78 protein-coding genes and 24 pseudogenes (2 of these 102 only partly in view) are annotated in these 115,343 nt (G+C 67.8%); 47 read left to right on the forward strand and 55 right to left on the reverse strand.

What is annotated here, in order from left to right; translation table 11 throughout:
* Nucleotides 1-593: pseudogene (locus C9F11_RS44340) on the forward strand (IS110 family transposase); it begins 604 nt to the left of the window's first position.
* A gap of 70 nt (nt 594-663) precedes the next feature.
* Here C9F11_RS44340 and C9F11_RS44345 read toward each other — a convergent pair.
* Entirely contained in the window at nt 664-1,548 is an 885-nt protein-coding gene (locus C9F11_RS44345; protein ID WP_346347480.1) for an SDR family oxidoreductase, read from the reverse strand.
* Between the two features lie 56 nt (nt 1,549-1,604).
* On the opposite strand from C9F11_RS44345, the gene C9F11_RS44350 reads away from it, so the two are divergent.
* Nucleotides 1,605-2,375 carry a transposase gene (locus tag C9F11_RS44350; RefSeq protein ID WP_138968007.1) on the forward strand — a complete coding sequence of 257 codons (771 nt, stop codon included), beginning with the start codon at nt 1,605-1,607 and terminating at the stop codon, nt 2,373-2,375.
* 158 nt (nt 2,376-2,533) lie between these two features.
* Here C9F11_RS44350 and C9F11_RS44355 read toward each other — a convergent pair whose 3' ends face one another.
* The 10 genes and pseudogenes from C9F11_RS44355 to C9F11_RS44400 form a co-directional block, all read right to left on the reverse strand.
* A complete protein-coding gene (locus tag C9F11_RS44355; RefSeq protein ID WP_138968105.1) occupies nt 2,534-5,092 on the reverse strand; it encodes an FAD-dependent monooxygenase in 2,559 nt (852 codons plus the stop codon).
* Nucleotides 5,089-12,399 (reverse strand): non-ribosomal peptide synthetase, encoded by a 7,311-nt coding sequence (locus tag C9F11_RS44360; protein ID WP_138968107.1) that lies wholly within the window; start codon nt 12,397-12,399, stop codon nt 5,089-5,091. The genes C9F11_RS44355 and C9F11_RS44360 overlap by 4 nt, the downstream gene beginning before the upstream one ends.
* A gap of 326 nt (nt 12,400-12,725) precedes the next feature.
* Nucleotides 12,726-13,103, reverse strand: a complete 378-nt coding sequence (locus C9F11_RS44365) for a transposase (protein WP_269078164.1) — start codon at nt 13,101-13,103, stop codon at nt 12,726-12,728.
* Nucleotides 13,100-14,887, reverse strand: a complete 1,788-nt coding sequence (locus C9F11_RS44370; RefSeq protein ID WP_171076200.1) for a reverse transcriptase domain-containing protein — start codon at nt 14,885-14,887, stop codon at nt 13,100-13,102. Before C9F11_RS44370 ends, C9F11_RS44365 begins: the two co-directional genes overlap by 4 nt.
* A gap of 562 nt (nt 14,888-15,449) precedes the next feature.
* On the reverse strand, nt 15,450-15,890 hold the full coding sequence (locus C9F11_RS44375) for an HNH endonuclease (RefSeq protein WP_171076201.1): 441 nt from the start codon (nt 15,888-15,890) through the stop codon (nt 15,450-15,452).
* Between the two features lie 438 nt (nt 15,891-16,328).
* The gene (gene ltrA, locus C9F11_RS44380; protein ID WP_138968113.1) at nt 16,329-18,071 is read right to left on the reverse strand and encodes a group II intron reverse transcriptase/maturase; all 1,743 of its coding nucleotides are present in this window, start codon (nt 18,069-18,071) and stop codon (nt 16,329-16,331) included.
* A gap of 694 nt (nt 18,072-18,765) precedes the next feature.
* Nucleotides 18,766-19,380 (reverse strand): annotated as a pseudogene (locus C9F11_RS44385) (reverse transcriptase/maturase family protein); the annotation flags it as partial.
* A gap of 10 nt (nt 19,381-19,390) precedes the next feature.
* Nucleotides 19,391-22,114, reverse strand: coding sequence for a recombinase family protein (locus tag C9F11_RS44390; protein ID WP_138968117.1), 2,724 nt, complete (start codon nt 22,112-22,114; stop codon nt 19,391-19,393).
* Between the two features lie 130 nt (nt 22,115-22,244).
* Nucleotides 22,245-22,493, reverse strand: a complete 249-nt coding sequence (locus tag C9F11_RS44395) for a hypothetical protein (protein ID WP_138968119.1) — start codon at nt 22,491-22,493, stop codon at nt 22,245-22,247.
* Nucleotides 22,494-22,542: 49 nt separating this feature from the next.
* Nucleotides 22,543-22,695, reverse strand: a pseudogene (locus C9F11_RS44400) (RNA-directed DNA polymerase); the annotation flags it as partial.
* A 54-nt stretch (nt 22,696-22,749) separates the two neighbouring features.
* On the opposite strand from C9F11_RS44400, the gene C9F11_RS44405 reads away from it, so the two are divergent.
* The 3 genes and pseudogenes from C9F11_RS44405 to C9F11_RS49275 all read left to right on the forward strand — a co-directional run.
* Complete coding sequence (locus C9F11_RS44405) at nt 22,750-23,046, forward strand: transposase (protein ID WP_138968121.1); 297 nt, start codon at nt 22,750-22,752, stop codon at nt 23,044-23,046.
* Nucleotides 23,047-23,141: 95 nt separating this feature from the next.
* Nucleotides 23,142-23,636 (forward strand): annotated as a pseudogene (locus tag C9F11_RS49270) (IS3 family transposase); the annotation flags it as partial.
* A gap of 92 nt (nt 23,637-23,728) precedes the next feature.
* Nucleotides 23,729-23,809, forward strand: a pseudogene (locus tag C9F11_RS49275) (integrase); the annotation flags it as partial.
* A gap of 157 nt (nt 23,810-23,966) precedes the next feature.
* On the opposite strand, the gene C9F11_RS49280 reads toward C9F11_RS49275, so the two are convergent.
* Nucleotides 23,967-24,110, reverse strand: coding sequence for a hypothetical protein (locus C9F11_RS49280; protein ID WP_249402430.1), 144 nt, complete (start codon nt 24,108-24,110; stop codon nt 23,967-23,969).
* Here C9F11_RS49280 and C9F11_RS44415 point away from each other — a divergent pair.
* The 3 genes from C9F11_RS44415 (at nt 24,072) to C9F11_RS44425 (ending at nt 26,145) form a co-directional block, all read left to right on the forward strand.
* Nucleotides 24,072-24,581, forward strand: a complete 510-nt coding sequence (locus C9F11_RS44415; RefSeq protein ID WP_249402331.1) for a transposase — start codon at nt 24,072-24,074, stop codon at nt 24,579-24,581. The genes C9F11_RS49280 and C9F11_RS44415 overlap by 39 nt on opposite strands.
* A gap of 454 nt (nt 24,582-25,035) precedes the next feature.
* A complete protein-coding gene (locus C9F11_RS44420) occupies nt 25,036-25,491 on the forward strand; it encodes a transposase domain-containing protein (protein ID WP_171076202.1) in 456 nt (151 codons plus the stop codon).
* Between the two features lie 45 nt (nt 25,492-25,536).
* Complete coding sequence (locus C9F11_RS44425) at nt 25,537-26,145, forward strand: transposase (protein WP_138968125.1); 609 nt, start codon at nt 25,537-25,539, stop codon at nt 26,143-26,145.
* Here the strand turns inward: C9F11_RS44425 and C9F11_RS44430 are convergent.
* The 6 genes and pseudogenes from C9F11_RS44430 to C9F11_RS44455 all read right to left on the reverse strand — a co-directional run bounded on the left by C9F11_RS44430 (nt 26,047) and on the right by C9F11_RS44455 (nt 31,630).
* On the reverse strand, nt 26,047-26,448 hold the full coding sequence (locus tag C9F11_RS44430; RefSeq protein WP_138968127.1) for a hypothetical protein: 402 nt from the start codon (nt 26,446-26,448) through the stop codon (nt 26,047-26,049). The two genes, C9F11_RS44425 and C9F11_RS44430, sit on opposite strands and share 99 nt — an antisense overlap.
* Nucleotides 26,445-28,010, reverse strand: coding sequence for a cytochrome P450 (locus tag C9F11_RS44435; protein WP_346347481.1), 1,566 nt, complete (start codon nt 28,008-28,010; stop codon nt 26,445-26,447). The genes C9F11_RS44430 and C9F11_RS44435 overlap by 4 nt, the downstream gene beginning before the upstream one ends.
* Nucleotides 28,011-28,572: 562 nt before the next feature.
* Nucleotides 28,573-28,785, reverse strand: a complete 213-nt coding sequence (locus tag C9F11_RS44440; RefSeq protein ID WP_138968129.1) for a hypothetical protein — start codon at nt 28,783-28,785, stop codon at nt 28,573-28,575.
* A 45-nt stretch (nt 28,786-28,830) separates the two neighbouring features.
* On the reverse strand, nt 28,831-29,154 hold the full coding sequence (locus C9F11_RS44445) for a hypothetical protein (RefSeq protein ID WP_138968080.1): 324 nt from the start codon (nt 29,152-29,154) through the stop codon (nt 28,831-28,833).
* Between the two features lie 1,097 nt (nt 29,155-30,251).
* Nucleotides 30,252-30,392 (reverse strand): annotated as a pseudogene (locus C9F11_RS44450) (recombinase family protein); the annotation flags it as partial.
* A 665-nt stretch (nt 30,393-31,057) separates the two neighbouring features.
* Nucleotides 31,058-31,630 carry a transposase gene (locus C9F11_RS44455; RefSeq protein WP_171076203.1) on the reverse strand — a complete coding sequence of 191 codons (573 nt, stop codon included), beginning with the start codon at nt 31,628-31,630 and terminating at the stop codon, nt 31,058-31,060.
* 1,137 nt (nt 31,631-32,767) lie between these two features.
* Here C9F11_RS44455 and C9F11_RS44460 point away from each other — a divergent pair.
* Both C9F11_RS44460 and C9F11_RS44465 read left to right on the forward strand, forming a co-directional pair.
* Entirely contained in the window at nt 32,768-33,247 is a 480-nt protein-coding gene (locus tag C9F11_RS44460) for a flavin reductase family protein (RefSeq protein ID WP_138968802.1), read from the forward strand.
* Nucleotides 33,244-35,022, forward strand: a complete 1,779-nt coding sequence (locus tag C9F11_RS44465) for a tryptophan 7-halogenase (protein ID WP_138968133.1) — start codon at nt 33,244-33,246, stop codon at nt 35,020-35,022. The genes C9F11_RS44460 and C9F11_RS44465 overlap by 4 nt, the downstream gene beginning before the upstream one ends.
* A gap of 173 nt (nt 35,023-35,195) precedes the next feature.
* On the opposite strand, the gene C9F11_RS44470 is transcribed toward C9F11_RS44465, so the two are convergent.
* Nucleotides 35,196-36,422 (reverse strand): IS701 family transposase, encoded by a 1,227-nt coding sequence (locus C9F11_RS44470; RefSeq protein WP_138968789.1) that lies wholly within the window; start codon nt 36,420-36,422, stop codon nt 35,196-35,198.
* 339 nt (nt 36,423-36,761) lie between these two features.
* Nucleotides 36,762-37,997 (reverse strand): IS701 family transposase, encoded by a 1,236-nt coding sequence (locus C9F11_RS44475; RefSeq protein WP_249402407.1) that lies wholly within the window; start codon nt 37,995-37,997, stop codon nt 36,762-36,764.
* Between the two features lie 191 nt (nt 37,998-38,188).
* Between C9F11_RS44475 and C9F11_RS44480 the strand changes: the two are divergent.
* Nucleotides 38,189-39,372 (forward strand): annotated as a pseudogene (locus C9F11_RS44480) (IS701 family transposase).
* A 251-nt stretch (nt 39,373-39,623) separates the two neighbouring features.
* Here the strand turns inward: C9F11_RS44480 and C9F11_RS49810 are convergent.
* Together C9F11_RS49810 and C9F11_RS44485 are read right to left on the reverse strand one after the other, a co-directional pair.
* A complete protein-coding gene (locus C9F11_RS49810) occupies nt 39,624-39,752 on the reverse strand; it encodes a hypothetical protein (protein WP_269078165.1) in 129 nt (42 codons plus the stop codon).
* Nucleotides 39,753-40,072: 320 nt separating this feature from the next.
* A pseudogene (locus C9F11_RS44485) lies at nt 40,073-41,112 on the reverse strand (IS701 family transposase); the annotation flags it as partial.
* 211 nt (nt 41,113-41,323) lie between these two features.
* On the opposite strand from C9F11_RS44485, the gene C9F11_RS44490 reads away from it, so the two are divergent.
* Nucleotides 41,324-42,994 (forward strand): IS1182 family transposase, encoded by a 1,671-nt coding sequence (locus tag C9F11_RS44490; protein WP_138958190.1) that lies wholly within the window; start codon nt 41,324-41,326, stop codon nt 42,992-42,994.
* 128 nt (nt 42,995-43,122) lie between these two features.
* Here the strand turns inward: C9F11_RS44490 and C9F11_RS44495 are convergent, their stop codons facing one another.
* Together C9F11_RS44495 and C9F11_RS44500 are read right to left on the reverse strand one after the other, a co-directional pair.
* The gene (locus C9F11_RS44495; protein WP_138967841.1) at nt 43,123-45,123 is read right to left on the reverse strand and encodes a hypothetical protein; all 2,001 of its coding nucleotides are present in this window, start codon (nt 45,121-45,123) and stop codon (nt 43,123-43,125) included.
* A 303-nt stretch (nt 45,124-45,426) separates the two neighbouring features.
* A pseudogene (locus C9F11_RS44500) lies at nt 45,427-45,576 on the reverse strand (IS701 family transposase); the annotation flags it as partial.
* A 409-nt stretch (nt 45,577-45,985) separates the two neighbouring features.
* On the opposite strand from C9F11_RS44500, the gene C9F11_RS49285 reads away from it, so the two are divergent.
* The 3 genes from C9F11_RS49285 to C9F11_RS49295 all read left to right on the forward strand — a co-directional run bounded on the left by C9F11_RS49285 (nt 45,986) and on the right by C9F11_RS49295 (nt 47,598).
* The gene (locus C9F11_RS49285; RefSeq protein WP_249402332.1) at nt 45,986-46,540 is read left to right on the forward strand and encodes a transposase; all 555 of its coding nucleotides are present in this window, start codon (nt 45,986-45,988) and stop codon (nt 46,538-46,540) included.
* 61 nt (nt 46,541-46,601) lie between these two features.
* Nucleotides 46,602-47,246, forward strand: coding sequence for a hypothetical protein (locus tag C9F11_RS49290; protein WP_249402333.1), 645 nt, complete (start codon nt 46,602-46,604; stop codon nt 47,244-47,246).
* Nucleotides 47,179-47,598: a transposase gene (locus tag C9F11_RS49295; RefSeq protein ID WP_249402334.1), complete on the forward strand. Its 420-nt coding sequence runs from the start codon at nt 47,179-47,181 to the stop codon at nt 47,596-47,598. Before C9F11_RS49290 ends, C9F11_RS49295 begins: the two co-directional genes overlap by 68 nt.
* 84 nt (nt 47,599-47,682) lie before the next feature.
* On the opposite strand, the gene C9F11_RS44510 is transcribed toward C9F11_RS49295, so the two are convergent.
* From C9F11_RS44510 to C9F11_RS44545, 9 genes and pseudogenes are all read right to left on the reverse strand, one after another.
* The gene (locus C9F11_RS44510; protein ID WP_249402408.1) at nt 47,683-48,126 is read right to left on the reverse strand and encodes a hypothetical protein; all 444 of its coding nucleotides are present in this window, start codon (nt 48,124-48,126) and stop codon (nt 47,683-47,685) included.
* A gap of 259 nt (nt 48,127-48,385) precedes the next feature.
* Complete coding sequence (locus C9F11_RS44515; protein WP_138968137.1) at nt 48,386-53,167, reverse strand: type I polyketide synthase; 4,782 nt, start codon at nt 53,165-53,167, stop codon at nt 48,386-48,388.
* A gap of 80 nt (nt 53,168-53,247) precedes the next feature.
* Nucleotides 53,248-56,424 (reverse strand): SDR family oxidoreductase, encoded by a 3,177-nt coding sequence (locus tag C9F11_RS44520; protein WP_249402335.1) that lies wholly within the window; start codon nt 56,422-56,424, stop codon nt 53,248-53,250.
* Nucleotides 56,409-57,866: an acyltransferase domain-containing protein gene (locus C9F11_RS48365; protein WP_212767949.1), complete on the reverse strand. Its 1,458-nt coding sequence runs from the start codon at nt 57,864-57,866 to the stop codon at nt 56,409-56,411. Before C9F11_RS48365 ends, C9F11_RS44520 begins: the two co-directional genes overlap by 16 nt.
* Before the next feature lie 32 nt (nt 57,867-57,898).
* Nucleotides 57,899-58,264 carry a beta-ketoacyl synthase N-terminal-like domain-containing protein gene (locus tag C9F11_RS44530; protein WP_171076207.1) on the reverse strand — a complete coding sequence of 122 codons (366 nt, stop codon included), beginning with the start codon at nt 58,262-58,264 and terminating at the stop codon, nt 57,899-57,901.
* 253 nt (nt 58,265-58,517) lie between these two features.
* Nucleotides 58,518-58,802: a DUF5988 family protein gene (locus C9F11_RS44535; protein ID WP_138968145.1), complete on the reverse strand. Its 285-nt coding sequence runs from the start codon at nt 58,800-58,802 to the stop codon at nt 58,518-58,520.
* A gap of 357 nt (nt 58,803-59,159) precedes the next feature.
* Nucleotides 59,160-59,603: a hypothetical protein gene (locus C9F11_RS49300; protein ID WP_249402336.1), complete on the reverse strand. Its 444-nt coding sequence runs from the start codon at nt 59,601-59,603 to the stop codon at nt 59,160-59,162.
* Nucleotides 59,603-59,893, reverse strand: coding sequence for a hypothetical protein (locus C9F11_RS49305; RefSeq protein WP_249402337.1), 291 nt, complete (start codon nt 59,891-59,893; stop codon nt 59,603-59,605). The genes C9F11_RS49300 and C9F11_RS49305 overlap by 1 nt, the downstream gene beginning before the upstream one ends.
* Nucleotides 59,894-60,545: 652 nt before the next feature.
* Nucleotides 60,546-61,209: pseudogene (locus tag C9F11_RS44545) on the reverse strand (helix-turn-helix domain-containing protein); the annotation flags it as partial.
* Between the two features lie 198 nt (nt 61,210-61,407).
* On the opposite strand from C9F11_RS44545, the gene C9F11_RS44550 reads away from it, so the two are divergent.
* Nucleotides 61,408-61,740 (forward strand): Lsr2 family protein, encoded by a 333-nt coding sequence (locus tag C9F11_RS44550; RefSeq protein WP_138968147.1) that lies wholly within the window; start codon nt 61,408-61,410, stop codon nt 61,738-61,740.
* Between the two features lie 13 nt (nt 61,741-61,753).
* Here the strand turns inward: C9F11_RS44550 and C9F11_RS44555 are convergent.
* Nucleotides 61,754-61,864, reverse strand: a pseudogene (locus C9F11_RS44555) (IS5/IS1182 family transposase); the annotation flags it as partial.
* Between the two features lie 652 nt (nt 61,865-62,516).
* On the opposite strand from C9F11_RS44555, the gene C9F11_RS49310 reads away from it, so the two are divergent.
* Both C9F11_RS49310 and C9F11_RS49315 read left to right on the forward strand, forming a co-directional pair.
* On the forward strand, nt 62,517-62,807 hold the full coding sequence (locus C9F11_RS49310) for a hypothetical protein (RefSeq protein WP_249402337.1): 291 nt from the start codon (nt 62,517-62,519) through the stop codon (nt 62,805-62,807).
* Complete coding sequence (locus C9F11_RS49315; RefSeq protein WP_249402336.1) at nt 62,807-63,250, forward strand: hypothetical protein; 444 nt, start codon at nt 62,807-62,809, stop codon at nt 63,248-63,250. Before C9F11_RS49310 ends, C9F11_RS49315 begins: the two co-directional genes overlap by 1 nt.
* 63 nt (nt 63,251-63,313) lie before the next feature.
* On the opposite strand, the gene C9F11_RS44565 is transcribed toward C9F11_RS49315, so the two are convergent.
* A complete protein-coding gene (locus C9F11_RS44565; protein WP_249402338.1) occupies nt 63,314-65,059 on the reverse strand; it encodes an IS1182 family transposase in 1,746 nt (581 codons plus the stop codon).
* An 893-nt stretch (nt 65,060-65,952) separates the two neighbouring features.
* Here C9F11_RS44565 and C9F11_RS44570 point away from each other — a divergent pair.
* From C9F11_RS44570 to C9F11_RS44585, 4 genes and pseudogenes are all read left to right on the forward strand, one after another.
* Nucleotides 65,953-66,390 (forward strand): Uma2 family endonuclease, encoded by a 438-nt coding sequence (locus C9F11_RS44570; RefSeq protein WP_138968149.1) that lies wholly within the window; start codon nt 65,953-65,955, stop codon nt 66,388-66,390.
* A 101-nt stretch (nt 66,391-66,491) separates the two neighbouring features.
* The gene (locus C9F11_RS44575) at nt 66,492-67,247 is read left to right on the forward strand and encodes a transposase family protein (RefSeq protein WP_138968151.1); all 756 of its coding nucleotides are present in this window, start codon (nt 66,492-66,494) and stop codon (nt 67,245-67,247) included.
* A gap of 55 nt (nt 67,248-67,302) precedes the next feature.
* Nucleotides 67,303-67,605 (forward strand): annotated as a pseudogene (locus C9F11_RS44580) (transposase); the annotation flags it as partial.
* 167 nt (nt 67,606-67,772) lie between these two features.
* Nucleotides 67,773-68,991, forward strand: a pseudogene (locus C9F11_RS44585) (IS3 family transposase).
* Here the strand turns inward: C9F11_RS44585 and C9F11_RS44590 are convergent.
* On the reverse strand, nt 68,940-69,395 hold the full coding sequence (locus C9F11_RS44590) for a transposase (RefSeq protein WP_171076208.1): 456 nt from the start codon (nt 69,393-69,395) through the stop codon (nt 68,940-68,942). The pseudogene C9F11_RS44585 and the gene C9F11_RS44590 sit on opposite strands and share 52 nt — an antisense overlap.
* A 1,241-nt stretch (nt 69,396-70,636) precedes the next feature.
* Nucleotides 70,637-72,637: an RNA-guided endonuclease TnpB family protein gene (locus tag C9F11_RS44600; RefSeq protein WP_171076209.1), complete on the reverse strand. Its 2,001-nt coding sequence runs from the start codon at nt 72,635-72,637 to the stop codon at nt 70,637-70,639.
* Nucleotides 72,638-73,555: 918 nt separating this feature from the next.
* On the opposite strand from C9F11_RS44600, the gene C9F11_RS44605 reads away from it, so the two are divergent.
* The 3 genes from C9F11_RS44605 to C9F11_RS44615 all read left to right on the forward strand — a co-directional run bounded on the left by C9F11_RS44605 (nt 73,556) and on the right by C9F11_RS44615 (nt 76,311).
* Complete coding sequence (locus C9F11_RS44605; protein ID WP_138968157.1) at nt 73,556-74,539, forward strand: transposase; 984 nt, start codon at nt 73,556-73,558, stop codon at nt 74,537-74,539.
* Between the two features lie 113 nt (nt 74,540-74,652).
* The gene (locus C9F11_RS49815) at nt 74,653-74,781 is read left to right on the forward strand and encodes a hypothetical protein (RefSeq protein WP_269078165.1); all 129 of its coding nucleotides are present in this window, start codon (nt 74,653-74,655) and stop codon (nt 74,779-74,781) included.
* Between the two features lie 894 nt (nt 74,782-75,675).
* Entirely contained in the window at nt 75,676-76,311 is a 636-nt protein-coding gene (locus C9F11_RS44615) for a transposase (protein ID WP_171076211.1), read from the forward strand.
* A gap of 151 nt (nt 76,312-76,462) precedes the next feature.
* On the opposite strand, the pseudogene C9F11_RS44620 reads toward C9F11_RS44615, so the two are convergent.
* Nucleotides 76,463-76,882: pseudogene (locus tag C9F11_RS44620) on the reverse strand (transposase); the annotation flags it as partial.
* A 112-nt stretch (nt 76,883-76,994) separates the two neighbouring features.
* A pseudogene (locus C9F11_RS44625) lies at nt 76,995-77,120 on the reverse strand (IS701 family transposase); the annotation flags it as partial.
* A 55-nt stretch (nt 77,121-77,175) separates the two neighbouring features.
* On the opposite strand from C9F11_RS44625, the pseudogene C9F11_RS44630 reads away from it, so the two are divergent.
* Nucleotides 77,176-78,107 (forward strand): annotated as a pseudogene (locus C9F11_RS44630) (IS5 family transposase).
* Here the strand turns inward: C9F11_RS44630 and C9F11_RS44635 are convergent.
* The 5 genes and pseudogenes from C9F11_RS44635 to C9F11_RS44655 form a co-directional block, all read right to left on the reverse strand.
* Nucleotides 78,070-79,209, reverse strand: coding sequence for an IS701 family transposase (locus C9F11_RS44635; RefSeq protein ID WP_249402340.1), 1,140 nt, complete (start codon nt 79,207-79,209; stop codon nt 78,070-78,072). The pseudogene C9F11_RS44630 and the gene C9F11_RS44635 sit on opposite strands and share 38 nt — an antisense overlap.
* A 54-nt stretch (nt 79,210-79,263) precedes the next feature.
* Nucleotides 79,264-80,277 (reverse strand): annotated as a pseudogene (locus tag C9F11_RS44640) (transposase); the annotation flags it as partial.
* 32 nt (nt 80,278-80,309) lie between these two features.
* Nucleotides 80,310-80,885: an IS630 family transposase gene (locus C9F11_RS44645; protein ID WP_138968161.1), complete on the reverse strand. Its 576-nt coding sequence runs from the start codon at nt 80,883-80,885 to the stop codon at nt 80,310-80,312.
* Complete coding sequence (locus C9F11_RS44650; RefSeq protein WP_138968163.1) at nt 80,882-81,397, reverse strand: winged helix-turn-helix domain-containing protein; 516 nt, start codon at nt 81,395-81,397, stop codon at nt 80,882-80,884. Before C9F11_RS44650 ends, C9F11_RS44645 begins: the two co-directional genes overlap by 4 nt.
* 90 nt (nt 81,398-81,487) lie before the next feature.
* Nucleotides 81,488-82,588: a helix-turn-helix domain-containing protein gene (locus C9F11_RS44655; protein ID WP_346347496.1), complete on the reverse strand. Its 1,101-nt coding sequence runs from the start codon at nt 82,586-82,588 to the stop codon at nt 81,488-81,490.
* 170 nt (nt 82,589-82,758) lie between these two features.
* On the opposite strand from C9F11_RS44655, the gene C9F11_RS44660 reads away from it, so the two are divergent.
* The 4 genes and pseudogenes from C9F11_RS44660 (at nt 82,759) to C9F11_RS44675 (ending at nt 86,273) form a co-directional block, all read left to right on the forward strand.
* The gene (locus C9F11_RS44660) at nt 82,759-83,085 is read left to right on the forward strand and encodes a hypothetical protein (RefSeq protein ID WP_138968165.1); all 327 of its coding nucleotides are present in this window, start codon (nt 82,759-82,761) and stop codon (nt 83,083-83,085) included.
* Nucleotides 83,086-83,692: 607 nt separating this feature from the next.
* Nucleotides 83,693-84,247, forward strand: a complete 555-nt coding sequence (locus C9F11_RS44665; RefSeq protein WP_138968167.1) for a Uma2 family endonuclease — start codon at nt 83,693-83,695, stop codon at nt 84,245-84,247.
* Nucleotides 84,248-84,382: 135 nt separating this feature from the next.
* Nucleotides 84,383-84,847: pseudogene (locus C9F11_RS44670) on the forward strand (transposase); the annotation flags it as partial.
* Between the two features lie 250 nt (nt 84,848-85,097).
* Nucleotides 85,098-86,273: a 3-oxoacyl-[acyl-carrier-protein] synthase III C-terminal domain-containing protein gene (locus C9F11_RS44675; protein WP_138968169.1), complete on the forward strand. Its 1,176-nt coding sequence runs from the start codon at nt 85,098-85,100 to the stop codon at nt 86,271-86,273.
* Nucleotides 86,274-87,448: 1,175 nt separating this feature from the next.
* Here the strand turns inward: C9F11_RS44675 and C9F11_RS44680 are convergent.
* Nucleotides 87,449-88,380, reverse strand: a pseudogene (locus C9F11_RS44680) (IS5 family transposase).
* Nucleotides 88,381-88,435: 55 nt separating this feature from the next.
* Nucleotides 88,436-89,779, reverse strand: a complete 1,344-nt coding sequence (locus C9F11_RS44685; RefSeq protein ID WP_212767953.1) for an IS630 family transposase — start codon at nt 89,777-89,779, stop codon at nt 88,436-88,438.
* A 106-nt stretch (nt 89,780-89,885) separates the two neighbouring features.
* On the opposite strand from C9F11_RS44685, the gene C9F11_RS44690 reads away from it, so the two are divergent.
* The 8 genes and pseudogenes from C9F11_RS44690 to C9F11_RS44720 all read left to right on the forward strand — a co-directional run bounded on the left by C9F11_RS44690 (nt 89,886) and on the right by C9F11_RS44720 (nt 99,353).
* Entirely contained in the window at nt 89,886-90,401 is a 516-nt protein-coding gene (locus C9F11_RS44690) for a winged helix-turn-helix domain-containing protein (protein WP_138968163.1), read from the forward strand.
* Nucleotides 90,398-90,973 (forward strand): IS630 family transposase, encoded by a 576-nt coding sequence (locus C9F11_RS44695; RefSeq protein WP_138968161.1) that lies wholly within the window; start codon nt 90,398-90,400, stop codon nt 90,971-90,973. Before C9F11_RS44690 ends, C9F11_RS44695 begins: the two co-directional genes overlap by 4 nt.
* A gap of 131 nt (nt 90,974-91,104) precedes the next feature.
* Nucleotides 91,105-91,602: pseudogene (locus tag C9F11_RS49320) on the forward strand (transposase); the annotation flags it as partial.
* Between the two features lie 861 nt (nt 91,603-92,463).
* Nucleotides 92,464-93,666: an IS110 family transposase gene (locus tag C9F11_RS44705; protein ID WP_138968177.1), complete on the forward strand. Its 1,203-nt coding sequence runs from the start codon at nt 92,464-92,466 to the stop codon at nt 93,664-93,666.
* Nucleotides 93,667-93,784: 118 nt separating this feature from the next.
* Nucleotides 93,785-94,543, forward strand: coding sequence for a transposase (locus tag C9F11_RS44710; protein WP_138968179.1), 759 nt, complete (start codon nt 93,785-93,787; stop codon nt 94,541-94,543).
* Nucleotides 94,544-96,068: 1,525 nt separating this feature from the next.
* Entirely contained in the window at nt 96,069-97,562 is a 1,494-nt protein-coding gene (locus tag C9F11_RS44715) for a trypsin-like serine protease (RefSeq protein ID WP_138968181.1), read from the forward strand.
* A 379-nt stretch (nt 97,563-97,941) separates the two neighbouring features.
* Nucleotides 97,942-98,073, forward strand: coding sequence for a hypothetical protein (locus C9F11_RS49820; protein WP_269078166.1), 132 nt, complete (start codon nt 97,942-97,944; stop codon nt 98,071-98,073).
* A 63-nt stretch (nt 98,074-98,136) separates the two neighbouring features.
* A pseudogene (locus tag C9F11_RS44720) lies at nt 98,137-99,353 on the forward strand (IS3 family transposase).
* Here the strand turns inward: C9F11_RS44720 and C9F11_RS44725 are convergent.
* Complete coding sequence (locus C9F11_RS44725) at nt 99,346-100,008, reverse strand: transposase (RefSeq protein WP_138968183.1); 663 nt, start codon at nt 100,006-100,008, stop codon at nt 99,346-99,348. The pseudogene C9F11_RS44720 and the gene C9F11_RS44725 overlap by 8 nt on opposite strands.
* Before the next feature lie 765 nt (nt 100,009-100,773).
* Nucleotides 100,774-100,977 (reverse strand): transposase, encoded by a 204-nt coding sequence (locus C9F11_RS44735; protein WP_249402341.1) that lies wholly within the window; start codon nt 100,975-100,977, stop codon nt 100,774-100,776.
* A gap of 196 nt (nt 100,978-101,173) precedes the next feature.
* Between C9F11_RS44735 and C9F11_RS44740 the strand changes: the two are divergent.
* A pseudogene (locus C9F11_RS44740) lies at nt 101,174-102,820 on the forward strand (IS1182 family transposase).
* A 63-nt stretch (nt 102,821-102,883) separates the two neighbouring features.
* Here the strand turns inward: C9F11_RS44740 and C9F11_RS44745 are convergent.
* Nucleotides 102,884-103,348, reverse strand: coding sequence for a hypothetical protein (locus C9F11_RS44745; protein ID WP_138968187.1), 465 nt, complete (start codon nt 103,346-103,348; stop codon nt 102,884-102,886).
* A 675-nt stretch (nt 103,349-104,023) separates the two neighbouring features.
* Here C9F11_RS44745 and C9F11_RS44755 point away from each other — a divergent pair.
* From C9F11_RS44755 to C9F11_RS44780, 6 genes are all read left to right on the forward strand, one after another.
* Entirely contained in the window at nt 104,024-104,389 is a 366-nt protein-coding gene (locus C9F11_RS44755; RefSeq protein ID WP_138968191.1) for an IS3 family transposase, read from the forward strand.
* Nucleotides 104,379-105,815 carry an IS3 family transposase gene (locus tag C9F11_RS44760; protein WP_138968193.1) on the forward strand — a complete coding sequence of 479 codons (1,437 nt, stop codon included), beginning with the start codon at nt 104,379-104,381 and terminating at the stop codon, nt 105,813-105,815. Before C9F11_RS44755 ends, C9F11_RS44760 begins: the two co-directional genes overlap by 11 nt.
* A 479-nt stretch (nt 105,816-106,294) precedes the next feature.
* Complete coding sequence (locus tag C9F11_RS44765) at nt 106,295-106,597, forward strand: hypothetical protein (protein WP_138968195.1); 303 nt, start codon at nt 106,295-106,297, stop codon at nt 106,595-106,597.
* The gene (locus C9F11_RS44770; protein WP_138968198.1) at nt 106,594-107,607 is read left to right on the forward strand and encodes a polyprenyl synthetase family protein; all 1,014 of its coding nucleotides are present in this window, start codon (nt 106,594-106,596) and stop codon (nt 107,605-107,607) included. Before C9F11_RS44765 ends, C9F11_RS44770 begins: the two co-directional genes overlap by 4 nt.
* A 9-nt stretch (nt 107,608-107,616) precedes the next feature.
* Nucleotides 107,617-107,985: a hypothetical protein gene (locus C9F11_RS44775; protein ID WP_138968200.1), complete on the forward strand. Its 369-nt coding sequence runs from the start codon at nt 107,617-107,619 to the stop codon at nt 107,983-107,985.
* Nucleotides 107,982-109,115, forward strand: a complete 1,134-nt coding sequence (locus C9F11_RS44780) for a terpene synthase family protein (protein WP_138968202.1) — start codon at nt 107,982-107,984, stop codon at nt 109,113-109,115. Before C9F11_RS44775 ends, C9F11_RS44780 begins: the two co-directional genes overlap by 4 nt.
* Nucleotides 109,116-109,161: 46 nt before the next feature.
* Here the strand turns inward: C9F11_RS44780 and C9F11_RS44785 are convergent, their stop codons facing one another.
* The 3 genes and pseudogenes from C9F11_RS44785 to C9F11_RS44790 all read right to left on the reverse strand — a co-directional run bounded on the left by C9F11_RS44785 (nt 109,162) and on the right by C9F11_RS44790 (nt 112,004).
* The gene (locus C9F11_RS44785) at nt 109,162-109,986 is read right to left on the reverse strand and encodes an IS110 family transposase (RefSeq protein WP_249402342.1); all 825 of its coding nucleotides are present in this window, start codon (nt 109,984-109,986) and stop codon (nt 109,162-109,164) included.
* The gene (locus C9F11_RS49325) at nt 109,923-110,426 is read right to left on the reverse strand and encodes an IS110 family transposase (RefSeq protein ID WP_249402315.1); all 504 of its coding nucleotides are present in this window, start codon (nt 110,424-110,426) and stop codon (nt 109,923-109,925) included. The genes C9F11_RS44785 and C9F11_RS49325 overlap by 64 nt, the downstream gene beginning before the upstream one ends.
* Nucleotides 110,427-110,714: 288 nt before the next feature.
* Nucleotides 110,715-112,004: pseudogene (locus C9F11_RS44790) on the reverse strand (IS256 family transposase).
* 50 nt (nt 112,005-112,054) lie between these two features.
* Between C9F11_RS44790 and C9F11_RS44795 the strand changes: the two are divergent.
* Nucleotides 112,055-112,537, forward strand: coding sequence for an IS110 family transposase (locus C9F11_RS44795; RefSeq protein WP_269078177.1), 483 nt, complete (start codon nt 112,055-112,057; stop codon nt 112,535-112,537).
* A gap of 263 nt (nt 112,538-112,800) precedes the next feature.
* Nucleotides 112,801-113,112, forward strand: a pseudogene (locus C9F11_RS44800) (transposase); the annotation flags it as partial.
* Here C9F11_RS44800 and C9F11_RS44805 read toward each other — a convergent pair.
* The 3 genes in view from C9F11_RS44805 to C9F11_RS44815 are tightly spaced (at most 59 nt apart) and all read right to left on the reverse strand, a layout consistent with a single transcriptional unit that may run on beyond the window.
* Nucleotides 113,110-114,552 carry an IS701 family transposase gene (locus C9F11_RS44805; protein ID WP_138968206.1) on the reverse strand — a complete coding sequence of 481 codons (1,443 nt, stop codon included), beginning with the start codon at nt 114,550-114,552 and terminating at the stop codon, nt 113,110-113,112. The pseudogene C9F11_RS44800 and the gene C9F11_RS44805 overlap by 3 nt on opposite strands.
* Before the next feature lie 59 nt (nt 114,553-114,611).
* Nucleotides 114,612-115,226 carry an IS630 family transposase gene (locus tag C9F11_RS44810; protein ID WP_138968809.1) on the reverse strand — a complete coding sequence of 205 codons (615 nt, stop codon included), beginning with the start codon at nt 115,224-115,226 and terminating at the stop codon, nt 114,612-114,614.
* Nucleotides 115,223-115,343, reverse strand: partial view of a winged helix-turn-helix domain-containing protein gene (locus C9F11_RS44815; protein ID WP_138968208.1) — the end only. Its footprint extends 365 nt past the window's final position; the window shows 121 of its 486 coding nt (coding positions 366-486); the start codon falls outside the window, past its right edge; its stop codon occupies nt 115,223-115,225. The genes C9F11_RS44810 and C9F11_RS44815 overlap by 4 nt, the downstream gene beginning before the upstream one ends.

Genomic DNA, 115,343 nt, shown 5'->3' on the forward strand with positions numbered 1-115,343 from the left:
ACCGCAAGGTCCGCAGCTCCGAGGCCCTGGCCGCGAAGGCCGTCGAGGCCGCCGACCGGCAGCACACCGCAGTTGCCGGGGAGAAGGCCCATCGCCAGGATGGTCCACACCCTGGCTGAGGAGGTGATGACCCTCAACGAGAAGATCACCGAGACCGACAAGCTCATCGAGGGCCGGCTTCACGAGCACCACCTTGCCGAAGTGATCACCTCGATGCCCGGTATCGGCCCGACGCCTGGTGCCGAGTTTCTCGCTGCCGTGGGCGGCAGCCTGGACGCGTCCCCCACTGTGGACCGCTTGGCGGCGTTCGCCGGAGTCTCCCCGGCCCCACGTGTCTCGGGAAGATCAGCGGCAATCTCCACCACCCCAAGCGGTACCACCGGCGCCTGCAACGCGTCTTCTACACTTCCGCGCTGATCAGTATCCAGTGCGACCCCAACTCCCGCGCGTTCTACGACAGAAAGCGCGCGGAGGGGAAGCGGCATACGCAGGCCGTCATCGCACTCGCACGCCGTCGGGTGAACGTTCTGTGGGCTCTCATCCGTGACGGACGGTGCTACGAGATCGCACCCCCTGTCACCGAAGCGGCTTGACATCAGCATTGGGAAGCGTCACTCCACTTCCAAGATCCACCGCTGACCGTACAGACCCTCCCCCTGTCCCTCAGCGCTTGGTGACGGCGCTCAGGCACCGGTCGATGGCCGCGTCGGGCAGGAGCCGGGACAGGATCGCCGCGGCCTGCGCGTCGGCGCCGATGCGGTAGCGGGTCCTGGGCTGCGGGGCGCTCAACGCGTGACAGACACCGCGGGCGAAGTCCTCGGGCCGGGTGCGACTCGCCTGGGCCCGCTGTTCGTTCAGCCGCAGGAACCGTTCGAAGGTGGGGCCGTAGAGCTCCCTGATGCCCTCGGGGGTCCGGTCGAGGAGTTCGTGGCCGGTCTCCCGCGCCTTGCCCCAGATGGGCGTGTTGACCGCGCCCGGCTGGACCACGCAGACCGTGACACCCTGGGGCCGCAGTTCCCTGCGGAGCGCGTCGCTCATGCCTTCCTTCGCGAACTGGCCCGTGGCGTACGCGCCGAGATACGGAGCGGCGATGCTGCCCAGGCCCGAGGTGACGTTGACGATCCGGCCGCGCGTGCGGCGCAGGTGCGGCAGGAGGGCCTGGGTGACCGCGAGGGGGCCTACGACGTTGGTGGCGAGCTGGTCTCCCAGCTCGCCCGGCGGTACGCATTCCAGGGGTGCCGACACGCACGTCCCTGCGTTGTTCACCAGCGCCCAGATGCCGTGCCCGCCCGACGCCTCGGCGACGGTGTCCGCCGCGGTGCGGATCGAGCTCTCGTCGGTGACGTCCAGGATGACGGGCAGGAGCGGCGCGGAGGCCGCTTCGGCGCGCAGCAGCTCGCCGTCGGCCTCCTTGCGCACTCCGGCGAAGACTCGGAAGCCGTGCCGTGCCAGATGCAGCGCGCAGTGCTTGCCGAGCCCGGAGGAGGCGCCGGTGATGACGACGGTTCGGCCCGCCCGGGGGCGGGCCTTCTTCTGACAGTGAATCAATTCGGGCTCCTGAGGGGTGTCCCGTAACTGCTGGTCACGGGTGGGATGATCTTGCTGTGGCTGGTGTGATCACGGGGTCGGAGCCGTCCTGGATAGCCCGGTTCACTGGGCTGAGTCCACGTCAGTTCGGCAGGTTGATCGCCGCGTTGCGGCGAGAGGGTGCGGGCCCGGTCCGCAAGGGCAGGCCGTGGAGCCTGCCGCTGGAGGACCGGGTTCTGCTGGTCGCCGCGTACTGGCGCACCAATCTGACCCTGCGGCAGCTTGCCCCGTTGTTCGGGGTGTCGAAGTCGGCCGCCGACCGCATCATCGACCAGGTCGGGCCGGCGCTCGCCCTCCAGCAGCGCAAGCGGTTCCGCAAGGGCACCGTCCTGATCGTGGCCGGCACCCTGGTCCCCACTCGTGACCACACGGTCGCCGAGCAGTCGAAGAACTACCGGTACTCCACCAGCCACCAGGTCGTCATCGACGCCGACACCCGCCTGGTCGTAGCCGTCGGGCGCCCACTGCCCGGCAACCGCAACGACTGCAAGGCGTGGGAGCTGTCCGGTACGAAGGCCGCCGTCGGCCGGACCACGGTGATCGCGGACGGAGGCTACCGGGGAACCGGTCTGGTCATCCCGCACCGCCGTGAGCCGGGCCAGTCCGAACTCCCGGCCTGCAAAGAAGACCACAACACCTCCCACCGCAAAGTCCGCGCCCGGGTCGAGCACGCCTTCGCCCGGATGAAAACCTGGAAGATCCTCCGCGACTGCCGCCTGAAAGGCGACGGCGTCCACCACGCCATCCTCGGCATCGCCCGCCTGCACAACCCCACCCTGGCCGGGTGACGGGTAAACGCCGCAGGCCAACCGGCATACCGTAGATCATTTACGGGACAAGCCTTAGGCTGGACGCTGGGGCGTGCGATGCGTGGGGTGGGTTTCTGTCCGCGGGCGGACCGGGGCGGCGTGGGCCGCCTCGGCGCCGGCTTCGTACGACCCGCCGTCTACGGCGCGGTGCTGGCTTCCAGTACCGCGCGCACGGAGGCGTCGGCGACGGTCCGCGCGCGTGCGGGTGTGACGACGCCGTCGATGTGACTGAAGTTCCAGGCGAGTTGGCCGTGGCTGGTGTTCGCGGTCGCGATGAGCGCTCCGGTCACGGAGATCCCGGCCACGAGTTGGGCGTCGCTGATCCGCCAGGGGCCCACGCGCTCGGGGAAGTCGTAGCGCCCGAGGTTGGACAGGCACAGGTTGAGCGGGCCCTTGGTGTCCATGAACTCCATGAACCCCTTGGCCCGGGCGGGCGACTTCGGTCCCGCCCAGCGCAGCAGGTTGACCATCGACAGGTGTTCCTCGCGCCGGGTGCGGCGCGCCAGGTCCTCGCTGATGAACCGGGCCATGGGCCACAGCGCGGTGCCGGGCTGGTAGGGAACGTACGAGGGCAGGGTCGCCGCGTAGCTGCCCGCGTCGTCGTAGGAGGGGGCGGGGTGCAGCCGGTCGCGGAAGTCGACGGGCGAACCGATCGCGAAGTGCGCGGGCGCCGTGGTGCCCGCGTCCTGGGCGACGGCGGTGACCATGGCCGCCGCGAGGGTGCCGTGGACGGTCGCGCCGTGGCGTTTGCAGGCGGCCAGCAGGCCGTCCACCTGCTCGGCGGTCAACGTTCGGTGCACCATGCGGGTCCGGCGCCGCTCGAAGGGAACGTTCCGCTGGGGTGTCACGCGCTGCGGGCTCAGGCGGCGTGCCGTCTGCTGGTCGCGCAGCATCAGGGCGCCGAGACCCGCCGCTCCCCGCGCACCGCGGTGTCGGCGCGGCAGCAGGTCCTCGGCGGCAGGCAGGGCCGGGTAGGAGGTGGCGGGCGGCTCCGCACCGGTGCTCAGGTGCCCGGCGAGTTCTATCCACTGGCGCAGCAGGGACAGGCCTGTCATCCCGTCGGCGATGCAGTGCGAGGCGGTGAGCAGCAGATCGTGGGTGTCCTTCCGCGGCTCGCCGCCCGGGCGGCTGATCACGGTGGCGCGCAGCAACGGGCCCTCGCGCCAGTCGATCCCGTGCTCGAACTCGTATTCGTTGACCTCGTGTTCCCAGTGGTCGTCGGCGTCCTGAGGGGACAGGGTGACGTGCCGCAGCGGGATGGGCCGGTCGTCCACGGGGCGGAAGGCCGCCGTGCCGCCGTCGCTGCTGATCGCGGCCCGCAGCAGGGGATGTCTGGCCTGGAGGGCGTCCAGAGCCCGGCGCAGGAGTGCGACGGGGAGCGTGCCGTGCACGCGGGCGCGGACGACTCCGCTGAGGGGTGAGGCCTGGTCCGCGATCCAGTACCAGCGCTCCAGCGGGCTGAGTTCCCGCCGTACCTGCGGGGTGGTGGCGGGCAGGGCGGGAAACGTCAGCGCCTGGGCGGAGCGGCGGGCGAGGGTGGCGCGCGGGGTGAACCGGAAGTAGCTGTCGCGGGCCAGCCTGCGGGGAGGGGACGCGGCTTGTTCGAGGTCGCTCATCTCACGGGACGCCGTCACCATCGCGCGGGTGCGCTCGCGGCGGCGGCCTTCGTACGTGCGCAGCGCGCGGGCGATGTCGTCGTCCGCACCGGGTTCGGCCAGGGTGTGGGCCAGGACGACGGCGTCCTCGATCGCCATCGCCGCTCCCTGTCCGAGCGTGGTGAGCATGGGGTGGGCCGCGTCGCCGAGCAGGGTGACGGGCCCGTCTCCCCAGCGGTCGCGGAAGGGGCGGTCGAAGGAGGGGACGGTGAGGATGTCGTCCTGCGGCGTGGCGTGGACGACCTCGCGGATCTCCGGGGCCCAGCCGGTGAACGCGCGCTCGATGACGTCCTTGGCGCCGTACCGGTCGAGCGCGTGTGTGGCGGGGATGTTCTTGGTGCCCCACCAGTAGGCGCGGCCGTCACCGATGTCGATCAGGCCGAAGCGCTGTCCGCTGCCCCAGTAGTGGCGCACGCTGCCGGGGGTGAACACCGGATGCTGGAAGGGGACGATGCCGAGCCAGCAGAGGTAGCCGCTGTTCCGCTCCTCCTCAGGGGCGTTGAGGTGGCGGCGTATCGCCGAGTGGAAGCCGTCGGTGCCGATGAGGAAGTCGCCGTGGGCGGTGCGGCCGTCGGTGAACTCGACGGTGACGCCCGTGCTTTCGGTACGCAGGCCCGCGGCGGTGGCGCCGAGGTGCAGGGGGCAGTCGCCGACCTCCGCGAGCAGGGCTTCTTGCAGCGCCGAGCGGCTCAGGCACACGCTGGGGGCGCCCGCCTCGGCACATGCCTCCCGGAAGGGCAGGTTGCGGATCAGGCGGCCGCGGTGGTCGAGGACGGTGAACGACTCGACGGTCCGGCCGCGCTTCTCCAGGCCGAGGTCGATGTCGAGCGTGGCGAGCGCGCTGATCGCGTTGCTCATCACCGACAGGCCGGATCCGGCGGCACGCAGCTCTCCGGCGCGCTCGTAGAGCTCGACGTGGATGCCGACGCGGCGCAGTGCGACGGCGGCGGTCAGTCCGCCGATGCCCGCGCCGATGATCAGGGCGGTGCGGGGCTTGCCGCCGCCCTGGGCCTTGTCCTCGCCTCGCGTCACGCCGGTCATCGCTGCCCCGCCCGCGTCGCGTCGGCTGACCGGCTCGTCAGCAGGTCGGTGACGGTCTTCGCCGTGTGGTGCACGTTCGGTTCCTCCATGAGGGTCAGATGGTCGCCGGGCACGTCGATGACGCGGAGCAGGCCGCTGGTGATGTCGCTCCAGCCGTTGGTCCGGTCCTGGTGGCGGCTGCGGGCGGTGCGGTGCATCGCGGCGAGGACGGGCGGCAGCGGCTGGGAGGCACGGATCAGGGTGAGGTCCTGTCGCGTGTCCTCGGGCCGGTAGTCGAGCGCGGCGTGCCAGTTGGCGCGGTAGAGGTCGAAGAGGCGGTGGACGGCCGCGGTGGAGCTGCCCGCCGGCAGGACTCCGGCGTCGCTCGCGGCGCGGGCGACGAAGGCGAGCTTGTCGGTGAGCGAGGTGAGCGTGCCGGGGAACGACGGCATCGGCGAGTCGCCGCCGCGGTCGAGCCAGAGCAGCTCCCAGAAGAACCAGTGCAGGAGCGCCTCGTCGTCGTGTCGGGGGCGCGGGCCGGGCCTGAGGGCGGTGGTGTCGAGGAGGACGAGGTGGCTGGCCTCCTCCCCCGCGGCCCGTAGCTGACGGGCCATCTCGTACGCCACGAAGCCGCCGAAGGACCAGCCGCCGAGCTGGTAGGGGCCCTGCGGCTGCACGGTGCGTAGCGCGGCGAGGTAGCTGCGGGCCATCTCCTCGACGCTGTCGAGCGGTGCGGTGCCCTGGTGCGTCCCGGCCGCCTGGAGCGCGTACAGCGGCTGGTCGTCGGGCAGGTGCCGGGCGAACGGCAGGTAGCAGAGCACGTTTCCGCCCATGGGGTGCACGACGAACAGCGGCGTACGGGAGCCTCCCGTACGGATCGGTACGAGCGGGTTGAACGCGGTGGCTGCGCGGCCGGACCGCAGGCGTGTCGCGAGCGCGGCCGCGGTGGGTTCCGCGACGAGCGTGGCCAGGGGGATGACCAGCTGGTAGCGCTGCTCGATCTGCACAGCGAGGCGCATCGCGGTCAGGGAGGTACCGCCGAGCTCGAAGAGGCTGTCGTACGGCGCGACGTCGGGCAGCCCCAGCAGGTCGGCGAGCAGCCGCGTCAGCTCCTCTTCGAGGGCGTCGGGTGCGTGGGCCCGCGTCACGGCGCGCCGGGCGAGGGGCATCGCGCGGAGCGCGGCGTCGTCCCGCTTGCCGCTGGGGGTGAGCGGCAGCCGGGGGATCCACTCCAGGTGTGCGGGAACCATGAAGTCCGGCAGGACGCCCCGCAGTTCGCCGCGCAGCGCGTCCAGGTCGACGCGGTCGGCGTCACCGGTCAGGAACGCGGCGAGGAAGCAGTCGCCGCCCTCGCGCTGCCTGGCGACGACCGCGGCCTCCCGCACGTGGCCGCGGTACGCGGTGAGCTCGTGCAGGGCGAGCTCCACCTCGGCGGGCTCGACGCGGAAGCCGCGCACCTTGACCTGGCTGTCCGCGCGGCCCACGCAGACGATGCCGCCGTCGGGCAGCACCAGGCCGAGGTCGCCGGTGCGGTACAGGCGGCCCGACGGGGTGAACGGGCTGGGGACGAAGCGCTCGTCGGTCAGCTCGGGCTGCCCTTCGTAGCCGTCCGCGAGGCAGGCGCCGCCCAAGTGGATCTCGCCCCGCGCCCCCGCGGGCAGCGGGCGCAGCTCCTCGTCCAGGACGTGCGCCTCCGCCCCCTCGACGGAGACGCCGATCGGCGGCAGCGCGGGGAAGGCCGCCGGGTCCCCGGCCATGGTGTGGGAGGTGGCGACGTGGGTCTCGGTCGGCCCGTACTGGTTCTCCAGGATAACGCCCGGCAGCGCGGCGCACAGACGGCGTATCTCGGGGGTGACGCGCAGTTGCTCGCCGGAGGAGATCAGGACCCGCAGCCCACGCGGTACGAGGCCGAGGGCCCCGGAGGTCTCCGCCATGTGCTGGAGCGCCACGTAGGGCAGGAAGACGCGCTGGATGCCTTCCTGGTCGATGAGGCGCAGCAGCGCGGGCATGTCGTGCCGTTCGGCCTCGCCGACCAGATGCAGGGTGCCGCCGCCGCAGAGCGTGGAGAAGATCTCCTGGAAGGAGACGTCGAAGCTCAGCGGCGCGTACTGCAGCGTCGAGCCGCCCGTCGCGCCGCTGGACGCCGCGAGCTGCCAGGCCACGAGGTTGGCCAGGGAGCGGTGCGGCATCGCGACGCCCTTGGGGCGGCCGGTGGAGCCGGAGGTGAACAGGACGTACGCGGTGTGACCGGGGTCGATCCGGCCGCGTGCGGCACCGGCGCCGACCGAGTCCGGTGCGGTGCCCTCGGGTCCTGGACGCGCCCCGGGTTCGCCGTCCTGCTGCCGTCCGGCGGTGTCCGGCCGCGGCCGGGTGAGGTCCCCGGCGGGCAGCAGCGGCACGTCACCGGCGAGATGTGCGTGCCGGGCGGTGGCGATGACGCGGAAGGGCCGGGCCTCCGCGAGCATCGCCGCGAGGCGCGGTGCGGGGTAGTTGGTGTCCAGCGGCACCACCGCGGCACCGGCCTTCAGCACTCCCAGGAGTACGGCGACGGTGTGCGGCGAGCGGTCCATGGCGAGGGCGACGCGTGCTCCCGTCGGGGTGCCTGCCGTCCGCAGTTGTCGTGCCACGTGGTCGGCGGCGGTGTTCAGGTCGGTGTAGCTCCAGCGGTCCTGTCCCCTCACCAGCGCGGTCGCCTGCGGCGTGCGCGTCACCTGCTCGGCGAAACGTTCCACCACGCTGGGGTGTGCCTTGGGCGCGGTGGACGGGACCGGAGCGGCGAGGAAGGTGAAGTCCGGTCTCGCGTGCGGCTCTTCCGCCAGGCGCGTCAGGATCTCCAGGTAGTGCTGCGCGTAGAGCGCGGCCTGCGCCGCGCAGAAGGTGCTGCCGTCGGCGTCGACGCGCAGCCAGGTGTGGTTCCCGTCGGGTTCGGTGACCGCGTTCACCAGGAGCCGGAAGTTCGACTCCTCCCAGGTGCGCAGTGACCGCAGCTCGATGCCGGGCAGCTCGGCGAGACCGGCGAGCTGGTGGAAGTGCACGTAGTTGAAGGCGCTGTCCACGACCGGGCCGCCGTGGTGCTCCTCGACGGCGCTCAGCGGGTAGCGGCGGTGAGGGTGGCTGTCACGCTCCTGCCGCAGGGCTTCGCGGGCCACGTCGAGCCAGCTGTCGCGGGCGGTGTCCACGCGCAGGGGGACGGTGTTCAGGAAGAGGCCGACGGCGCGCTCGGCGTGGGCGCGTTCGACACGGCCGTGGGTGATCAGGCCGGTGGTGATGTCCCGGCTGCTCGCCAGCGCGCTGAGGGTGAGGCAGTGCGTGGCGAAGAGCAGGGACTTCACGGGCAGGGTGTGCTCGGCGGCGACGGCCCGCAGTCGGCGGACCAGGGCCCGGGGCAGGTCGGCGCGGTGCGCGACCGCGCTGTGCTCCCCGTGCGGCAGGTGCGGTCCGAGGCCGTCGATCCGCGGCGGTCCGGAGTGCGCGAGCGTGTCCCGGAAGTGGCGGCGGGCCGCGTCGTCGGCGAGGGCGCGCCGCTCCGCGTACGCGTAGGCGGCCGGTGAGGGCGGTGTCGACGCCGGGACCGGTGCGGTACCGAGGCCCAGCTCGTGCGCGTAGTCCTGAAGGAGTTCCCGCAGCAGGTTGGCCACGCTGGCGCCGTCGAGGAGCGCGTGGTGGAAGCTCAGCACCAGTTCCACGCCGGTGCCGCGCAGATGGGCCCGCAGCAGGTACAAGGGTGTCCCGTCGAGCGGGTAGGGGTGGTGGCGGCGCTCCTCGACGTGCCGCCGCACCTCGGCGTCGGCCGCACCGCGGGAGAGGGCCCGCAGGTCGGCGACGTCCAGGGCGCCGGGCAGCCGGTGGTGGACGATCTGGAGCGGTTCGGTGAATCCGGCCAGGTCCATGGAGGAGCGCAGGACCGGGTGGCGCGCCGTCAGCCGGTCGAACGACCGGTGGAAGGCGTCGTGGTGCCAGGGCATGTCCAGGGTGTACTGGAACACGTCCTTGTAGCGGGCCGAGCCCTCGTGTTCACGGCTGTGGTAGAGCAGGCCGAGCTGGAGCCGGGTGAGCGGGAAGGCGTCGGCCTCGCCCGTGAGCCGCGCGCGGTCCGCCTCCGGCAGGAGCGCGAACGGCTCCGGCTCGGGATCGGTCTCGTCGGCGTCTCCGTGGTGCGCGGTGGTGCGTGCTGCGAGCTGGGCCACCGTTGGGTGCTGGAACAGCTCGCTGAGAGTGAAGCGCAGGCCTCGCTTCTCCGCTTCGGCGCGGACCTTGAGCATCAGGATGGAGTCGCCGCCGAGCGCGAAGTAGTCGTCGTGGATGCCGACGCGCTCGACGTCGAGGACCCGCGCCCAGATCTCCGCGAGGGCCGCCTGCGTGGCGTCGAGCGGCTGTTCACCGGCCGCCTGGTCCGCGTCTGCCTCGGGGAGCGGCAGGGCGCGGCGGTCGGCCTTGCCGTTGGGGGTCAGGGGGATGCCGTCGATGCGCAGGAACCGGGCCGGGATCATGAAGGCGGGGAGCGTTTGTGCCAGGTGGTCCCGCAGCCGCTGTGCGGGGATGGCGGTCTCGGCGACGTAGTAGCCGATCAGGTGAGTGCCGCGGCGGGGTGTGGTGTGGTCCACGACCACCGCGTCACGGACGCCGGGGACGTCGGCGAGGGCCCGCGCGGCCTCGCCCGGCTCCACGCGGTTGCCGCGGATCTTCACCTGGGCGTCGATGCGTCCCAGGTAGGCGACGCTGCCGTCGGCGAGCCAGCGCGTGAGGTCGCCGGTGCGGTAGAGGCGACCGCCCGGGGTGAAGGGGTCGTCGATGAACTTCTCGGCGGTGAGGTCGGCGCGGCCCAGATAGCCGCGCGCCACGCCGACACCCCCGACACACAGCTCCCCCGGCACGCCGACGGGCTGGGGCAGGCCCGCGGGGTCCAGGACGTACAGCTGGATGTTGTCGATCGGACGGCCGATGGGGACCCGGGTCACGGGGTGGGCGGGATCGGACGGGCAGTCGTGGTACGAGACGTCGATCGTGGCCTCGGTGGGGCCGTACAGGTTCACCAGGCGCACCGCCGGGTCGGGCCCGAAGAGCCGGTTGAACTGGTCCACGCGCGCCGCGGGCAGTGCCTCGCCGCTGCAGAAGACGTGTCGCAGCGACGCGACGTCCGCCCGCGACGTCGGCTCCTCCTCCAGCAGGTCGAGGAACGGGCCGAGGATGGACGGCACGAAGTGCACCTTGCTGATCCCCCGACGGCCGATCGTCCGGAGGATCTCGCGCGGATCCTGTTCCCCGCCGGGCGGCAGCAGGGCCACCGACGCGCCCTCGATCGCCCACCAGAACAGCTCCCACACCGATACGTCGAAGGAGATGGGGGTCTTCTGCAGCAGGACGTCGCCTTCGCCGAGGGGGTAGGTCCGCTGCATCCATGCCAGGCGGTTCACGACGCTGCGGTGTTCGACCAGCACGCCCTTGGGACGGCCGGTCGAGCCGGAGGTGTAGATGACGTACGCGAGGTCGTCAGCCGTGGCCGTCGGTGAAGGCGTGCCGGTGCGCTCCGCCGGTGGGCCGCTGTCCTTCAGCAGATCGCCGCGGTGCAGCAGATCGCCGACGCTGCGTACGGGCAGTTCGTCGGGGACGCCGGTCAGCGGTGCCTCGTCCGCGACGACGACCACCTTGGCGCTGCTGTCGGCCAGGAGGAAGCGCACGCGATCGGCGGGGTGGCGGGGGTCCACCGGAACGTACGCGCCGCCCGCCTTCAAGATGCCGAGCAGCGCCACGAACAGCTGCGGGCAGCGCGGCATCACCACGGCGACCCGGTCGTCACGGCCCACGCCGTCGGCGCGCAGGGCGCGCGCGACCCGGTCGGCCCGCGCGTCGAGCTCGGCGTAGGTGAGCGTCTCCCCCGCATGACCGGTCACGGCGACCTGGTCGGGGCGGCGGGCGGCCTGCGCCTCGAAGAGGCCGTGCAGCGTGGCCCGGTCGGCGAAGGGCATCTTCGGCCCGTGGCCGCGCACCGCGGTCAGGTCCGCGCGGTCCGCCGGGGTGAGCATCTCCACCGTCGCTGCGGGCCGGTCCAGTGCGTCCAGGCCGTTCTCCATCAGTGTCTTCAGCTGCCGGGCGGCCGCCGCCAGCGGGAAGTCCGCGTCGAACACGTCACCCGCGCCGTCCAGCTCCACGCGCATGTCGGCCACGCCGTCGAAGGCCTGCACGGTCACGGCCAGGGCGTCCGTGTCGTGCCCCACGGCCAGCATGCTGGTGCGCCAGGCGAGGTCCGGGAGGCCTTCCGAACGGTCGTAGCGCAGATACGAGAGCGTCACGTCGAACAGCTGCCGAGGCCCCGCGGCCGAGGGCAGCGCGCGCAGGACGTCACCGAGGGCGAGCCTCTGGTGGGGGCGCAGCGTGTCCACCGTCTCCCGCACTGCGGCCGCCAGCTCCCTGACGGTGCGTGTGCCACCGACGGCGATCCGCAGCGGCAGGGTGTTGGCGAACTGACCGACGATGCCGTGCTGCCCGGCGGCGGGCCGGTTGTGGAAAGGGATCCCCAGAATCGTTTCCTCACTGCGGTGGACGCGGGCGAGATAGCTGCCGAGCACCGCGGCGACGTACGCGAACGGTGACAGGCCCGCGCTCTTCAGCCGCTCCACCAGGGGACCTTCCACCACGAACGCGTGGCGCACCCGGTGCCCGCCGGCGGCCGGGGTGCGGGTGAACAGCGCGGGGGTCGCGCCGTCGAGTGCCCGCCGGTGGAAGGCTTCGTCCCGTGCGTGCTCCGCGCCGTTCCGGTAGCGCGCCTCCTCGTCGGCCCAGGCGAGGTAGGACGACGTCCCGGCCGGGGCGGGCCGTCCGTCGCCGTGCGCCCGCCGCCGGTAGTCCTGGAGGATCTGCCGGCTCAGCAGGTCGAACGCCCAGCCGTCGGCGACGAGATGGTGTGCCTTGATGTGCAGGTGCACCACCTCGGGGCCCTCCACCAGCACCGTGGCCTCCACCAGCGGCCCGCCGCCGGTCAGCGGCAGGGCGCGCGCCAGCGAACGCTCCCGCCACGCGGCGCACCTCTCGGTGGCGTCCGGGCCGTCGGAGAAGTCCCGCACCCGGACCCGGAGCGGCTCCGGGGCCACCCGCTGCCGGGGCGCCCCCTCGTACTCGTCGAAGCGCAGCCCAAGCGCCTCGTGCCCGCGCAGTGCGCGCTCCGCGCAGGCCAGCAGGGCACCGAGGTCGACACGGCCCTCGATGCGGTCCCACAGCACGCAGTTGAACTGCGGCGACTCCGGCGCGCGTCGGGCGCCGACCCAGATGTCCCGCTGATACGCCGTCAGCGAGGTCCCTGCAACATCGTTCACCGCGTGCGCACCTTCCATGCTCCGGCCAGGGCGCCGTAACCGCCCGCCATGATCAACTACCGGAGAGTAAGCACACCGGGAACGGCGTCGGTTCCGGTTGGGCCACAACGCGCCAATCGCCGCGGAGCCTCCACGGCACGCGGGGAGGGCCGCAGCGGAGGATCAACTACCGCTCACCGTACGGAAGATGATGTGCGCCCCGCCCGACAGGGCAGCCGCCTCCCGGACCGGCCGACCGCACCACAGCGCGTGAGCGGCACATCGAAAAGTTGGCGCATTGACGAGCCCTCCCGGGCTCTGCAGTCCGGAGCCTCAGCTTCTGAGGTCTTCGTTTCGGGGTGCCGTCATGGTGGGGCGAGGGTGAGGTCGGTCTCGGCGATGAATCCGTCGAGGAGGGCGGGGCGGTACCGCATTCTCTTCAGCCGGGTCCGGGCGGGGGCGGCGAGCTGGTCGGTGGTGCCGGCGGCCAGGTGGCCCAGGCTCTTCTTCAGGTGGGCCCACACGCCCTCGGCCGGGTTCAAGTCCGGTGCGTATGCAGGGAGACGGAAGGCGGTCAGCCAGTCCTCGCGGGCCGTGAGCAGTCTGCACATCGTGGCGTCCTTGTGCTGGGTGGTGGTGAGGTAGGCCGCCGACGAGGTGCCCGTGGCTCGGGTCCTTTTCCGACGGCCCCTTCCCGAACCGGGCAGGCGAGATTTCCCCGCACCCGGCTCTCCAGTAATCAATTCCGGGATGGTGTTGTACTACTCCGTCCCGCGTGGATGTCCTGGTGGCAGCGTTCACAGACCACGAGGGTCTTGCGTTTCCGCATGGCCATCAGATGCACCCACGACGGCCGTTCCGGTCGTCCTGGCCTGTTGAGATCGGCGAGTTTTCGGATGTGGTGGACCTGTAGCCCAGTTCGTCCCTCGCAGATCTCACACTGCCCGGCCAGGAGCCGATGAATCAGCTCGTTGCGCCGGGCAGTTGCCATGACTGGCTGACGGTCGGTAATGACGGCGGTGCGTTGCCGCTTGAGTGGAATCCTGCCGAAGCGGGCGACCAGTGGTTTCTTCCCCTTCTCTCGCTGCACCGTGGCCTGGAAGCAGGTTCGCCGGCCGTCAGGAGTGTCGACGGCCGCCTTGTATCTGCGGGCCATCTTCGTGACGGTCGACTTGTGCTTCCCGGCCAGGGTCTTGAGCATTGAGGTCTCCATGACCCAGCGCAGAATCTCCAGGCGGAACACGTCCTGGGCGAGAAGGTAGTACTGGACGAACCCGCGATACTCGGACCCGTACTTCGCGACGATTGTGAAGTCCTCGTCGTGCAGCAGCGGGCCGCGCAGAGCGGGCTTCCCCTTCTTCATGTAGCGGGCGCATCGGTCCCGGATGACGTCCCTGGGCACGAAGAGGCCGATGGCGCCGTTGACCGCCCGACGATTCCGGGTGATCTTCGTGTCGCCATGCTGGGCCTTGATCTCGTATCCGAGGAAACGCGCCGCCTGGCTGGTGGCGTGCGTGAGCAGGGTTTTGGACTCGGACAGTTCCAGCTTGAGCTCGTCATGCAGGAACTTCCGGATCCGCTCCTTGATCTCCTCGGCCTCGTGCTTGGGACCGGCGAACCCGAGCAGGAAGTCGTCGCAATACCGCACGTATCGAAGACGCCGGTAGCCGGGATCGTCGGGGTCCTGACTCGGCAGGGTGCGGCGTTCGCGCCGCAGCGCGCGCATCGCCTCCCAGTCGCCGTGCCGCTTGGCCCTCGCGATCCGGTTCTCGACGTTCTGGTACGCGGGGTTCTTGCCCCGACGCTTACCCCGGTCGAAATCCGGTATCAGCTGCCGTTCAATAAACTGGTCGAACCGGTCCAGATAAATATTGGAGAGGATCGGTGATGCGATACCGCCCTGCGGACAACCGCTGAGCGTGTCGTTCCACCGCCAGTCCTCCAGATATCCGGCCTTGAGCATCCGGTCGATCAGTTGCAGGAACCGGCCGTCGTGGATGTTCTCCGCCAGCGTCGAGAGCATGACCGAATGGTCAAGGCTCCCAAAGCAGTTGGAGATATCACCCTCGACAAACCAATGGGTTCCTTTCCAGACCGACACCACCTCATCGAGTGCGGTGTGGCAGCCCCGCTTGGGGCGGAATCCGTGGGAGCGATCAGAGAACTGGACATCGTAGTACGCCTCAAGCAGCAGGCGTACGACTTCCGCGACCAGCTTGTCGCTCCACGGCGGCATTCCTAAAGGGCGCTTCCCGTTCTTCTTCGGGATGTAGACCCTTCTGGCCGGAGACCAGCGGTAGGACTCTGCGCGCAGGGCTCCGATGATCTTGTCAATCTTGGCCAGGGACATGCCGTCCACGGTTTCCCTGGTGACCCCTGGCGTCATCGCACCCTTGTTGGCGTAGATGCGCCCGTAGGCCAGCAGGAACAGCTCCCTATTGAACAGCTGCCGGTACAACCTCTCCAGTGGCAGACCACGCCTGCCGCGTTCCCGGATGACGTTCAGCACGGTTTCAGCATCCTGCATTCCGCAGCCCTCCCCGTCCGAACTTCCTGATTACCTGTGCCCCTTCGCCCTCATTCCGGCTTTCCCGGACTTCACGGCCGGTCGTTACTCCGGCGACTACTATGAGCACTCCGTCGCCATAGGGCTCGCGCCCCGTAGGCGATCCCGTGGTACGTCCTCGCTGTACGTATCGAGCACGACGTAGGCCGCCCACTCATCCCCTTGACCACCCTCGCTGGGCGGCGACCCACTCCACGGAGGTTGCCCGGTCTCACGGTTCATGCCCGAGCATGGAATGGGCGTCGGTTACAGGCGTTGTTCCGACGGTGCGTCACTTTCACTCTGGGAATTGGGCTTCAAGCAGATCAAGCCTTGGCCATATCGTGCGGGCCTTGCGGCACGACGTCCTGAACGCCTCCGAAACGTCCACCGCTTTCCCGGCATGCTCTGGTCCCCTCCCGCTTTCGCGTTCAGGTGAGCCGGGCAGCCCATGAACCTCCCTCCAAGTTCATCCCGACTGCGTCGGGGATACAACGAAGCGCCTCACGGCGCACACCGTGCGTGCGCGTTGACCGCACACGGCTCAAGCAGGCTGCGAGGGCTGGCACAGGTCTCTCCGGTGATCACCAGCGTGATGCTGTTGGTGGCAGGCCGTGTGCCGGAGTTCCAGATTCTTCAACTCGTCGGAGCCACCTGCACGTCGGTAGACGACGTGGTGCACGTTGAGCGCACGCGAGGATGCTGAGAACCAGTTCACCCAGTCGTGAATATCATCTGGTTGATACTCGGCTCCCTCGATCAGGTCCAGACCACATCCGGCACAGAGGCCCCGTTGCCGTGCAGCGAGAGTCAGCACTAGCCTGCGCTCGGCCGACGGCAACTTCCTTTTGCTGATCCTCTGTTGCCAGTATTCCTGCATCGCGGGGTCGTCCTTTGAAGCGTTAGAACGAACTGCCACGTGCCGGATGATGCGTGTCCATTTGAACTTGTGGAGATAGTACTGGCCGGAGCCAAATACCCACATGTCCCGACTCCTAGGTCGGTACTGACCCCAGTAATGCCTGCGGATCCATACACGGCCTTGGTTCTGGTGTTCCCGGACTGCCCACCGCCACAGGGTGATGAACATGTACCGGTCCAGATTGCTGAAGGTGTCGGATGCGCAGGACCCGCGGTAGTAGGTGGTCCATCCCTTGACGAGAGGGCCCAGCTCGGCGATAAGCGCCTTGGCTGGTGCACCTCGCCTGGATCGGACGGTTTCCCTGATCTTCCCTCAGACCCTTCGCACGGCATCCTGGCTCGGTCGGGCGAGGACTTTCCCGTCGCGATACCGACGGAAGTTGAACCGTCGGGTAGCGGGGACGCATTGCTGCGTCCCCGCCCCCTCAGAACCGGGCGTGCCCGCTTTCCAGGCACCACGGCTCAAGCAAGCCCCGAGGACGACGAGGTTTCCGCGTCGGCGTCATGGCTGGTGCACCGCTCTTCCGGCAAGGATCTGCCGTCGGCAGTGCGCGTGGAGGAGTCGGTAGAAGGTCCGGTCCTGGCCGTCGACCTGTTCGACGATGTGCTGTTTGGCCAGCACCCGCCGGACGGTCATGAACCACTGCTCCCACTCGCGTGGGCTGCGTGGCTCGTGCTCGGCGTGCAGCAGGAATTCCCCGCATGCGGGACAGCGTCCGCCTTGGCTTCGCAGAAGCCGGGCGGTGTGCTCGTCCACGGGTGGGGCCTTCTTCTTGCGCCGCCGTTCGGTCCAGTACTCGGCCAGGGCGGGGTCATCCGGAGATGCTCCACCGTGGACCGGGACGTGCCGGACGATCTTCGTCCAGGCGAACTTGGTGAGGTAGGCGCCGCTGTCGCGATCGCCGAACACCCACCGGTCCTGCCGGGACTTGTGGAACTTGCCGAAGTACCGGGTCGCGACCCAGCCCCTCGACTTGTTCGGATGCGAACGTCTGGCCCACCGGTAGGTGAGGTGCCAGACGTGATGGTCCAGGCCGGTGAAGACCCGGCCGGAGACCACGCTCCGGTAGTAGGCCGACCATCCCCGGACGACCGGGTTAAGCCGGAACACCACCGCGGCCGCGTTCGCGCCGTGCATGGAGCGCACGTCGGCGGTGAGCCGCTTCCGGAACCGCTTGACCGACTCCTTGCTGGGAGTGATGAGCAGCTTTCCGCTGCCCTGCCGATCGACTCGGCGGCGGATGTCGAAGCCCAGGAACGAGAATCCGTCCTCAACGTGGACGATGCGCGTCTTGTCCTCGTTGAAGCGGAGTCCCCTCGGCTCCAGCCACGCCGTGAGACTGGCCTTGACCTGCTCGGCCTGCTCGCGGCTGTGGCACATCGCCACGTAATCGTCGGCGTATCTGACCAGCACAGGGCATCCCTGGACCGTCTCAGCGTCACTGCGTGCGCTGGGCCGGTAGCGGACCCCTGCTGCGTGCTCCATTCCGTGCAGGGCCACGTTCATCAGCATGGGGCTGATCACGCCTCCTTGAGGAGTTCCCTCCTCGGTCGGCGTGAACTCGCCGGACTCGATCACGCCGGCCTTCAGCCAGGCCCGAACCATGCCCCGTGCGGGGAAGGTGCCGAGACTGTCGAGAAGGTGATCGTGGTCGATCCGGTCGAATGCCCCGGCCAAGTCCGCGTCCAGGATCCACCGGCGCTTGCTGCGGTTGCCGCAGAGCGTCTTGAAGATGACCTCGATCGCGTCATGGCAGCCCCGTCCAGGCCGGAATCCGTAGGACCTCGGCTCGAACCGGGCCTCCCACTCGGGCTCCAGTGCGTTCTTCACGCGTGCCTGCTGCACGCGGTCCGCGAGCACCGGAATTCCCAGAGGACGCTGTTTCCCGTTCGCCTTCGGAATGAAGACCCGCTTGACCGGCAGCGCTTTGAGGGGAGAGGCATAGCGGTGCAACCGCTCCGCCAGTTCCCCTCGGTCGCGGGAGGTCAGAGCGACCTCCCCGTCGACGCCCGCCGTCTTGCGGCCAGCATTGCGCTGCGTGACCTGCCGCACGCTGACCAGCGTGTTGCTCCGGCTCCGCAGCATCAGCTTTTGCAGATTGCGGACCTTCTTGAGGTCCCCGTCCTTCGTCGCCTTGAAGATCCTCTGCCTCAGTCGCCGTACGTGGTCCTCGTGGGTGCGCCATTTGATGGCGTCCCAGTCGGGTGCCGCGTCCTCCGGTCCGTTCACTCCGAGGGCCGCCATCGCGAGAGCGAATGCGTGTGCCGTCATCTGTGTCCAACTTGTCCTTCGGTTCCGGTACTTCAGCTTTGGTGCGTCAAAGGCTCACCCGGTCCACGTCAGCTCCCTTTCGGGCCAGGCATCTTCCTGTATCCGGCCGGTTATGCGGGACGGCCGCGAAGGGTGCGGCCGTGGTGTCCCGGTTTCCCGTCGCCTTTCGGCGTACCGGCATTGGCTTCTTGGACCGTCCTGCTCCCGCCGGGGAGTTGGGCCTCCCTCACGGTCGGCTTACCGGGACAAGCCCCGGACCCCGACGGGGTTTTCACGTTCCGCATGGTCGAGATCCGACCGGGGTGGGCGCTCTCTGTACCCCGGGGCGGCGGTGTTCTCGCGGCTGGCTCCTAGTCACCAGCCGCCGCCTGCCGTTTCGCAACGGCCAGCCCTGCCCCCAGCGGTTCATCCCATCTCCGGGGGTATCGATGTCGAGGCATCATCGAGAGTTCGCGTGTACTCGCCCGTCCGGCCTTCCCCTTGCCTGTAGCCCCCGGATGGAGCGGGAGCCCTTGGGCGTCTTCCCTGAGCTTCGCACCCTGCCGTTACCAGCAACGCACGTCAGAGCGGGGACGGACCTGTGAACACTTATCCGGAGCTACGCTGCTGTCATCGGTCTCAGCCCTCCAATCAGCGTGCTCGCTCGAGCCATGCGACTTCGTGTCGCACCCAGGAAGTCGAATCCTTCATCGAGATGGACCACACGGGTCTTTTCCTCGTTGAAGGCGAGCCCTCTGGGCCGCATCCATTCCGCTAGCTCGTCTCGGATCCTCACCGCCTCTTCCTTCGTGTGGCAGAGCACGACGAAGTCATCGGCGTACCTGACCAGTACCGGAGTTCCCATGACGGATCTCTGAACTCCGTCTCTGAAGGATTCAGTTTGCACTCCGGCCGCCGTCTCCATCCCATGGAGAGCGATGTTCAGCAGCAGGGGGCTTACCACTCCACCCTGCGGGGTTCCTTCCTCAGTTGGAGAAAATCGCCCGTCCTCCATCACTCCCGCTTTAAGCCAGCCGTGGACAAGTTTCCTGGCAGGGAACTTTCCTATGGCGGCCATCAGGTGATCGTGGTTGATGCGGTCGAAGGCTGATGCCAGATCCGCGTCGAGAACCCACAGCCGTCGCGCGTTGCGCTTAGCGGTGACATTGTGGATCGTCTCCATTGCGTCCTGACATCCACGTCCGGGGCGGAAGCCGTAGCTCCTGCCGTCGAACCTGGCTTCCCACTCGGGCTCCAACGCGTTCTTCACCCGCGCCTGGTGGACACGGTCCCTGATCGCCGGCGTGGTGGCTTCATACTGCTCCTCCTGCTGTACTCATTTGGGATTGGGGTGTGAACTTCCTGCAGTTCAAGGCTCGTTGGTGGCATGCTGCCTCAACGCCCGGGGGCCAGGGAATGCTGACGCGGCCGCCAGCGGCGCGGTGGGCGGTGAGGTCGCCCTGGTAGATCCAGTGGTAGACCGTGCCGGCCCGGATGCCGAGTCGAGCGGCCGCGTCCTGGACGCTGATCTCACCGTTTTCAGAGATCTCGGCAGGCAGCGGATGACTGCCGGGGCCGGTGGGGCCTGGGTGTTTGGGCTGCGCCAGCTGCCAGCGGAGGTCGGCCTCGATGTCGTCGTCCCAGGCGATGGCGACGCGGCCGTTGCGCAAGTGGCGGGCGGTGAGGCGTCCGGCCCGGATCTGGTAGGCGATGGCTGCGGGCAGCGCGCCCAGACGGGCCGCGGCCTGCTGGATGCTCAGCTCATCGTGCCCCTCGGACAAGGGGCGGCTGCCGGTCCCGTGCGGGACGAACTGTTCGGGGCGGGCGAGCCAGTTGCGGCAGGCGGTCTCGGTCTCCTGGTCCCAGGGGATGCACCAGCGGGTGTCGGGGCCCTTGCGGGCGGTGAGCCGGCCGAGGCGGATCCAGTAGTAGAGGACGTGGCAGACCACGCCGAGCCGGTCGGCGGCCTGCTGGACAGTGATCTCGCCCGGTCGGATCTCGCGGGGGACGAGGTCGTGCGGGATGAGGTGGCCGGAGGCGTCGATCTGGCTGCGGCAGGCGGCCTCGACTTGCTCGTTCCAGGGGATGCACCATCGTCCACCAGGCTCTTTGCGACCGGACAGTCGGCCGTGGGTGAGCCAGTAGTAGACCGCGTTCGCACTGATGCCGAGGATCTGCGCGGCCTGGTCGACACTGACCTCGCCGTCCTGGAACGGGGACGGGGCGGGGATCTGGTAGGTGTAGCGGACCCACTTGACGGCCGCAACGGTGTAGCACTGTCCGGTGCCGGTCATCAGCCCGGCCCGGGCGAGCTCGGCGGTGATCTCTGCGTTGCTGCGGGTGGGGCTGAGCTGGGCGATCAACTCCCGTGCCGCAGCCGGGGTCTTGCGGACCTGGGCCGAGGTGTGGGGGCGGCGGATGTCGAGAACGTCGGTCGCTCCGGTGTGCCAGCGCACCCCGATCCGGGCCCGGGCGCGGTCCGTCTCGGGCAACAGCGTGACGTCCGAGATCAAGGTCCGCAGCAGCCGCTTGCGGTCCCGGTCCTTGGTCGTGTCGGCCCACCACAGCCTGGGCAGACCGGCGGCGAGTGCCCGCAGCCCGTCGCGGTCCGGCAGTGCCGGCCGGGCCTCGCGGACCTGGGCGAGTGCCGCCTCGGCCTCGGCCAGGGCGACCAGCCGGGCCTCCCAGCGGGACTCCAGCGTGCGGGCGACGAGCCGGTTCTCCGGCTCGACCGCGTTGAAGGCGCGCTCGGCCCGCTGGGCATCGAACCGGGCCCGCTCGACGGCGAGTTCAGCCGCCCGGTGGGACCGGCTGTGCCGGACGGTGACTTCGTTGGCGGCGGCCAGGGCCAGCTCGATCTGGCCCGGGGACAGCGCGCTGAGCAGCAGCCGGGCCACCGGCTCATCGACCGCGTCAGCCCTGATTGAGCGGCAGGTCGCGGTGGCCTCGTGATCGGCGCGCGACGACGAACAGCCGTAGGCCGCCTGCTGGTACTCGTAGTACCGGGTGGTCATGGGGCGTCCGCACGAGCCGCAAAGCATGATCCCCTGACACAAGGCCAGGCCCTCGCGCGGCGGACGGGCCCCGTCGTGGGTGCAGTTCGCCTTGAGCTTCGCCTCGTTGGCCAGGTAGTCGTCCCAGCTGATGTAGCCCTCGTGGTGCCCGTGCAGCACGATCGGCCACTGCGCGCGGGGCCGCAGCACGATCCCGGTGTGGACGCTGCCGTCCGGACGGACGGTGCGCCGGGTGAGATAGCGGCCGTAGACATAGGTGCCTGCGTAACACGGGTTGCGCAACAGCCCCAGCACTCGGGAGTGCGTGAGCTTGCCCCAGCGCAGCTGACCGGCCCAGATGCCACCGTAGGCGCGCAACGGGAAGCGCCGCCCGACGTATGCGCCGACCACCTTGAACGCCGAGCCCTGCTCCTGGAACACGGCGAATACGTCGGCGATCGCGGCCTGGACCTCCTGGTCCGGGTCGATCACGCAGCAACCCTCGTCGTCGTAGACGTAACCGACCGGCAGCGGGAACCGCAGCTCGCCCCTCCCCGCCGCGGCCCGCTTCGCGCCATGCAGCCGGCCGGCGAGGATGTGCAGCTCCGCCTCCGACATGCTGCCTTTCAAACCGAGCAGGAGACGATCGTTGATGTCCGCGAGGTCGTAGACGCCGTCCGCGTCCACCAGCAGCGCGTCGGTCAGCCGGGCCAGCTCCAGCAGGCGGGCGAAGTCTGCCGAGGAGCGGGCCAGCCGGCTCACTTCCAGGCCGAAGACTGCCCCTACCTCCCCCAAGCAGACCTGCGCGACCAGGTCCCGAAACCCCAGGCGCTCGGATCCGAACTTCGCCGAGCGGCCCAGATCCGCGTCGATGACGAGCACGTCCTCACGCGCCCACCCCAGCTCCACAGCCCGTTCCACCAGGTCGTACTGCCGCAGCGTGGACTCGGTGTTGTCCCGGACCTGTACGTATGTCGACTGCCGCAGATAGATCGCCGCCGTCCTGGAGCGGTGCGACGCCGTGATCTTCGACAGCCCGTTCATGACCGCCGCCCAGCGCCGACTCGACCATGTTGGCCAGCACCGTCACCTGCTCGCACAACGCACCCACCTGCGGCATCAGCCCGCACCCCCGGCCCCATCAAGGACCGCGTCCGGCTCATCCCCGCCGCCTTCACGATGCCCCGCCCACCGCTCGTTCACCCCGGCGGACGAGCGCATCCGCCAACTCCCGCGCAGCACAGAGCTGTTCAACCGAGAGCCGGTGGTCCAACGGCACCTCCCCGCGGTCCGTCCACGCCTGCGGCAGCGTCACCGTCCGGGCCGCCCCGTACGCGCACACGAACACCAGCGCACCACCCCGGCGCTTGGCGTACAGAATCTCCAGACGCTCGCCCACCATCGCGTGGAACGGATACGTCACCGTCACAAAACCCAAAGACGACCTGGACGAACCGGCACTACGCCGTGACCGTCGGCACGCCCAGCGGGCGTCGCTTCCCGTTCTTCTTCGGGATGTAGACCCGCCTGGCCGGTGCCCACCGATACGACTCCCGGCGCAGAGCGCCGATAGTCGTGTCAATCTTGGCCAGGGACATGCCGTCCACGGTTTCGCTGGTCACCCCGGGTGGGTCTCCCCTCGTACTGTGGAGTCGTGACCATAGGGGTAGTTGAGGGTCATGGCGGAGAAGCGACGGAAGTACGATGCCGAGTTTCGTGAGGGTGCGGTCCGCATCGTGCTGGAGACCGGGAAATCGTCTGCGCAGGTCGCGTGGGACCTGGGGGTGCACGAGGGCACGCTCCAGACCTGGGTCCACCGTGCGAAGACCCGTGCGGACGCGGAGGCCGTGGGCGGACTGAACGAGTCCGAACGCGAGGAACTGCGTCGGCTGCGCGAGGAGAACAAGCAGCTGCGCAGGGAGAACACCGAGATCGGGATGGAGCGCGATGTCCTCAAGCGCTCCGTGGTCCTCTGAGTGAAGGAGGCGATGAAGTGACGGTTGCGGGCTTCATCGCCGGCCAGCGGGCCGAGCACCATGTCCCGCACACCGTGTCCTGCCGGGCGCTGGAAGTGTCCGAGTCCTGGTTCTACAAGTGGCGCCGCCGCCCCGAACAGCCGACGAAACGCGAGGTCAGACGGGCCGCTCTGGCAGAGCGGATCATCCACTTCTTCAACGCGTCGGGGCGGACGTACGGGTCGCCGAGGATCACGCTGGACCTGTGGGCCGAGGGCTGGCAGGTCTCGCCCAACACCGTCGCCCAGATCATGGCCGGGCTCGGGCTCCAGGGCCGCAAGCCCCCGCGCCGGCGCCGGAACCTGACCCGTCAGGGCAAGCGGAAAGCCGCCCGTGACCTGGTACTTCGACGCTTCGACGCGATCGCGCCGGACGTGTTGTGGTGGGGCGATATGACCGAGGCCGAAACCGGTGAGGGCAAGCTCTACCTCGCGTCCGTGCACGATGCGTTCTCACGCCGGGTCCTGGGCTACGCGATGGGCCCCAGGCATGATGCGTCCCTGGTCGGCGCGTCACTGCAGATGGCCGCCGCGACCCGCGGCGGCGCCGTGGACGGCGTGATCTTCCACAGCGACAGGGGCCCGGAATATACGAGTGAGGCGTACACAACAGCCTCTGCGACCGGCTGGGCGTGGTGCAGTCCATGGGGCGGGTGGGGTCGGCCCTGGACAACGCGGCCGCGGAATCGTTCCACTCGTCGATCAAGGCCGAGTACATCCACCGGCACCGCTTCGCCACCCGCGCCGAGGCCCGGCTGAAGATCGCCACGTGGATCGCAGACTTCTTCAACCGCGCCGCAGGCACAGCGCGGCCGACGGACTGCCGCCGATCGAGTTCGAACACACCATCAACCAACAGCGTGCTGAGGCCCGTTCACGGACTCAAACCGCATAGACGAAGACTCCACGATCCCAGGGGATTGCCAGTCCGGGGTCCTCCTCGTCGTCACCGGCCAGCACTCGGGCCTGGTCGCCGCGGTCCGCAAGGTGATGCTCGGTGCCGCCTGGCAGCGTTGTCGTGTTCATTTCCTGCGGAACGTCTTCGGCGTGATCGACCAGGACTCCGGGGAGATGGTTGCCGCGACGATCCGCACCGTCTTCACCCAGCCCGCCGCGGAACTCGTGCGCGCCCAGCTGGACACCGTCGCCGACATGCCCGGCGCCCAGTTCCCCCAGGCCAAAGCCATGCTGCTGGGCGCGAAGGAAGATCTGACCGCGTTCGCGGACTTCCCGCCCAGGCACTGGAAGAAGATCCAGTCGACGAACCCGCTGGAGCGGATTGACCGGGAGATCAAGCGCGGGGCCGACGCCGTCCAGGTCTTCCCCAACGACGACGCACTGCTGCGGCTGGTCACCGCCGTGCTCTTCGAGATGCACGACGAATGGACCGCCTTCCCCCGCCGCTACCTCCCCGAAGGCAGCATGGACAAGCTCTACCGTGAGCTCCCCGAAAGCGCCCCGGCACTACCGAACGCCACGGACACGCCCGCCAGTTGATCCCATACACCACGACAAGGGACACGATCGGGCTTTGCTCCTGCGCGCTTGGGCGCTACACCCGGCGTCGGAGTAGTCAGACCTCGACACCCGACCGAGCGGCAGGGGGCAGTCCGCAGCAATCACGCCCAGAATCTCTAGCCGTCCGACAGCACTGCCCGTACGGGCAGTGACCCTGCCGGATGCATGTTCGATAAACTGGACGCCGATCAGCGCTGGACGCACAGCACCACACATCGGCTCGCCGCTCTCAACGAGAGAATCACCATTGGTAAGTGTCGACCTGGAAGGAGTCACGCATCGTGACCGATGCGGGTCGCGAAGAGGCGGTGTCCCACTATGTACAACGCCATTGCTTTTACGGTTCGGGCTGGGCGTCAAGTGCCTGGTCATGGGGCGGGACCTCGGGTAGTTCCTGTGGTGTCGAGCCCAGGAACGAGTACCCGGAGGTCCCGTGTCGCAGCAGTCTGCCAGCGTCGGGCGATGCCCGACACCCCTTGATGTGTATGCCCCGGGCCATCTGGGCGAGTTGACCCAGATCATCGACCCCTGCCTGGTCGATGCCGTTGTCGCCGAGACCGCGGCCCAGGAACAGCGGTTGCGACTGCTGCCCGCGCGGGTGGTGGTGTACTTCGTGCTCGCGCTCGCCGTGTTCGAGCGTGTCTCGTACGCGGGGGTGTGGGCGAAACTGACCGCTGGTCTCGGCAAGGTGGTGACGGCATGCCCGTGTGCGTCGTCACTGTCGCGTGCGCGACGCCGATTGGGCACAGCACCGCTGCACCGACTCTTCGAGGTCTTGGCATGTCCGGTCGCGCCCCCGGCCCGACGGGGCTCGTTCTACCGCGGACGGCGCTTGGTCGCACTGGACGGCACCACCCAGTGCGTCCCCGACGATCCCGCTGTGACCTAGTGCTTCCCCAAGCACATCGGCGAGGTGAAGGAGTTCGGCTATCCGATGGTCCGACTGGTCGCCCTGGTGGAGTGCGGCACCCGCGCCCTGCTCGACGCCGCCTTCGGCTCCGACCGCATCGGCGAACTGTCCTACGCGCACCGCCTGCTGGCCAGCCTGGACGCCTCCATGTTGCTGCTGGCCGACGCCTACTACGACGCGGTGGACTTCCTCAACGCGGTGTCCGAGACCGGCGCCGCATTCCTGCTGCGCTCCACCCGTAAACGCTTCCCGACCAACCGGCACGCGCTCCCGGACGGCTCCTATCTGACCTTCATCCGCTCCCAGCACTACCGCGCCGACCGTGGGTACGGCCGACGTCTCGTGGTCCGGATCATCGAAGCCTGGCTCACCGTCAGCCTCGAAGACGGCACCCAGCGCACCGAGTTGTGGCGCCTGATCACCAGCCTGCTCGACGCCGACCTCTGTTCCGCCCAGGAACTGATCGAGATCTATCACCGCCTCTGGGAAGCCGAGTCAGCCCACTGGTGGTGCGGGTCAAGCGAGTTGGGTCTTTCATGGTTGTCCTCCGCTGGGACGGGTGGTGGGTGGGGTGCTGCCGGTGAAGCGGGCCCGGGTGTAGTAGCCGGGCGGGCGCGAGCGTCGTTCGCGTAGGCGGTCGAGTTCCGCGGCATCCGCGGTGATGATCCAGTACTTGCCCTCGGGGTGGTGCCGGGCCGTGATCCAGCCGCGGTAGATCCAGTTGTAGACGCTGGCGGTGGGCATCTGCAGGGCGGCGGCGAGGTCCGTGACGGTCCACTCGTCCGGTCCGAGACTGCCGAGGGCGGCGAGCCGGCCGCGGCGGTTCGGGGTGCGGATGGCGTGCTGGTTCATCAGGGTCCGCACCTGGGCGGCGCCGAAGCGGGCGATGCGTTTGGGCGGGCGCAGGCCGTCGGCGTTGAGCCGGTCGGCGATCACCCGGGTTCCGTGTCCCTGGGCGGCGAGGGTGGTGACGCGTTCAAGGAGACGGGGGAAGTAGGCTGTCCTCCTGCCGTGGTGGGGGCAGAGCTCGGTGCCGCGGTCGGAGCAGTCATATCGGCGCCGCTGGCGGGCGGGCTGGGGCGGGCGGAGAGGTGAAGGCGTAGCCCGCGCGGGGTCAGCGTTCCGCGGGGGGCTGCGGAGACAGTACGGCCGGGGATGGGGCGGAAGTTCCAGTGGGCGGCGATAGTAGCGAGGACGAGGGTGCCTTGGGTCATCGCGAAGGTGACGCCGATGCATTTGCGGGCTCCGCCGCCGAACGCGACCCAGGCATCCCGCGGAGGCGGCGTAGCGGTCTGTGGATCCCACCGGTCGGGGTCGAACACCTCCGCATTAGGGAACAGGTCGGCCCGGTGGTGTAGCAGGTAGGGGCTGATGGCTACGGTGGTGCCAGCCGGGATGTGATGCCCGGCGAAGTCGGTGTCCATCGCGGTCGTGCGCGTGAGCATCCAGGCGGGCGGGTACAGGCGCAGGGTTTCGGTGAGGATCCGCCCAGTCAGTTTCAGGCGGGGCAGGTCGTCGAAGGCCGCCGCGGTGCGCCCGTCCAGGACGGTGTCGACTTCGGTGTGCAGCCGTGCCAGGACATCGGGATGATTAGCCAGCAGGTGCAGCGCCCATGCCAGAGTCGTGGCAACGGTCTCCACTCCGGCGACGAAGAACGACACGATCTGATCGATGAGTCCCTCGGCGTCCGGCGATGCGTCGGTGGGCCCCGGTAGTCCTTGAGGGGAGGGTGTGGCGGAATCGGCCAGCCTGACCAGTATCGACAGCAGATCACCGTAGCCGGTGCCAGCCGAAACGGAGGCGGCAATCGCCTGGGTAAGGGTGTGGCGCAGCCGCTGGCGCGCGCGCTCAAAGCGGCGGTTGCCGGGCAGAGGAAGCTTGTTCACCAGGGGCGGCATGAGCATGCGCCGACCGAGGCCGTTCATCACGGTGGTCAAGTCGTCGATGAGACGGTTGACGGTGGTGGCGGGCAGGGCGGTCCCGAACATCGTGGCGACGAGCACCCGCGCGGTGAGCGTGTGCATCTCCGTGACAGGGTCGAGTTCCTCGCCGCCCTGCCAGGCTCCGACGATTGCCGTGATGTGATCGGCCATCACGCGCGCGTGGCCGGACTGGCGGGCGGGGTGGAAGGCGGGCTGGAGCTGGCGCCTCTGGCGCCGGTGGTCACGGTGCGGACAGGTGGCAAGGCCATTGCCCATGAACTCCCGGGCCCTGTCGACCAGGGGCCCGCCTTTGTCGAAGGTCTGATCGTCAAGGAGCAGCTGGCGGGTCAGCGCGGGGTCGCAGACCACTATAACCTGCCACGGGCCGAGGCGGACCCGGGCCAGGTCGCCGCAGGCAGGTAGGGAGCGTAGGAACGCCAGGGGATCGCGCACGAGTCGCAGAAGGTGCCCCGCCAGTGGCCAGGCTTGTGGGGGGTCTCCCATTGTGAAGGTGCGTCCGGGCGGTGTGGCGTGGGCTCCAATGGGTTCATGCGTCTTGCCGTTGGTGTTGCTCACCGCTGCTGCTCCTTGTCGTCCGTGTTGGAGGTGAGTGTGAGGGTTTCTTCCAGCAGTACCTCGACAATCTTGGATTCGGGGGCGGTGTCGATGACCTGGCCGTGGCGCTAGATCTGGCCGTTGCCGTTGCCGTCGTGCCCCCGTAGAAGGCCACCACCACCCGCGTCATATCCACAGCGCTATCCGGCAACCGGTACAGCCGGGCAAGCCCAGGCGGGCCGCCCACCAGCACCACCAGCCACCCTGAGTCGGCTACCGTCTCGATCTCGGCCGCCATGCCAGCCTCTTCGCCCACGGGCTCGCACCCCGGAGCCGTCGTGTCCGGAGCGGAACCTTCAATGCAGTTGTCTCGCGCAGCGCCATTTTGTCAATCCCCAGGAAACCTCGACCCGAGTTCGACAGTTGGTGGGCACACCTGCACGCCGACACTGGTCGCCGTCGAGCACTCGATCATTGCCGCGATCTGTCACATACTCAACGACAACGTTCCCTACCACGAGCTGGCGGCGGCTACTTCACCCAACTGAGCTTCCCCCGAGATGCGGAGTCTGTTGACAGTGGGTCAGATGGTTCTCATGAGAAGAACATCGACCATGGTTGCACCCCGGAAATCCTCGCTGGAGTTGCGTGAGCGCGCGGTACGGATGTACCGCACCACCTCCCAGCGCTCGTGATACAGCCTGACCAGCGCGTCCACCGGGTAGCGGCCGTGGTCCATCAGGTTGGTGACCAGCCGCCACCGCTCCTGCCTGCTGCTGCCGTCGGCGAAGGCCACGGTGATGTGGGTGCGTTGCTTCTTGAGTGATGTGGGTGGTTGCGGTCACGCTGCGGGGGCGGGTTGTCCCTGGTAGCGGACGGCGTGGGTGTGCAGGTGGTCGAGTTCGGTGAAGGAGCGCCAGTACCGCTCGACGTTGCCGTTGTCGATGACGGCGCGCAGGAGGAGGACCGCCTCGGTGCCGGGCAGGCTTCCTCTGGCCCCGGTCGTGTCCAGGCGGTCCTTGACGAGGAGGCGGCAGCTTCCCTCGATCACCCCGGTCGCGATGGGCCAGCCCATAGTGAGGGTGAGGTGGTAGCGCAGGCAGGGCTCCTTGGCCTGCAGGGGAGGCGGCGGTGCGGGCGACGGCGGGCAGTTGCTTCGCGTCATCGGGGCGGGTGCGCAGGTGCTGGCGCAGTGCGACGACGCGGGGACTGTGCCCGTCCAGCACGGTGCGGGCGGCGCCGGCGGCCCAGGCCGCGCGCGCTGCGTGGCCTGGGTGGAGGTCCTCGGCGGCCCGCCACAGATATTCGATTACATGCACGATGTCCACGGTCGTGTCCGCATGGACGCCGCGGGTGCCCGCTTCCCTTGCGATGCACCCGGTCGGGTTGGTGGTTGGCGCCGTCGACCGGGACGATCCGGCGGCGCCGGTGGTCGGGGTCTCGCTGTTCGGTGTGGTCAAACATGGCGGTGACCATGGCCGCGGCGGACCGCTGAAGGGAGCCCAGGTGTCGGCCCCGTGCGCGCGGGCCGTGGGTGCGGGCAGCGCGTTCGGCCGCGGTGGCCGGCAGGACGTCCGCACCGGTGCGTGGGACCCCCACGCACCGGTGCGTGGGACCGGGTCGGCGTCGTAGATAACGAAGACGGTCGCCATCCGCCGGCGACCGGTGTGCTCGCGACTGGACAGCTGGGCCGAGGGCGGCTTGGGGCCGTCGGCTGCCCGTGCGGTGCGGACCGGCTCCCGCGGATCAGACGGGATCATGTTCACGCCGGTCGCGTCGCAGCTGAGCACCAGCAGCCGGTCCCCCTCGCTGCCGGCGGCCGGGGCGGACACACCCTGCTGGCAGAAGGCGGGGATGCGGGCGGCGACGCGACAGGCGATCTCCATCAACTGCCCGGTGCCGGGCCGGCGGCCGGTGGTGCGCTCAAGGTGCGCGCCCGCCCGGCGCAGGGGTGTCTGTGCGGCCTCGAGGGCGACGGCGCGCTGCAGCGGGGAGGAGCAGACCTGCTGCGGCAGGGACAGGGCGGCGTCGCCGGGGTGCAGGTTGGCCGCACCGGGGGCGCGGTAAGCCATCCCGGTCGCCTCCACCCGGCCCAGCGTGGTGGCCAGCAGCCGGCGGTGGCTCCGTTCGGCCCAAGGACGCACCACCGTGTCGCTGCCCGTGACGACCTCCACGCGCACCTCGGCGGCGGCGCGGGCATCCACCTGGGGTAGCGCCGAGGGAAGCCCAAAAGCCGCCAGATCTTGATCGTGGTGGGTCTTTTCAGCTCCGGGTGTGAGCCCCGAGGGCGTTGACGCGGTTCTCGTACTCGCGGCGGGCCTTCCGCTGGGCCGGGATCGCCGCGGTGCCGTCGAGAGGCTGGCAGCGGTCGAGGAGTTGGCGGTGGACCGCGGGAGTGGCGGTGAACGGGCCGGGGACCTGGGGCGCGGACATGTAAGGCGCCACCGGGTCTTCTTCCTTGCCCGGTCTGGCTCCTCACCCGACCAGCAAGAAGGAGGCCCGTCCCCGTACCGGCAGGAAACCCGCGCACCGCGGCACCTCCACGCGCCAGGGTGAAGAGGCCGCCCGGGGTCTGCACCACCCGCCCGGCGGCAGTAGCCTTCTTCAACTGGTGGCGCACCCGCTCCACTTCACGGGACACCGCCTCCAGCCCGAGCCCCTCCACCACCTGCCGACACCGCACCGGACCGGCCTACGCGGCCAGCACCCCCAGCATCCGCCCCGTGAACTCGCCAGCTTCCTCGGCAGCTTGAATGCCGACGGGACCCGACACCTCCGCTCGCGGGGCCGGGGCCCGACCCCGACCCGGCCTCGCCGTGCGCCGCCGGGAGCCCGCCTACGACCTGGCATGCCGTCGCCACCCGGGCCAGCTCCTGCTCGCACACCACCAGCAGCCCCGCGCCCCGCACGGCCTCCCCGCGCAACCGCTCCGCCTCCCGACGGCAGGCCGCCTCCCGCTCCCGCAGCAGCAAGAGCACCTCCCCACAGCCCATCCGGCCCCGCCTCACCCACACCAGCTGATCAACAGCTACCGCAACGAGAAACCCGGCCCACCAGACACACACTCGTCACTCAAGAGGAAACGCACCCCGGTGATGTTCGCCTCGACGATCCTGACCGGCAGGCGGCCGTAGCCGAAGACGGACAGGTAGGACCCGTCGGGCAGCCGGCGCATGGCTATGGAGGTTTCTTGCGGAGGCGTTTGTCGACGTCTTCGGGAGGCCGACATAGCCACGGCGTAGGACCAGCGGGGTGCGGGCCAGGCGGGAACGGATCAGAAAGTCGGCTCCCTCGGCCTGGATCGCTTTCATCAGCTCCCAGCCGTCGAAGCCGCGGTCGGCCAGCAGGAGCATTCCGGCACGCAGGTGCCCAAACAGCGAGGACGCGTACGCGGTCTCCCCTTCGCAAAACGGGCCGAAGACCGCGCCGAGCACGGCCCGGGTCCCCGTCTCGACCAGGACCAGCAGCCTCAGCAGCGGATAGCCGTTCTCGCCTCCCCCCTTGGCCTTGCGCGTCCCGAACGTTGCCTTGTTCGCCGGTGCGTCGGGCACCTGCAGCGTCGTGCCGTCAAGCGCGACCGTGCGCAGGCCCCGCCAGAAGGCCCCGGGCGTGTCCCTCCAGGCGACAGAGTCGGCCAGCACCTCGAACAGAGCACGGAAGGGAGCCGCGCCGACACGGCGGCGGGCACGGGACAGAGCACCCGAGGTCGGCCACCAGCTTCGACCAGACCCCGCGATATCTGACACATTCGAACAGCGCCAGGGCCAGCACGAAGTACACAACCACCCTCGACGGCAGCACACGGATCCGCCGCTGCGTCCTGCCGGTGTCCTCCAGGACGGCATCGACCAGATCGAAATCCACGATCCGGGTCAGTTCTCCCAGAGGGGCGCGAACGGCCCCTGGGCAACCGCCACTTCACGCGTGATGACAGACTTCTCCTGCAACGGGACTCCCCGATCAACGGTCTTGGTCGAGCGCTGATCTACCGGAGTCCCGTTGCTCTGCTCAACCCCTCTTGACAGCGGCCCCGGGGCCGTATGTCACCGGTGTTGGAGTTTTCCCTGCACCTCGATGACAGTGCGGGCCTTGCCCAGCTCGGTCTCCAGCCGGGCGACCTGGGCCTGCAGGCGAGTGATCTCCTTGTCCCGCGGGTCGGCCTTCGGCCGCCCCGCCGGCGCGGCGAGCGCCGCCTTCGCACCCCGGTCCCGCTGCTCCCGCCAGTTCGTGATCAGTGACGAGTACAGGCCCTCCCGGCGCAGCAGGGCTCCTTGCCCTGCCGGTCCAAGGTCTCGTACTCGGCCAGGATCCTCGCCTTGTACTCCGCGGAGTACCGGCGCGGTCCGGTCGAACGGGGTGTCACCTGCGGATCAGGGGTCCCGTGGTCGTTGGTGCTGGCCACTCGGGCACTACTCCTTCTCCGCCCTCGGTCATCGACTCAATGAATCGCAGTATGCCCGTCTTGCACCACTTTGACAGAGAGGGCTCGGAGGGCGGATGGCTTCTGAACCACATCAGCTCATCTACAGGGCTTGACAGTTACTCGCCCGCCAGCGCCATTATCTCTGTGATGGAGTGCCCCTCCATGGCCACGCGCACATCCCCGAGTGGAGCGGCTGACAGTGCCGAGGCAGCACGAGCGAGGGCGAAGCCAGGTCTTGCCGAAGGCGGAGCGCGACGTCGTCCACAGGATCCCCCAGTAAACCCGTCCAGGACAAAGGAGGTTGCATGTGAGGACCAGTTCGCCGCCGGTCTCGGCTGAGCATTTCCGGGACTTCATGGCAACCTTTCCGTCTGGAGTCGCCATCGTCACCTCCTTCAGTACGGACGGCCTCCCCTCGGGGATGACGTGCTCGGCCCTGTGCAGTGTCACGACCACTCCACCCACCTTGCTGGTCTGCTTGCGGCGGGGCGGCCCGACCCTCAAAGCCGTACTGCAGCATGCGTTGTTCAGCGTCAACCTGCTCCACGCCGACGCAGTGGAGGCCGCCCGTCTGTTCGCCTCCGGCGACGTCCTGCGCTTCTCCCGCGTGCGTTGGTCCATGCCCGCCGACAGCGGAGGTCCCCATCTCCCCAACGCCGCGCACACTGTCGCCGACTGCGCGATCTCCCACACGCACGATGCAGGTGACCACACGGCGGTCTTCGGGGAGGTCCTCCGCGTCCGCGGCTACCGCACCTGCGACCCGCTGCTGTACGGACTTCGCCAGTACCAGCCCTGGACCACTCCCTCAAAACCAAGGAGTGTCACCCCATGACACAGACCATGCACGATGTCGCCATCGTCGGCGGAGGCATCGGCGGCTCACTACTCGGCGCGGTTCTCGCGCGCAACGGTGTCGACGTCGCCCTGATCGAGGCAACCCCTCATCCCCGCTTCGCCATCGGGGAATCGACGATCCCGGAGGCATCGTCCCTCATGCGCGTGCTCGCCGCCCGCTACGGCGTTCCCGAACTCGCCTACCTCGGATCGTACGCAGACCTCCAGCGCATCGTGCCTGCGGCAGGGGTCAAGCGGAACTTCAGCTACGTACTGCATCACGACGATGAGCCCGCCCAGGGCAGGGAGACCGTGCAGGCAGCCACGCTGCCGCCGCCCTTCGGCCCCGACATGCACTATCTGCGGCAGGACGTCGACGCCTACCTCTACGCTCTGGCAATCCGCTACGGCGCCGTGCCGCGCAGCGGACTGCTGGTGAAAGAGGCGGACTTCGCAAGCGACAGTGTCACCCTCCAGGCGGAGAACGGCGGGTGGGTCACTGCCCGCTACGTGGTTGACGCCGGCGGCCGCAACGCACTCATCCCCCGCCAGCTCGGGCTGCAGGATCCCGAGCCGCGGTTCCTGACCCGGACCCGGTCACTGTTCACGCACATGACCGGCGTTCTTCCCTGGGACACGGTGGGGCCGCCGCGCACCGAGCACGGCATGCCGTTCCCCTTCCACCAGGGGACACTCCACCACGTCTTCGACGGCGGCTGGATGTGGGTCATCCCGTTCGACAACCACCGCATGTCCGCCAGCTCTCTGTGCAGCGTCGGCATCAACCTCGACATCGACAAGTACCCGCACGATCCGGAGCTGCTGCCGGAGAACGAGTTCCGGCAGATCGTGGGGAGGTTCCCCTCGGTCAAAGCGCAGCTGGCACAGGCCCGCGCGGTCCGCCCCTACATGGCAACCCCCCGGAACCAGTTCTCCGCCCAGCACATTGTGGGTGACCGCTACTGCCTGCTGCCGCACGCGGCGGAGTTCGTCGACCCGCTCAACTCCACCGGCCTGGCGGTGACCGCGTCCTGTGTCAACGCCCTGGCGCACCGGCTGATCGAGGCCAGCCGGGACGGCGACTTCTCCACGGAGCGCTTCGCCTACATCGAGGAATGGACCAAGCGTTCCTTCGACTGCGCCGACAAGTTCGCGTGGAACATGTACACCAGCTTCTCTGGCGACATCAGGCTGATGAACGCCGGACTGCGGCCCCTAGCCCTTCTCGGCCTCTACAGCACCCTCAGCCCCATGGAGACCTGGATGCGCTACCAGCAAACCAAGGACCCCCACGTCTTCGACAGGATGGAAAGGGCCCCCCTCCGAGGCGTCCTCTCGGCTGACAACCCCGTCCTGCAACAGTACCTCGACGACTCAGTCGAGGATTTCCGGGCGTACAGGGACGGCAAGCAGACAGCAGAGGAAACAGTGAAGGCAGTCTGCCGGCACCCTGTGATGCACACCTGGGCACCACCGGTCCTGAAAGACCGGTGGACCGATCCCGATTGTCGCACCGTCGTCGGCACATTTTCCTTCGGGGTCATGGCGCAGCTTTTGTACTGGAGCAAGTACCAGGCCCCAAAAGAGATCAGGGACGTCTACCTTTCTCCCGCCGTCGTACCCGGCGCACTTCGCGAAACAGCCAGGCAGATGCGACGTCAGCTCAGGCAGGCGTACAACGTGATCCAGCCCTACACCCGGGACTACGCCAAGTTCTGGAACAACGACTGGCAGGCGAAAGCCCGCACCCCACGGACCAGTCCCGGCAGCTAGTACTCCAGCAGCGGTTCGCTATCTGGCCTGGTCGAAGGCGTCGTCGGGAGTGTAGTGGTTTGGTCGTGGGTCGGGGGTGGTCTGGCCGGACCGCCCCTCCAACGTGTGGAGTCGTCGCTGGTAGTGGCAGCGGCGGGAGACGGCCTGGTGTCTGCGGCGCCAGCGAGACCAGTTCAGAGCGTGCGTGCGAAGCGGCCGCCCGGTTTGGCGGTTCGGGCCGAGGCGAAGTGCCAGGAGCCGGCGGACTTCTGCCACGGTGAGCGGAGCCAGGGTGCCGGAAGCGTTTCTGCACCCCCCTTTCCCGCCGCGTCGGCTGCCATGACCGCGAGGTAGGCGTGAGCGAGCATGGCCAGGGTGATGTGCCGGAACCAGCCGACGTAGCGGCGGACCTCGTACTGGTCCAGGCCGCACTCGTTCTTTGCCGCCTGGAAGCACTCCTCGATCTGCCAGCGCATCCCGGCGATCCTCACCAGGTCGGCCACTGTGGTCTCCCGCGGTGCGTAGGCGAGGAAGTAGGCGATCTCCTGGGACTTGCTGATGCTGCGGCGGGCCAGTGCCCAGCGTCGGCGTACGGGGGCCTCGCCCTGGCAGTCGAACTCGGCCACCGTGGGCAGCTCCAGTGCCGCCCAGTGGTAGCGCCTTGGTCCTTTGGCGCCGTCACCGCACGAGATCGTCTCCCACGCCTCGCCGGGGGCCTGGGCAAACAGGTAGTCGATGCGCGGGCCGAAGACCTGCTGGGACTTGGGCACTGCGAGCACGTAGCCGAGGCCGGACTGCTCGATCAGGCGACGAAAGCGTCCCTCCTGCCCGTAGGCGGAGTCCGCAGCCACCCACGCAAGAGGGAGATCCGAGGCCAGAGCACGCAGCACCAGGCGCTTGGCCAGCTCGCCCTTCGTGGCGAAGCCTCGTTCGTCGGGGACCTTCGCCGCCCGGCAGCGTTCCCGGTCCTCCGTCCAGGACTTGGGCAGGTAGAGCTCCTGGTCCACCAGGGCGCGGCCGCGGGTGGTGGCGTAGGCGGCGAAGACGCCGATCTGGCAGTTCTCGGTGCGGCCGGCGGTGCCGGAGTACTGACGCTGCACCCCGGCGGAGGTGGTGCCCTTCTTGACGAAGCCGGTGTCATCGATGACGAGCACCCCGCCGTCTACGCCGAGGTGCTCGGCGACGTATGCCTGAAGGTCGTCGCGGACGTCGTCGGCATCCCAGTTCGCCGCGTTCAGCAGCCGCTGGAAGCCATCAGGGGTGTGGTGCCCGGCGAACTCGGCCAGCTGCCAGCCGTTTTTACGGCTGACGGGAGCGAGAAGCCCCCGCACATAGTCCCGCATCCGACGCCGCAGGTCCGCGCGGCCGAAGCGGTGGCCAATGCGCAAGAAGAGAGTGTCGAGTTCCCGCTCCCAGGTCACGTCCGCATGCTCGTCGATCACCTTGGAAGGCTGTCGGCACCGGAGTCGGCCAGCCAAATCCTGACCCACACGTGGGAGGGGCGGTCCGGCCAGACCACCCCCGACCCACGACCAAACCACTACACTCCCGACGACGCCTTCGACCAGGCCAGATAGCGAACCGCTGCTGGAGTACTAGTACTCCAGTTGCAGTTCGCTATTCCTGCTGTTCAGGAGCCTGTTTCCGAGTGTAGCGAGCTGACGTTCCGTCATGTTGCTGGAGTTCGTGATACCGGGTGCGTCGGTGATAGTGGCAGCGCATGGCGGTGGCCTGGTGTTGGCTGCGCCAGTGGGACCATCTCAGTGCGTGACCGGTGTGGCGAGGGCGGTGGTGGCCGGTGCCGCAAGTTGCCATGATCCTGCGGATTTCTGCCAGGCTGAGCGGGGCGAGGGGTGATCCGTTTCTGCGGCCCCCCTTTCGGTTCTGGCCTGGGCCGTCATGACGGCGAGGAAGGCGTGTGCGAGCATGGCGAGGGTGATGTGCCGGTACCAGCCCACGTAGCGGCGGACTTCGTACTCATCCAGGCCGCACTCGTTCTTCGCGTTCTGGAAGCAGGATTCGATGGACCAGCGGCTGCCGGCCACGGTGACCAGCTGGTCCGCGGTGGTGCCGGTGGGTGCGTGGGCGAGGTAGTAGGCGATCTCGTCGGGCCGGGCGATGCTGCGGCGGGCCATCACCCACCCGCGGTGGGAGGGCTCACCGCCGTCGAAGAACGGGACGGCCGGCAGCTGCGCGGCCGCCCAGTCGTAGACACGCGGGCCCTTGACGCCGTCTCCGCACGAGAGCCGTTCCCAGGCGTCATCGGGTGCGTCGACGACGAGCTGGTCGATGCGCCAGCATCCCGCAAGCGATTTGACCTGCTGCGATTTCGGCACGGCGACGACGTAACCGAGGCCAGCCTCCTCGATCATGCGGCGGAAGTGCCAGTCCTGGCCGTAGAGCGCGTCCGCGGTCACCCATGAGACGGGCAGTGGTGAGGACAGCGCCCTGGTGACCAGGGTTCGGGCCAGCTCGGTCTTGGTGGCGAAGCCGCGGTCGTCGGGCACCTTTGCCGCCCGGCACCGTTCGCGGTCGGATGTCCAGGACTTGGGCAGGTAGAGCTCCCGGTCCACCAGGGTGCGTCCCCGGGACGAGGTATAGGCGGCGAACACGGCGACTTGGCAGTTCTCGGTACGTCCTGCCGTGCCCGAGTACTGCCGTTGCACCCCGGCTGAGGTGTCGCCCTTCTTGAGGAAGCCCGTCTCGTCGCTCACGAGTACGCCGCCGTCCTCGCCGAGCCGTTCGGCGACGTATGCCTGCACGTCGTCGCGGATCTCATCCGCGTCCCACCGGGCCCGGTTCAGGAGGTTCTGGAGCCCATGTGGTGTGTTGTGACCTGCATGTTCTGCGAGTTGCCAGCTGTTCTTCCGGCCCACCGACCCCAGCAGCCCGTGCACATACGCGCGCATCCGCCGCCGCAGGTCGGCCCGGCCGAACCGGTGACCGACCCGCAGCAGCATCTCCTCCAGCTCCCTCGCCCAGACATCAGGCCGCACATCGTCTTGCATGATCAGCACAACAGCAATCACGCGCTGCCAGTCACGAACTCCAGCAACATGACGGAACGTCAGCTCGCTACACTCGGAAACAGGCTCCTGAACAGCAGGAATAGCGAACTGCAACTGGAGTACTAGTACTGCAACGGTGCTTGCTGTGATTGGTGGCCAGTTCGGTCGTTGGCGTGGTTATGGGTGGAGACCTTGCTGATGTCAGGTTGTGGGCGGGTGAGCTCGAGGTGGTGCATGAGCGGTTCGTGCATCGGTTCAGCCGGGAGGAGCCGTGTCAGTCGGCGCTGGCGTATATGCGGGGGCTGGTTGCTCCGCTGGAGCGTAAGAACGGCTGGACACTGGCGGAGGAGGCCGGGCATAGCGGTCCCGATCGCATCCACCGGCTGCTGAACTGCATCGAGTGGGATGCCGACGAGGTCCGTGACTACGTCCGTGACTACGTCGTCGAGCACCTCGGAGACGAAGGCGCCATTCTGATCGTTGATGACACCGGCTTCCTCAAGAAGGGCATCCGCTCGGCCGGGGTCCAGCGGCAGTACTCCGGCACCGCGGGACGCACCGAGAACTCCCAGATCGGCGTGTTTCTCGCCTACGCCACCGGCCAAGGACGCACGCTCATCGACCGGCGGTTGTATCTGCCCACCTCCTGGACGGACGACCGCGAACGCTGCCGCCGGGCCGGCATCGACGACGACGTCGCCTTTGAGACGAAGGTGGCCATGGCCAAGGCAATGGTCCGCCGCGCGATTGCGGACCGGGTTCCGTTTCGGTGGGTGACCGCGGATGCCGCCTACGGCTTTTCCAAGGGCTGGCGTTTTGAGCTGGAGCAGGCCGATGTCTTCCACGTCATGGCCACCACCCGGCACGACACCGTCGTCACCCGCTGGGCGATCGACCACCCCGTCCACGAGCTGTTCACCAGGCTCCCCCGCCAGAAGTGAAAGCGCCGGTCCTGCGGCAGCGGGGCTCACGGCCTACGGATCTACAACTGGGCACGCGTCGAGGTCAGGCCCTGGCACCGGCCCGACCGCCGCCACTGGGTCCTCGCGCGCCGCAGCGTCAGCCGGCCTGGAGAGGTCTCCTACTACATCGCCTACTGCCCCGCCCGGACCACCCTCGACGACCTGATCCGCATCGCGGGCAGCAGATGGGCGATCGAGGAATGCTTCCAGAGCGCGAAGCAGGAGTGCGGCTGGACGACTACCAGGTCCGCCGCTACCCCGGCTGGCACCGCCACATGACCCTGGCCATGGCCGCCCACGCCACCTTGACCATCCTGCGGGCCCGCGAACTCGACACGGACAAAGCAGAAACGGATCCTCCGACCTCATCCACCTCAGCCTCGCCGAGATCAGACGCCTGACCTACCGCCTCACCCAACGCCGGCCCGTATCCGTCGAGTGCATCCTGCACTGGTCCCGCTGGCGCCGGAAAAGGCAGTACCAAGCCCGCCGCAGCCACTACAAACGACGCGGCCACACACCACCAGAAACTGCCCACCCGTCACAGCAAGCACCGTTGCAGTATTTCGCCCCGACCATCAGACAACCTCGCGCCCGGTTCTCCGCCAGCGGCACCCCCTTCTTCTGGCCATCCAGCGAGACCAGGCCAGGCTCAGACCGCCATGGTGAACAGCAACGCGGCCAGGATGGCTGCAGCGGCCAGAGCCAGCATCAGCTCCCGGATCCGCCCCCACCAGAACTGGCGCCCGCGCTCACACGGCAGGACCACACCACGCTCCACACACACCTCACACGCACACCTCACAGGACACTCAACCCCGTACTCCCAGAAAAGCAACGGAATCGCACCCACACCGGGCAGCACAGCACGGATTCAACCAGCGCCAGCCCACTTCACCCCGATGGAGCGTGAGGTCGCGTCCTCGGAGCGGTGTAAGTACTGCAACGGTGCTTGCTGTGACGGGTGGGCAGTTTCTGGTGGTGTGTGGCCGCGTCGTTTGTAGTGGCTGCGGCGGGCTTGGTACTGCCTTTTCCGGCGCCAGCGGGACCAGTGCAGGATGCACTCGACGGATACGGGCCGGCGTTGGGTGAGGCGGTAGGTCAGGCGTCTGATCTCGGCGAGGCTGAGGTGGATGAGGTCGGAGGATCCGTTTCTGCTTTGTCCGTGTCGAGTTCGCGGGCCCGCAGGATGGTCAAGGTGGCGTGGGCGGCCATGGCCAGGGTCATGTGGCGGTGCCAGCCGGGGTAGCGGCGGACCTGGTAGTCGTCCAGCCGCACTCCTGCTTCGCGCTCTGGAAGCATTCCTCGATCGCCCATCTGCTGCCCGCGATGCGGATCAGGTCGTCGAGGGTGGTCCGGGCGGGGCAGTAGGCGATGTAGTAGGAGACCTCTCCAGGCCGGCTGACGCTGCGGCGCGCGAGGACCCAGTGGCGGCGGTCGGGCCGGTGCCAGGGCCTGACCTCGACGCGTGCCCAGTTGTAGATCCGTAGGCCGTGAGCCCCGCTGCCGCAGGACCGGCGCTTTCACTTCTGGCGGGGGAGCCTGGTGAACAGCTCGTGGACGGGGTGGTCGATCGCCCAGCGGGTGACGACGGTGTCGTGCCGGGTGGTGGCCATGACGTGGAAGACATCGGCCTGCTCCAGCTCAAAACGCCAGCCCTTGGAAAAGCCGTAGGCGGCATCCGCGGTCACCCACCGAAACGGAACCCGGTCCGCAATCGCGCGGCGGACCATTGCCTTGGCCATGGCCACCTTCGTCTCAAAGGCGACGTCGTCGTCGATGCCGGCCCGGCGGCAGCGTTCGCGGTCGTCCGTCCAGGAGGTGGGCAGATACAACCGCCGGTCGATGAGCGTGCGTCCTTGGCCGGTGGCGTAGGCGAGAAACACGCCGATCTGGGAGTTCTCGGTGCGTCCCGCGGTGCCGGAGTACTGCCGCTGGACCCCGGCCGAGCGGATGCCCTTCTTGAGGAAGCCGGTGTCATCAACGATCAGAATGGCGCCTTCGTCTCCGAGGTGCTCGACGACGTAGTCACGGACGTAGTCACGGACCTCGTCGGCATCCCACTCGATGCAGTTCAGCAGCCGGTGGATGCGATCGGGACCGCTATGCCCGGCCTCCTCCGCCAGTGTCCAGCCGTTCTGATGAGGCTCCCTGAATTCGGTCGGAGGTGCTCGCCTGGACCCCGCTTGATCCAGTTCTCAAACGAGTGGGGAGGGTGGGGAGTAAGAGCACGTGTGAGGGGCCGCACCCCGCGCGGGATGCCGTTGGCGAATTCGGGGCTCTGCGTGACGTCGGCCTTCAAGACCTGGTTGTGGTCTTGAAGGCCGACGTTGTCGTATGGGGTGGGTGTCGATGTCGATGCGTCCGATCGGAGATGGGGAGATCCCCGCGGAGACGGTGCGGGTGGCCCAGGCGGCGTTCCCGAAGGGCAGTCTGGCGATCCGGTTGCGGGATGAGCTGGGGGTGCTGTTCCGGGACGAGCAGTTCGCGGATCTGTTCCCGTCCCGGGGCAAGCCGGCCTGGTCCCCGGGCCGGCTCGCGCTGGTGTCGGTACTCCAGTTCGCCGAGGGGCTGCCCGATCGGCAGGCGGCCCTGGCGGTGCGGGCCCGGATCGACTGGAAATACGCCCTGGGCCTGGAGCTTACCGACCCGGGCTTCGACTACTCCGTACTCAGCGAGTTCCGCACCCGGCTGGTCGAGGCGGAAGCGGGGCAGCAGGTCTTCGACCACGTCCTGGAGTCCGCCCGGAAGGCGGGAATGCTGAAGGCGCCAGGCAGGGCCCGCACCGACTCCACCCACGTACTGGCCGCGATCCGGTCGCTGAACCGGCTGGAGTTCGTCATCGAGACCCTGCGCGCTGCGCTCAACGCACTCGCCGCTGCGGCCCCCAACTGGCTGTCCGCCCACGCTGATCCGGCCTGGTTCGACCGGTATGCCACCCGGCCGGAGGACTACTGGCTGCCCTCCGGCAAGGCCAAGCGGACCGAGTTGGCCGAGCAGACCGGCCGGGACGGCATGCGCCTGCTGGCCGACGTGCACGCCGCCGGGGCGCCCGTGTGGCTGCGCGAGCTGCCCGCCGTCCAGATCCTGCGCCGGGCCTGGGTTCAGCAGTACGTGTTCGATACGGAGGGCGAGGTGCGATGGCGGGACCCAAAAGAGTGCCCGCCGGGTGCTCTTCGCCTGGTCAGCCCCTATGACACCGACGCTCGCGCGAGTGTGAAGCGGGATATCAAGTGGGACGGTTTCAAGGTCCATTTGACCGAGACCTGCGATGCGGACACGTCTCACCTGATCACGAACGTGCTGACGCAGGACGCTACCGTCCAGGACAGCACGGCCACCAACCTGGTCCACGACGCCCTCGCCGCCAGGGACCTTCTGCCCGGCGAGCATCTACTGGACGCTGGCTACATCGACGGACCCCGCATCGTCACCGCCGATCGTCAGTACGGCATCACCCTGACCGGCCCCATCCGCGGCAACACCACTGCCCAGGCCAGCGGCCCCTACAGCCAGAGCGCCTTCGCCATCGACTGGCAGAGCCAGACCGTGACCTGCCCGAACGGCAAGAACGCCACCCAATGGCGGGACAAGATCTCCGATCGTGGCGCCCCCATCATCATCGTCCGGTTCTCACCCGCTGACTGCCGCACTTGCCCCGCGCGCCCCGAGTGCGTGAGCTCACCCCGAGCCGCGAGAAGGGAAATCACCCTGCGGCCCCGGGCCGAACACGAGGCGATCCAACAGGCCCGTGCAGCCCAGGGCACTCCCGAGTGGCGGGAACGCTACGCGGCCCGCAACGGCATCGAGGGCACCCTCTCCCACGCTGTTCACACCGCCGGTCTGCGCCGGTGCCGCTACCGCGGACTCGCCAGAACCCGCCTCCAGCACCAGCTCACCGCAACCGCGATCAACCTTGCCCGCCTCGACGCCCACCTCACCGGAACACCCCTGGCCCGGACCCGCACCAGCCACTTCGCACGACTTCGCCCCGCCGACCAAACGATCGACGGGGCGAAGTAGCAGGACCCCGAATTCGCCAACGGCATCCCGGTAGGTCGGCGGCCCCTGGAGATCTGTACCGGTCAGATGGTGTCCGCGTTCGGCAATCTGGTGGGCACTCAACTCCCGTGCCAGGCAGCGCGGGTGGGCTAGAGCAGGGCTCGGTAGACGATGTTCAGGTCGTTGCCGGAGGTGGCCATGGCGGGGTTGGATAGGCTCTTTCCGGCTGCGGTCACCCGCACGAAGGTGTTCCAGCCGTTGTCCGTGGTGTGGCAGAGGTGGATGTGGTCGTCTCCGCCGCGCACCGCGCAGTGCAGGGCGGTACCGCGGACGGAGAGGGCGGGCGCGTTGGGCGTCGATCCCGACAGCAGGGTGGGGGCGGGCCATCGGTTGTCGGCGTTGAACCGGTCGTCGCGTGCCGTGACGCAGATCTTGTCGTCGGTGTTGCGGTAGGCCAGGTGGAGTTTGCCGTTGAAGACGGCCAGGGCCGGGGCGCTGGTGGACTGGTGGGCGGGCCATTCGGCTGCCGTCTGCCAGCTGCCGCCGGTGCCCATGCTGCCGACCATGAGGCTGCGGTAGTTCTTGCCGTGGAATGTGGCGAGCCACAGCCGGTTGTTGTGGACGGCCAGGGCTGGGCCGGTCTGGCACCAGCCGATGAAGGAGGTCAAGGCGGTCCAGCTGTCGCCCCGGACGGAGGACAGGACCCATGCCCTGTTGTTGGTTGTGTCGCCGGCGGAGCGTTTGACGGCCAGATAGAGCTGGCCGTTGAAGGAGGCCAGAGCCGGGGGGTACAGGGTGCTGACGCCGGGAACCTGGCCGAAGCCGCTCCACCGTCCGTCGGTCTCTCGCCGACTGACGAAGACCTGGTTGCCCATGCCGCGGACCGCGCAGTACAGGTTGCCGTTGTGCATGGCCAGCGCGGGGGCGTCGGGTGTCTTTGCACCAGGCCATGGAATCGACGGGGCGCCCCAGCCGGCACTGTGGGTGAGGAGAGTGACATTGTTGCTGCTGGGCTGGTAGTACCTGCCGCGGATATCGAGGGAGAATTCCCCCTCTTTCGCGGTCGGGCCGATGAACCACCAAGTGGTGTCGGGGTTTGGCCATATCGGGTCGGCCAGGGCGTTCATGGCTGCGCGGTCGAAGGCGATGGTGCGGTGGCTGAGCAGGTCGTCTGCGAGCCAGCCGATGATCTCCCCGATCAGGTGGCCGATCGTGCCGAGCATCGCGATGAAGTCGGCCACCAGCTCCCACGCTGTGCCCCCCGGCAGGACACCCATGATCTCGGCAGTGTCCTGGAGCCCGGTAGCGATCTCCCGGATCGTCCTCGCCAGCGCGGGGTCGACCTTCTCGTCCGCCTCCCAGCACTCGATGTGGACGAGGAGGACCTTGCTGACCTGCCCACGGAACAGGACGGTGTTCGCGTCCATGTTGTGGGTCTCGCCATGGTCCACATCACCGTAGGTGCGGGTGATGCTTTCCTGCTTGACACCCTCGTCGGCACCGGCGGCCAGGGCCCAGTAGATCTCGTTCGATCCGCTGAGCTCATGGGATTCGGTACGGCAGTAGAACCGGGGCAGTGTCATGTCGACCTGCAGCGGCGGCTTGTCCTGCGCGACCGACTGGTGCCCGGCGGCGGTCACCAGCGTTGCGCCGTACCCGTAGGCGGCCATCCCCTGCTGGAACTCCTCGGAGTCCGGCGCGGCAGGGGCGCTGTCCTCTCCAACAGGAGGGAGGGAGTCGAGGTCGACCATGTTCACGTTCGCCTGCGCCGCGATCTCCTCGCGTACCGCGGGCAGATCCCGGATGAGGTCCTCGATGGAGTACCCCTCGGAGACCGGGCGTGCCGCGAGAGTGTCCGGGAGCAGCCGGGAACGGGTGGCGGCCTCCTCCTGGTACACCCGGCCGAAGTCGCACACCTCTTCCTCCGACAACAGCTGCGCCACCGGCCGTATCAGCCGGGCTTCGAGGTCGGTGGGTTCCAGGCCGGACTGGAGGCGGGCGGCGCCGTGCAGCATCACCCCGTACAGCAGGCGCGCGCCCCTCGAAACTTCCGTACGCCCCTCAAAGGCAGCGGCAGGCGCACCGCTCTGCAGCCGCTCACGCAGCCGCTTCAGACGCTCGTCCCGGGAAACCGACAGCTCAGGCGACATAGACGATCCCATCGAGTGGAAAGGGGACTCGGGGTCAGCGCGGACTGACCTTCCCACGGACATCACCGTCTGAGACAGGCTGTTTACGGTCAGTGCCACCTCTCGCTTTGGCGTGAACACCCGAGCCGCCATACAGGCCCGCAAGCGCACACAGGCTGTCCACAGTGCGCCAGCCTCACGACGACACGCCGGACAAGATCCCGCGAAGAGACCGAACACCGTCACCCGAAAAGCGGGGAGATCCACAGAGCAGGTATCACCAAATCACCGAGCACCTGCGGCCAAAATCGAAGAGCGCCATCAGTTCTTACGCTCCAGCGGAGCAACCAGCCCCCGCATATACGCCAGCGCCGACTGACACGGCTCCTCCCGGCTGAACCGATGCACGAACCGCTCATGCACCACCTCGAGCTCACCCGCCCACAACCTGACATCAGCAAGGTCTCCACCCATAACCACGCCAACGACCGAACTGGCCACCAATCACAGCAAGCACCGTTGCAGTACCAAAGCCAGGGTGACTGGAGTCGGAGTTGTCGAAGTTGTTGTAGAAATCGCCGTGGCCTCCCGGGTTGCCGGCTTGGGCGCTGTTGAAATAGCTGTGCCAGCAGCTTCCTTGCTTGTAGGTGACGCTGGACGAGCCGACGGGCCCGCCAGCACCCGGAATATCAGTGAGCGACTCTGTCGGGGATCTTGAGGTTCGTCGGCGCGATCGCGTGATCACGAGGCATGCTCGGGACGGTTTTGTAGGTTGCTGCCGTTGTTGAGGTGCCCGATGTCCGTCCGTCCCCGTGCCTGTGTGCAGGTCCCGCCCCTGACCGCGCAGGTCGCGCGGGCGAGCACCCCCCGTGGGGCGACGGCCATGTGGGTATACGACCGGCTGGACGGACTATGGCATGACGAGGACTTCACGGCGTGGTACCCACGCGACGGGCGGCCCGGGCTATCGCCGGCCCAGTTCGCCACCGTCTCCGTCCTCCAGTTCCTGCTCAACCTGTCGGACCGTCAGGCAGCGGAGGCGGTCCGCTGCCGCATTGACTTCAAATATGCCCTCGCGCTGGAGCTGGACGACCCCGGCTTCCACCACAGTGTGCTGTCCGACTTCCGTGACCGGCTTGCCCAGGAAGATCGTGCCGACCGTCTGTTTGATCTCGCACTGCAGCGGCTGACAGCAGCAGGATTGGTCCAGCAGCGTGGGCGCCAGCGCACCGACTCCACGCACATTCTTGCTGCTGCGCGGGAACTGACCCGCCTGGAACTGGTCCTGGAGGCGGTACGCGCCGCCCTGGAAGAGATCGCACGCACCGCCCCGGAAGTACTCGATCGCCTGGTCACGGCTGAATGGGGCGAACGCTATGGGCGTCAGGTGCGTATGTGCAGCCAGCCCAGTCACCCGGCTCACTCAGGCCGGTACTGATGCCCGCGACCTGCTGACCGCCGTCCATGCACACGCCTCGTGGTGCGAGAGGGGACGGCAGGTGACGGTACTGAGCCGGATCCTGCTGCAGCAGTTCTACGTCGATGCCCGCGACCGGCTGCGTCCCCGCGATGAGAAAGCCGGCCTGCCGCCGGCAGGTCTTCGGATCGAATCTCCGTACGACACCGCGGCTCACCACGTCAGCCGGAACGACAAGAAGTGGACCGGCTACCACGCCCATGTCACCGAGACCTGCGACGACGGGAGGGTGAACGTGATCACGGACGTGGTCTCGGCCGCAGACATCAAGGCCCTGCCCAGCATCCACCAGCGGCTGAGCAGGCGGCGTCTGCTGCCCGAAGAACACCTGGTGGACAGCGGATACACCTCAGCCGCGGCCATCGACACCGCAGCCCGCGAGCACGGCGTCGAGCTGGTCGGTCCCCTCCCCGCCAGGGGACGAAGCTGGCAGCGCAAGCAGCAGACCGGCTTCGCCCGCGAGGACTTCGTCATCGACTTCGATCGGCGCACCGTCACTCGCCCCCAAGGCAAGGTCACCGGCCGCTGGGCCCAGGCCCCGGCCATGGCCCCCCTACACCGCGGCCCGTTTCCACCAGACCCATTGCACTCCATGCCCAGTGCGTTCCTCCTGCACCAGCGGAACCTCGCCCCGGACCGTCAACTTCCTCCCGCGGCATCTGCATGAGCTCCAACCCAAGAATCGCTCTGACCAGCAGGATCCCGCATGGCGGCGACTCTACGGCTGCCGGTCCGGGATCGAGGGCACCGTGAACGAGATCGTCAACGGCCATCGGATGCGCCGCTGCCGCTGCCGCTGCCACGGACTGGCCAAGACCCACGTTCAGCACATCCTGACCGCGATCGCCATCAACGCCGAACGTCTCAGCGAACAGAGCGCAGAGCCCTCCCCTACCGTCCCCGCCCCCCGACCACGTTCCAGCGCTACCTCGAAGAGCGAGGACTGCCCCGACCGCTGTGGTGGCGCCAAGGCAAATGATCAGGACTGCCAAGATCCCCGACAGAGTCGCTCAGTATGACCCGGAGCTCGATGTCGACTTCACGCTACTCCGCGAACAGGGCATCGCCGTCGACAACCTGCGAGAAGCGACTTGAAGCTGAAATCAACCAGCAGTAACGGGCTTGGGCATGGGAATGCATTGAAAGTTCGCTTTCCCGGAATACTTCCTATTCTGATCTGTGGGCGGCTGTGTTCCAGGAGGGCCTACGGCGCCCACGTCAACATTGAACTCAAAATCTAATGGCGATCCGTCGTTGACGACGATAAACTCACCCTTCGTCTTGGTCTTCTTGGTGGTGTGCCCCCCTGCCAGCTTGAACTTAACCTTCCCCGATCCCGGCTTCTGGGTATAAGGCCCCGCAGTGTAGGTGGCTGGCACTTCTAGATCTTCGACGTCCTTAGGTAGGCAAACCGATTTGCCGCAAGCAGTAAATCCTCCAGAGCCGTTTAGATTCCCGATCACGGGCCCCGTGAAAACTGCGGGGATTGGCAAGGTGGGGGGCAAGGCGACGATCTTATCGCCCGTGCGCACTACAGGATTTCCCATACTGTCCACGCAATCATGATCGATAAAAATTGACGCACTCTGTGTCGCCATCTCGGCGAGCTGCAACTGTCGAGGGCGGTCCGATCGAATCGCCAGTCAAACCTCCTGGTCGACCGTCAAGCCTGACCCTAGGTAGGGCTTAGTCCCAATATCACCTTAGAGCGACAAGCCTAAATTGTCTCACCTGAGCAGCTAAATGGGTGAAGATAGCCTGAGCGTTCGACTGGATACGGGAAGACCGCCCACCGGGGGTCGGCGGTTACGGGAGGTGTTCCAGCCATTCGTTGATCACGGTGGCGGTCGCTGGGGCGTCTTCGCGCAGAAGCGAGAAGTGGTCGGCGGCGGTCTCCCGGACGGTGTCGGCCGTCGGCCACGGGGGAAGTGGCGCATCGGTGTCGGGGAGTGGCGTGGTGGCCTTCACTAGAAGGGTGGTCAGCGGCAGTGGTGGGGGGTTCCAGCCGTCGAAGAGGGCGAGGTACGCCCCGGAAGTCGTGAGGCCGTAATCGTCGTTCGCGGCATCGTCCGGCTGTGCCATCAGGTGGCGCAGTACTGCGGTGGTCTGCTCGGGGGAGGGTGTTCCCGGGGCTGGTGTGTCCAGGAGGATGAGCCCCGCGGGCGGGGTGCCTTGCGCGCACAGAGCCGAGACGATGGTGTAGGCAGCCCAGCCGCCGGAGGAGTGTCCGAGTAGTACGGTCTGTCCGGCGCACGCGGTCAGGTTCTGGGCTTGGGTTTGGGCGAAGGTAGTCAGGGTGTCGGGCAGCTGGCTGCCGGGCCGGTGGCCGGGGAGGGGGAGCAGGTGCACGTCGCGTACGTTGTGAAAGGCGGCAGCGAGGCGGGCGTACTGGAACGGGCCCGCACCGCCGAGAAGAGAAGGCAGGCAGATGAGGGTGGGCCGGGCCGGGCCCTGTGCCAGACGTGGGAGCATGGTGGCGCTCTCGGATGGTGGTGCGGTGAAGACCGGTAGCAACCGTCCAGCCCGGGTGAGTAGTTTGAGAGCCGCTTCCGGCTCGGCACGGTCCAGGGCGTTGCGTACGTGCGCGGCGAGCTTGCCCGTACGACGATCGGCGGCGCCCCGGTGCGGCGCATCGAGGGCGTTGTCTGCGGTGACGGTGCCGTCACTTGGCTTGGCCATTTCGGCAGGGGTCGTGTCCGGTGTCAGGACAAGCCGCTGACCGAGATATGCGGCGAGGGCGTGAGCAGTTGGGTGGTCGACGAGAACAGATGCGGGCACGTCCAGTCCGGTGCACCGGATGAGCCGCTGACGGAGCCGGGTGGCCGTCAAGGAGTCGAAGCCCAGTTCTGTCAGCGAGGTGTAGAGGGGGATGTCCTGTGTGCTGCTGTGGCCGATGAGCGTCGCCATGTGAGTGCGTACCGTGTGCAGAATCAGGGAGGGGCGCTCCGCAGCTGTCCGCGGCGCGAGCTGGGCGACCAGTTCCGCTGCCTCCTCCGACAGTGGCTGGGGCGGTGGCCCGGCGCTGACGGGCCGTAGGTTCCGGGCGCCGTTCACGGGCGGGGCAGGCCAGAAGCGTCGGCGTTGGAACGGGTAGGTCGGCAGCGGAACGCGGTACCGAACTCCGGAGGGCAGACGAGCGGCCAGCCGGGACCAGGAGAGAGGAAAGCCATAGACGTATGCCTCGCCAAGCTGAGTGAGGAAGTCGGCCCAGGTGCCCCGGTCGTGGTGCAGGGAACCGACACACACCGTCGGCACGGAGGCTCCGGCACAGATTTCGTGGAGTGCGGGGAGGAGGAGTGGGCGGGGGCTGACTTCGATGAAAGTGGTGTGTCCGGTGGTGAGAAGACTTTGGACGGTGTCGTGGAAGTGGACAGGGTGGCGGATGTTCTGCCACCAGTAGGCGGCGTCCATTTGTTCTCCCGGCAGTGGCGTGTCGTGTGGGTGGCCGCCGACGGTTGAGTACAGGGCGTATTGCGTGGGGCGCGGTGTCACCTCGGCCAGTTCGGTGAGGATCCGCCCGCGCAGTCGGTCCATCGTGGGGTTGTGGGAGGGGAAGGTGATGTCCAGTACCCGTGCCGGAATGCCGCGTGCCGCGCATTGGGCGACGATGTCTTCCAGTGATTGTCGGGGGCCGGAGACTACGGTTGAGGAGGGGCTGTTGACGGCTGCGATGGCCACCTGTCTGTTGTAGGGAGCAAGCAGCTCTGTCGCCTCGGTCTCGCTCAGAGCCAGTGAGGCCATGTCGCCCTGACCGGAAAGTGTGGCGGCGGCGCGTGAGCGCAGGGCGATAACGCGGGCCGCTTCGGTCAGTGAGAGTGCTCCGGCGACGCATGCGGCGGCGATCTCTCCCTGGGAGTGGCCGACCACGGCGTCGGGGACGATGCCGTAGGACTCCCACAGCCGGGCCAGGGACACCATCATGGCCCACAACACTGGCTGGACTACGCTCAGTTCATCCACGGTGGGTGCGCCGTCGGTGCCGCGCAGCACGGCAAGCAGGTCCCAGTCCACCCACGGGGCCAGGGCCTTGGCGCAAGTGTCCAGCTGTTGCCGGAAGGCCGGTTCGGCCTCGTAGAGCTGGATGCCCATGCCCGGCCATGGCGAGCCCTGACCGGGAAACACCCACACCACACCTCCACCAGGAGCTGTTCCGGTAGAGAGGCCCGGAGCAGGGCTGCCTTTGGACAAGGCGGTGAGCTGTGTGAGGAGTCCCTCGCGGGTACGGGCGGTAAAGGCGGCGCGGTGACGCAGGTGAGCGCGGGTCGTGGCGAGGGCGTGGGCGAGATCGACCGGGCGGACTTCGGGGCGCTCGGTGACCAGCTGACGTAACAGGTCTCCCTGCCGACGCAGTGCGTCCGGGGTCTTGGCGGAGACAGGGAACAGCAAGGGTTCGGCGTGCTCATCTGCCCGCTCGGGAGCGGCGTCTTGCGGTGCTTCCTCCAGCACGAGATGCACGTTGGTACCGGAAATGCCGAAGGAGGACACCGCGGCTCGCCGGGTGCGGTTCGAGGCGGTCGGCCAGGGGACCGGTTCTCGTAGCAGGTGGATGCCGCTATTGTCCCAGTCGATGTGCGGGCTCGGTTCGTCGGCGTGCAGAGTGCGGGGCAAGTGTTCGTGGCGGAGGGCGAGGACGAGCTTGATAAGTCCGGCGATTCCTGCCGCCGCCACGGTGTGGCCGAGGTTGGACTTGATGGAGCCCAGGTACAACGGCCGCCCTGCAAGGCGCTGTTCGCCGTAGGTGGCAATCAGGGCTTGGACCTCGATGGGGTCGCCGAGTGCGGTACCGGTGCCGTGCGCCTCCACCGCGTCGATGTCCTCGGGCTTCAGCCCAGCGTTGTTCAGGGCGGCGCGGATGACGCGTTGCTGTGAGGGGCCGTTAGGGGCGGTGAGGCCGTTGGAGGCGCCGTCCTGGTTGATGGCGGAGCCGCGGACAACCGCGAGTACGGGGTGGTCGTGGCGGCGAGCGTCGCTCAGTCGTTCCAGCAGGACGAGGCCCACCCCCTCGGACAGCCCCATGCCGTCGGCAGTGGCGCCGAACGCTTTGCAGCGGCCGTCGGGAGCGAGGGCGTTGAGCGTGGCGAGCCCGAGCAGGATCTCGGGGGTGGAGTGCACGGAGGCGCCGCCGGCCAGGGCAAGGTGGCAGTCCCCGGCGCGCAGTGCCTGACAGGCTAGGTGGATCGCGGCTAGTGAGGAGGAGCATGCGGTGTCCACGGTGATCGCGGGACCGGTCAGGCCGAAGGTGTAGGCGATCCGGCCGGAGGCGACACTGGCGGTGGTGCCGGTCAGGCCATAGCTCTCGTCAGGGCGTCCGTTGGGTTGCGCTAGCGCCGGACTTCCGTAGGCGGTGCAGACGATACCGGTGTACACACCGGTGGCGGTGGATCTCAATTGGGTCGGGTCGATGCCGGCGCGCTCCAGTGTCTCCCAGGCTGTCTCCAGCAGCAGACGCTGCTGCGGGTCCATGGCTAGTGCTTCCCGAGGGGAGAGGTCGAAGAACGCGGCGTCGAAGTCGGCGGCATCCGCGAGGCCAGCCCCTGAAGGCATAGGCGGGACTATGGAATGCCGGGTTCGCAGCTCTTGCCAGGGAGAAAGGTCCCAGCCACGGTCCTGGGGCAGGCTGGAGACGGCGTCGCGGCCTTCGTCCAGCAACTGCCACAGTTCATCCGGAGTGTTTACTCGCTCTGGGAAGCGGCAGCCCATAGCCACGACGGCTATGGGCTCCTGGGGCATGGCAGCGAGTTGTTGGGCTTCCTGTTTGAGATGGGCGTCGTCGCGCAGAGCTGCGCGGAGCGCGGTGGTCAACCGGTCGTTGCCGTGTGGCATCGGGCCTCCTCGTGTAGGCGCGTGGTGGGGGCTTTGAGGATGTGGATGATGGGCTGGCGTGCTGTCGTCGTGGATGAGCCAGAAGGCGTGGACCATCTCAAGAGCTGCCGCCGTGTGGATGACGGCCGTGTCGTTGCACTGTCCGCTGGCGTCATGCCAGCCGAGCACATAGAGCAGTGGGCGCAGCCGATTGCCGTCGGTGGTCAGGAGGTCCCGCAACGCGGCGGGAACAACCACGGGCAGGCATTGGTTGGCACTGCGCGCCTTGGCCTCGAGGAGGAAGCCGTGCAGCGTCCTGTCGACCCGGGACGGCGGTGGTACCACGCGCACCACCGGTGGCCACGACGACAGCTTCCGCGCACCTCCAAGGCAGGAGGCGCCGTGCTGGGTGGTCGGCAGCGGTGCGGGGCACACCTGCGCCACGTACCGCAGGCCCTGGCGGTACTGGACGACGGTGTGGTCCCGGCGCGCGGCCATCTCCGTACCGAGCTGACCGAGGCAGGTGTCCAGGTCGGCGTCGGTGACCACGGCACGGTCAGCACTGGGATGTTCGTGCGCCAGGGTACGGAAGAAGCCGGTGATCAGGGTCAGGGACGGATGCGTGGCGTGGCCGCGCAGCGGGTACAGGAGCAACGCTGCCGCCGAGCCGCCCGTGTTCGGGGCGAGGGTTTTCACGGCGTGCAGTGCGCCCTCCTGCAGGCGCAGCAGCGCATCGGGGGGCGGAGCAGGCCAGAGGGACTCCGGTCCGCGGGCTGATGCGATCACCAGCAGATCGCGGCACTCGCCCTTGGGACGCCGAGCGGCCCCGGCCACTGCGGTGGCCGCCCTGCCTGGCCGGGTAACCGTCACCGGAGCGTTCCCGGTTTCCGGGTGGTCCGTGCACACGATCCGCGCCTGCGCTCCCGGGCTCGGCTGCCAAGAGCCTGTGCGGTTGCGGCCGAATCGGTCAGGATCAGCGCCCCAGGGCGGAGGGCGGGCGCGGCGTCCTTCTCGCCGACGGGATCGCGGCGCCGGAAGGCGAGCACCGAGCGGTTTAGGGCAGCGTCAGGCGGGGCCTGCTGGTTGCCGGGGCCGGGGGCGGTCACCCGCAGGCCGTCGTCCTGGTTGCATACCGTCACCTCGGATACGCCCAAGTGCAGCGCACGCAGTACGCCGTGGGCGCCCTCGGCCCCCAGATGGTCGGACGCCGACTCGGCGGATGTGATCTGCGGTGCTGCGGCGTCGTCGGCCGCCGCCCGGGTATGGATGCCGGCGAGGATCGGCCAGCCCGGCCGCTCGGCGAGAGAGCGGCGGGTGAGGACCAGGAGCACCACGCCCTCAGCGAGGGCTTCGGGCCGGGCGTCGGCCAGTTCTGCCATCGCCGCTGAGCTGTTGCCGTTGATGCCCAGGACCAGGGCGACGTTCAGCTCTCCGGTGGCGAGATACCGTCCCGCGACGTGCAGTGCGGCCTGGGTTGAGGAGCGGCCGGAATCAACTGCGAGGGACGGTCCGTTGAGGCGGAGCCGGTTGGCCACCTGGCAGGAGATCACGTTGGCGAGCTGACCCGGCATGCTGTCGTCATTGGCGTGCGGCAGCCGGTTCCGGAGCAGCAGAACGTACGCACGCAGGCGGTCGCAGTCCTGTGGCAGCACGGCCGGGTGCTCGGCGACGGTGGTGAGCAGGTTGTCCTCTCCCACCCGTACGGAATACTCGGACATGGCGCGGGTGGGCCCCACATGACCGGTGATCACTCCCGTCGTTTCGCGGTGCTGCTCTCGCAGTTCGCCGTGCTCCGCGACGAACGCCGCAGTGACGGCCGTGGCCATCAGCTGCGTATGATCCATGCTGCGGGCCGTGAGCGACGGCATCCGCAGCTTCTTGAAGGGAGGCAGCGGGCACTCCTGGCCGAAGGTCCGTCGGGGCGCCGCTCCGCTGCCGCGCAGCCAGGCCGCTGTTGCGTCCCGGTCCATCGCGGCGGGCAGATGGGTCTGCCAGCTGACCAGGACGACGGGGTCGTCCGCCCGTGGCGTGAGCGCCCCGCGCGGCGCGGAGGCATCGGCCGGCTCGGGCCCGTGCAGGACGAGGTGCCCGTTGGTGCCGCCCAGGACGTAGGCGCGCACGGCGGCGGTTCGGCGGTGGCCGGGACCGGGGGCCCACGGCTGATTCGTCACCGAAACCGTGATGCCGTCGGCACGTACGCCCCTGGGGAGCTGGCCGAAGTGGCGTTCGCTGGGAATGGAGTGGTGCTGTAGGCCCAGCAGGGCGTGCACAACGGAGACGACGTCGGCGGCCCATCCGCCGTGCCTGCCCATCGGCTTGTTCGAGGTGACCACGTGTCCCCGTGGGCCGTCGACTTCGGCCAGACCCTCCAGTTCCACGGCGTCACCGATCCGGGTGCCGGTGCCGTGGTCGACGATCCAGTCCACCTGGTCCGCATCCAGGTCGTTGACCGCGCGGGCGCGCCGGACGGACAGTTTCTGCCCGGTGACATCCGGGAGCTCGCGCACTGCCCTGGCCGTCGACGCAGCCGCCGAACCCGCCAAGCAGGCCCAGGACCGCATCGACGTCGGCCAACGCCCGGTCGAGCCGCTTGAGCGCGATGATGCCGGCCACGTCGGAGACCAGTACCCCGGACGCGTCCTTGTCGAAGGCGCGGATCTCCCCGTTCGCGGACAGCCCTTTGAGCTTGGCGAACAGGACGAGGTCGCCTCGGCCGCCGGTGTTGCTGCCGCCACACAGCACCACGTCACGTTCGCCCGACAGCAGGCTCGTGACGCCGAAGCCGACGGCGTAGAGCGAGGGCGGGCAGGCGGAGTCGACGACGAGCCGCTCACTGTCCTCAGGCAGCAGCCCCGGGCAGGAGCGCTGGACCATGTGGTCAGGGAAGGGGCGCGGGGGAGCGCCGCCACGTGTGGGTATCGGGGCGTTAGCGCCTCGCGCAGCCGGTCCTTGGCCGGTGGTGTGTCTGCGGTGCTGACGGCCGTGGCCCGCAGCATCGACTCCTCCAGGCTGACGCTGCCCGGGAGCGCGCCCGCATAGCAGCCGAGCCAGTCTCCTTCGCGCCGGGTGACTGGGCCGAGGGCCTGGAACAGGCAGTGACGCATCAGATGAGCTGTCAGATCGTTGGAAGCCCAGCGGCCCTCAGCTAGTTCGGCGGCCAGCGTCGGGTGCGGGATGAACCCGCGCAGGAAGCCCACCGCGCGTACATGGGTCTTGTCCTCGGCTTTCGGATTGGGGTCGAACCGCCGCTCCAGGTCGAAGTGCTCAGGCTCGCCAAGTGTGCTCGCGTCCTGGCGCAGGACACGCCAGAACTCCTCCGGGCGGTTCGCACCGGGGACCGCGAGTCCCATCCCCAACACAGCGACCGCGTCCGGTGAGACGCCGGGGCCCGCCTCTGCCCGGCTCGCCGGCTCAATGGCCGTCGTGCGTCCCGGCGGGGGCCCGGCGAGCCGCAGTGACATGCCTGCATCGAGCACAAGGGTGCTTCCGGTGATGGCACGGGCCGCGCCCGATGCGAGATAGACGACGGCCTCGGCGACGTCTTCGTCCAAGGACAGCCTCCCCAGGGCAGGCCCGGCCCTGGCTTGTCTCCGTCGTCCCTCAACGTCAGGCCAGTAGCCGAAGACGTAGTTGTCGACGAGGCCCGTCGAGACCGTATTCACCCGGATCCTTCGAGCCCCCAGTTCCACCGCGAGATAGCGGGTCAGAGCCTCCTGCTGCGCGGCCTTGGACGCGGCAACAGCCGCATAGCGGTCCAGCACGGACCGGATGGGCAGCGCAGAGAGATTCACGATCGCTGCCGGCTCCTGGTCCATCAGTTCCGCGGCGGCCTCGGCGCACCAGCGGATCCCGTGGAGATCGACGTCCAGGGTGCGCTTCCAGTCCTCGTCGTCGAGTTCCGGCAGATCACTGGGAACACTGTGGCCAGCATTGTTGACCAGCGCATCCAGCCGCAGATGAGCCGCGGCCACCTCGCTGACGAGCGAGGCGACCGAGACCCCGGCTGCCGACCGAGGCGCGCACCAGCTCACGTGAACCGCCACAGGTCTCCAGATCGGCGAGGGTCTGCTCGGCCTCCGGCTCGGAGTGGAAGCAGTTGACGATGACGTGAGCGCTGCGGCGGGCGAAGACGAGCGACACGGCCCGCCCGATGCCCTGTCTGCCACCGGTCACCAGGACTGTCCGCCCGGCGAAATCCCGCAGCGAGGCACTCATGCCGCTCTGCCTCGGCATCCTCATCGGCAGCGAGATGCTCCATCAGATCGGCGAGTCTGGGAAGCGTGGTGTAGTCGCGGACCAGCACGCTCGCCGGAGGGCAGGGCGACAGATCGGACTCATCGATCAACTGCGCCAGGAGCTCGGTCTTCTTCACCGAGGCGATACCAAGATCGGCCTCCAGATGTGTGTCCTCGGTGGACACCCCTTCTGGATAACCCAGGGCCTCGGCGAAGGTCCGGCGCAACTGCGAGAGCAGCTTCTCGCGCTCCGGCGACCGTGTTCCCGAAGCGGCCGCGGCAGCCAGCGGTGTGGGGAGCTCGGCGGGTGCCGCAGCGAGTGCGAGCCCCGTCGGCCGGTCATCGGACAGACGCATTGCGGGAACCGAGGGCTGCATGGGCACCGGGTCGGCCACTGCAGCCGATGGAATGGTGTCCTGCACGCCGTCGGCAGCGGCGCTCCCGGGGAACACGGCAAGGATCTTCTTTGCGTCAGTGGCCCCGGGCAGTGGTCCGACCAGGGGTACCGAAGGCGGCAGACTCTCCCGCACGCACTCGGTCAGAATGGGGTGGACGCCCACCTCGATGAAGGTGCCGACCCCGTGGTCGGCGCACAGGGCCCGGATGGCCTGCTGATAAGGCACAGGATCGACCAGGTGCCGATCAATGATCCGGCGCACATCCCCTGCCTTCCGTGCGAAGCCGCCGAGCAGTGGTGAATACACCTTTGTGGCAGGCTCCACCAGCCGGTAGTCGACGGTGACGTGTGCCAGGCGGTGGGCGGCAAGGGCGAGTATCGGATTGTGGTGCGGATGGACCACCAGCAGGCGAGTGGCCTGCACCCCCGCCGCCCGCGTGACCTTTTCCAAGCGGGCCAACTCATCGACGGCCCCCGAGATCACCGTCTGCTCCGGCGCATTGAACAGGGACGACATCAGCGTCCAGCCGCCCGTGGCACCGCACAGATGACCGGCCCGCTGGGCACCAGTCCGCACAGCCGTCAGACCTCCGGCGAACCCACCGTCGGCCAAGGCCACTTCACGCTCACACAGCACCCGTGCGGCGTCAGACACGGCCAGCGCGTCAGCGGCGGCCAGCGCCGTCAGTTCCCCGGTGCTGTGCCCGATCAGCACGTTACCGGCAAGCCCCTGCGCCCCCGCTACCAGATACAGCACCAGCGACGAGGCGATCGCTGCCAGATGCAGCAGTGTCGGCGTCCGGGCCAACTCCTCGATCTGCGGCCCATCCGGATCAGGGAGAGGTCCGGACACCGAGCCGATCCCATATGCGCGAGCCGCCCGGTCTACCTCTGAGAGCAGAGCCGCAACCTCAGAGGCGTAGGCAGCCAACCCGGCGAGAAGGCCATGAGTGTAGCCACGCAAACTAGGAAACTGAACAGCAGTGCCCTTTTCCACAGCAGGCTCTCCTCACACGAACGCGATCCCGAATGGGGGCCAGCCCCGTCGCCGTCGCGCAGCGCATCCTCAAAGCGCTCGAGCCGCAGTACCCCCGCATCCTCGCCGCGCACATAGCCGTCGGCCTGGCCGTCGAAGGCAAAGCACACCCCGCGCTGCGAGGTCAGCAGCGACGCCGCCTCCAGATGGCGGGTCTCCGACGAGTGCATCAGCACGGCCCCGGCCAATGCCGCATCGCACTCGCCGAGCGCCAACGCGTCAGATCCACCGCCACCAGCCTGGACGAGCACATCGTGTGCAGCGTCAGCACCGGCTCGCGTAGATCCATCCCGAACGCCAGTCGGCCAGCCATCGTCCCGGTGAAATCACCCGAACAGGTACACACAGAGGCGTCCTGTACCGGCCGCGCAGCCGCGCACCTGGAGACTCTGCCTCGCCCGAGGACCGGCATCAGATCCTGGTGATCGCGATCGGCACAGCGTTCGATGCGGACATCTCCCGGCCTCATTATTCGGCGATCTTCGTGCTGTAGGACCACCGGAAAACCGGCAGCGACTGTCCCTCGGTAGTCTTTGTCTCGGTGGTCCGCACGAAATGCTGATGCTGGCCGTAGTACGCGATCGTCACCTTCTCCGGTCGTACCCTGCCCGGGATCTGCCACACCCGGGCCAGGCCGCTGGGCCCGCCCCGCAGTACGACCAGCAGCGGAAGGCTTCGCCACCCGGGTTCGCCAGCCACGGTCTCCGGGGCCATCGCGCCTGCCTGAGACATACCGGTGTTGGCAGTGGACATTGCCCGCCTCCTGCGCCATGTGCACCCCACGGCACCAGAATCCCGCTCGCTGATGCCGCGTCCGCGCAGCCCTGCACCCAGTGCCAGCCCCACACCGCAGGACACACGCCAAGTCATCGACGCAGAACACCCCCAGGGCCCGCACCGCCCCGGAACGCCACGCAGGCTGTCACTGCCTCCTGCTACCACTTGACGCGAAAACAGCACACCGGTCAACGGTTCGCGCGAGGGCGCACGGGCGCTTCCGGAGTACGGCAGTCCGCACGCACCACTGCCGAAACGCCCCGCGCGCCCCCAACAGCGCAACGCCCTGTACTGAGTCAGGGTTTCGTCGTTCTCGTGATCGGTGTGGAATGATCACGTGAGTCCGGGGGTCGCCAGCGGTCGGTTCATGTCCCGCCCGTGATGGCGCAGGCCCTCGGTGATGTTGTCCCGTCCTGCCAGGCGGAGTGCGCCGATGGCCAGATTCCGCGGGGAGGCCATCACCGGTGGTGCCCCGCCGGTCCGCACCCGCGAGGCGTCCTCCTCGAACGTCACGTCCCGGACGTGGTGCTCGCGATTCTCGATGGCCCCGTGTCCGCGCACGCGTTCCGCCAGGTCAGCGGGTGGCGCCTGGTGAGCTGTCAGGCGCGTGATCGCGTAGACGCGTTCGAGTGACACCTTCCCGGTGCGCATGGTGCGCCGTCGGCGGACGATCTGCAGTGCCTGGCCGGCGTGCGGGAACGGCAGCCGGGGCACGGTGACGGCCTTGAGCCGGCGGATCTCATCGCGGCCGTGGGCGGTGGCCCGGGTGCGGTCCATCAGGGCACTTCCGTCCAGGCAAGGTCCTTCACCCGCGTGTGCAGGGCCGGGTGGTTGCCTTTGAGTACGGCGATGTAGTGCGCGTTCTTCTCCTCGACCAGGAACCCCGCGTGGCCGGTCCGGGTCAGCAGCGGGTCGAAGGCCGCCACCGCACCGGTCAGGTCCAGCGGCTCCAGCAGTGGCCGGAACGCGGTGATCTCGTTGCTTTTGGCGCCGGCCTCGCGCTGGGCGAGCACGATGCCGTCGTCGCGCAGCGCGGAGATCAGGTGGACGCAGCGGGCCGTCGGCACGGATCGCGCCGCGAAGGGACGTGCCGTCCACCGCGACCGCTGCCCGCGCCGGACGGTTCGGCGGGCATCCGTCCTGGCTGGCGGCGCGGGAGGCGGCGGCGCGAGCGGTGAGCCAGCCGCCGGTCACCGCGTCGAACGCGTCGCCGTCGACGCGTTGCAGTACCCGGCGCACGGTCGCCTCGCCGGGCGGCCTCCAGGGCCGGTCCGGATCGCGCAGCGAGGCGACCGTGCGCCGGACAACAACCGGTCACAGGCGTCGGCGGCCCACTCGGCGATCGCGGCCAGAGACTTTGCTCCGGCCAGGACCGCGCAGGCGGCCACGGCCAGGACCTACGGCAGCGGGTGCCGACGCCCCCGGCGGCGGCGCGGGTCGGGCAGACGCGACAACCGGTCCAGCAGATCGGGCAGATCATCGGGGCAGGCCGGAACGCGGCCCGCGAGTTGGCCCAGCCCAGCGGGGACGGGTGATGACGGCGCAGCAGGCACGGTCTTCTTCTGTGGTGATCAGCGAACTCGACACTCCATGATCACCGGAAGCCGTGCCTGCAGGCACATCCATGCCCGTCACGAACCGCCCACCACCGCCGCCGACTTGGGGCATCGGATACATAGCGACGGCTTCGGACCGACCGCGACAACGACGGAGCCCTGGGTGGTACAGCCCCACGACATCAACGACCTTCGCAACGAACTGCGGGTCGGTGGAGAGCTTGAAGGTGTCCTGCAGGTGCGGCTTGAGATCGAACCGCTTCCAGATCCGGCCAATCGTCGGCTTCGAGAGCCCCGAATGCTTCGCCATCGACGCCCGTGACCAGTGCGTGTCCCTGCCCGGCGTGGACTCCAGCGTCGCCACGACCACGTCTTCTACCTGGTCGAGCAGGATAGACGGCGGCCGTCCCACCCACCGCTCGTCCGCCAGGCTGTCCAGCCGACGGGCGATGAACCGCGAGCGCCAGCGGCTCACCGACTGCTCGCTCACCCCGAGCTCGGCGGCGACCTGCTTGTTCGCCTCACCCTCCGCGCACCGCAGCACGATCCTCGCGCGCAGCGCGAGGTACTGCGCGGTCTTCGCGCGCTTGGCCCAGCGCGTCAGCTGGAGCCGCTCGTCCTCGCTGAGCACCAGTTCCGGCTTACGCCGCCCCGTCCGGGGTGCATCTGCCAGACCCGCCAAACGGTTGGCGGCGAACCACGAACGCCACTTGCGGACCGTATCCGTCGTCACGCCGAACTTCGCGGCCACCCGCGCGGTCGGGCAGTCCCTCCGCACACGCCAGCACAATCCGGGCCCGCTCGGCGAGACGAGGCCCGGGCGACATAAAAACACCCTAGCAACTTCTGCCTCTGATTTCCGGCGCATCACACTACCGAGTCGTGCGCGAACTGCAGCACCTCCTCGTAGCCCAGACTGACGTCTGTCTCACCCGTCACCACAACATCCCCGACCCAGCACCAAGCTGACCAGGCCCTATTAGAAGTCATATGTCGAATGGTGTCCGAGGGGGTACTGTGTGGCCATGGCCCAGAAGACAATCGTCATTACGACCGATGACCTCACCGGTGAAACGTCCGAAGAGGTGAGCGCACACACGTTCTCACTCAATGGTGTGACTTACGAGATTGACCTCACTCCGGAGAACTACGACAAGCTCGACGCGGCTTTGCGCCCATTCATCGAAAAGGGACGAAAGATGGGCCGTGTGAAGAAGGGAACAAGGGCACGCAAGACCGACATTAGCGGCCCGAAGCCCGAAGAAGTGCGGGCATGGGCGCGAGGAAAAGGCTTCGAGGTAAACGACCGTGGTCGCGTGTCAGCTCAGGTGATGGAGGCCTTCGAAGCTGCTCATTGAGCCCTTTCCAAGCTCATGCTGATGCGTGGTGAAGGACGAGGGCGGTCTTCACGATGTCGGTGATGCGGTTGGTACTACGGCGGAGCTTTCGCAGAAGGCGTCAGCCTTTGAGGGTGGCCATGGCCCAGGGCTCCGTCGTTGTCGCGGTCGGTCCGAAGCCGTCGCTATGTATCCGATGCCCCAAGTCGGCGGCGGTGGTGGGCGGTTCGTGACGGGCATGGATGTGCCTGCAGGCACGGCTTCCGGTGATCATGGAGTGTCGAGTTCGCTGATCACCACAGAAGAAGACCGTGCCTGCTGCGCCGTCATCACCCGTCCCCGCTGGGCTGGGCCAACTCGCGGGCCGCGTTCCGGCCTGCCCCGATGATCTGCCCGATCTGCTGGACCGGTTGTCGCGTCTGCCCGACCCGCGCCGCCGCCGGGGGCGTCGGCACCCGCTGCCGTAGGTCCTGGCCGTGGCCGCCTGCGCGGTCCTGGCCGGAGCAAAGTCTCTGGCCGCGATCGCCGAGTGGGCCGCCGACGCCTGTGACCGGTTGTTGTCCGGCGCACGGTCGCCTCGCTGCGCGATCCGGACCGGCCCTGGAGGCCGCCCGGCGAGGCGACCGTGCGCCGGGTACTGCAACGCGTCGACGGCGACGCGTTCGACGCGGTGACCGGCGGCTGGCTCACCGCTCGCGCCGCCGCCTCCCGCGCCGCCAGCCAGGACGGATGCCCGCCGAACCGTCCGGCGCGGGCAGCGGTCGCGGTGGACGGCACGTCCCTTCGCGGCGCGATCCGTGCCGACGGCCCGCTGCGTCCACCTGATCTCCGCGCTGCGCGACGACGGCATCGTGCTCGCCCAGCGCGAGGCCGGCGCCAAAAGCAACGAGATCACCGCGTTCCGGCCACTGCTGGAGCCGCTGGACCTGACCGGTGCGGTGGCGGCCTTCGACCCGCTGCTGACCCGGACCGGCCACGCGGGGTTCCTGGTCGAGGAGAAGAACGCGCACTACATCGCCGTACTCAAAGGCAACCACCCGGCCCTGCACACGCGGGTGAAGGACCTTGCCTGGACGGAAGTGCCCTGATGGACCGCACCCGGGCCACCGCCCACGGCCGCGATGAGATCCGCCGGCTCAAGGCCGTCACCGTGCCCCGGCTGCCGTTCCCGCACGCCGGCCAGGCACTGCAGATCGTCCGCCGACGGCGCACCATGCGCACCGGGAAGGTGTCACTCGAACGCGTCTACGCGATCACGCGCCTGACAGCTCACCAGGCGCCACCCGCTGACCTGGCGGAACGCGTGCGCGGACACGGGGCCATCGAGAATCGCGAGCACCACGTCCGGGACGTGACGTTCGAGGAGGACGCCTCGCGGGTGCGGACCGGCGGGGCACCACCGGTGATGGCCTCCCCGCGGAATCTGGCCATCGGCGCACTCCGCCTGGCAGGACGGGACAACATCACCGAGGGCCTGCGCCATCACGGGCGGGACATGAACCGACCGCTGGCGACCCCCGGACTCACGTGATCATTCCACACCGATCACGAGAACGACGAAACCCTGACTTCACCATGCCCATGTCGTGGGCCCTCAGCTTGACTCTGTCGGGGATCTTGAAGATGCGGGGGTCAGGTTCCCAGGGTTCGCCAGGACTTGGGCCGGGGGTATCGCGTGCTGGTCGAGGTAGTGCTGGAAGGCGGTCGGTTGGCGGGGAGCGGGTACTTCCTCGGCCGGTGGCAGTTGGCTGAGGCGCTCGATGTTGACGGCGATGGCCGTCAGGATGTGCTGGATGTGGGCCTTTCCCTGTCCTCGGTAGCGGCAGCGCCGCATGCCGTGGCCGTGGGCGAACTCGTTGACCGTGCCCTCCACTCCGGAGCGGACCGCGTAGCGGGTCTTCCACTCGGGCTTCTGCTGCTCGGCGCGGACGCGAAGTTGCAGGTCGCGGAGTTCTCGTGGGGGAAAGCCCACGGTGCGGTGGCTTTCGCGGGCGGTGGTGCACTGGGTGCGGGCCGGGCAGGGCTGGCACTGGGTCTTGGTGAATCTGGCCACGATCAGCGGGGCCGCGGTCGGCGAGGAGGTCGGGTAGGGGCCGTGCCAGCCCGCGCTGACCTGTCCCTGGGGGCAGGTGACCTGCTGACGGTCGTAGTCGATGTGGAAGTCGTCCCGGGCGAAGCCCTCGCCTCGGCGGTGCTGGTGGGTGGGGTTGCTCTTCAGCGGCCCGGAGACGGTGACCTGGTGTTCACGGGTGGCCTGTTCCAGGTGGGGCAGGGAGGTGTAGCCAGTGTCGACCAGGTGCTCGGCGGGCAGCAGTCCGCGACGCGCCAGGCGGGTGTGGATGCCGGGCAGGACCTGGCTGTCGTGGGTGGTAGCCGCAGTGGTCGCGACATCCGTGATCACGTTGGGGCCGTCGGGAGCACAGGTCTCCGTCAGATGAGCGGCGAACCCCTTCCAGCTGATGATGTGCCCGTGCCTCGCGTAGCGGGCCGAGGTGTCGTAGGGCGAGACGATCGCCCGGGACGAGGACGGCAGTCCAGGCCCGCCTTCCTTCTCGGCGGTGCGCCAGCGCAGCCGACCTGCCTGATCACGGTGGTAGTTCTGCACCATGATCTGGCGCAGGGCCTGGACACGGGAGCCGGGCGTGCGGTCTGCTCCGTGCCGGTAGAGGTGTTCCAGGAGCCGGGCGGCGTCGTTTCCGGTGGCGAGGATCCTGGTCATGGGCTTGGTGGGGTTCTTGCCCAGACGGACCGGCCGGCCGTAGCGGAGCCCCCAGTCCTCGTCGACCAGGCCGTCGAGCAGGTGCGGGGAAGAACCAGCGACTTCTTCGAGTGCGGCGCGGACTGCCTCGGTGATCAGCTCCAGGCGGGTCAGGTCGCGCACCGCGGCCAGGACGTGGGTGGAGTCGGTGCGCTGCGTGGTGCGCTCGCGCACCAGTCTGGCCTCCTTGAGGCGGGCCAGCGCGAGGTCGAGGAGGCGGTCGGCGCGGTCGCCTTCGGCGAGACGGTCGCGGAAGTCGGCCAGCACACTGTGGTGGAACCCGGGATCGTCCAGCTCCATCGCCAGGGCGTACTTGAAGTCGATGCGGCAGCGGACCGCCTCGGCGGCCTGCCGGTCCGACAGGCCGAGCAGGAACTGCAGCACACAGACCGTGGCCAGTTGAGCAGGCGAGAGCCCCGGCCGCCCGTCCCGCGGGTACCAGTCGGCGAAGTCCTCATCGCACCACAGCCCATCGAGGCGGTCGCGTACCCATATCGCCGTCGTCCCGCCCGGGTTGCTCGCCCGCGCGACTTGCGCGGTCAGAGACGGGACCTGCTCACCGGAACGAGGGCGGAGCGACAAGGGGCACCTCGACAGCTGCGTCGGTCGGCGGAACTACCCGAGCATGCCTGTCGATCATGCTGTCGCACCGAGGAACTCCAAGATCCCCGACAGAGTCAAGCTCAGGGTGATTCGTTTCGGCTCACCGAGGCGACTTCGGGCAAGGGGGTGAGGCCCATCAACTGGCCATGTTCCAGGAAGGATCGCGTGGACCAGGAAGGGAAATCCGCTGTCCGCGGGGAATCCGTGGGGAGTTCTCGTGTCCGCCAGCCGTCCGCCACCGGGGGGAACTCGTGGCCATTGACACTTGCCCACGCGATGACGATGCGGGGCGCCGTCGGCCTGATCAGCACAGCGATCGTTTCGGCACTTCCCGGGCATCTCCAGCGCCGTCTCGTTGGGCCGCAGCGCGCTGTGCTGGTGGCCTTGCAGCGGGGCGGTCACGGTCCGTGGAAGCGTCAAGCGATTTTGGGTCGTTGACGCGGGTCGGGGTGTGGGCGGGCGGGGCTGGGGGTAGGCGCAGGGCACACGGTGGTGGGGCCGCGTTTCGGCGTGGGGCCTCCTGCCGTGTGCCCTGGCTCCCGTGGGGCCGACAACTCTCCCGCTATCGCGGCGCCACGGTCGAGGACGCGAGACGGTTGCCGCAGGGGAGCCGGGCGGCCGTCTCAGCGTCCCTGGCACGCATCATGCACCGGCCCACGACCGCTGTCTGCCCCTCGCGCAGGCGCTTCCCAGCCCAGTTGCCAGCCATCGCCCTCCCCGGCATGCGCGTACCGGCCCAGTCGCCGTCACGAACGTGAGCGAAGCAGGCGGAGACGCGCGGCACCGCCGTCGCGGCCCCTCTGGGTCTGTTGGCGGGACCCGCTGCCCCGTACGCGCGCCGTATTCTGGGAGGTGACGGGAAGGAGCCGCTGATGGGCGTTGACGCGATCATGCACACCGAGTTCCCGGAGGGCTACACGGTCTTCTTCGGAGCTCACGGGAAGGTGATCATGACTCCGCAGAGTGAGGAGCACTCCAGCACCATCCGTTCGCTACAGATTGACACACTCGCGCTGGGGCGTCATGCGAAGGTGACATCGGATGTGTACATCGACTTCCCGGCGGATGAGAACTCCGCTCCTGACCTGGCGATCCTGCGGGAGAACGCACACAAGCAGGGCAAGCGGTACAGCTTCGAGGATGTCCTGCTGATCGCGGAGGTGGTGTCGCTCTCCTCCGCCCGCAAGGACTACGACGACCGCACCGTGAAGTACGGCCGCTACGGCATACCGAAAGGTAATTCAGAAGTGGTGGATCATGCTGGGCTCCAGGTGCGGAGGAGTTCGAGCTGGATCATTGAGCTTCTTTGAGTTGGCCACCGATCAGGTGACGGCCTATAGCGCAGCGAGTGAGGCCCCCGGGATGTTGATCGAGATGTCTGACGTCTCAACCATGCTGCTCGGGGGCCTCGTTGGTCATCCATCCTGCCGCACTCGACCTGCCCCGTGCACTCGTGGAGTGGGGCACCATGCTGATCGTCACGCGTGAGGGCGACCGGCGCTGCAAGCTCCGCCCGTCTCAGCGCGCGATGGTGGCACCGGTGTACCTGCGCGAACACACCACCCTGGCGAAGATCGCTGCCGGGTTCGGGATCAGCCAGCCCACCGCCCACGCCTACACCAGCACGGTCATCCACCTGCTCGCCGAGCGTGCACCGGGACTGCTGAAGGTCCTGCGCGAGACCGGTCCCGACTTCGTCCTGCTGGACGGCACCCCCGCCGAGTGCGACCGGATCGGCGACGGACGAGCCGACTACTCCCACAAGCACCGCCGGCACGCGGTGAACGTGCAGGTGGTCACCGATCCCGGCGGCCGGCTGCTGTGGCTTTCACCCACGCCGCCGGGCCGGTCTCACGACCTGACCGCCGCCCGCACTCACTGGATCATCCGCATCTGCGAGCGCCAGGGCGTCCCCATCCTGATCCTGGCCGATCTCGCCTACCAGGGCGGCGGCCCCTGGCTGACCACGGGCATCAAACGCAGACCCCTGCAGGAACTCACCCCCACCGAGAAAACCGTCAACCGGACCCTGGCCACAGCACGGGCACCGGTCGAACGCGGCATCACCCGCCTGAAGTCCTGGCAGACCTTCCGCAGATCCCGATACAGCCCCAACCGCATGACGTCCATCGCCAAAGCCGTCCTCACCCTCGAGCGGCAACACTGAAGAAGCTCACTGAGCGTTTTCTAAGCTGGCGGTGCTGACGGCGAGTTGGACAGTCCTGCGCAACGACGAAGCTCCTGGCAGACGAGTTCTCGCGCTGATCATCGGTGACACCGGGTTCCTCAAGGACGGGGGCGTGTCCGCGTGCGTGAGCAGGCAGTACACCGGCACTGCGGGCAAGGTCACCCACTGCCGGGCCGGGGTCTTGCTGCATCTGGCTTCCAACGGGGCCTCGGCGGCGGTGAACTGGCGTCTGTTCCTGCCCGAGAGCTGGGATCCCGCCTCGGCGAAGGCCGATGCAGTGAAGGTGAAACGACGTGCGAAGTGCGCCATCCCCGCCGAGGCGGGGCACGTTCGTAAATAACTGTCAGATTGGATCTGCGGTGCTGTTCTCGGCAGGCCCAAGGCGGGCCTTCAGCTGGTCGAGAGTGCGTGCCGGCGATCCGGACATCGGGCCCTGACCCCGGGCTTTGGACACCAGAGTCACTTGGATCTTGATGGTCCGGGTGGATATGGAGTCCCGTACAGATGGCTATGAAGCACTACCCCGCCGAGTTCAAGGCGGACGCGGTCGCGTTGTACCGCTCGGGGCCGGGAGCGACGATCAAGTCGGTTGCCACCGGTCTCGGGGTGAACACCGAGACGCTGCGCAACTGGATCCGGGCTGCTGACGGTCGGCGCCCCGGCGCGCACTCCGCGCCGCGTGCCGCGGCTCGGCTCCGGCCAAGGTCCCGGACTCGGTGGAAGCAGAGCTGGTCGCCGCGCGGAAGAGGATCCGGGAACTGGAGGAGGAGCGTGACATTCTTCGCAAGGCTGCCCGGTATTTCGCCGGGGAGACGCGCTGGTGAACCGCTGCCAGTTCGTTGAGGACCACCAGCGCCACTTCGGCGTCACGCGGTTGTGCTCGCTGCTGGGGATCGCCCGCTCGGGCTTCTCCTACTGGCGCCGCACCTCGGCAGCACGGACGGCCCGGCAGGCTGCCGAGGCCGAACTCGCGGCTCGGATACGCAAGGTCCACCAGGACTCCAATGGCGTCTACGGTGCCCCGGGGATCACCGCCGAACTCCGCGAGGACGGCGGCCTGGTGGTCAGTCACAAGCGTGTCGCGAGGATCATGCGGACCATCGGCCTGGCCGGGGTCCGTCTGCGGCGTCGGCACCGCACAACCGTCCCGGACCCCGCTGCGGTGAAGGCGCCGGATCTGATCGGCCGCGACTTCACTGCGACCGCGGTGAACACGAAGTACGTCGGTGACATCACATACTTGCCGGTCAGCGGCGCGAAGCCGCTCTATCTCGCGACCGTTCTCGACCTCTGCTCACGCCGTCTGGCCGGGTGGGCGATCGCCGATCACATGCGCACGGAGCTCGTCATCGACGCCCTCAAGGCTGCCGAGCGGACTCGCGGGAGCCTGGCCGAGGCCGTGATGCATACCGATCACGGCTCGCAATATACGAGTCGGGCCTTCGCTGCAGTCTGCAGGTCAGCAGGGGTGCAGCAGAGCATGAGCGCAGTCGGGTCCAGCGCGGACAATGCCGCCGCGGAGAGCTTCAACGCAACGTTCAAAAGGGAAACCCTCCAAGGCCGAAAGAGCTGGCCGAACGAGCGCGAAGCCCGACTCGACGCCTTCCGCTGGCTGACCCGATACAACACCAGACGCCGGCACTCCTACCTCGGACAGCGATCGCCAATCGCCTACGAGGACGTCCTCCAAACAACATCAACTACCCTGGCCCGAGCCGCATAGACGTGTTCAAAGTCCAGGGTCAAGGCCCATCCGCCGTCAGTCCACACCTTGCGAACCGTGGCGAAGCCGCGGCGCAGTCGCGCAAGCAGGGGCACGGCCACGTCCCGGTCCTGCAGGCCGGCCGTGGTCACCGGCACCACGAGGAGCAGGCCGAGGGTGTCCGCCACCAGGTGCCGCTTACGGCCCGTGACCTTCTTCCCGCCATTGAAGGCGCGGGGCTCCGCGGCGACGTGCCAGGACGCCTTCACGCTCTGAGAGTCCACGATCGCGGCCGTCGGCCGCGCCTTCTTCCCCGCCGCCTTGCGGGCCAGCTCGCGCAGCGCGTCATGCAGGCAGTCGGGGAATCCGCACTGCTGCCAACGGCGGAAGAAGCGATAGACCGCCTTCCACGCCGCGAAGTCCACCGGCACCTCGCTCCCACTTGATCCCGATGTTCACCAGGTACAACACCGCATCGATCATGACCCGGTGGCAATAGCCTTCCGGCCGCCCGCCCCGCCCCCGCAACCACGCCGGCACCGGAATCAGTGCCCGGACCACCCGCCACTGCCGCCGGTTCAGATCCGAGGAGTACACACGCTCACGCTGAGTGCCGTCGGCTGCGTTCCCCGCCCGATGCGCCAGGCAGTCACAGTCGTGACCAGCCGACTTGCCCGACACCGACGACTCGGATGTACTGACGCGCACCAACGGGACCTCGGATCCCGCGTGTTGAGGAAGTAGAGACCCCTCACGCCAGAACCAGGTCCCGTCGCCATGCCGCGAACTCTCGCCGCCCGGACCACCTCGCACAACAGTCCAGATCACACCCTCGCTACCCGGATTCGCGAAGGGTTCTGAGGCACCGTCACACCGCTAGAGTCGAAAGACCGCCTCTGACCAGCACGAATGGTGAAGTGCCACTGGAATACTAGAGCGCGGCGACGCGCGGGCTACCGAAGTCCCGCAGTAAAACGTCGACGGGGTAGGATCGTCCAACCGTGGGGAACTCAATGAACCCCTTTCACCCTGGGGCTCCGAGGGTGAAAGAGCATCGCGCCTTCACAGGTGAGCGGCCTGGTGAAGGTGCCCGACGCCGGAGGATGAAAGAGGTTCAATGAAGTCGATGGGTTAGGTGTCTCGGGTAGGGAGCTATCCACCAATCACGACACGCACGTGGGAATCTGCGGCGGCTGGCAAATAGTCATCGCCTCGTGATCGTCCTCCGGCGGGTGGGGAAGCCTTGCCTTCCGTGACCGTATGCGATCGCGTACAGATCGTCCCGATGGTGCATAAGCGCAGGCCGTTGCCGTGGTGAGGGATCGTCCCTATTGGTTCCGGCGGCAATGTGGCCGATCCATTGACGGCTTCTACTGCATAGATCGCCCCACGTGCGCCAGGATCCCGTCACACGCTGGTGTGCTCTCCCTTGTGTGGGGAGCCGCCCTGCATACTTCTTGCCTCGTTAACACCTGGTGCCACTGTTCTCACAGGATTATCCCTAGTCTGGGCAGCTGGCTCGTGGCGCTGGTGTTCGTGCTGGATGGCCTCTGCGGCCTCGCCGATTTGGTGGAGTGAAGAGCCGTCTTCCTGAGGGCTGTCCGGTGTGTTTGCTCTCGCTCTGTGGAGTTGGGGGTGTTGCTGGGTGGTGTGGGACGCCAGCGGGTTACCCGCTGGAGGGCCCGCGGCCAGCGGCGTGGCCGGGGTCTTCTCGTTTCATCGCTCCATGCCCGGTTTCCCGTGGGTTGTCGGGTCTTACTGAGGCTCGGCGAGCGTTTTGAGTGTCCCCCCTATCGGAGGCCACTGCCGCGATCTGCTCTCGCGCGAGCCGCCGGATGGCGCTGGCGCTGTTGTGCGTGCGGTCCGCGGTATGACCGCACGTGAAGCAGGTGAAGCGCGCGTGGAGGGGCGGGGAGTTTGGGTTTCGCTCTCCGCACTGTCCACACGTCTGGTTCGGTGCCGATCCCTTGTCCAAAACCAGGAGTTCGGACCCGTACCAGAGGCTTTTATAAGTGAGCTGACGACGCAGCTCACCCAGGGCTGAATCGAGGAGGTGCCGGTTGAAGGCTGCTTTCACCTTCACGTTCTTGCCGGGGTTTTCTGCTGTTCCTTTGCTGGAGGCGGTGAGCTGGACCAGGTTCAGGTTCTCGATCGCCACCTGGGTGAAGCCAGTGGTCAGACGCTTGGAGACGTCATGAAGGGCTCCGGCGCGGTGCAGGGCCACCTTGTGGTGGATCCGGGCCACCCGGCGGGCCGCCTTCTGGCGCCGGCCAGAGGACTTCATCTTCCGTGACAGCACCTGCTGGGCGCGCGCGAGTTTACCCAGCATGGTGTTGAGGCTCTTGGGGGCGGCCACGGTCATCGAGCCAGGATCGGACTGGTCCAGGCGCGCGGTGAGGGTGGCAAGATGTTTCGACCCCAGGTCCACCCCGACGAGGCCGCCCACCCGCTGGGTAGGGGTGTTCTTCCCGACACGCTGCACCGGCCCGCCGTGGACCTGGGCGAGCTGGCGGGCGCGGGCCCGCTCGGCCGCGTCGGCGCAGGTGCCCGGTGAGCAGGGGGCGAGGGCGTGGGTGATCTGGGCGAGTTTCGCGGCGGCCTGCTGGTCTCCGCGCCGCTTGTGCTGCTCTGCCTGTGCGGCCAAGGCCTGCTTCGCACACGCCGCGGCAGCCGTGATGGCCTCAGAGTGGCTGAGGTAGAGAGCACTCGTACCGTCAGCAGCGGTGTGCTTGAACGCCACCGGGACATCCTGCTCGATGCGGCAGACCACGGAGGCGTACCAGCGGTCCGCGGCCCGGCTGATCGTCACCGACGAGATCACCGCCCGCCCACTCTTCACCAGCTTGGCCAGGCGGCGGGCGTCGTCCCATGTCCGCACCCGGCCGATCTTCGGCAGCTGAAGATAGTGATAGGCACCCGCGCCTTGGTGCTGCTCGATGCGGATGGCCGGATGGTTCACGTCGTGGCACAGCATGAACGAATCCGTACTGCGGCCCTTCTTCTTGAACCGGGGAAACCCCACCGCACGCCCCGCCCGCAGCCCGGCGAGACTGTCAGTCCAGTTCTTCCACGCCCGCTCCGCCCGGTCAAACCCGCCCGAGAACGCATAACTGGACACCTCCCCGTGCCAAGGGCCATCCTCGCCCGAGCACACTACGTCACGCTCATCACGCCACAACGCACAGATATCCATCGCCGACGGAAACCGATCCCCCGCCGCGAACTGCCCGCCCTTGGCCGCATCGCACCAAGCCCGCGCCTCAGCCAGCAGCCGACGATGCTCCAGGCTGCCCCGCTCGACATCCTCACGCAGCTCCCTCAGACGCGCCAGCACCTCAGGATCAGCGTTGGCGGGCTCCCGTACCAGCTTGGGATTCCTACGCGTCCACGACACCAGCACCTTGCGGTGATACTCCCACGCTGCCGCCTCACGCCCCCGCAGAGCAGCCTGTGCCCTCAACCGCTTCGACGCCTCCGCCTTGCCCACACCCGCATCCACCAGAGCATTACGCCGCTGCGCCCACGCACGATAGGAAGCGGTCTTCTTCGCCAACGCGTAGTTGTACGCCCACCGCGCCGCCCCCGCATGCCGCGCCAACTCCGCCCCCACCCGCGGCGAAACATCCAGAGCAAACCGGAAACCCCGCGTCAACTCCACCACAGGCACGACCAATCCACCCCCTCACGCAATGCGACTCAACGGGTACGCACCGTAGTATCTCACAGCTCCGCCCTACCCACCCCCACCGGATACGAACGTTGAACCAGCGGTAGCCGGAACCTCCCGCTGGACGGGCAGGACCCGAGGCGAGGCCCTGACGCCCAGCGCCACCAGAGGAGCGTGGCCACACCCCTCGCCGGGCTGAAGCCACCGCAACCTCCAGCGCGACCAGGCGCTGGTGCACCGCATCCGCAAGGAAGATCGACTGCCAGGGCCAACGACCTATCACCTCGTGGCGCACGATCCTGCACCTCCATTCGATTCATCGCGGCTCACACGGGGACTGTGAATGAAGCGGTGTAACTCAGTCGTGTCCAGAAAGTGGTGTAAAAGGCGACGAGCGTAGGTTTCGTACTGGACCGCCAAGTTCGTAGGGAAGGACCTATTCTCGTGCACGAGCGAGTATCGCCTACCGGGGCGTTCCGTGCCGGGATCGATGCCGTCTTCGCTGAGGGCCGGCCGCTGGCCGACTGCCTGGAGCAGGTGGCCCGGCCCGGCGCGAAGCTGATCATCCAGACGGCCCTGGCGGCTGAGGCGGGTGAGTTCCCCGGCCGCGCCCGGTACCAGCGCGCCGACACCGCTGCGGCCCAGGACGACGACGGCCGGGATGCGGCCGAGGACAGCCCCGTGGCGCCGGTGGTGCGGGCCGGGCACCGCCAACGCACCCCCGGGAGGCGGTCATCAAGACCACATCCGGGCCGGTCAAGGTCAAGAAGCCCGAGCTGCGCGGCACGAGCGAGAAGTTCGCCTCGCGTCTGTTCGGGACGACGGTGACCCGCACGAACGCGCTCGAGTCCCTCGTCATCGCCTCGTTCGTGCGCGGCCTGTCCACCCGCGACGTTCGGAACATCCCCGCCGAGGCATTTGGGCCCGGATGCGGCGCTGTCGAAGTCCACGCTCTCCAGCATCTGCCAGGCGGTCCGCACCGAGTACGACGCCTGGCGCGAACGCGATCTGTCCGGCGTCACGCTGGACTGCTTGTTCATCGACGCCTCGCCCTTCCGCATGCACCCGAACGCTCCCGCGGAGCCGGTGCTCGCCGCCTGGGGCATCGACACCGGCGGCAGGCCCGTCCTCATCGGCCTGGAAGCCGCCGGCTCCCAATCCCACGACGCCTGGGCCGGCTTCCTCCAGGGACTCCTCGACCGCGGCCTCACCCCGCCGCTGCTGGTGATATCCGACGGCGGCAGCGCCCTCATCTCCGCCTGCGAGCCCGTCCTGGGCCGCAGCCCGCGCCAGCGGTGTCTGATACACCAATGCCGCAACGTCACCTCGAAGGCCAGCCGCCACGACCTCGAGCAGGTCAAGAAGGAGTTCTGGGAGAACTTCGATACCAGCGAGCTCAGTATCCCGCCTGGTCAGCGGCTCGTCGAGACCGTTCAGCGCCGCACCGACGCCTTCGCCGCGAAGTGGGAGAAGAGCTACCCCGCAGCCCTCAAGCCCCTTCTGGCAGACCGGAGTCCACTCACCGCCTCCCTGCGCTTCCCTGCCGAGCACCACAAGCGGATCCGCCACTCCAGCTTCATCCAGCGGACCTCCGGCAAGACCCGGCGCCGGGTCAAGGCCATCGGCCGCTTCCCCGGCGAGACCTCCTGCGTCAGCCTGGCCTTCGCCGTCCCGTCCCGCACCGCGACCGGATGGCACGGCTTCACCACCACCCCCACCGGCCCGCGCCAACTCGAACGCATACGCCGCGACCTGCTCCACCCCACCGAGACAGAAGTGATCCACCTCGCACCCCCGGCCCGCGTGTCCCTCACCAAGGCCGCATCACATCAACCCCACGGAACCCCTCGTCGAGCCTTTTACACCGCACCGAAGACGCGACCTCACGCTCCATCGGGGTGAAGTGGGCTAGCGCTGGTTGAATCCGTGCTGTGCTGCCCGGTGTGGGTGCGATTCCGTTGCTTTTCTGGGAGTACGGGGTTGAGTGTCCTGTGAGGTGTGCGTGTGAGGTGTGTGTGGAGCGTGGTGTGGTCCTGCCGTGTGAGCGCGGGCGCCAGTTCTGGTGGGGGCGGATCCGGGAGCTGATGCTGGCTCTGGCCGCTGCAGCCATCCTGGCCGCGTTGCTGTTCACCATGGCGGTCTGAGCCTGGCCTGGTCTCGCTGGATGGCCAGAAGAAGGGGGTGCCGCTGGCGGAGAACCGGGCGCGAGGTTGTCTGATGGTCGGGGCGAAAGTCCTGTTTACCTTCGGGAGGGTGCTGGATCGCTTGCCTTCACCCGCCACTCCCGTAAAGATCATCTGGCAGCCGCCGCGATCCTGGCCTCCCCCGGCCACAGCGGCGGCTGCGTTGTACTGTCTCTCCTCGTAGTGTGGAGATGCCTGCTATGAGGAAGTTTGATGGCAGAGATGTGCAAGAGGTTCGAGGCGGAGTTCTGGGCCGGGGCCGTCCGGATCGTCCGTGAGGCCGGGAAGCCGATCGCCCGGGTTGCGGGGGGCCTCGGGGTCAGCGAGGGCACGCGTCGGCGCCCTGCACATGGCCGCCGCCACCCGCGGCGGCAACGCGCACCGCGTCATCACGCACACGGACCGGGGCAGCGAGTACGCCCAGGATCTCCGGCGAGGCATGTGACCGCCTGGGCGTGGTGCAACCCACGGGACGTGCCGGCTCCGCCCTGGACAACGCGGCCGCCGAGGCGACCAACTCGACCCTGAAGACCGAGTCCATCCACCCGCGCCGTTTCACGACACGGGCCGAGGCCCCAATCAAGACCGCGACCTGCACCACCGACTGGCACAACCCCCGCCGCAGACACTCAGCCTGCGACCAGCCGTCACCCATCGACCACGAGAACCGACACCACACCACAGAACAACAGCCCCAGGCCACTTAACGAAACCCTCCACACACAGAGACAGAGAGGATGGACACTCCTGAACTCCCCCGGAAACGGAGACTTCCGTCCCGCCACGACACTCCTCCCCGGATCTGCAAGGTCCAATCATCAGAATGTCCACACCGCCGAGGTCACCTCAGCCGGGGTGGCCCGTCAATATTCCGGAGCCCTGGGCGGGGTGTGCCCCTGCCAGATCGGGGTGATGGCCGCCTGGGCCACCGGCGCCGGACAAGCCCTGGTCGACCGGGAGTTGTACCTGCCCAAGGAGCGGGCCGAGGACCGGCCGCGGTGCCGTGCGGCGTACGCCCCCGACGAGGTCGTCTTCGCGGCCAAGCCGCGTCTGGCAGAGCAGATGATCTCCCGGATCCTGCCCGACCTGCCGCAGGGACGGGTGTGGGTGGCCGCCGACGAGGTCTGCGGCCACGGCGGGGCCTTCTGCGGCTTCCTCGAAGAACACCACCTGCCCTATGTGGTCAACGTGCAGGCCGACCACACCGTGCTGCCCCGCCCCGGCTGGCGCCACCTCGCCCGCCTGGTCGAGCGCGTCGCGACCGAGGACGAGTGGGTCACCCTGCCCGCCGGACCCAGCCAGCTCGGCAGTCGCACCTGGCGGTGGTGGGTCCGCCAGATCCCCGATCCGGAGGCAGGACCCTGGGCGTGGGCGCGGTGGATCGCGGTCCGCCGCCGCCCCGAGGAGCCCGAAAACCGTGACTACTACATTGGGTGGGGGCCGCCCGGGACCGAGCTGGAAGAGATCGTTCTGGTTCCCGGTGCCCACTAGCCTGGCTCTTTCGCTGGGGGTGGTGGGGTGCTGCTGATCGTTAATTTGTGGGTGGCGCCGATGAGTTCGGGCCGTGGGGCATGGCTGAGTTCCGGCGCGGTGGCCGGGTCTTCGAGATCCTTGAGGTCGTGGGCGGTCAGGGGTGCACCGTTCAGCCGGCGGGTCGGGGCAGGGCGGCGAGCCGATGGAAGGCGTCGGCCAGTTCATTTCGCCAGGACCAGGTCGCGGAGATCCGCAGGCGGAGACGGCGGCAGCTGCGGGTGGGGCGGGCGGCGAGGTGGAGGAACTGGTAGCGGAGTCGCTTCGGCTCGGCGGTGGCCAGTTCGCCGTCCAGCAGCAGGAGCTGTGTCCAGGCGATCAGGTCGCCGGCGGCCAGGGACAGTTCGAGCCAGGCGGTGTTGATGTTGAACTGGCGGGAGGGAAAACGGCCGAGGCCGGTGTCCTTCCCGCAGCGGATGCGATCCTCCACGGTGGCATGTCCGCGGTGGCGTACTTCCGGGAACTGGGCCGGTCCACTCCCCGCGACGGGGGTGTCGGTGAGGAAGACCTGGTGGCGCAGGCCCTCGTAGGACTTTGTTAGGTGGTGTCGTAGGGCTGCCAGGGGGCGGGTTGGTTGCAGGTGGGGCAGCGGCCGTTCCAGGTCGCGAGGAGGTGCTGGAGGAGGTCGAGGGCCTGGTAGAGGGTCAGGCCCTGGCAGGGGCTTTTGGGTCGGTGCGCTGTTCGGTCAGGAAGAGGTGGGCGGCGGTCACGAGGGTGACGTGGCGGTGCCAGCCGTTCCAGCTGCGGCCTTCGAAGTGGTCCAGACCTAGGCACTGTTTCTCGGATCTCCTGACGTGACATGGGTGTTGGGGTCAGGCTGGGTGTATGGGTCGTGGGGATTTGACGAATGCGGAGTGGGATCGCCTGGAGTCGCTCCTGCCTCGTGGTGGTGCGCGTGGAGGCCGGTGGAGTGACCATCGGCGGGTGATCAACGGGGTGTTGTATCGGGTGCGGACGGGTGTGCAGTGGCGGGACCTGCCGGAGCGGTTCGGACCGTGGGAGACGGTCTACAAACGTCATCGCCGCTGGTCGGCGGACGGAACGTGGGCGATGCTGCTGTCTCGCGCCCAGGCGGCCGAGGACGCAGAGGGCCGGATCGACTGGGACATCTCGGTGGACTCCACCACGGTGCGGGCGCACCAGCATGCTGCCGGCGCGAGGAAAGCCCCCTCGGCCCCGCCCCCTCAAAAGGGGGCGGGGCGGGGTACGAACCAGGTCGATCCGGTGGTGCGGAAACTGGTCGTCCGGCTGGAGGAGGTGGTCCGCTCGGCGAATGCCTGGGACGTTCCCGCGGCGGGTTCACCACCAAAATCCACCTCGCTGCCGACGGACGATGCAGACCCCTCACCTTTGTCCTGACACCCGGACACTACGGTGACGGGCCTCAGTTCGAGCGGGTGCTGAGCCAGATTTCCGTGCCCCGCAGCGGAGTTGGGCGGCCACGGAGCCGCCCCGATCACGTGCTGGCCGACAAGGCCTACACGTCCCGGAAGAACCGCCGTTACCTGCGACGACGCGGAATCCGGCACACCATCCCCGAACGCCTCGACCAGCAAAGACACCGGCGAAACCGAGGTTCCCGCGGCGGTCGGCCCACCGGATTCGACAGCGAGCGTTACAAGAAGCGCAACACCGTTGAACGGGCCATCAACCGCCTCAAGGGCTTCCGCGCCGTCGCAACCCGCTACGAGAAACGCGGCTACATCTACCTCGGCACCATCACCCTCGCAGCCCTCGCCATCTGGCTTCGCACGTGATCCGAGAAACAGTGCCTAGGGCGGTCTTCAGTTCGCGGTAGTCGTGCTCGATGCGCCAGCGTGTCTTGGCCAGCCGGACCAGGACACTGGGCGGGAGGTCGGCGGGCAGGTTGGACAGCCAGTACCTGACCGGCTCGTCGGCGTCCGGGGGCCACTGGGCGATCAGCCAGCGCAGGGAGAGGGTGCCGTCGGCGGCGGGCCGGGGGCGGCGCCCGGCCGGGCGGACGCGAAGGAGTACGAACCGGGACCGCATACGGTCTTTGGAGCCGTGGCGCCAGGTGATGGTGACGGCCTGGCGGCGGCCGGCGGTCAGCACATGGCCGCGCAGGCTGAGCGGACGGGTGCGGTAGCGGGACAGCGGGCGTGGTCTCCGCCCGCCATAGGGCGGTGTCACCGGCTGGGCGTCCGCCGCATAGGCCGTCAGCTCGCCTTTGACCTGGAGCACGTAGGCCAGGTGCCGTTCCTCCAGCCCGGTGCGGAAGGCGGCGTTGCTGCCGTAGGCGGCATCCGCGGTCACCACTGGCGGCCGCAGTCCGGTCCCGGCCAGGTCATCCAGCATGTCCAGCGCCAGCTGCCACTTGGGCCGGTGACGCACCATGGGCGGGATCCGGCAGCGCCGGCGCCGCTCGGCGGCCGCTGGCCCGTCCCAGCACGCAGGCACGAACAGCCGCCAGGCCAGCGGGCAGGAAGCGGCATCGGTGGCCGCGTGCACGCTCACCGCGACCTGGCAGTTGGCCTTCTTGCCCAGCGTGCCGCAGTACTGCACTGCCACCGCCGGCGAGTGATCACCATCCTTGGGGAAGGCGGTGTCATCCACCACCCACACTTCCGGACAGACCGCGGCCACCGCCCGCCTGGCCAGCCGCCGCTGAACCACAGCGGCCAGCCAGGTCGACGACGTGACGAACTGCTGCAACCGCTGGTGATCAACACCGAGGCGGCGGGCCATCGGCTGCATCGACTTGCGCCGCCCGTCCAGCAGCAGGCCCCGCAGATACAACCCGCCCTTGGCCCGCTGGTCCGACCGCACCAGCGGAGCGAACACCTCCGCCGCGAACTCCTCCAACCGGTCCCGGCACCCGGCAAGCTCCTCCGGAGTCATACCCCCAGCCAACAACCAACCCCGAACTACGCCAACCCACCTAACAAAGTCCTACTCGACGGTGTCGAGCAAGGAGAGCTGGGCGCCGGGGTGCGGGCGTTCACGGCGCACGATGATCCGGGTTCCGGCCGGATAGCCCACCAGGCTGACCATGCCGGTCAGCTCGGCGGCCTCGGCGCCCTCGCGCAGGCTGCCGTCCTGGTCGAGGGCCGGATGCCACAACCGGTCGGGAACAGCGCGAATCGCCCTGCGGATGGGCTCGGTGACGGCATGGCCAACCGAAAAGAACGTACGTATCCCGCGCTCGCGCAGGTCACGGATGTGCGCGAGGAACAGCTTGGAGCATCCGGCGCTGTCGGTGCGGATCAGGATGTCGGTGCCGTGCCGGTGGGCGTCGGGGAGCTGAGCGAGGGCATCGTCGAGCACGGTGATGTGATCGCTCGCGGTGTTCGCCCCGGCGTTTCCGGGACGCAGTCGTCCGGCCAGGGCACCGCGGGTGCTGGCCGGGAAGCACAGCAGCGGGTGGTAGCCGAAGCCGCCCTTGTATGCCGGCGCGGTGTCCTGCTTCTCGGAATGGCAGGTCACCAGGGTGGCATCGAGGTCCAGCACGAGACCGGGCACCTCGCGTCCGCCGGCTCGTACTGTGGGAATGCCTTCGCCGCTCTCGGCGGCCTGCAGCCAGGCTATCTCCCGGGCCTGGGCGCGAGCTGTCCGCACCCGGGTGAGCACCTTGTCGTCGATTTGGGCGAGCAGCCGCCAGGCGGTGGCTGTGGACGCCACCGGTCCGAACACCTCGCCCTGGTCCCGCAGTACCGCGAGATCGGTGATCGTCTCGCCGCCGTCGGCGATCATCACCGCAAGGTCCACGGCGACCCGGCCGGGATCGTGGCCGGTCCCGCGTGGCCGCAGCGAACCCAGCACGCTCGAGTACGCCGCCGTCAGTCCCGTCGCATCGGCGAGATCCACGAGCAGGCGTGCCCCGGCATGCCCGACCACCCCCGAACCGTCCGCCGTGACATGGACCTTGGGACGCGAACCGATAGCCTTCACGCAGAAAGTGCCTTCCAACCGAGACAGCAGAGACCCTACTGAGTTTTTCGTTAGTTCTGTGGTGGTTTGGGATGGAGTGTTAGTCCGGTATGGGTGAGGAAGGACCACGGGAGTTGTTCGTTGGAGCAGATCCGGTGGATGCCGCTTTCGGCGGCGTCGGCGATGTCGGCGAGGTGGTCGCCGGCGAGGTTGGCCAGCTCGCGGGTCTTGATGGCCGACCACAGCAGTTCCACCGGGTTGAGTTCGGGTGCGTAGGCCGGTAGCCGCTCCAGGGTCAACCAGTCCTGTTCGGCCGCCCAGGCCCGCATGTCCCGACTCCGGTGGGCCGACAGTCCGTCCCACACCAACACCACCGATTCGCCAGCGTAGAAGGCCTTGACCTGTTCCAGCACCTCGTTCAAGGAAGTGGTGTTGCAGCTGCCGGGTTTGAGGTGGAAGCACATTCGCGGGCCGCGTTCGGGGTCCGCGGCGTGGTAGCCCAGCGCGGCGGCCATCCCGGCGCGCTTCCAGTTCAGCCGGTGCCGCAGGATGGGAGTGTGCCCGCGGGGTGCGTAGGTGCGGCGTACCTGGGGCAGCAGCGACACGCCTGATTCGTCGAAGAATACGATCCAGGCACGTTTCTTCACCGCCCCATTTTGATGCGTGGCCACTCCTTGGCGACCCATCGGGCGATCTCGGGCTCGTCCCGCTCGACGGCCTGACGTCGGGGACGCTGCAGACTCCACCCCAGCCGCCCGGTCAGCAGCCGCCACACGGATGCCCGGGCCAGCCTCACCCCGGTCACCCGCTCCACCAGCACGCCGACCCGTTCCAGGGTCCACAGATCCGCCTCGAACCCGTGCGCCTGGGCGCCTTGTTCCAACGCGGCCCGCACCAGCCCGACTTGGGGGTCATCCAGCTTGGGCGGCCGGCCGGTGGCAGGCCGCCGCCGCAGAGCTTGAGCTCCACCCTGCTCCCACAGGCGTCTCCACCGGCGCACGCTCTCGGGATGCATCCCCACCATCCGCGCGACCTCGGATGTAGAACGTCCCAGTTCGAACAACTCGACCGCGCGCATGCGACGGGCCTCGGCCAACTGCGGCCGCGTCAAAGGCAGAACGGAGACATCGGAAACAACAGCCTGCGACTCGGAAGACACACCAGCATGCTCACACCGCCGAAGCCCCTGCACCCACAGAACCAACGAAAAACTCAGTAGTGCCGTGACCGTAAGTCCTTCGGGGGTTGATCATGCTGCCAGTGCGACGGAGGATTCTTCGTGGTGATCGGCGGTGTGCCGGTCGAGCCTGGCCAGCAGATCGTCCAGGTCGGTGGTGGTGAACTTCCACTGGAACGGCTGTACTGTGGCGTTGTAGCGGTCTTCGAATGCTCGGAGCCGGTCCCTGACCTCGGCGAGGTCGGTGAAGTCGTTGGGTGAGACGACCTTGCGCTGCACGACGGAGAAGTAGATCTCGATCTGGTTCAGCCAGGAGGCGTGTACCGGGTGTGGACCATGGCCGCGTTCGGGAACGCTGCGGTCAGCCGGTCGGCGGCTTTCTGGCCGCGGTGGGAGGAGCCGTTGTCCACGATCCAGAACACGCGCTTGGCGCTGGCATAGGGCTCGGTGCGCATGACCTGGGTGACCAGGTTCATGAACGGGACGATGCCGGTGCGTTCTTCGGTACGGCCGAACACCTTCGCGGCGTGGACGTCGTAGGCGGCGAGGTAGGCGAGTGCGCCGCCGCGCCGGTAGGTGTGTTGACGCGCATCGCCCTCGCTTTCCCGGGCGGAAGAGTGGGGTGGCAGCGGAAGCGGGCCTGGATGGAGGTTTCTCGTCCGCGCTGATGACGTACTCGTCCTCGCCCAGCGGCGTGCCCTCGAAAATGCGGGCGTACAGGTCAAGGACGCGCTTGGCCTTGGGGCGGAAGTCCGGGTCGGTGATGAAGATCCAGGACTGGTGCTGCCACGGCTTGAGCGCGTCGGCCCTGAGCCAGCGGCGCACGGTGGAGGCCGATACGAAGGCGACGATGCCCCGCGCGATGGCCTCACGGGCCAGCTCCGGGCACGACCAGCGCGAGATCGGCACCCCGCTCTCGGCGGGGAGACGGCAGGCCACGGCCTTGACCCCGGCGGCCTGCACCGGCGTGAACGAGGCCGGGCGGCCGCAGCGTTCACGGTCCTTCAGTCCGGGCAGGCCCGCCCGGGCAAACCGGCCCCGCCAGCGGCGCACGGTGTCCAGGTGCAGCCCCGTCTCCCGCGCGATACGCGCATTGGAGCGTCCACGCGCGGCATGCAGCACCACCTGAGCGCGCACCCGCAGCCGGTGCTCGGTCCTGTGACCGTAGGCCATCTTCTTCAACCGCTCACGCTCGGCGGAGCTCGGGGCTATCGGACAGGCCGGGGCAACAGGCATGGCGGACCGATCGTCAAGTGGATCAAGAACAGGCCCAGCCTGCCCCGCCCGCCGCCCGGGCGGGCCCGCCACACCGCAGCGGGCGACGGTCGGGCAGGATGACCGCCATGCCCACACCGCCGCCCTCCACCAAGACCTCCCTCGCCCAGCGGCTGTCCGCCCGCGCGCGCACCGCCTGGCCCCAGCTGGCCTCGGTGCACGTGCGTCACCGCGGCGCCTTCGCCTACGCCGACGGCGAGCTGCCCGGCGGCGACGTGATCAAACTGATGCGCCTGCCCTACGGCGGCTCCGCCAGTACCTGGGGCTTCGCTCTCTACCTCGCCAGCACCGACACCTACCAGGACACGCTCCTGCCCACCGGCACCTTCGCCGGCACACCCGAAGACGCCCTGGACTGCGCCTGCGGCCTCTACCTCACCGGCCCGGATCTGTAACACCCCGCACCCGCACACATCACGCCCCACCGTCAACCCCCGAAGGACTTACGGGCGCGACCACTTAGACACCACGATGATCACGAAGCCCGCGCCTGTCCTGCTCTACGCCGACCGGCCCGTGCTCAACCAACCACGCAACCAGGGAACTTGCACAAGCCCTGGCGGCGAAGCGGTACGGTGCCCCGTGGCTGAGGCAGGTCACCGAGGGCTGGTTCGGCGTGCAGCATCGGACCGACGAAGACCGGCACTCCTGGACCGAGCGGCTTATTCAGCTGTGCGCTGCGCTGCGCCCGGAGCACCGCGGTGGCAGCTACTGGTGGCCGGAGTCTGGACCCAGATGGACGTCGAGCTCCGACGGGCGCAGCTGGAGAGGCTGAGCCCGCCGCTGCTCTGCAGCCTGCCGGCGGTCGGCACAAAGCTGTGCGACCGGATTCCTGACGGCGCTGCACCTGGCCGGACACGGTCCTTGAGGCCCTGCTGCCGCTGCGGCGTGGCACAGGAACGGGCGGGCGCGCCCCTGGGCGGAGTCGGTCCAGGGGCCTGGACCCTCGTGGCGCTTTCGTACCTTGACCGTATTCTGGGGTGTGACGGGAAGGAGCAGTTGATGAGCGTCGATGCGATCATGCACACCGAGTTTCCCGAGGGTTACACGGTCTTCTTCGGCGTGGACGGGAAGGTGATCATGACCCCGCAGAGCTTCGAGCACTCCAGCACGATCAAGTCGTTGCTGTACGACACGATCGTGTCTCTGGGACGTCACGCGAAGACCGCCTCCGACGTCTACATCGACTTTCCTGCCGACGAGAATTCCGCCCCCGACCTGGCGATCCTGCGTGAGGACGCGCGGAAGCAGGGCAAGCGCTACAGCTTCGAGGACGTCCTGCTGATCGCCGAGGTGGTCTCGGTCTCCTCCGCACGCAAGGACTACGACGACTGCACTGCCAAGTACGGCCGCTACGGCATTCCGGTCTACGTGATCGTGGACCCGTACGCCGGGGAGGTCGTCGTCCACACCGAACCCGCCGGGGCCGGCTACATCACGGCACGCACCCACCCCTACGGCACCGGCAAGCTCCCCATCGAGCTGGCCGACGGGCGGACCTTCACCCTCGACCTGGACGAGCTGCCCCGGCCCGAACCGGAGACGGGTACCCGCTGAAGGAGCCGCCCGTGAACGGAGACGGCTGAGATTTGCTGCAAACCCCTTCATGCGATGACCTGGGCAACTTATGAGCAGGGAACTTCCCGTCGACGGCTAACGAAGTGCAAACGGTAATAGGTGTGTGCCCACGATGTGGTGCTGCAGAACCTGCACGGCCTGTCGGACTTCGAGACAGTCCTGGAACTGCGCTGCGACCTGCGATGGAAGGCCGCCTGCAGGCTCGGTTTGCTGGATACGGCCTTCGACCCGTCGCTGCCGACGTACTTCCGGCGCCGCCTGCAGCGCTCAAGGGCACCGGACCGGCTGTTCACCAAGGTCGAAGAGGTCGTGGCGGCCACCGGCGTGCTCAAGGGGAAACACCGGCGTGCCCTGGACTCGACCGTCTTCGATGACGCGGTGGCCGCCCAGGACACCGTCACCCAGCTGATCGCGGCCATCCGGGCCGTGGCCCGCGAAGTCCCCGGCGCTCGCGAGGCCATCGCCGAGTACTGCACCGCCCATGACTATGCCGTCCCGGGCAAATCGAAGATCGCCTGGAACGACGAGGCGGCCCGTGCCGCCCTGGTTGACGCGCTGGTCACCGATGCCCACCGGGTGAGGTGGCGAACCGCACGCTGGGTGCGCGCGGGTGGTGCGCCTTTCGAGGTGAACGCGCCTGGTTGAGGTGAAATATCCAGGTCATGCTTGAAGGGACAACTGTGCGGGCTTGTGCGTCGCCTGCTTGCCAGCTGTGCCTTCGTCGGCTGGGTCACGTGCGGACATGCATCCGGCTCAGGGGTGTACCTGTGGGGGCCGAAACCGCCAGGAGGGTTCGTCAATGAGTTTTGTGAGTGCGGGACCGATCGCGATGGCGGGTTATCTCCCCGCGAAGAAACTGCTGGCTGACGGGGTGGCTGAGCTGGCCGCGGTGCTTCGCGCCCGGACCGCCCTGCCCGAGGAGTACATCGCGGTCATCGAGCAGACCTCGATGCTGCCCGGGCGTGTGGAGACCAATGAGGAGGGCTGGAGCGGTCGGCCGTGGTTCGACGCGTGGCTGCGGGCTCTGCCGGAGAAGAAGAGGGCAGACCCCTTCCAGGGCGCGGTTGAGCGCCGGCGTGTGCCCCTGGACCCGGTATCGGTCCGGGAGTCCCTCCACCCGCATCCGATGCTGCCCTCGGACGCCGAGACCCTGGCCGGAGCCATGGCCCTGCTGAATGCGGGCGTCGACTGGGACGAGGTGGACCTGGTGCTGGTCGCCTCCCAGGTTCCCGACCTGGCCCTGCCCTCGAACGCCTCGCTGGTCCAGCACAAGCTGGGGCTGTCCAACGCAGGCGCCTACGCCCTCGATACGTGCTGTTCGTCGGGGGTGACGATGCTGGAGACTGCCTGCGCGTTGGTCCGCGCTGGCATGAAGCGCAACGTCCTGATCGTCGCCAGCTACATCGACTCCCACGTCACCGACCGGTCGGACTACTTCAGCATCAATACCGGCGACGCTGCCGTCGCCATGCTCATCTCCCGGGTCGAGGACGGCTTCGGCTACATTGCCTCGCACTCCCACAGTCAGGGCAGCCGCCACCAGGGCATCATCTTTGAACGCCGCACCCCCCAGCTGAGCCGCCCCCGTCCCTCGGGCCTGGACCAGGCCCAGCTCTTCACTACCTTCAAAGACCCGAAGATCACCAAAGAGATCGCAGCCCACGCCACACAAGACCTCACCCGTGTCGTGGCACGGACCCTTGGCAAAGCCGGCCTGACCACCACCGACATCGACTTCCTCGTCACCCACCAGCCCGTCGCCTGGGCCCCGAACGCATGGCGCACCGCCCTGGACATCCCCGCCGACCGCTTTCTCGACACCTTCACCGAATACGGCAACATCGCCAACTGCTGCGCCCCGGTGAACCTCCTCGAAGGCGTCCAGCGCGGGCTCGTGGGCAGCAGCGACCGGGTCATGGTCACCTCCTCCGGCGCGGGAGAGAACGTAATCGCCGTGTTCCTGACGGCCCCACCTCAGCTGATCGGCAACTGCCGCCTCGGCTGACCCCCGCCCCGGAACGCGGCCGGCGTGACACCCGGGGCCTCCATGTCCAAGATGATCGTTCCGTAGACGTGCCCCTTCTTCAGAGCGAAATCATCGACACCCAGCACCCGGGGTGCGGCGCCAACGCGCTTGTCCGGAAGCCTGCGTACGAGTCTGCGCAGGGAGGTTCGCACTCGTCGGGATGGACAGGTGCGTGGCGAGCCGGGCGCCCGGCCGACCGGCGAGCGCCAGTGCGATCTTCTCCAGCGAGTGGCGCAGGAACGGTGTGCGCCGTGCGAATCGCTTGGTGAGCCCGTCCACCTGCTCGACCAAACGTGCGGCGACCCCACGCAGTGGCTGGGCAGAGGAACCGTCGCACCAGCAGATCGAGCACGACCTCCCGCCCGGCCGCTGCGAAATCGGCAAGACGCCGCCAGTAAACCGCCATGAACACGGCCGGATAGTGCGCCGCAGTCGGGACAAGCCGCTTCACGCGTCACCGTTCGAGCCACGAGAAGCTGTTTCACATCTTCTTTCCGCACGTCACGGCACTGTGAGGTGCGAACGGTTTCTGGTTTCCGTTCGGTTTGGCGTCGATGGACGGGCAGTCGAACGGCGGGAATGTGGGCGTGTGCGCCCCGCGGTTCGGCCGCTGGCCCTCCGAGGGGCGAACGTCCCCGCCCAGCACCGTTGAGGAGCGCGGGATTTCTCCTGCCCGGCGTGTGCGAGGACCTCGTAGTGGCCCTGTCAGGTGTGGGTCTGCCCGGTGTTTGGGGCCGGCAACCTGGGGGCGGAGGGAACATGGCTGGTTGGAGTGGTGCCCGGCGGGCGTCCCCTGCCGGGCACCGGCCGTCCTTGCGCGCCAGGGCGGCCGAGCTCTATGGAGACCGCCGCCCCGGGGTCTGGATGGTGTCCCTGAGGGGCCCTGCGTTTCCCGGACAGCTGACTATTAGCTAATTCAGGCCGCGATCTGCTGGTTTACGAAGTGCAAACGGTAACAGGTGTGTGCCCACGAGTGGGCACACTTCTCCGGCGGAGGCGGATCGAGGCGGATTCAGGCGGATTCAGGCGGATTCAGGAGGACGGAAAAGTCCGGGTTTTCCGCAAAACCGCAGGTGAGAAGGGTCTCAGTTTCGGGTTCGACTCCCCTGGTGTCCTGCGCCAGAAATCCCGAGGGTTAGGCACTGTTTCTCGGATCACGTGCGAAGCCAGATGGCGAGGGCTGCGAGGGTGATGGTGCCGAGGTAGATGTAGCCGCGTTTCTCGTAGCGGGTTGCGACGGCGCGGAAGCCCTTGAGGCGGTTGATGGCCCGTTCAACGGTGTTGCGCTTCTTGTAACGCTCGCTGTCGAATCCGGTGGGCCGACCGCCGCGGGAACCTCGGTTTCGCCGGTGTCTTTGCTGGTCGAGGCGTTCGGGGATGGTGTGCCGGATTCCGCGTCGTCGCAGGTAACGGCGGTTCTTCCGGGACGTGTAGGCCTTGTCGGCCAGCACGTGATCGGGGCGGCTCCGTGGCCGCCCAACTCCGCTGCGGGGCACGGAAATCTGGCTCAGCACCCGCTCGAACTGAGGCCCGTCACCGTAGTGTCCGGGTGTCAGGACAAAGGTGAGGGGTCTGCATCGTCCGTCGGCAGCGAGGTGGATTTTGGTGGTGAACCCGCCGCGGGAACGTCCCAGGCATTCGCCGAGCGGACCACCTCCTCCAGCCGGACGACCAGTTTCCGCACCACCGGATCGACCTGGTTCGTACCCCGCCCCGCCCCCTTTTGAGGGGGCGGGGCCGAGGGGGCTTTCCTCGCGCCGGCAGCATGCTGGTGCGCCCGCACCGTGGTGGAGTCCACCGAGATGTCCCAGTCGATCCGGCCCTCTGCGTCCTCGGCCGCCTGGGCGCGAGACAGCAGCATCGCCCACGTTCCGTCCGCCGACCAGCGGCGATGACGTTTGTAGACCGTCTCCCACGGTCCGAACCGCTCCGGCAGGTCCCGCCACTGCACACCCGTCCGCACCCGATACAACACCCCGTTGATCACCCGCCGATGGTCACTCCACCGGCCTCCACGCGCACCACCACGAGGCAGGAGCGACTCCAGGCGATCCCACTCCGCATTCGTCAAATCCCCACGACCCATACACCCAGCCTGACCCCAACACCCATGTCACGTCAGGAGATCCGAGAAACAGTGCCTAGTTCTGCTCGGGTTTGTGAGTGTTGGCTCCGACCTTGGCGAGGTGGTCGGCGAGGGAGTTGAGGATCTCGTCGGCGGTCTTGGTCCAGGTGAAGGGCCGCGGGTTCTCGTTCCAGGTGTCGATCCACGCGGTGATGTCGTCCTCCAGGGCCTTCACCGACGTGTGGACGCCCCGGCGGATGAGTTTGTCGGTCAGCAGGCCGAACCACCGCTCGACTTGGTTCATCCAGGAGGAGCCGGTGGGGGTGAAGTGGACGTGGAAGCGGGGGTGTTTGCCCAGCCACGCCTTGATCTCGGCGGTGTTGTGGGTGGCGTAGTTGTCACAGACCAGATGGACGTCGAGGTCGGCCGGCACCGCCTTGTCGATCCGGATCAGGAACTTCTTGAACTCGATGGCCCGGTGGCGGCGGTGCAGTGCCGATATGACGGTGCCGTCGGCGATGTTGAAGGCGGCGAACAGGCTGGTGATGCCGTGCCTGTAGTAGTCGTGGGTACGCCGCTCGGGCATGCCCGGCATTATCGGCAGCACCAGTTGTGACCGGTCCAGCGCCTGGATCTGGGACTTCTCGTCGACGCACAGCACCACCGCCTTCTCCGGCGGGTGGTGGTACAGCCCGACTACATCGACGACCTTCGCGACGAACTGTGGATCGGTGGAGAGCTTGAAGGAATCCTGAAGGTGCGGCTTGAGGTCGAACCGCTTCCAGATCCGCCCGATCGTCGACTTGGACAGTCCCGAGTGCTTCGCCATCGAAGCCCGTGACCAGTGGGTGTCCTTGCCGGGGCTGGACTCCAAAGTCGCCACGATGACGTCCTCGACCCGGTCGAGGAGGATCGAGGGCGGCCGGCCCACCCGGGCCTCATCGGACAGACCGTCAAGACGTTTGACGATGAACCGGGCCCGCCAGCGTTCCACCGTCGATTCGTCGACGCCGAGGTCGGTCGCGGCCTGTCGGTTCGTGCCGCCCTCCGCGCAGCGGAGCACGATTCTTGCGCGCAGCGCCAGGTACTGGGCGGTCCTCGCCCGCCTCTCCCACCGGATGAGCTGATCCCGTTCACCCTCGCTCAGGACCAGGTCGGCCTTCGGCCGACCGATCGGGCCGGTGTCCTCGAGCCCGGCCATCCGCTCCATCGCGAAGGCCCCGCGCCACTTCCGTACCGTCTTGAGCGCAACGCCAACGGCCCGCGCGGCGCCCGCATTCGACATCCCATCGGCACACGCCAGGATGATCCGGGCCCGCTCGGCGGGCCGCCGATCCGGCGACCCCGCCCGCCGCAGCAACTCGACACGCTCGTCCTCGGACATCGTGATCTCCACCGCGGAAGGCCCCGGATGCGACATACCAAGCAGGGTACTTACTAACCCTCGGGATTTCTGGCGCATCACACTACTGAGTTTTTCGTTGGTTCTGTGGGTGCAGGGGCTTCGGCGGTGTGAGCATGCTGGTGTGTCTTCCGAGTCGCAGGCTGTTGTTTCCGATGTCTCCGTTCTGCCTTTGACGCGGCCGCAGTTGGCCGAGGCCCGTCGCATGCGCGCGGTCGAGTTGTTCGAACTGGGACGTTCTACATCCGAGGTCGCGCGGATGGTGGGGATGCATCCCGAGAGCGTGCGCCGGTGGAGACGCCTGTGGGAGCAGGGTGGAGCTCAAGCTCTGCGGCGGCGGCCTGCCACCGGCCGGCCGCCCAAGCTGGATGACCCCCAAGTCGGGCTGGTGCGGGCCGCGTTGGAACAAGGCGCCCAGGCGCACGGGTTCGAGGCGGATCTGTGGACCCTGGAACGGGTCGGCGTGCTGGTGGAGCGGGTGACCGGGGTGAGGCTGGCCCGGGCATCCGTGTGGCGGCTGCTGACCGGGCGGCTGGGGTGGAGTCTGCAGCGTCCCCGACGTCAGGCCGTCGAGCGGGACGAGCCCGAGATCGCCCGATGGGTCGCCAAGGAGTGGCCACGCATCAAAATGGGGCGGTGAAGAAACGTGCCTGGATCGTATTCTTCGACGAATCAGGCGTGTCGCTGCTGCCCCAGGTACGCCGCACCTACGCACCCCGCGGGCACACTCCCATCCTGCGGCACCGGCTGAACTGGAAGCGCGCCGGGATGGCCGCCGCGCTGGGCTACCACGCCGCGGACCCCGAACGCGGCCCGCGAATGTGCTTCCACCTCAAACCCGGCAGCTGCAACACCACTTCCTTGAACGAGGTGCTGGAACAGGTCAAGGCCTTCTACGCTGGCGAATCGGTGGTGTTGGTGTGGGACGGACTGTCGGCCCACCGGAGTCGGGACATGCGGGCCTGGGCGGCCGAACAGGACTGGTTGACCCTGGAGCGGCTACCGGCCTACGCACCCGAACTCAACCCGGTGGAACTGCTGTGGTCGGCCATCAAGACCCGCGAGCTGGCCAACCTCGCCGGCGACCACCTCGCCGACATCGCCGACGCCGCCGAAAGCGGCATCCACCGGATCTGCTCCAACGAACAACTCCCGTGGTCCTTCCTCACCCATACCGGACTAACACTCCACCCCAAACCACCACAGAACTAACGAAAAACTCAGTAGTAGGACTCCGTTAAGAGCATGCGCGGATAGGCGGAGTGTGAGGGGTTGGACGTGGGTGCAGGCACGGACCTGCGCGATCATGTGATTTTCCTACGCTCCGTGATCGTGGAGGCTCCGTGCCTGCGCTCCCGTCATGGCTCACCGGCCCACTCTGGGACCAGTTCCGTGAACTGCTGCCCGTGCGCGGTGAGTTCGTTGCGGACCATCCTCTGGGATGCCACCGCCGTCGGATCGGTGACCGCATCGTCTTCGACAAGATCGTGCAAGTGCTGGTGTTCGGCTGCGGCTACCGCAAGGTGGCCGACGCCTCCTGCTCGGCCACAACGATCCGCATACGGCGCGATGAGTGGATTGCAGCCGGGGTGTTCGAACGCCTGGAACTGATCCTCCTGGACGCCTACGACCGCTTCATCGGCCTGGAACTCTCCCACCTGCCGGTCGACGGCTGCCATACCAAGGCCCCCTGCGGCGGCGAAGTCGCAGGTCCCTCGCCCGTGGACCGGAGCAAGGGCGGTATGAAACGCTCCACCGCCACCGACGCGAACGGCATTCCGCTCGGCGCGGTCACCGCGCCCGGCAATCGGCACGACTCCCCGCTGCTGCGCCCGACACTGAAGCGACTCAGAAGTCTGGCTGTCTCCAGCGGGGACTTCTCTGTTGCCGTCGATATGGCCGGTGCTCTGAGGGGCCCGGAGACTTCCGGGAGCTGGACGGTACGTCGCAAGGATATGGTAGTGACCAAGACCGACGCCGGGCGGATGCGCTGCGGTCCGGTGACCACCACGCCGGCAGCCTCCAGGCCCCACCCGCGGCCCGCGGCCCCACACATCCCCGGGAACCTCCCGCACGATAAGCACACCAGGCAGGCGACAGGCCGTCAGACCCGGGGGTCTGACGGCCTGTCCCGTGACCTCAGGAGAGATCGAGCAGCAAGCACCCCGGCTGGCCGCTGCTGCCAGCGCCAGGCTGCGTGGCCTCGGGGTTCCTGTCGCCTCCCTTACCGCCGGTACCGGAGGCGATACCGGTATCGGGGTTGACGCACTGTTCGGGCACCGGCGCTCCCGCCCAACCACCGGTCCCACCTACCGCAGTACCGGGTTGCCCCGGGAGCTGGACCTGACCGTCGCCTTCCCGGCCGCCGGCCTGAGCACTCTTGAGTTCACTGGCCTGGCAACTCCCCTTCGGGGTGGGATTGTTGGACGAGCCGACCGCCCCCCGTTATCTTCTTCGCGGTCCTGCAAGAGGGCCGCTGGCCTTCGGGTCCGGCATGGCTGTTCCCCCCTGTCGAACGAATGACCTGGGGGGTGGTGCCACCGGGCCCGAGAGGCGCCGCTGGAGACGCTGATGAGAGGTCCGACACCGCCCCGCCGAGCGCAATGCCCGGCACCTGGTGGGCGGCAGGTCTGCATAACGTGGATGCGCGCACGACGCCAACGCCCCGGCCAGCACCGTACGAACCCGTTCGGGAGGACGGCTTGATGGAGTACGACGAGATAGGCGTCTTCCTGGGCCTGGATGTCGGCAAGAGCCACCACCACGGCCACGGCCTCACCCCGGCGGGCAAGAAAGTCTTCGACAAGCAACTCCCCAACACCGAACCGAAGCTGAGGGACGTCTTCGAGAAGCTGAAGACCAAGTTCGGCACCATCCTGGTGATCGTGGACCAGCCCGCCTCGATCGGAGCCCTCCCGCTCACCGTCGCCCGGGACACCGGCTGCAAGGTCGCCTACCTGCCCGGCCTGTCGATGCGGCGGATCGCCGACCTCTACCCCGGCGAGGCCAAGACCGACGCCCGCGACGCGGCCGTGATCGCGGACGCCGCCCGCACCATGCCGCATACCCTGCGCTCGCTGGAACTCACCGACGAGATCACCGCCGAGCTGACCGTCCTCGCCGGGTTCGACCAGGACCTCGCGGCCGAGGCCACCCGCACCAGCAACCGGATCCGCGGCCTGCTCACCCAGTTCCACCCCAGCCTGGAACGCGTCCTTGGACCACGACTCGACCACCAGGCCGTCACCTGGCTCCTGGAACGCTACGGATCACCGTCCGCGCTGCGGAAGGCCGGACGCCGCAGGCTCGTCGAAGTGATCCGGCCCAAGGCCCCGCGCATGGCGGTCCGGCTGATCGACGATGTCTTCGACGCGCTCGACGAACAGACCGTGGTGGTTCCCGGCACCGGCACCCTCGACCTCGTGATCCCGTCGCTGGCCCGCTCGCTCGGCGCCGTCCACGAACAACGCCGGGCGGCAGAAACACAGATCAGCGCCCTGCTGGAGGCGCACCCTCTTTCCCAGGTCCTGACGTCGCTGCCCGGCGTCGGCGTCAGGACCGCCGCCACCTTGCTGGTCACCGTCGGCGACGGGAGCGGCTTCGCCACCTCCGCCCACCTGACCTCCTACGCCGGCCTCGCCCCGGCCACCAAGTCGTCGGGCACCTCGATCCACGGCGAACACGCACCCCAAGGCGGCAACCGCGTCCTGAAACGCGCGATGTTCCTCTCCGCGTTCGCCGCCCTGCACGACCCCGCCTCCCGCACCTACTACGACAAGTGCCGGGCCAGAGGAAAGACCCATACCCAGGCGCTTCTCCGCCTGGCCCGACAACGGATCAACGTGCTCTTCGCGATGCTCCGCGACGGCACCATCTACGAACCGAGAACCCCACGCCTCGCTTGACGAAAGACATAGAGGCCCCCCCGCCGCACCAACTACCGCCCCGCGCCGCCTGGGCGGTCGCGCCGCCGCCCGAGCCCGCCGCACCCACACCGAGATCCATCAGTTACTGGAGCAGGGGATGGCCCTGCGCGCCATCGCCCGCCACCTGGACCTCGACCGCAACGTCGTGCGACGCTTCGCCCGTGCCGTCACCTGGCAACAGGCCGCACCCACCTGGCCACAGCGCGTCGGCATCCTCACCCCCTACCAGGGGCATCTGCACCGCCGATGGAGCGAGGGTCAGCACGATGTCGCCGCGCTGTTCCGCGACCTCGCCGCGCGCGGCTTCGGCGGTAGCGAGCCAACCGTCCGCCTCTACGTGACCAACCACCGCGAGGCCCTCGACCTGGGCCTGCCTCCTCCCGCCCCGGCACGCAGCGCCTTCGAGGTCTCCCGACTGCTGATGAGCAGACCCGACCATCTGACCGAGAACCAGCGCGTCTTCATCAAGGACCTTGGCCAACGCTGCCCGGAGCTGAACACGACCCACCAGCTCATCCGCGCCTTCGCCACCGTCTTCGACAAGCAGCGCCCCGCGCAGCTCGACGACTGGATCCGCCGGGCCCGCACTTGCGGCATCCCCCAACTTCGCAGCTTCACCGCCGGATTGCTCGACGACCTCGACGCGGTCACCGCGGCCGTGACCATGCCCTACAGCTCGGGAGTTGCGGAGGGCAGAATCACGGACCTGAAACTGATCAAAAGGCAGATGGCGGGCCGCGCCGGCATCCGCCTCCTACGCAAGCGCGTCCTGCTCGTTGCGCACTCCCGACGCACACCACCCCAGGACACGGCCGAAGACCCCTGGGCGATCAACGCCAACGAAAATCTTGTATGAGCCAGGAGCTACACCCACCGGAGCTTCGTTGTGTACGAGACGGGGCCACCGGCAGTCGTCACGCCACCGTGACCTGCGCCTTCACCTCACCACCCGGACTTCGCAACAGCCCTGACCCACAAACCGACTGATCACTGGCCAGCAAACCACCGGCAGGAAAATCGGAACGGTTCAGCCTGATACACGTCTGCAACACGACAGTGTGGCCAGGTGGTACGGAGTTGAGCAGGCCCTGACGTCTTAACGACCCAGCGCCGACACAAGGGCCGCGAAAGATTGGCGGCGGTGCGTCACCCGGCGTGCCCATCTCACAGAAGGTGTACGTATGTGGCTCAACCCGCCTCCTTAACGGCCGGGCGATCGGCTTACCCAGCGCAAGCTGCTGGAGCTCATGCTCATCCCTTCGGGCAACGAGGTTGCGTCCAACCGAGCCAGTAGCCGGGCGATGTTCACCGCCAAAGACCTTGGGGATGCGCCACACCGTCTACACCGGCGCGAGTGGCATCGAGGCCACCGTCACCGACCAGCTCAAACCAGCAAGGCAGGCTATGAAGGACCTTACCTTCCGGCAGATCGTCGTTCAGCCCCGCACCGCGGTCCCTGGAACCTCGAACAACCTGAAGAACACCAACACCCTGCTTGGCCACGGCGGTGTGATTGATCTAAAACCGGCTCCTTGGCTCGGGTCAGCGCCCCTATATCACTCCCACCGAAGGAAGCCAGGACGCCCGTAGCCGTAGCCACAAACTGATCACCACCGCACGCGACGCATTGCCCTTCGCCTTCACTGCGAAGGCGTCGGTGCCTTCTGTAATTTGAATGGATCGCTGTCACACATCCGCCATGCTCCCCTGGCTTCAACAGCCTAGCAACTGACAGGCCTATGGGGCGGGTGTAGACGATGGCGGTTCCGTCGGCACATTGGTAGGCCTTGTCCACGAGGATCTCGAGGTCTAGCTGTGTGCAGGTTTCGATGATGGAGCACTGTCACGGGTGCCGTCGGACAGAGTGGTCGAGAGAGCCACAGTAGCCCGCCATCGTCCGGAACGATGATCGGCAGTTTTACCCCTTCGCGGCGGGCATAGAAGGAAGCGGCCCGAGGCAGCGCCCCGGTTGCTCTCGGCGACGGTGATGTTCAGCAGCAGGTAGCCCTTGGCATAACGAAACCGGCCGCGATCTACTCGAAAGTGTCGTACTCGTGCAGTAGATGAGGGTGCACCGCGCCTCATTGTACGGACGAACCGTGCAGCTGCGGCCTGTGTCGCGCCGCGCGATTGCCATCGGCATTGCATACAGCAGGCTATAGAAACCACAAGGTATCTCCGTAGGGATAGCAGTTTGGTGACTCGCTAATCGGCAGGATACCCAGTTCACCACATCCCCGGCGTGCAGTTCGGCGAATTCTAGATAGAAAACTGCACAGTTCCGATCCAATCCCTCAAACAACTACTGTCAAACTGGTTCGAGCTCCCCTATCCGTAAGTTTCTTCATCCACTCAAATCCTGGAGAGAGAGTCCCCAAGTAATGCGTCTTCGTGCCCTTGTCTCAGCGGGAATCGCGCTGAGCGCGTCCGTTTTGGTTGCCGCCCCAGCCCCCGCCATAAGCGGTGGTACTAAATCATCCGCACCTTATGCGTTCATGGGTTCACTACAGCGTCCGGATTCCGCTCGACCTGACGGACACGTGTGTGGCGCTGCTCTCATAGCACCGCAGTGGATGGTTACCGCTGGCCATTGTGTCCGTAACGACGAGGACGTTCTGGTCGGGCATCCGCACGGCTGGAAGGTGCGCATTGGCTCTACCAGTGTTTCCTCCGGTGGTGAACTTATCGAGGTCGACACATTCATTAAGCGCCCTGGCGATTTGCAGGGAAACGACGTAGCTTTGCTCAAGCTGAAGACCTCGGCGAGGGCTCAGCCTGTCAAGCTGGCCACCAGTAAGCCGACGGCAGCAACCCCGACTCGGATCCTGGGCTGGGGTATTACCTGCGATGAGCTGAAACCCAAGTGCTTTCCTGATCACCTGCGTGAGGCTGACACGGTGGTGCAGCCCAGCACCGCTTGCGACGATGTCGGTATCCAGCAGAGCGAGATCTGCGTGGGCAGCCTCGACGGCAAGACCGGTCCGACTAACATGGACTCCGGCGGCCCGGCTATCGTGCGGAGCAATGATAGCTGGATTCTGGCCGGCACCGTCAGCGGGGGCAACACAGGGCAGCAACCTGCTGTATACAGCGCCATCCCGGCCTTCCGGACCTGGATGTACGACGCCATGACGGACAGGCAGCCGTCCCTGGAAGGCGCCGTCGACCTCGATGGCTGCTCCGGTTCAGTGGTGCGCGCGAACAACGCCAAGCCCAGCGACCCCGCACTGTTGCTGACCAACGGCCACTGCGTTACGGGCGACCGGCCCGCGCCCAAGGCCGCAGTGGCGAATCGAGTGGAGAAGCGAAAGGTGACAGTACTCAACCGGACGGGAAAGCCCAAGACAACCGCCGCCACTACTAAACTGGTCTACGCTACGATGACCGGTACCGACGTCGCGCTCTACCAATTGAACAAAACCTACGCCCAGTTGACGGCAGAAGGCGCGAAGGTCTTCAAGCTCGCGGCCATGGGCCCACGGGAAGCCACCCCGCTTGACCTCGTCGCTGGTGGTTTGCGGAAGACTTGGAGCTGCGCGGTGGGCGGCGTGGTGCCAGAGCTTCGTGAGGAGGGATACGCGTTGCGTAACGCGATCCGCTACACCGAGGACTGCCGAGCCGGTGCCGGAGCCTCCGGAGCACCCCTGGTCAACCCGCATACCGGCGCTGTCATTGGGATCCACAATACGACTAACGAATTGGGCAGGGTCTGCACGGCAAGCAACCCGTGCGAGGTCGACAGTCAGGGGCGCAAGACCGTCCACAAGGCACGACGATACGGTCAGCAGACAGCAGGCATCATCCCTTGCCTGACTTCTGGGTCACGGGTCGACCTTTCCCTGCCAAAGTGCACTTTGACGAAGCCGACAACCTGAATGAGCCTCTTTCATTCTGAATAGTCGCAGGCCGGGAAGGAGCCCTTTCCAACCTGACCATGGGGCTGTGGTGTTGGTCGGTGCGGGCCGCACGGAACGATGAAGCTCCTGGTAGACGGGTTCTCGACCAAGGAAGGTAATTCAGAAGTAGTGGATCTTGGGCGGTGGATCGCCGGTGACTGGATCGGCCCCCTCGGCGTAGCGTGTGAACTGCCATGTGTCACGCGCTCGTTCAGGGGGGACCGATGCCCTTCCAACGTACTACGGGTTTGAGTCCGCACCGGTTGTCGTTGCTCATCGGCCGGCCACCGGTCCCCTCCCGGCCTGGGAGGAGACCGGTGGCCGGCCGCACGTGCTGCCGTTGTGGAAAACGGTCATCTTGCTGTGCTTCCTGCTGCGGCACGATGCGGTGCAGGAGATGCCCGGGGAGTTGTTCAGCTGCTCGCAGTCCACGGTCTCGCGCTACACGGCGGTGCTGCGGCCGGTGGTGCGCGACAGCCTGAAGCAGTGAGGCTGATCCTTTGGAGTGGGCACCCTGAGGATGGATCTTGATGGTCCAGGAAGGGATGTCCAGGTGGGACGTAGGTCTGCGTATCCGGAGGAGTTCCGGAGGGACGCCGTCGCCTTGTACCGGGCGGCAGGCGGGAAGCGCATGTATGCAGCAGTGGCGGCCGATGTCGGGGTCACCGGTGAGACGTTGCGTAGTTAGGTGCGGCAGGCGGACGGGGTGGCCGGCCGCGGTCCCCGGAACGAGCAGGCCGCTGAGGGCCAGGACGAGGAACTGGTCCGGCTGCGGGAGGAGAACAAGCGGCTGCGCAGGGCGGAGGCCCAGTGGCAGCTGGAGCGCGAGGTCCTGCGCCGGGCGGCCGCGTATTTCGCTCGCGAGGTGAAGTGAGAACCTGCCGCTGGGACTTCATCTCCGCCCACCGCGCCGCCTTCGGCGTGAAGCGGATCTGCCGGGTGCTCGGGGTGTCCCGTTCCGGCTGCTACCGCCATCTGGCCACCGAGGAGGCCCGTGCCGAGCGTGAGGCCGAGCAGGAACGGACCGTGGCCGAGATCCGCGCCGTCCACCTCGAGCACAACGGTGCCTATGGCGCCCCGCGTATCCACGCCGAACTGCGGGCACAGGGCCGGAAGACCAACCGCAAGCGCGTGACCCGGCTCATGCGGGTCCACGGCATCGTCGGCCGTCACCTGCGCAGGAAGAAGCGGACCACGATCCCCGACCGCACGGCACCGCCGGTTCCGGACCTGGTGCACCGGGACTTCACCGCGTCCGCGCTGAACACCAGGTGGTGCGGTGACGTCACCTACGTCTCGGTGGGATCGTCCTGGCTGTATCTGGCCACGGTGATCGACATCTGTTCACGGCGGGTGGTGGGCTGGTCCATCGCCGATCACATGAGGGCCGAGCTTGTCACCGACGCCGTCGAGATGGCCGTTGCCGCCCGCGGCGGCCGGGTGCACGGCGTTGTCTCTCACACGGACAGGGGCGCCCAATACCAGTCGGCGGTCTTCGCCGAGGTCTGCCGCCGGCACGGCATCCACCGAAGCATGGGCCGGGTCGGCTCGAGTTACGACAATGCCCTCGCCGAATCGTTCTTCCAGGGCCTCAAACGGGAGCTGCTGCACGGACGCCGCTGGACCTCGAAGGCACAGACCCGCCTCGAGCTGTCTCGCTGGCTGACGTACTACAACCGGCGCCGCCGGCACTCCGCCCCCGGCTACCTCACACCAGCCGAGATCGAACAGCAGCTGATCACATCACCTACGCTGTCACACGTCACATGAAACCCGGCGTCCACTCCCGAGGATCAACCTCAATCAGCGACAGACCCCGTTCACCCGTACGCCGACAACTCCTGCTCAACGCCATCGGGATCCCGCGAGCCAGGCCGTGAAGGAGGGGCCTCCCGCTCGGGCAGCAGGTCGACCGGAGCCCGCGTCTCGCATCGATCAGGACGGTGCCGTACTGGTCGTGCCCCTTGCGCAGGGCGAACTCGTCCACCCCGAGCACCCGAGGCGTCTGGGCGGGCGGGTCGGGCAGTGCCATGACCAGGGACAACAAGGTGGTCCGGCTGACCGGCGCTGGGAGCCAGGCCGCGAGGCACTCGCCGGCCCGGCCCGCCAGGGCCACCGCGATCGCGCTCAACAGCCGCTGCAGCAGCGGTGTCCGCCGTCCGTAGCGCACGGTCAGCCCCTCTATCTGCTCGGCGAACGTCACCCGTATGCATCCGGGGGGCGCTGCAGAACAGACGCCGGATGGTGAGCCCGATGCACACCTGCCGACCGACGGCGTTGCGCAGTCCGGGCACACCACCGGCACCTCCCGGGTTCTGGCCACGATGCGCAACACCCCGCCCTCGCAGCCCACTTGCTCCACCAGCACCCCACCCAGGTGCGGCAACACCGCCTCCAGCAACTGCCCACACTTGCCGAGTATCACCCTGCCAGTGACGGAACGTCACCAGCCCACGGAAGCATGATCATCTTCACGGAAATCTTGGCTGCGCCACGATTCGCGCGTCGCCGACACACCCGATCACTTACCGGTGAAGATGCTCGCTTTGGCTGGTCACAGGGGGATTGCACACACACGGCAGAAAGGCCACGGAACGGAACTGTAGCCGCTCGTGGCCCCCTCCGACGTACGGACGCAGGGTGTATTCTTCGCCTGTGCAGCCTGGGCCAGTGAAGACGAGGGCAAATTCATTGGTCCGGTTGAGAGGGCTGTGAGCAGGTGAGTGCTCTTCGGGTAGGTCGGTGCAGGCACCGGTCTTTGGGTCCATCAGTTCTCCATACTGAGGGTTGCCGTCTGAGTCGGTATAGGTGTACCCGAAGTCTCCGGTGGCTGCGGATGCTGGCGACACCCCTGCCATCAGGGCGATCGCTCCGATCGCGGTAGCGACGCAACGGCGTGCACGCATGAGTAGCTCCTTCCCTTGACTCAAAACTCCTTCGCACTCTGCGACCTACCCGGGACTGGCCCCTCCGAGGTACGCCATCGACCCACTACCACTCGAACGCCTCGTTGGTTAGCCCGGACGGCAGCCTACCCAAGTCCACGCTCGCCGCCCGCAGATAGAGTGATGGTGGTAGATACAGCTACTCGGGCACTCGCGGCCGCCGCGCTGGTCCCCGGCGAGCCCGTGGTCGATGCTGCCTCACATCACCCCGACCCGTGTCGAACGCGACCAGCGGGTCCGCGGCATCACCCTTGTGGGGCTGATCGTTCCCGACCACGGCCACCAAGCGTCTCGGCATGCTCGCCGGGCTCCGCGCCGATCCGCGAGGTGGCCTCGGCCTCGATGAGTTCCTGCAGGATCCGCTGGGCCAGAACCCGAACCAACTCGATTCCGTCCGCCGTACGCGGTGACTCCATCAGCCGGAGTAAGTCATGCTGGGACAAGGCCATCGCCGCACCTCTCTCAACGAGCCTCATTGCTCGGAGAGTTGCGCGATGGCTGCCTCATGACCAGGGGCTATGCAGTGATCGCTGCTACACCACCCAGTGGACACCGTTGGTGAATTCAGCGGCGGCCTTCACGTGCTGTTGTCGTGGCGGGATGATGGCCGGAGCGGCGTGGGGGCGCGAGCGTGAGGTGATCAACGTGTCGCTGCGTCCACGTCTGCCGGGCGAGGTTCCGGCCCGGACCGCCGAGGTGGCCCGGCTAGCGTTCCCGAAGGGCTGTCTGTGCATGCGGATCCGGGAGGCGCTCGGGCCGCTGTTCGCCGACAAGGACTTCGTGGATCTGTTCCCGCAGCGAGGTCGACCCGCCTGGCCGCCCCACCAGTTGGCGATCGTTTCGGTGCTCCAGTTCGCGGAGGGCCTGTCGGACCGCCAGGCGGCGGCTGCCCTGCGTGGACGCATCGACTGGAAGTTTCTTCTGGGGCTGGAACTGACCGATCCCGGATTCGACCATTCCGTGCTGAGCGAGTTCCGGGACCGTCTGGTGAATGACCGGGTACCACAGCGGGTGCTGGACCTGGTCCTGGACCGGCTGCGGGAGGCCGGTCTGCTGCCGCGCCCCGGCGGCCAGCGCACCGATTCCACGCATGTCCTGGCTGCGGTGCGACGGCTGAACCGCCTGGAGAACACCGCGGAACACCTGCGCGCCGCCCTGAACGCGCTGGCCGCCGCGGCTCCCGACTGGCTGCTGGGGACTGCGCCGGCCGACTGGTTCGACCGCTACCAGCGGCGCATCGAGGACTATCGCCTGCCTCGCGGCGAGGGCCCGCGCACGCAGTACATGGAGCAGACCGGCCAGGACGGCATCCGGCTGCTGACCGCGATCCACGATCCCGGCGCCCCGTCGTGGCTGCGGCAGATCCCGGCCGTTGAGGCCCTGCGTCGCTACTGGGTCCAGGAGTTCTTCATCACGCAGGACCGGGTGCGGATGCGCGCCCCGAAGGACATGCCGCCCTCCCATGACCGCATCGAGTCCCCCTACGACGGCGAGGCCCGCTACTGCGTCAAGAACGCCACCGAATGGACCGGCTACAAGGTCCATCTGACCGAGACCTGCGACGCGCACTCCCCGCACCTGATCACGCATGTCGTTACGACCGAGGCCACCGTCACCGATGTCGAGGTGACCGAGTCGGTTCACGCCACTCTCGATGGGGCCGGACTGCTGGCCGGGGAGCACTTCGTCGACCGGGGCTATGTCAGCGCCAAACTGCTGGCCACCAGCGTCTCCAGCCACGGCGTGGAACTGACCGGCCCGATCCGCCACGACATCACCTGGCAGGGCAGGGCCAACGAGGGCTTCTCCATCGACGGCTTCCTCATCGACTGGGACACCCGCACGGCCGTCTGCCCGCAAGGGCACCGCAGCGTCCGCTGGAAACCCCACCAGCAGCGGCCCGGCTACTGGCAGTCCGACGTGTTCTTCGCCCGCCACGACTGCGCCGCCTGCCCGGTACGGTCGAAATGCACCCGCTCGAAGACCGAGCCACGCAAACTCTCCCTGGCCCCGCGCGAGGAACACGAAGCGATCCGCGCCAGGCGACAGCTCCAGGAAACCGACCAGTGGCGGAGCCACTAAGCCACCCGAGCCGGCGTCGAAGGCACCCTCGCCCAGGGGTTACGCCGCTGCGGCCTGCGCAGAAGCCGCTTCACCGGCCTGCACAAGACCCGCCTCCAGCACGTACTCACCGCCACCGCCCTCAACCTCATCCGCACGGACGCCTGGCTGACCCAGACCCCACTCGCCAAGACCCGAACCTCACGCTTCACGCGCCTTCGCCCCGCATGAGACACCGCCGAATTCGCCAACGGTGTCCTTGTTGTGGTGTAACAAGGATCAGGCTTTCTCAGGTTACGACGTCTGATTGAGCCGAAAGGTGAACTTGAACTCTGCGGGCAGCAGGCCGACCAACGGCTTCTGCAGTGTGCCGATAGCGTCGCCAGTGGTGTTTCGGAAGTCGCCGGTGCCACCTGTGACAGCGTAGTTAATGACATTAGGCAGGCCGGTCGTCAGTGTCATGACAGTGCTGGTGTGGATTTCACCTCTCTGGCGGCCGACCGAGTCGAAGCGGAAGATGACGTCGCAGTGACTGGTGAAGGTCACCGGGACATCGGATACATGCGTGACCACACATTCTCCGGTCGCCGCGCCGATCTGTCTTCCTGTCACGTCAAAAAGATCGGCGTTACCGGTGAACGGTGCCCCCAGGGACGGGGTGGCCGGTACTCCGAGTTCGGTCTTCGAATAGATCTCGAAGGTCTCCTCGGCCTTCGCCACAGCCTGCGGCGTACTGATGCCGCAGGCAGCCATAGCCATGGCAACAGCACACAAAGAGTGCACTGCCCTGAGTCCGCCTGGCATCCACATGGAACGGCCCTCCTGCCTACTCGTATACTGGTCAGCACATGCTGGTAACGGCGTGGCGCCGGTACGGCTCACGGCGGGGAGGCCGCACATCACTATGGCCGGGCGGCGACGTATAGCGCATGCCGTGGACGGCGGACGAGTGACGGTGGAGCACGCCCGACTGGCTCTTGGGGCAAGAGGCCTGAATCATGGAGTCGTGTCCAGGATCCAGGGCGAAGGGCCCTTCCCCCCGCAGCTACCTCCCCAAGGCGGCATGGACTCGATCTCTGAGCCGCCCCAAGGTTCTCGGACAGTAGTCCCCGATAGGGTCATGGTCCGGAACGGTGGAGAGAGCACGTGGCACCCAAGCGTAGGAAGTTCAGTCCCGAATTCAGGGACGAGGCAGTGAAGATGGTAGTCGTGGAGTCCCGGGCGATAGCCGAGGTCGCACGGGAAATCCAGGTGAACGAGGGAACTCTGGGCACCTGGGTCAGCCGGTACCGGCAGGAGCATGCCGGCGAGGAACCGCCCCTTGAACATCAGCGAACGTGCCCGCCTGCGTGAGCTGGAACGCGAGAACCGTGAACTGCGGATGAAGACCGAGTTCCTGGGGAAAGCAGCGGCCTTCTTCGCCCAGAAATATCAGTGACGGAGAAGTACGAGTTCATCGACGGCGAGTCCGGTACCTGTCCCGTGCGGCGGATGTGCGCCTGGGCAGGTGTATCCACGTCGGGTTTCTGCCACTGGCGTTCCCGGCCGCTGCTGGCCACCGCGGGACGCCGTGCAGAACTCAAGGAAATCATTTGCCAGGTCTTCTCCGACGCGCGCGAGACCTACGGCTGCTGGCGTGTCCACGCCGCCCTGAAGAGGATGACCGTGCAGGCCGGACCGGAGCTGGTCCGCGCCCTGATGCGCGAGCTGGGCCTGGTCCCGTGCCGGCCACGGCCCTGGCGGCTGACCACGGTCACCGACGGCACGGCACCGTTTCACACCCGACCTGATGGCCCGTGACTCCACCGCGGACGCACCCGGCCGCAAACTGGTCAGCGATATCACGTATATCCATACCCGGGCCGGGTTCCTCTATCTCGCGACGGTTATTGACTGCCATACCAAGGCCATGACCGGCTGGGCGATGGCCGACCACATGAAGACCTCGGTCATATCGGACGCGGTCGACATGGCGGCACTGAACACCAACTTCACCGACGGCTGCATATTCCACTCGGATCGCGGCAGTCCATACACTTCTCGGGAACTCCGGGGGAAACTCAGTTCGTTGGGACTCAGGGCATCAGCCGGCCGTACCGGGGTCTGTTGGGACAACGCCATGTCCGAATCGTTCTTCGGCGCTCGGGATGAACCCCGAAACCCTCCGGGGCTGGGTGAAGAAACACAAGGCACGCCAGGAGCCGGCGCCAGACGCGGAACTGACGCTCAGCGAACGAGCACGCCTCAAAGAGCTGGAACGCCGGATCCGCGAAGCCGAGATGGAAAACACCTTCCTCAAAATAGCCGCAGCGTACTTCGCGGGGGATCCCCGGCAGCGAGCACGTACGAGTTCATCAACGAGACGCGGCTCGACACGACGGAGTACGCGTACAGCGTCGGGTACAGGTGCAAGCGACTCGGCGTCTCCAAATCCGGCTACTACGACTGGCGAGGCCGTCCCGAATCCGCGACAGCCGAACGGCGTGAGGAACTGAAACTGCTCATCACGAAGGCGTTCGAGGACTCCGACAGCACCTACAGCCACCGGCGCATCCACGCACAACCGCACCGCCGGGACGTCACCGCCGGCCTGGAGCCGGTCCGCCGCCCCATGCGCGAACCGGGCCTGGAGCCCAGCCAGCCGAAGCCGAAACGCTTCGGCCTCACCCAGGGCACCCCCGGCCCCGCGCCTGACCTCGCCGGCCGGAACTTCACCGCCGACGCTCCCGGCCAAAAGCCGGTCGGGGACATCACCTACGTGTCCACCAGTGAGAGGTGGCTGTACTCGGCGACCGCCATCGACCGCCGCACGAAGGAAGCCATCGGCTACGCCATGGACGACCACTACCACACCCCCCTCACATCCCGGGCCATCCGCAACACAGCCCGGAACAGGAAACTCACAGACGGCACAATATTCCACTCGGACCGCGGATCGAACTACAGGCCAGCCGAGCACGGTGAGACATTGAAACACCTCGGCCTTCCACGTTCCGCCGGACGGACCGGGACCTGTTTCAGTAACGCTATGACGGAATCATTCTTCGGGGCGCTGAAGAACGAGCGTGTATCCAGGATGACTTACCTGACACGCGAAGCCACCCGGCAGGACATCACTCGACACATCGAATCCTGGCACAAACACAAACACCTCCACTCGGCAGTGGGTAACCGCCCACCTCGCGAAGCCCACACCGAATACCAGACGCTGCACATCACGGCGTGAAGTCATCACCAGACACCTGCCCGGAAAGCGCGAGACCCCTCACCCGACGCCGCCACTCCTGCCTCGGACAACGCAGTCCCATCGCCTACGAGACAGCACTCGACACAACATCAACTACCCTGGCCCGAGCCGTATAGCCCGTGTCCAAGATTCCGGGTCAAGCCCCGTACACCGCGGAGTTCAAACGGGATGCGATCGCGCTCGTCGGCTCCACGGGTCTTTGACCGTGAGAGGGAAGCCTGGCGTGATGGCATGGCGGGTTCGTGGTACTTGAGGCGGGTTGTCCGGTTCCGGGGCTTCACGGACGACTGGGGTTGCGGTCCGCTGGTGGGCGTGGACAGACATGAGTCGTCCCGAGCGAGTCTGTCGGATGAAGCTGGGGAGCTGACCGGGCCGGTCATCACCGCCTGGATGGCGAGACATCCCTGGCCTCGTCCAGGAATCGTTCCAACTCAGCCCAGCGAGGGAGGAATGACGTCATGAACGGACCAGTACCATCGGCGCGATCGGCCTCGGTCGGGTTCGCGCCGGGCTGGCTGCCCGTGCTCGGCCATGCGGAGAGCGTCGTCGACGGGCAATGCGGCAATAGGCATGCCCACATCATGACGATCCTGGCCACCCGAATGTCCCAGTGGCCCCCGATTGTGAAGGGCTCGGTGGACCTCAGCCGGTGGCAGCAGCTCATGCCCGCCGTGTTCTGCGACCTGCGCCCCGACCCCTGCAACCCTGAACGCCGTGTCGACGTGCACCCGTGGAACGCCCCATCGCCAGGTGCGCCATGACCACCACCGGCACACCGGCCGTGGCCGAACTGTTCGCGCAGGCCCGGCACCTGATGGAACCCGAGCTGCGGGCCGTGGTCACCGGCCTGCACCCGAAGTTGGCCACGATCGCCGGCTACCACATGGGCCTACTCGACCGGGACGGCCGCTACCAGAATGCCCACGGCGGAAAGCTGCTGCGCCCCGCCCTGACGTTCCTCGCCGCCCGTACCGTCGGCGCCCAGCCAGCCATGGCGATGCCCGGCGCGGTCGCGATCCAGTTGGGACACGAGTTCTCGCTGATCCACGACGACATCACCGACCGGGACCGGGTCCGGCGCGGCAGGCCGACCGTGTGGACCGTATGGGGGATCGACCTGGCGATCCTCGCCGGGGACGCCGTGCACGCCCTGGCGGAGACCGTCCTCGCCGACCATCCGCGCGCGGCCAAAGCACTGGCCGACGGGATCCAGGGAATGTGCGCGGGCCAAGCCGACGACTTCACCCTCCCAGCCCGCTCGACCGTGACGATGGCCGACTACCAGCGCATGGTCGCGGGCAAGACCGGCGCGCTCATCGTCGCGTCCTGCCAACTTGGGGCGCTGCTCGCCGACGCCGAGCAGCCATCGGTGGACACCCTCACCCGGGTCGGTGCTCAGCTCGGGTTCGCCTACCAGGCGGTGGATGACTGGCTGGGCATCTGGGGTGACCCGGCCGTCACCGGCAAACCCGTCGGGGCGGACATCGCCGAACGGAAACCCTCCCTGCCGATCATCACAGCCCTGGCTGCGGGTGGCCCGGCGGGAGAGGATCTCGCCACGATCCTGGCGACCGACGGTGACCTCACTGAGGACCACATCGCGTCGGCCACCGCGCTGCTGAGCCAGGCAGGTGCCGACCTCACCACCCGCGACCACGCACACCGACACGCTCAGCTCGCCGCCGAGGCACTCGATGAGCTGAGCATCCCGGTGGATGTACGCCGTGGCTGGGACTCACTGATCACGTTCATGGTCAACAGAATCACCTAAATTTCCGGGGTGTCGATGTTCGCCTACTACTGCGCGAAGTGTAAATCGGAACAAACCGATCCCAGACTGGCGGAACAGTTCGCGAAAACACTCGGGTTGAACCTATGGAAACCGAAAGACGAGGTTTCCTACGACTATCCCACTGGGGCATTGGCCTGTCGGGCCGCGATCGACCAAGCGGCCTGTGTGATCTGTCAGCCGCCCATCGGTAACGACTGTTCTTGGGAACTGGGTTACGCCATGGGAACCGGCAAGAAAGTCTACATTCTGGGTGCACTGGAAATCGACGACTGGATGACGAAGATCGGCCTTCTGCGGGTGAACGTCTCCACCGGAACGATTTCCGAGTACTGGGAAGAGGCGGATTCGGTGTCATGACCGACAAGACCGGTGGGGTGTTCCAGTTCAACGACGCGTACGGGTGTCCGGTCCAGCGTGTGCACGGCTACAGCCGGGACGATCTTGCCGACGGGATCGGGCGGGTTCTGCCCTGGATGCGTACCCGCCTGGTGATGAGCTATGCGCGGGTCATGGACTCGGTGCGTCGCGAACTCGGGCTGGTCCCACGTGGCAGCGGCATCCAGGAGTGGATCCTCCCGCCGCTCGGGGGCGATGGCAGGCGTGTCAAGGCGGATGTGCGGCAGTGGGCGTTGCGACGAGGCTTCGTGGCGCCCGAGCACTCTGACCGACTCGACAGCAACCTCATGGCGGACATCGTGTACGCGGTGCTGCACGACCTGGGCATCGAGGTATGCCGGGTCGTGACCATGTACTGGGAGGTGATCATCAATCTGGATGACGACGTCATCGAAAATGGGCGACTCTCCCCCGCCTATCCCGCCACGATCCAGACAATCATCGCCTCAGGACGGCTGCCCGACGATCCAGACCCCTACCAGATCGCGTTTCGGGACCTTCGTGAGGAGATCCGCGGTCTCAATGGAGACTGGATGCTCCCACTTTTCGCGCAGTGCGTGGCCACAAGCCTGACCGGATGGCTCAGGGAGCAGCAATGGCGGCTCGACGGCGCGTTTCCCAGCTTCGACGACTACCTGACCTACGCGACCGACAACGGCCTGATCGAAGGAGCGCTTCTCCTGTCCCGCCTCACGCCGGGAGGAATCCCCCGCAGCATCACCGCACCGACAGAACTGGTACACCTGGAACGCGTCACGGGAACACTGTGCCGCCTGACCAACGATGCCGTCGGCGCCCTCCGCGAAGCCAGACAGGGCAGTGCGTCCGTGTTCGTCGTCATCATGAACCAGTACGGGCTGTCCCCCGTGCAATCCGCGACGTTCCTCATCGGCGTCATCGACTCGATGCTGATAACCCATGCCAGCCTCGGCGCACTCGTCCGCCGCTCACCCGCGCACCAGCCGTACGCACAACGCCATGTCGATCTCGCCGACCGGATGCTGTGCGGAGCCTACGCCTGGGAGTTGTCCACCATCCGCCAGGAGGCAACCGACTCCCTGGCGCCCGTCCCGATCCTCGACCCGACATGACGGGTGTGATGAGGGTCTGACACGAGAATAGAGTCAACCGTGCAGGTCAGCCTGCTGTGATGGGTTCGAAGCGGATGGTCAGACCGAGGCTGTTGGCCTCCTTGGTCATACGGCGCATGGCGCGTTCGGGATCGCGACGGGTGAAGTGGTCGGCTCCGAGATCTCGGTAGGGCTCGTGGTCGTGCAGGACGTGCCAAATGGCGATCACGAGTTTGTGCATCACCGCGACGAGGGCGCGTTTGCCGCCTCGTCTGGCCGACAGGCGGCGGAAGAAGACTCCGAGGTAGGAGTCCTTTTCCCTGGTCGCGGCCATGGCGGCGACGCCGAGCAGGCGCTTGAGGTTGGTGTTGCCGGGGCGGGTGCGGCCGGACTTGCTGATTCCGGCGGACTCATTCTGGCCGGGGCAGACCCCGATCCAGGAGGCCAAGTGGTGGGCGGAAGCAAACTGCGCCATGTCGCCGCCGGTCTCGGCGATGATGATTTCTGAGCCGAGGCGGCCGATGCCCGGGATGGTCTGCAGGATCTCCATGTCTCGCTCGTGGCCGGCCAGCAGTTGGGCGATGCGGGCGTCGAAGTCGGCGATGACGTTCTTCCAGCGGTCGATCTCGTCGAGGTAGTGGCGGACCATGAAGGCGTGGTGGTCGGTGAACTCGCCGTCCAGGGCATCGATGAGGGCGGGGATCTTGTTGCGGGCCTTGCCGCGGGTGAGGTCGGCCAGACGGTCCGGATCGCGTTCGCCCGAGATGAGGGATTCCAGGATCGCCCGGCCGCTGGCGCCGGTGATGTCGCTGAGGACGGCGGAGAGCTTCATGCCGGTGTCCTCGAGTTCCTTCTCCAGCCGCTGGGCCTCCCAGCCTGCTGCCCGGACCAACTCGGTGCGGCGGCGGGTGAGATCACGCAGTTCCCGGATGTCACGGCTGGCACGAAGGAGGCCATCACCATGCCAGAGGCGCCGGCGCGGGCAAGGAAGGCCGCGTCGCCCGGATCGCTCTTGCGGCCACGGATGCCCTTGAGGTGGGCGGGGTTGACCAGCATCAGATTCAGATGCGGCTGCAGCAGGTAGTACACACCGCGCCAGCAGTCCGAGGTTGCCTCCATGACCACCACCTCGGCCCGGCGCTCGAGCAGCCAGGCCAGCAGGCGCCGCACCTCGGCGGTAGTGGTGCCGAACCGCTCGGTCTCCAGCGACCAGCTGCCGGCCCGCTTCGTCGAGGGAACGCGGACACAGGCCGGCAGGAACCGCTTGCCCAAGTCCACTCCCGCGGACCGCAGATGGATGACCTCGTCCTTCACGTCCTGGAGCCGGGGCATCATGGTCTCCTCCCGCGTGGTGCGTCCGTACTCGGCGGGTGCCCCGGAAGAGCCAAGGGAGATGGCGGAGTCCGACACACGTGCTCTGGCAGCGGGGATCCGATGCCCTGACAACAATCCGTGGTCCCCTGGTCGGCACCCATCGCCATCCTGTAAAACGAGCTCGCTCGCATCGCAGGCCCATCGGCTGACCGGGACGCCCGGCCCGATTTTCCCGTACCCGAGGTGATCAGCGCAGCGATCTCGCCCACCTGTAAATCGAACGGTGTTTCTGGGGTTGTTGGGGGTTCAGCGGCGGGCGGCGGTGAGTCGTCCGTCGAAGGTGGTCTCGAAGGCGTTGAGGGCTGCCTTCCATCGCTGTGACCAGCGTTTGCGTCCCTGCCCTGTCGGGTCGAGGCTCATGATGGCCATGCAGACGCATCTGATCGCGGCCTGCTCGTTGGGGAAGTGCCCGCGGGCCCGGACGGCCTTGCGGATCCGTGCGTTCACGCTCTCCATGGCGTTGGCCGTGCAGACAACGCGCCGTATCCCGCTGTCGAACTGGAGGAAGGGCACGGACTCGGCCCACGCGTTCTCCCACAACCGCACGATCGCCGGGTACTCGCCGCCCTAGGCGTCGCGGAGCTCAAGGAACCGCTCCCCCGCGATGTCCTGAGTGGCGGCGGTGCGGATGGGCTTGCGCGCGCGTGCGGTCCTGTCCCAGTCCTGCCGGGCCGCGTAACGGAACGACGCCCTGGTCAGGTGAACGGCCCAGGTCTGCGTGATCGCCTGGGGCCAGACCGCCGCGATGACGCCGGGCAGAGCCCTGAGACCGCCGCAGACGACCATGCAGATGTCTCCCGTCCCGCGATTCCTGATCTCGGTCAGCACCCGCAGCCAGTACTTGGCACCCTCGCCACCGCCGCCGGCCCGCAGTCCGAGTATTCCCCCGGTGCCCTCGACGGTGACTGCCAAGACCACGCAGACCGGCCTGTCGGCGGCCTCGCCGTCCCGTGGCTTCACGCGCACACAGTCGATGAACAAGACCGGACAGACCCAGTCCCACCCGCTGCCCTGCCATTCACGCATGCCGTCGATCACCTTGCCGATGACCGTGGAGACGGTCGCCCTGGACACCCCGGCACCACAGACCCCGGCCAGGTGAGCGGAGATCTCGCCGTGCGCCAGACCGCGGGCGGACAGCGACAGCACCATCTCGCCGACACCGGACAGCCGCCGCTGCCGCTCCTTGACGATCTGCGGCTCGAACAAGCCCTCACGGCCGCGGGGCACCTCGACCCCGACCGGACCGGCCTCCGCCGTCACGGTCTACGCACCGGCGCCGCTGCGGGTATGGCCCGAGGCCGTCCTCTCGTGCTCCTCATGCCCCAGACGGCCGGTGATCTCCCCCTCGAGGGCGGACTCGAGGATCCTCTTCGCCAGCTGCCGCACCAGCCCGCCCTCACCGGCGAGCTTGATCCCGCCAGCCTGGGCACGGCCGGCCAGCTGACTGACCAGCCGGCCATCCACAGCGTCCGGCACCCGCCCCGCCGGCCGGACTTCCTCCACGGCCTCAGCCCACACCATCACACCTGTCATCAGGTGCCACTCCACTCTCAAGATCCACCGCTGACCGTACAGACACGGACCTGGACAACCTCGACACGACCCCCGGTATCGGCCGCCTGGCCGCCGAGATCATCATCACCGAGACCGGCGGGGACATGGCCCAGTTCGCCACCGCCCAGCACCTGGCCTCCTGGACCGGCGTCTGCCCGGGCCAGAACGAATCAGCCGGGGTGACCAAGTCCGGCCGCACCCGACCGGGCAACGCCAACCTCAAACGCCTACTCCGCATCGCCACAATGTCAGCGATCAGAAACAAGAACTCCTACCCGGCGGTCTTCTACCGCCGCATCGCTGCCCGGCGAGGCGGCCGACGCGCCCTGGCCGCCCTCATGCACAAGCTCGCCATCGCCACCTGGCACGTCCTGCACGACCACATCGCCTACCGCGAACTCGGCGCCGGCCACTTCACCAAACGTGATCCCGAACGTGCCATGCGCCGCATGATCAAGGAGACCAACAGTCCCGGGCTCACCGTCCGCTTCGAGCCCATCACAGTGGGCTGACCTGCCCGGTTCACTCCATTCTCGCGTCAGTCGCCTCCCCCCAGCCCAAAATCCCAAGCCCGCCAACGGAACACCAGGCCACAACAACCCCACTACTGCAGAACTACAGCTCCGTCACAGAGACCCCTGTGCAGTACCGGCCGGGTTCCGCCGGGTCCTCAGTCGACGTTAAGTCCGATCTTCCTCGGTTCGTGATCGCTCGATCGTGGTACTGATCGCCGTGCCGGGCACGTGCTGGTCATGTTCATGCTGAGATGCGGGTCATGGAGAGAAAGCCGTACCCCAGCGACTTATCGGACGAGCAGCGGGCGTTGATCCAGCCGATGATCACGGCCTGGAAGCAGGACCGGGTGGCGCGGTCGGCGACCGGGGATCCCGGGACCTGCGACCTGCGGGAAGTCGTGAACGCGATCTTCTACCAGAACCGGACGGGCTGCCAGTGGCGCTACCTGCCGCATGATCTGCCGGTCTGGCCGGCGGTGTTCTACTACTTCACGCTGTGGCGCCAGGACGGTCTCGACCAGCGCATCCAGGAACTCCTGCGCTGCCAGGTGAGGGAGAGAGCCCGCCGATTACCGGTAGTTCGTTAAATCCGGCGGTAGAGGTCGAGGGGTTTGCCGGTGGTGACCGCGTCGATCAGGGACTGGAGGTGAGCGGGTGGGTCCTTGTCGGTCCAGGCCTGCCACCAGCGTTGCAGGGTGGTGGCGGGGGTGAGCCAGGCCCGGATGGCGCGTAAAGCCCTGGGCCAGCAGGGCAGTTGGGGCTGGTGGGGCATGGGGGTGCCCCCTCTCTGCCCGGTCGTCGGGGCAGGGGTCGGGAGCGGTGGTGTCCACGGGTCCGGGTGGGGCGAACCATTGGTCCCAGCAGAAGGAGAACGCGCAGTTCACCAGGGTCTGGTGACGTGCGATAGCGCGGGCGGACCGGACCTGGAAGTCGGCCCACCCGAGCTCGTCCTTGATCTGTTTGTAGCTCTGCTCGATCCAGGGCCGCAACCCGTACAGCCGGACGATCTCGGCGAGGTCGGCGGGCGGGTGGGGGTCGGTGGCGGCGTGGGGTGCGTCGGGGTGGGGCAGGTTGGTGGCCAGGTACCAGGTGGCCTTGGGCGGCAGGGTGGCCGGGTCGGTGGTGGCCACGACCAGCCGTACCCGGTTATGGGGTCCCCAGCCGCTCAGGCGGGCGTCGGCGGCCCACCAGGTCTCGGTGTGCCCGTCGCGGAAGTGGCGCTCAACCGGTGTCCAGTCGCCGGGGTGTTCGGGGTCGTGCCAGGCCAGGGCGCTGGCGGCGTCGACGGGGGTGTGCGGCTGGTGGGCGGGTGCCCAGGTGCCGCGGTGCGGCTTGAGGTGAACCACGTAGGGCAGGCGGGCCTCGCGCAGCGCGAGATACCAGTCGTCGCTGACGGAGTAGGCGCAGTCGGCCACCACCGCCCGGCACGCGAAGCCCGCCTCCTTGCCCCGGGCCGTAAGAGCTGCGGCGATCTGCGGCTTGGTGCGGAAGGCGGGATCACGCCGGCCGCGCGGGAAGTGGTGGGCGGGGGTGTAGGGCTGGGCGTGCAGCGGGTAGTACACCCGCCCATCGGTCCATACCGTGGTCACTGTGACGATGCAGTTGTCTGTCTTGCCGTACCGGCCCAGCCACTGCCGGCCCACGTGGGCGGTGGCCGTGCCGTCCTTGCGGTCTCCGGAATCGTCGATCACGATGACCCCGCCCGGGTGCGGAGCGGTTTCCGGCTGCTCGCGCAGCAACTCAAGCCGTCTGCTGTTGACTTGCCCGGCGTCCCAGGCAGACTCGGACAGGAAGAACTGCAACCGTTGCACCGCCGGGTTGCGGGCACCGACGACCGGTTCCGCACCGGCCAGACAGGTCAGCGTCTTGTTCCGGTCCCGCGGCGCCAGCAGGCCCGTGAGGTACTCGCGGAATCCCCGCCGTTGGGCCAGGGAGGCGAACAGGTCGTCGAAGCACGCGGCATACCTCTCCAGCGGTCCCGGCGCCGGTGGACACGGGCGACGAGCGGTCATCGTCACCACCCCCACCATCCGGACTACCGCTGCCCTGCCCCCAAGTCAACGAACTACCGTTACTGGTCTCTTCGGGGTGTTGTCGGGTGGTAGTCGGTGATGGTGAGTCCGGTGCTGGCGAGGCATCCGTCGATGAGTTCGGGGTGGTGCTGGATGTGCCGTAGTCCGCGGCGGAGGGTACGTTCGAGGTGGTCGTCGTCGGTGAAGGCGACGCTGGCCAGCGGTCCTCTGCGCAGGAGCGACCACACTCCCTCGACCGGGTTCAACTCCGGCGCGTAGGAGGGAAGGTGGACAATAGTGAGCCAGTCATGGGCATCGGCGTACTTGCGTAGCGCGGCGGCTCTGTGCGTGCTCAAGTTGTCCCAGACGAGCACGATGGGGGCGCCGAGCTGGATGTGCGCGCGCACGGCCAGGTCGCGGTAGTCGCACCAGTCGAAGCTCCTGCGTCCGGAGCGATTGGGGGACGGGTTTCGCCTCGGCCGAAAGATCAGCCTTGAGGTCTCGCCGGGCTTGTAGCAGCACATTGCGGCGATCGAGTAGCGGCGCCAGGACCGGCCCCGGACCTGCACCACGGGCGTGTGGCCACGTCGGGCCCAGGTGCGGGCGATGGACGGCGTCATTGCAAATCCGGCCTCGTCCTCAAACACGAGGTAGGCCCCGAGCGTCGCCGCTATAGTTCCACCTGCGGCCACACCTCCTTCTTCCACAGCTCGACCGCGCGCTCGTCTCGTTCCAGGGCACGACGTGCCGGGCACTGCCAGGACCAGCCGTGCCGATGCATGAGCCGCCAC

The sequence above is a fragment of the Streptomyces sp. YIM 121038 genome, from assembly GCF_006088715.1.
Classification (GTDB): domain Bacteria; phylum Actinomycetota; class Actinomycetes; order Streptomycetales; family Streptomycetaceae; genus Streptomyces.

Bases quoted from the DNA above. Each gene is read 5' to 3' on its own strand.
- C9F11_RS44355 (WP_138968105.1), bottom strand. From the start codon at position 5,092: ATGACCGGCGTGACGCGAGGCGAGGACAAGGCCCAGGGCGGCGGCAAG.
- C9F11_RS44360 (WP_138968107.1), bottom strand. From the start codon at position 12,399: ATGGAAGGTGCGCACGCGGTGAACGATGTTGCAGGGACCTCGCTGACG.
- C9F11_RS44370 (WP_171076200.1), bottom strand. From the start codon at position 14,887: ATGCAGGATGCTGAAACCGTGCTGAACGTCATCCGGGAACGCGGCAGG.
- C9F11_RS44375 (WP_171076201.1), bottom strand. From the start codon at position 15,890: ATGTGGGTATTTGGCTCCGGCCAGTACTATCTCCACAAGTTCAAATGG.
- ltrA (WP_138968113.1), bottom strand. From the start codon at position 18,071: ATGGCGGCCCTCGGAGTGAACGGACCGGAGGACGCGGCACCCGACTGG.
- C9F11_RS44390 (WP_138968117.1), bottom strand. From the start codon at position 22,114: ATGAACGGGCTGTCGAAGATCACGGCGTCGCACCGCTCCAGGACGGCG.
- C9F11_RS44405 (WP_138968121.1), top strand. From the start codon at position 22,750: ATGGCGGAGAAGCGACGGAAGTACGATGCCGAGTTTCGTGAGGGTGCG.
- C9F11_RS49280 (WP_249402430.1), bottom strand. From the start codon at position 24,110: ATGAACACGACAACGCTGCCAGGCGGCACCGAGCATCACCTTGCGGAC.
- C9F11_RS44425 (WP_138968125.1), top strand. From the start codon at position 25,537: ATGGTCCGACTGGTCGCCCTGGTGGAGTGCGGCACCCGCGCCCTGCTC.
- C9F11_RS44445 (WP_138968080.1), bottom strand. From the start codon at position 29,154: ATGACGCGAAGCAACTGCCCGCCGTCGCCCGCACCGCCGCCTCCCCTG.
- C9F11_RS44460 (WP_138968802.1), top strand. From the start codon at position 32,768: ATGGCAACCTTTCCGTCTGGAGTCGCCATCGTCACCTCCTTCAGTACG.
- C9F11_RS44465 (WP_138968133.1), top strand. From the start codon at position 33,244: ATGACACAGACCATGCACGATGTCGCCATCGTCGGCGGAGGCATCGGC.
- C9F11_RS44490 (WP_138958190.1), top strand. From the start codon at position 41,324: ATGTCGATGCGTCCGATCGGAGATGGGGAGATCCCCGCGGAGACGGTG.
- C9F11_RS44495 (WP_138967841.1), bottom strand. From the start codon at position 45,123: ATGTCGCCTGAGCTGTCGGTTTCCCGGGACGAGCGTCTGAAGCGGCTG.
- C9F11_RS49285 (WP_249402332.1), top strand. From the start codon at position 45,986: ATGTGGGTATACGACCGGCTGGACGGACTATGGCATGACGAGGACTTC.
- C9F11_RS44510 (WP_249402408.1), bottom strand. From the start codon at position 48,126: ATGGGAAATCCTGTAGTGCGCACGGGCGATAAGATCGTCGCCTTGCCC.
- C9F11_RS44535 (WP_138968145.1), bottom strand. From the start codon at position 58,802: ATGTCCACTGCCAACACCGGTATGTCTCAGGCAGGCGCGATGGCCCCG.
- C9F11_RS49300 (WP_249402336.1), bottom strand. From the start codon at position 59,603: ATGGACCGCACCCGGGCCACCGCCCACGGCCGCGATGAGATCCGCCGG.
- C9F11_RS44550 (WP_138968147.1), top strand. From the start codon at position 61,408: ATGGCCCAGAAGACAATCGTCATTACGACCGATGACCTCACCGGTGAA.
- C9F11_RS49315 (WP_249402336.1), top strand. From the start codon at position 62,807: ATGGACCGCACCCGGGCCACCGCCCACGGCCGCGATGAGATCCGCCGG.
- C9F11_RS44570 (WP_138968149.1), top strand. From the start codon at position 65,953: ATGGGCGTTGACGCGATCATGCACACCGAGTTCCCGGAGGGCTACACG.
- C9F11_RS44635 (WP_249402340.1), bottom strand. From the start codon at position 79,209: ATGACTCCGGAGGAGCTTGCCGGGTGCCGGGACCGGTTGGAGGAGTTC.
- C9F11_RS44655 (WP_346347496.1), bottom strand. From the start codon at position 82,588: ATGGCCTACGGTCACAGGACCGAGCACCGGCTGCGGGTGCGCGCTCAG.
- C9F11_RS44660 (WP_138968165.1), top strand. From the start codon at position 82,759: ATGCCCACACCGCCGCCCTCCACCAAGACCTCCCTCGCCCAGCGGCTG.
- C9F11_RS44665 (WP_138968167.1), top strand. From the start codon at position 83,693: ATGAGCGTCGATGCGATCATGCACACCGAGTTTCCCGAGGGTTACACG.
- C9F11_RS44675 (WP_138968169.1), top strand. From the start codon at position 85,098: ATGGCGGGTTATCTCCCCGCGAAGAAACTGCTGGCTGACGGGGTGGCT.
- C9F11_RS44685 (WP_212767953.1), bottom strand. From the start codon at position 89,779: ATGTCGCATCCGGGGCCTTCCGCGGTGGAGATCACGATGTCCGAGGAC.
- C9F11_RS44710 (WP_138968179.1), top strand. From the start codon at position 93,785: ATGGCCCTGCGCGCCATCGCCCGCCACCTGGACCTCGACCGCAACGTC.
- C9F11_RS44715 (WP_138968181.1), top strand. From the start codon at position 96,069: ATGCGTCTTCGTGCCCTTGTCTCAGCGGGAATCGCGCTGAGCGCGTCC.
- C9F11_RS44735 (WP_249402341.1), bottom strand. From the start codon at position 100,977: ATGGCCTTGTCCCAGCATGACTTACTCCGGCTGATGGAGTCACCGCGT.
- C9F11_RS44745 (WP_138968187.1), bottom strand. From the start codon at position 103,348: ATGGCTATGGCTGCCTGCGGCATCAGTACGCCGCAGGCTGTGGCGAAG.
- C9F11_RS44760 (WP_138968193.1), top strand. From the start codon at position 104,379: ATGGCCCGTGACTCCACCGCGGACGCACCCGGCCGCAAACTGGTCAGC.
- C9F11_RS44765 (WP_138968195.1), top strand. From the start codon at position 106,295: ATGAACGGACCAGTACCATCGGCGCGATCGGCCTCGGTCGGGTTCGCG.
- C9F11_RS44770 (WP_138968198.1), top strand. From the start codon at position 106,594: ATGACCACCACCGGCACACCGGCCGTGGCCGAACTGTTCGCGCAGGCC.
- C9F11_RS44780 (WP_138968202.1), top strand. From the start codon at position 107,982: ATGACCGACAAGACCGGTGGGGTGTTCCAGTTCAACGACGCGTACGGG.
- C9F11_RS49325 (WP_249402315.1), bottom strand. From the start codon at position 110,426: ATGCCCCGGCTCCAGGACGTGAAGGACGAGGTCATCCATCTGCGGTCC.
- C9F11_RS44805 (WP_138968206.1), bottom strand. From the start codon at position 114,552: ATGACCGCTCGTCGCCCGTGTCCACCGGCGCCGGGACCGCTGGAGAGG.